At 43.5% G+C, this 114,105-nt stretch carries 125 protein-coding genes and 3 pseudogenes (1 of these 128 cut by a window edge); 78 read left to right on the top strand and 50 right to left on the bottom strand.

Features of this window, described 5'->3' with window-relative positions:
• The first annotated feature begins 82 nt into the window (after positions 1-82).
• From AXI57_RS01970 to AXI57_RS02045, 16 genes are all read left to right on the top strand, one after another.
• The gene (locus AXI57_RS01970) at positions 83-1,123 is read left to right on the top strand and encodes an L-threonylcarbamoyladenylate synthase (RefSeq protein WP_003326543.1); all 1,041 of its coding nucleotides are present in this window, start codon (positions 83-85) and stop codon (positions 1,121-1,123) included.
• A 77-nt stretch (positions 1,124-1,200) separates the two neighbouring features.
• Entirely contained in the window at positions 1,201-1,758 is a 558-nt protein-coding gene (locus AXI57_RS01975) for a manganese efflux pump MntP (protein WP_003326544.1), read from the top strand.
• 75 nt (positions 1,759-1,833) lie between these two features.
• Positions 1,834-2,289 (top strand): low molecular weight protein arginine phosphatase, encoded by a 456-nt coding sequence (locus AXI57_RS01980; RefSeq protein WP_003326545.1) that lies wholly within the window; start codon positions 1,834-1,836, stop codon positions 2,287-2,289.
• 89 nt (positions 2,290-2,378) lie between these two features.
• A complete protein-coding gene (gene rpiB / locus AXI57_RS01985; RefSeq protein WP_003326546.1) occupies positions 2,379-2,828 on the top strand; it encodes a ribose 5-phosphate isomerase B in 450 nt (149 codons plus the stop codon).
• Between the two features lie 12 nt (positions 2,829-2,840).
• Positions 2,841-3,383 (top strand): TIGR01440 family protein, encoded by a 543-nt coding sequence (locus AXI57_RS01990; protein WP_061669097.1) that lies wholly within the window; start codon positions 2,841-2,843, stop codon positions 3,381-3,383.
• Positions 3,384-3,575: 192 nt separating this feature from the next.
• Positions 3,576-4,823 (top strand): serine hydroxymethyltransferase, encoded by a 1,248-nt coding sequence (glyA, locus tag AXI57_RS01995; RefSeq protein ID WP_003326549.1) that lies wholly within the window; start codon positions 3,576-3,578, stop codon positions 4,821-4,823.
• 134 nt (positions 4,824-4,957) lie between these two features.
• Positions 4,958-5,587: a uracil phosphoribosyltransferase gene (upp, locus tag AXI57_RS02000; RefSeq protein ID WP_061669420.1), complete on the top strand. Its 630-nt coding sequence runs from the start codon at positions 4,958-4,960 to the stop codon at positions 5,585-5,587.
• Positions 5,588-6,018: 431 nt separating this feature from the next.
• Positions 6,019-6,402: an ATP synthase subunit I gene (atpI, locus tag AXI57_RS02005; protein ID WP_003326551.1), complete on the top strand. Its 384-nt coding sequence runs from the start codon at positions 6,019-6,021 to the stop codon at positions 6,400-6,402.
• Positions 6,403-6,409: 7 nt separating this feature from the next.
• Positions 6,410-7,144: a F0F1 ATP synthase subunit A gene (gene atpB, locus AXI57_RS02010; RefSeq protein ID WP_010790202.1), complete on the top strand. Its 735-nt coding sequence runs from the start codon at positions 6,410-6,412 to the stop codon at positions 7,142-7,144.
• A gap of 45 nt (positions 7,145-7,189) precedes the next feature.
• Complete coding sequence (gene atpE / locus AXI57_RS02015; protein WP_003151167.1) at positions 7,190-7,402, top strand: F0F1 ATP synthase subunit C; 213 nt, start codon at positions 7,190-7,192, stop codon at positions 7,400-7,402.
• A gap of 134 nt (positions 7,403-7,536) precedes the next feature.
• Entirely contained in the window at positions 7,537-8,055 is a 519-nt protein-coding gene (gene atpF / locus AXI57_RS02020; RefSeq protein WP_061669098.1) for a F0F1 ATP synthase subunit B, read from the top strand.
• A complete protein-coding gene (locus AXI57_RS02025; RefSeq protein ID WP_003326554.1) occupies positions 8,052-8,597 on the top strand; it encodes a F0F1 ATP synthase subunit delta in 546 nt (181 codons plus the stop codon). The genes atpF and AXI57_RS02025 overlap by 4 nt, the downstream gene beginning before the upstream one ends.
• Before the next feature lie 16 nt (positions 8,598-8,613).
• Positions 8,614-10,122, top strand: a complete 1,509-nt coding sequence (atpA, locus tag AXI57_RS02030) for a F0F1 ATP synthase subunit alpha (RefSeq protein WP_061669099.1) — start codon at positions 8,614-8,616, stop codon at positions 10,120-10,122.
• 76 nt (positions 10,123-10,198) lie between these two features.
• Positions 10,199-11,059 carry an ATP synthase F1 subunit gamma gene (atpG, locus tag AXI57_RS02035; RefSeq protein WP_061669100.1) on the top strand — a complete coding sequence of 287 codons (861 nt, stop codon included), beginning with the start codon at positions 10,199-10,201 and terminating at the stop codon, positions 11,057-11,059.
• 23 nt (positions 11,060-11,082) lie between these two features.
• Positions 11,083-12,504: a F0F1 ATP synthase subunit beta gene (gene atpD / locus AXI57_RS02040; RefSeq protein WP_003326557.1), complete on the top strand. Its 1,422-nt coding sequence runs from the start codon at positions 11,083-11,085 to the stop codon at positions 12,502-12,504.
• 23 nt (positions 12,505-12,527) lie between these two features.
• Complete coding sequence (locus tag AXI57_RS02045; RefSeq protein ID WP_003326558.1) at positions 12,528-12,926, top strand: F0F1 ATP synthase subunit epsilon; 399 nt, start codon at positions 12,528-12,530, stop codon at positions 12,924-12,926.
• A gap of 37 nt (positions 12,927-12,963) precedes the next feature.
• Here AXI57_RS02045 and AXI57_RS02050 read toward each other — a convergent pair whose 3' ends face one another.
• Positions 12,964-13,434, bottom strand: a complete 471-nt coding sequence (locus AXI57_RS02050; RefSeq protein ID WP_061669101.1) for a hypothetical protein — start codon at positions 13,432-13,434, stop codon at positions 12,964-12,966.
• A gap of 193 nt (positions 13,435-13,627) precedes the next feature.
• On the opposite strand from AXI57_RS02050, the gene AXI57_RS02055 reads away from it, so the two are divergent.
• From AXI57_RS02055 to AXI57_RS02135, 17 genes are all read left to right on the top strand, one after another.
• Complete coding sequence (locus AXI57_RS02055; protein ID WP_003326561.1) at positions 13,628-13,858, top strand: DUF1146 family protein; 231 nt, start codon at positions 13,628-13,630, stop codon at positions 13,856-13,858.
• 134 nt (positions 13,859-13,992) lie between these two features.
• Positions 13,993-14,733: a YwmB family TATA-box binding protein gene (locus AXI57_RS02060; protein WP_061669102.1), complete on the top strand. Its 741-nt coding sequence runs from the start codon at positions 13,993-13,995 to the stop codon at positions 14,731-14,733.
• A gap of 33 nt (positions 14,734-14,766) precedes the next feature.
• The gene (gene murA, locus AXI57_RS02065) at positions 14,767-16,077 is read left to right on the top strand and encodes a UDP-N-acetylglucosamine 1-carboxyvinyltransferase (protein ID WP_003326563.1); all 1,311 of its coding nucleotides are present in this window, start codon (positions 14,767-14,769) and stop codon (positions 16,075-16,077) included.
• 212 nt (positions 16,078-16,289) lie between these two features.
• Positions 16,290-17,321 (top strand): stage II sporulation protein D, encoded by a 1,032-nt coding sequence (gene spoIID / locus AXI57_RS02070; protein ID WP_061669103.1) that lies wholly within the window; start codon positions 16,290-16,292, stop codon positions 17,319-17,321.
• Between the two features lie 455 nt (positions 17,322-17,776).
• On the top strand, positions 17,777-18,460 hold the full coding sequence (locus AXI57_RS02075) for a vWA domain-containing protein (RefSeq protein WP_003326566.1): 684 nt from the start codon (positions 17,777-17,779) through the stop codon (positions 18,458-18,460).
• A 329-nt stretch (positions 18,461-18,789) separates the two neighbouring features.
• On the top strand, positions 18,790-19,470 hold the full coding sequence (locus tag AXI57_RS02080; RefSeq protein WP_003326567.1) for a vWA domain-containing protein: 681 nt from the start codon (positions 18,790-18,792) through the stop codon (positions 19,468-19,470).
• Between the two features lie 111 nt (positions 19,471-19,581).
• Positions 19,582-19,752 (top strand): hypothetical protein, encoded by a 171-nt coding sequence (locus AXI57_RS21670; RefSeq protein ID WP_003326568.1) that lies wholly within the window; start codon positions 19,582-19,584, stop codon positions 19,750-19,752.
• A gap of 101 nt (positions 19,753-19,853) precedes the next feature.
• Entirely contained in the window at positions 19,854-20,642 is a 789-nt protein-coding gene (gene fdhD, locus AXI57_RS02085) for a formate dehydrogenase accessory sulfurtransferase FdhD (protein WP_061669104.1), read from the top strand.
• 15 nt (positions 20,643-20,657) lie between these two features.
• A complete protein-coding gene (gene moaA, locus AXI57_RS02090; RefSeq protein WP_061669105.1) occupies positions 20,658-21,683 on the top strand; it encodes a GTP 3',8-cyclase MoaA in 1,026 nt (341 codons plus the stop codon).
• Between the two features lie 242 nt (positions 21,684-21,925).
• Positions 21,926-23,059 carry a response regulator aspartate phosphatase gene (locus tag AXI57_RS02095; protein WP_010790194.1) on the top strand — a complete coding sequence of 378 codons (1,134 nt, stop codon included), beginning with the start codon at positions 21,926-21,928 and terminating at the stop codon, positions 23,057-23,059.
• Positions 23,060-23,304: 245 nt separating this feature from the next.
• A complete protein-coding gene (locus tag AXI57_RS02100) occupies positions 23,305-23,784 on the top strand; it encodes a hypothetical protein (protein WP_003326573.1) in 480 nt (159 codons plus the stop codon).
• Between the two features lie 72 nt (positions 23,785-23,856).
• Entirely contained in the window at positions 23,857-24,048 is a 192-nt protein-coding gene (locus tag AXI57_RS02105; RefSeq protein ID WP_003326574.1) for a CsbD family protein, read from the top strand.
• A 739-nt stretch (positions 24,049-24,787) separates the two neighbouring features.
• Positions 24,788-25,105 (top strand): urease subunit gamma, encoded by a 318-nt coding sequence (gene ureA / locus AXI57_RS02115; RefSeq protein ID WP_013390679.1) that lies wholly within the window; start codon positions 24,788-24,790, stop codon positions 25,103-25,105.
• On the top strand, positions 25,102-25,476 hold the full coding sequence (gene ureB, locus AXI57_RS02120) for an urease subunit beta (protein ID WP_003326576.1): 375 nt from the start codon (positions 25,102-25,104) through the stop codon (positions 25,474-25,476). Before ureA ends, ureB begins: the two co-directional genes overlap by 4 nt.
• Positions 25,473-27,182 carry an urease subunit alpha gene (gene ureC, locus AXI57_RS02125; protein ID WP_061669107.1) on the top strand — a complete coding sequence of 570 codons (1,710 nt, stop codon included), beginning with the start codon at positions 25,473-25,475 and terminating at the stop codon, positions 27,180-27,182. The genes ureB and ureC overlap by 4 nt, the downstream gene beginning before the upstream one ends.
• A 141-nt stretch (positions 27,183-27,323) precedes the next feature.
• Entirely contained in the window at positions 27,324-27,728 is a 405-nt protein-coding gene (locus AXI57_RS02130; protein WP_010790190.1) for an Rrf2 family transcriptional regulator, read from the top strand.
• A 68-nt stretch (positions 27,729-27,796) separates the two neighbouring features.
• A complete protein-coding gene (locus AXI57_RS02135) occupies positions 27,797-28,438 on the top strand; it encodes an NAD(P)-dependent oxidoreductase (protein WP_003326578.1) in 642 nt (213 codons plus the stop codon).
• A 47-nt stretch (positions 28,439-28,485) separates the two neighbouring features.
• Here AXI57_RS02135 and AXI57_RS02140 read toward each other — a convergent pair whose 3' ends face one another.
• The gene (locus AXI57_RS02140; RefSeq protein WP_061669108.1) at positions 28,486-28,875 is read right to left on the bottom strand and encodes a DUF5362 family protein; all 390 of its coding nucleotides are present in this window, start codon (positions 28,873-28,875) and stop codon (positions 28,486-28,488) included.
• A gap of 140 nt (positions 28,876-29,015) precedes the next feature.
• On the opposite strand from AXI57_RS02140, the gene AXI57_RS02145 reads away from it, so the two are divergent.
• Positions 29,016-29,780 carry a MerR family transcriptional regulator gene (locus AXI57_RS02145; RefSeq protein WP_003326580.1) on the top strand — a complete coding sequence of 255 codons (765 nt, stop codon included), beginning with the start codon at positions 29,016-29,018 and terminating at the stop codon, positions 29,778-29,780.
• 55 nt (positions 29,781-29,835) lie between these two features.
• Here the strand turns inward: AXI57_RS02145 and cls are convergent, their stop codons facing one another.
• Positions 29,836-31,284 carry a cardiolipin synthase gene (gene cls, locus AXI57_RS02150; protein WP_003326581.1) on the bottom strand — a complete coding sequence of 483 codons (1,449 nt, stop codon included), beginning with the start codon at positions 31,282-31,284 and terminating at the stop codon, positions 29,836-29,838.
• Between the two features lie 243 nt (positions 31,285-31,527).
• Here cls and AXI57_RS02155 point away from each other — a divergent pair, with 243 nt between their 5' ends.
• Positions 31,528-31,974, top strand: a complete 447-nt coding sequence (locus tag AXI57_RS02155) for a DUF5392 family protein (RefSeq protein WP_061669109.1) — start codon at positions 31,528-31,530, stop codon at positions 31,972-31,974.
• Between the two features lie 372 nt (positions 31,975-32,346).
• On the opposite strand, the gene pseI is transcribed toward AXI57_RS02155, so the two are convergent.
• From pseI to AXI57_RS02200, 9 genes are all read right to left on the bottom strand, one after another.
• Positions 32,347-33,396, bottom strand: coding sequence for a pseudaminic acid synthase (gene pseI, locus AXI57_RS02160; RefSeq protein WP_061669110.1), 1,050 nt, complete (start codon positions 33,394-33,396; stop codon positions 32,347-32,349).
• Between the two features lie 72 nt (positions 33,397-33,468).
• A complete protein-coding gene (gene pseH / locus AXI57_RS02165) occupies positions 33,469-34,059 on the bottom strand; it encodes a UDP-4-amino-4,6-dideoxy-N-acetyl-beta-L-altrosamine N-acetyltransferase (protein WP_061669111.1) in 591 nt (196 codons plus the stop codon).
• A gap of 15 nt (positions 34,060-34,074) precedes the next feature.
• Positions 34,075-35,166, bottom strand: a complete 1,092-nt coding sequence (gene pseG / locus AXI57_RS02170; protein ID WP_061669112.1) for a UDP-2,4-diacetamido-2,4,6-trideoxy-beta-L-altropyranose hydrolase — start codon at positions 35,164-35,166, stop codon at positions 34,075-34,077.
• Between the two features lie 15 nt (positions 35,167-35,181).
• Positions 35,182-35,940, bottom strand: a complete 759-nt coding sequence (locus tag AXI57_RS02175; protein WP_061669113.1) for a cytidylyltransferase domain-containing protein — start codon at positions 35,938-35,940, stop codon at positions 35,182-35,184.
• A gap of 11 nt (positions 35,941-35,951) precedes the next feature.
• On the bottom strand, positions 35,952-37,148 hold the full coding sequence (gene pseC, locus AXI57_RS02180) for a UDP-4-amino-4,6-dideoxy-N-acetyl-beta-L-altrosamine transaminase (RefSeq protein ID WP_061669114.1): 1,197 nt from the start codon (positions 37,146-37,148) through the stop codon (positions 35,952-35,954).
• A gap of 14 nt (positions 37,149-37,162) precedes the next feature.
• The gene (locus AXI57_RS02185; protein ID WP_003326589.1) at positions 37,163-38,107 is read right to left on the bottom strand and encodes a dTDP-glucose 4,6-dehydratase; all 945 of its coding nucleotides are present in this window, start codon (positions 38,105-38,107) and stop codon (positions 37,163-37,165) included.
• A 19-nt stretch (positions 38,108-38,126) separates the two neighbouring features.
• Complete coding sequence (locus AXI57_RS02190; RefSeq protein ID WP_061669115.1) at positions 38,127-39,131, bottom strand: SDR family NAD(P)-dependent oxidoreductase; 1,005 nt, start codon at positions 39,129-39,131, stop codon at positions 38,127-38,129.
• Positions 39,132-39,586: 455 nt separating this feature from the next.
• Positions 39,587-40,117, bottom strand: coding sequence for a DUF5362 family protein (locus tag AXI57_RS02195; protein WP_061669116.1), 531 nt, complete (start codon positions 40,115-40,117; stop codon positions 39,587-39,589).
• Positions 40,114-40,605 (bottom strand): GNAT family N-acetyltransferase, encoded by a 492-nt coding sequence (locus AXI57_RS02200; protein ID WP_087941775.1) that lies wholly within the window; start codon positions 40,603-40,605, stop codon positions 40,114-40,116. The genes AXI57_RS02195 and AXI57_RS02200 overlap by 4 nt, the downstream gene beginning before the upstream one ends.
• A 145-nt stretch (positions 40,606-40,750) precedes the next feature.
• Between AXI57_RS02200 and AXI57_RS02205 the strand changes: the two genes are divergently transcribed.
• Both AXI57_RS02205 and AXI57_RS02210 read left to right on the top strand, forming a co-directional pair.
• Entirely contained in the window at positions 40,751-41,659 is a 909-nt protein-coding gene (locus tag AXI57_RS02205) for a stage II sporulation protein SpoIIQ (protein WP_061669117.1), read from the top strand.
• A gap of 144 nt (positions 41,660-41,803) precedes the next feature.
• Positions 41,804-42,226: a VanZ family protein gene (locus AXI57_RS02210; RefSeq protein ID WP_003326595.1), complete on the top strand. Its 423-nt coding sequence runs from the start codon at positions 41,804-41,806 to the stop codon at positions 42,224-42,226.
• A 38-nt stretch (positions 42,227-42,264) separates the two neighbouring features.
• On the opposite strand, the gene AXI57_RS02215 is transcribed toward AXI57_RS02210, so the two are convergent.
• On the bottom strand, positions 42,265-42,846 hold the full coding sequence (locus AXI57_RS02215; protein ID WP_003326596.1) for an undecaprenyl-diphosphatase: 582 nt from the start codon (positions 42,844-42,846) through the stop codon (positions 42,265-42,267).
• Between the two features lie 192 nt (positions 42,847-43,038).
• Between AXI57_RS02215 and ftsW the strand changes: the two genes are divergently transcribed.
• The gene (gene ftsW, locus AXI57_RS02220) at positions 43,039-44,193 is read left to right on the top strand and encodes a putative lipid II flippase FtsW (RefSeq protein ID WP_061669118.1); all 1,155 of its coding nucleotides are present in this window, start codon (positions 43,039-43,041) and stop codon (positions 44,191-44,193) included.
• 45 nt (positions 44,194-44,238) lie between these two features.
• On the opposite strand, the gene AXI57_RS02225 is transcribed toward ftsW, so the two are convergent.
• Both AXI57_RS02225 and AXI57_RS02230 read right to left on the bottom strand, forming a co-directional pair.
• A complete protein-coding gene (locus tag AXI57_RS02225; protein ID WP_003326598.1) occupies positions 44,239-44,589 on the bottom strand; it encodes a P-II family nitrogen regulator in 351 nt (116 codons plus the stop codon).
• A gap of 18 nt (positions 44,590-44,607) precedes the next feature.
• Complete coding sequence (locus tag AXI57_RS02230; protein ID WP_061669119.1) at positions 44,608-45,816, bottom strand: ammonium transporter; 1,209 nt, start codon at positions 45,814-45,816, stop codon at positions 44,608-44,610.
• A gap of 321 nt (positions 45,817-46,137) precedes the next feature.
• On the opposite strand from AXI57_RS02230, the gene AXI57_RS02235 reads away from it, so the two are divergent.
• The 4 genes and pseudogenes from AXI57_RS02235 to AXI57_RS02250 all read left to right on the top strand — a co-directional run bounded on the left by AXI57_RS02235 (position 46,138) and on the right by AXI57_RS02250 (position 50,332).
• Entirely contained in the window at positions 46,138-46,599 is a 462-nt protein-coding gene (locus tag AXI57_RS02235) for a hypothetical protein (RefSeq protein ID WP_061669120.1), read from the top strand.
• Positions 46,600-46,818: 219 nt separating this feature from the next.
• Positions 46,819-47,340: an isochorismatase family protein gene (locus tag AXI57_RS02240; protein WP_061669121.1), complete on the top strand. Its 522-nt coding sequence runs from the start codon at positions 46,819-46,821 to the stop codon at positions 47,338-47,340.
• Complete coding sequence (locus tag AXI57_RS02245) at positions 47,340-48,701, top strand: MFS transporter (RefSeq protein WP_061669421.1); 1,362 nt, start codon at positions 47,340-47,342, stop codon at positions 48,699-48,701. The genes AXI57_RS02240 and AXI57_RS02245 overlap by 1 nt, the downstream gene beginning before the upstream one ends.
• A 159-nt stretch (positions 48,702-48,860) precedes the next feature.
• A pseudogene (locus AXI57_RS02250) lies at positions 48,861-50,332 on the top strand (NCS1 family nucleobase:cation symporter-1).
• Between the two features lie 39 nt (positions 50,333-50,371).
• Here AXI57_RS02250 and AXI57_RS02255 read toward each other — a convergent pair.
• Together AXI57_RS02255 and AXI57_RS02260 are read right to left on the bottom strand one after the other, a co-directional pair.
• A complete protein-coding gene (locus AXI57_RS02255) occupies positions 50,372-51,568 on the bottom strand; it encodes an MFS transporter (protein WP_061669122.1) in 1,197 nt (398 codons plus the stop codon).
• 20 nt (positions 51,569-51,588) lie between these two features.
• Positions 51,589-52,005, bottom strand: coding sequence for a MarR family winged helix-turn-helix transcriptional regulator (locus AXI57_RS02260; protein WP_003326607.1), 417 nt, complete (start codon positions 52,003-52,005; stop codon positions 51,589-51,591).
• Between the two features lie 226 nt (positions 52,006-52,231).
• Here AXI57_RS02260 and AXI57_RS20600 point away from each other — a divergent pair, with 226 nt between their 5' ends.
• The 5 genes from AXI57_RS20600 to AXI57_RS02280 all read left to right on the top strand — a co-directional run bounded on the left by AXI57_RS20600 (position 52,232) and on the right by AXI57_RS02280 (position 55,649).
• Positions 52,232-52,342 (top strand): protein usd, encoded by a 111-nt coding sequence (locus AXI57_RS20600; protein WP_072053239.1) that lies wholly within the window; start codon positions 52,232-52,234, stop codon positions 52,340-52,342.
• Between the two features lie 14 nt (positions 52,343-52,356).
• On the top strand, positions 52,357-52,638 hold the full coding sequence (spoIIID, locus tag AXI57_RS02265) for a sporulation transcriptional regulator SpoIIID (protein ID WP_003221804.1): 282 nt from the start codon (positions 52,357-52,359) through the stop codon (positions 52,636-52,638).
• Positions 52,639-52,817: 179 nt separating this feature from the next.
• Complete coding sequence (gene mbl, locus AXI57_RS02270) at positions 52,818-53,819, top strand: cell shape-determining protein Mbl (RefSeq protein ID WP_003326608.1); 1,002 nt, start codon at positions 52,818-52,820, stop codon at positions 53,817-53,819.
• Between the two features lie 157 nt (positions 53,820-53,976).
• Complete coding sequence (locus AXI57_RS02275) at positions 53,977-54,792, top strand: flagellar hook-basal body protein (RefSeq protein ID WP_061669123.1); 816 nt, start codon at positions 53,977-53,979, stop codon at positions 54,790-54,792.
• Between the two features lie 32 nt (positions 54,793-54,824).
• The gene (locus tag AXI57_RS02280) at positions 54,825-55,649 is read left to right on the top strand and encodes a flagellar hook-basal body protein (protein WP_061669124.1); all 825 of its coding nucleotides are present in this window, start codon (positions 54,825-54,827) and stop codon (positions 55,647-55,649) included.
• Positions 55,650-55,675: 26 nt separating this feature from the next.
• Here the strand turns inward: AXI57_RS02280 and AXI57_RS02285 are convergent, their stop codons facing one another.
• On the bottom strand, positions 55,676-56,740 hold the full coding sequence (locus AXI57_RS02285; protein ID WP_003326611.1) for an aspartate phosphatase RapD: 1,065 nt from the start codon (positions 56,738-56,740) through the stop codon (positions 55,676-55,678).
• A 191-nt stretch (positions 56,741-56,931) separates the two neighbouring features.
• Between AXI57_RS02285 and fabZ the strand changes: the two genes are divergently transcribed.
• Both fabZ and mscL read left to right on the top strand, forming a co-directional pair.
• Positions 56,932-57,366 carry a 3-hydroxyacyl-ACP dehydratase FabZ gene (gene fabZ / locus AXI57_RS02290; protein ID WP_013390676.1) on the top strand — a complete coding sequence of 145 codons (435 nt, stop codon included), beginning with the start codon at positions 56,932-56,934 and terminating at the stop codon, positions 57,364-57,366.
• A gap of 76 nt (positions 57,367-57,442) precedes the next feature.
• Entirely contained in the window at positions 57,443-57,838 is a 396-nt protein-coding gene (gene mscL / locus AXI57_RS02295) for a large conductance mechanosensitive channel protein MscL (RefSeq protein ID WP_003326612.1), read from the top strand.
• Positions 57,839-57,878: 40 nt separating this feature from the next.
• Here the strand turns inward: mscL and AXI57_RS02300 are convergent, their stop codons facing one another.
• The gene (locus AXI57_RS02300) at positions 57,879-58,289 is read right to left on the bottom strand and encodes a YwpF-like family protein (RefSeq protein WP_003326613.1); all 411 of its coding nucleotides are present in this window, start codon (positions 58,287-58,289) and stop codon (positions 57,879-57,881) included.
• Positions 58,290-58,462: 173 nt separating this feature from the next.
• Here AXI57_RS02300 and AXI57_RS02305 point away from each other — a divergent pair, with 173 nt between their 5' ends.
• The 4 genes from AXI57_RS02305 to AXI57_RS02320 all read left to right on the top strand — a co-directional run bounded on the left by AXI57_RS02305 (position 58,463) and on the right by AXI57_RS02320 (position 61,135).
• Positions 58,463-58,840: a hypothetical protein gene (locus AXI57_RS02305; RefSeq protein WP_003326615.1), complete on the top strand. Its 378-nt coding sequence runs from the start codon at positions 58,463-58,465 to the stop codon at positions 58,838-58,840.
• A gap of 81 nt (positions 58,841-58,921) precedes the next feature.
• Entirely contained in the window at positions 58,922-59,263 is a 342-nt protein-coding gene (gene ssbB / locus AXI57_RS02310; protein WP_003326616.1) for a single-stranded DNA-binding protein SsbB, read from the top strand.
• Positions 59,264-59,493: 230 nt separating this feature from the next.
• Positions 59,494-60,258, top strand: coding sequence for a DeoR/GlpR family DNA-binding transcription regulator (locus AXI57_RS02315; RefSeq protein ID WP_003326617.1), 765 nt, complete (start codon positions 59,494-59,496; stop codon positions 60,256-60,258).
• Between the two features lie 19 nt (positions 60,259-60,277).
• Positions 60,278-61,135, top strand: a complete 858-nt coding sequence (locus tag AXI57_RS02320) for a Cof-type HAD-IIB family hydrolase (protein WP_061669125.1) — start codon at positions 60,278-60,280, stop codon at positions 61,133-61,135.
• A gap of 101 nt (positions 61,136-61,236) precedes the next feature.
• On the opposite strand, the gene AXI57_RS02325 is transcribed toward AXI57_RS02320, so the two are convergent.
• Both AXI57_RS02325 and AXI57_RS02330 read right to left on the bottom strand, forming a co-directional pair.
• Complete coding sequence (locus tag AXI57_RS02325) at positions 61,237-64,011, bottom strand: DEAD/DEAH box helicase (protein ID WP_061669126.1); 2,775 nt, start codon at positions 64,009-64,011, stop codon at positions 61,237-61,239.
• Positions 63,998-65,608: an SWIM zinc finger family protein gene (locus AXI57_RS02330; RefSeq protein WP_061669127.1), complete on the bottom strand. Its 1,611-nt coding sequence runs from the start codon at positions 65,606-65,608 to the stop codon at positions 63,998-64,000. The genes AXI57_RS02325 and AXI57_RS02330 overlap by 14 nt, the downstream gene beginning before the upstream one ends.
• A gap of 205 nt (positions 65,609-65,813) precedes the next feature.
• On the opposite strand from AXI57_RS02330, the gene AXI57_RS21235 reads away from it, so the two are divergent.
• The 6 genes from AXI57_RS21235 to AXI57_RS02350 all read left to right on the top strand — a co-directional run bounded on the left by AXI57_RS21235 (position 65,814) and on the right by AXI57_RS02350 (position 70,231).
• Positions 65,814-65,957 (top strand): YwzD family small protein, encoded by a 144-nt coding sequence (locus tag AXI57_RS21235; protein ID WP_003326621.1) that lies wholly within the window; start codon positions 65,814-65,816, stop codon positions 65,955-65,957.
• Positions 65,958-66,215: 258 nt separating this feature from the next.
• A complete protein-coding gene (gene tkmA, locus AXI57_RS02335; protein WP_061669128.1) occupies positions 66,216-66,962 on the top strand; it encodes a protein-tyrosine kinase activator TkmA in 747 nt (248 codons plus the stop codon).
• 19 nt (positions 66,963-66,981) lie between these two features.
• Complete coding sequence (locus AXI57_RS02340; protein ID WP_034718218.1) at positions 66,982-67,647, top strand: CpsD/CapB family tyrosine-protein kinase; 666 nt, start codon at positions 66,982-66,984, stop codon at positions 67,645-67,647.
• Between the two features lie 97 nt (positions 67,648-67,744).
• Positions 67,745-68,515 carry a tyrosine-protein phosphatase gene (locus AXI57_RS02345; protein WP_061669129.1) on the top strand — a complete coding sequence of 257 codons (771 nt, stop codon included), beginning with the start codon at positions 67,745-67,747 and terminating at the stop codon, positions 68,513-68,515.
• 145 nt (positions 68,516-68,660) lie between these two features.
• On the top strand, positions 68,661-68,810 hold the full coding sequence (locus AXI57_RS21540) for a hypothetical protein (RefSeq protein WP_218016433.1): 150 nt from the start codon (positions 68,661-68,663) through the stop codon (positions 68,808-68,810).
• A 104-nt stretch (positions 68,811-68,914) separates the two neighbouring features.
• The gene (locus tag AXI57_RS02350) at positions 68,915-70,231 is read left to right on the top strand and encodes a UDP-glucose dehydrogenase family protein (protein ID WP_061669130.1); all 1,317 of its coding nucleotides are present in this window, start codon (positions 68,915-68,917) and stop codon (positions 70,229-70,231) included.
• An 88-nt stretch (positions 70,232-70,319) separates the two neighbouring features.
• Here the strand turns inward: AXI57_RS02350 and AXI57_RS02355 are convergent, their stop codons facing one another.
• Entirely contained in the window at positions 70,320-70,583 is a 264-nt protein-coding gene (locus AXI57_RS02355; protein ID WP_013390673.1) for a hypothetical protein, read from the bottom strand.
• 383 nt (positions 70,584-70,966) lie between these two features.
• On the opposite strand from AXI57_RS02355, the gene AXI57_RS02360 reads away from it, so the two are divergent.
• Genes AXI57_RS02360 through AXI57_RS02375 form a run of 4 tightly spaced genes read left to right on the top strand, consistent with a single transcriptional unit; the run spans position 70,967 to position 73,909 of the window.
• Positions 70,967-71,389, top strand: coding sequence for a YwqH-like family protein (locus AXI57_RS02360; protein ID WP_035175555.1), 423 nt, complete (start codon positions 70,967-70,969; stop codon positions 71,387-71,389).
• A 9-nt stretch (positions 71,390-71,398) separates the two neighbouring features.
• Positions 71,399-71,659, top strand: coding sequence for a YwqI/YxiC family protein (locus tag AXI57_RS02365; protein ID WP_003326629.1), 261 nt, complete (start codon positions 71,399-71,401; stop codon positions 71,657-71,659).
• An 18-nt stretch (positions 71,660-71,677) separates the two neighbouring features.
• Positions 71,678-73,543, top strand: a complete 1,866-nt coding sequence (locus tag AXI57_RS02370) for a ribonuclease YeeF family protein (protein WP_061669131.1) — start codon at positions 71,678-71,680, stop codon at positions 73,541-73,543.
• 12 nt (positions 73,544-73,555) lie between these two features.
• Positions 73,556-73,909 carry a hypothetical protein gene (locus AXI57_RS02375; protein WP_061669132.1) on the top strand — a complete coding sequence of 118 codons (354 nt, stop codon included), beginning with the start codon at positions 73,556-73,558 and terminating at the stop codon, positions 73,907-73,909.
• 247 nt (positions 73,910-74,156) lie between these two features.
• On the opposite strand, the gene AXI57_RS02380 is transcribed toward AXI57_RS02375, so the two are convergent.
• Positions 74,157-74,405 (bottom strand): helix-turn-helix domain-containing protein, encoded by a 249-nt coding sequence (locus AXI57_RS02380; RefSeq protein ID WP_238380157.1) that lies wholly within the window; start codon positions 74,403-74,405, stop codon positions 74,157-74,159.
• A 427-nt stretch (positions 74,406-74,832) separates the two neighbouring features.
• Between AXI57_RS02380 and AXI57_RS22345 the strand changes: the two genes are divergently transcribed.
• The 3 genes and pseudogenes from AXI57_RS22345 to AXI57_RS02390 all read left to right on the top strand — a co-directional run bounded on the left by AXI57_RS22345 (position 74,833) and on the right by AXI57_RS02390 (position 75,442).
• Positions 74,833-75,063 carry a DUF4986 domain-containing protein gene (locus AXI57_RS22345; protein WP_326102001.1) on the top strand — a complete coding sequence of 77 codons (231 nt, stop codon included), beginning with the start codon at positions 74,833-74,835 and terminating at the stop codon, positions 75,061-75,063.
• A pseudogene (locus tag AXI57_RS20605) lies at positions 75,027-75,212 on the top strand (flavodoxin family protein); the annotation flags it as partial. The gene AXI57_RS22345 and the pseudogene AXI57_RS20605, both read left to right, overlap by 37 nt.
• The gene (locus tag AXI57_RS02390) at positions 75,209-75,442 is read left to right on the top strand and encodes a hypothetical protein (RefSeq protein ID WP_061669134.1); all 234 of its coding nucleotides are present in this window, start codon (positions 75,209-75,211) and stop codon (positions 75,440-75,442) included. The pseudogene AXI57_RS20605 and the gene AXI57_RS02390, both read left to right, overlap by 4 nt.
• Before the next feature lie 24 nt (positions 75,443-75,466).
• On the opposite strand, the gene AXI57_RS02395 is transcribed toward AXI57_RS02390, so the two are convergent.
• The 3 genes from AXI57_RS02395 to AXI57_RS02405 are packed head-to-tail and all read right to left on the bottom strand — an operon-like array spanning position 75,467 to position 77,083.
• A complete protein-coding gene (locus tag AXI57_RS02395; protein WP_003326639.1) occupies positions 75,467-76,003 on the bottom strand; it encodes a chromate efflux transporter ChrA in 537 nt (178 codons plus the stop codon).
• On the bottom strand, positions 76,000-76,593 hold the full coding sequence (locus AXI57_RS02400) for a chromate efflux transporter ChrB (protein ID WP_061669135.1): 594 nt from the start codon (positions 76,591-76,593) through the stop codon (positions 76,000-76,002). The genes AXI57_RS02395 and AXI57_RS02400 overlap by 4 nt, the downstream gene beginning before the upstream one ends.
• Before the next feature lie 13 nt (positions 76,594-76,606).
• A complete protein-coding gene (locus AXI57_RS02405) occupies positions 76,607-77,083 on the bottom strand; it encodes a chromate efflux transcriptional regulator ChrS (protein ID WP_003326641.1) in 477 nt (158 codons plus the stop codon).
• A gap of 277 nt (positions 77,084-77,360) precedes the next feature.
• Here AXI57_RS02405 and AXI57_RS02410 point away from each other — a divergent pair.
• Positions 77,361-77,681, top strand: a pseudogene (locus AXI57_RS02410) (gamma-glutamyltransferase); the annotation flags it as partial.
• An 8-nt stretch (positions 77,682-77,689) separates the two neighbouring features.
• On the opposite strand, the gene AXI57_RS02415 reads toward AXI57_RS02410, so the two are convergent.
• The 7 genes from AXI57_RS02415 to AXI57_RS02445 form a co-directional block, all read right to left on the bottom strand.
• Positions 77,690-78,034 carry a DUF4181 domain-containing protein gene (locus tag AXI57_RS02415; protein ID WP_003326643.1) on the bottom strand — a complete coding sequence of 115 codons (345 nt, stop codon included), beginning with the start codon at positions 78,032-78,034 and terminating at the stop codon, positions 77,690-77,692.
• A gap of 81 nt (positions 78,035-78,115) precedes the next feature.
• Entirely contained in the window at positions 78,116-78,814 is a 699-nt protein-coding gene (gene alsE, locus AXI57_RS02420; protein WP_061669422.1) for a D-allulose 6-phosphate 3-epimerase, read from the bottom strand.
• 15 nt (positions 78,815-78,829) lie between these two features.
• Positions 78,830-80,092, bottom strand: coding sequence for a PTS ascorbate transporter subunit IIC (locus AXI57_RS02425; RefSeq protein ID WP_061669137.1), 1,263 nt, complete (start codon positions 80,090-80,092; stop codon positions 78,830-78,832).
• Positions 80,093-80,124: 32 nt separating this feature from the next.
• The gene (locus AXI57_RS02430; RefSeq protein WP_003326647.1) at positions 80,125-80,391 is read right to left on the bottom strand and encodes a PTS sugar transporter subunit IIB; all 267 of its coding nucleotides are present in this window, start codon (positions 80,389-80,391) and stop codon (positions 80,125-80,127) included.
• 11 nt (positions 80,392-80,402) lie between these two features.
• On the bottom strand, positions 80,403-82,490 hold the full coding sequence (locus AXI57_RS02435) for a BglG family transcription antiterminator (protein WP_061669138.1): 2,088 nt from the start codon (positions 82,488-82,490) through the stop codon (positions 80,403-80,405).
• Positions 82,491-82,750: 260 nt separating this feature from the next.
• A complete protein-coding gene (locus tag AXI57_RS02440; protein ID WP_003326649.1) occupies positions 82,751-83,371 on the bottom strand; it encodes a flavin reductase family protein in 621 nt (206 codons plus the stop codon).
• A gap of 199 nt (positions 83,372-83,570) precedes the next feature.
• Complete coding sequence (locus tag AXI57_RS02445) at positions 83,571-84,215, bottom strand: CotG/ExsB N-terminal domain-containing protein (RefSeq protein WP_081112737.1); 645 nt, start codon at positions 84,213-84,215, stop codon at positions 83,571-83,573.
• A 140-nt stretch (positions 84,216-84,355) separates the two neighbouring features.
• Between AXI57_RS02445 and cotH the strand changes: the two genes are divergently transcribed.
• Complete coding sequence (cotH, locus tag AXI57_RS02450) at positions 84,356-85,447, top strand: spore coat protein CotH (protein WP_061669140.1); 1,092 nt, start codon at positions 84,356-84,358, stop codon at positions 85,445-85,447.
• A 69-nt stretch (positions 85,448-85,516) separates the two neighbouring features.
• Here cotH and alsR read toward each other — a convergent pair whose 3' ends face one another.
• The gene (gene alsR / locus AXI57_RS02455) at positions 85,517-86,413 is read right to left on the bottom strand and encodes an acetoin biosynthesis transcriptional regulator AlsR (protein ID WP_061669141.1); all 897 of its coding nucleotides are present in this window, start codon (positions 86,411-86,413) and stop codon (positions 85,517-85,519) included.
• 158 nt (positions 86,414-86,571) lie between these two features.
• On the opposite strand from alsR, the gene alsS reads away from it, so the two are divergent.
• The 3 genes from alsS (at position 86,572) to AXI57_RS02470 (ending at position 89,741) form a co-directional block, all read left to right on the top strand.
• A complete protein-coding gene (alsS, locus tag AXI57_RS02460; protein ID WP_061669142.1) occupies positions 86,572-88,284 on the top strand; it encodes an acetolactate synthase AlsS in 1,713 nt (570 codons plus the stop codon).
• Positions 88,285-88,350: 66 nt separating this feature from the next.
• Positions 88,351-89,118 (top strand): acetolactate decarboxylase, encoded by a 768-nt coding sequence (gene budA, locus AXI57_RS02465; protein WP_061669143.1) that lies wholly within the window; start codon positions 88,351-88,353, stop codon positions 89,116-89,118.
• 95 nt (positions 89,119-89,213) lie between these two features.
• Positions 89,214-89,741, top strand: a complete 528-nt coding sequence (locus AXI57_RS02470) for an NAD(P)H-dependent oxidoreductase (protein ID WP_003326655.1) — start codon at positions 89,214-89,216, stop codon at positions 89,739-89,741.
• A gap of 39 nt (positions 89,742-89,780) precedes the next feature.
• On the opposite strand, the gene AXI57_RS02475 is transcribed toward AXI57_RS02470, so the two are convergent.
• From AXI57_RS02475 to AXI57_RS02525, 11 genes are all read right to left on the bottom strand, one after another.
• Positions 89,781-90,077: a DUF3892 domain-containing protein gene (locus AXI57_RS02475; protein ID WP_061669144.1), complete on the bottom strand. Its 297-nt coding sequence runs from the start codon at positions 90,075-90,077 to the stop codon at positions 89,781-89,783.
• 261 nt (positions 90,078-90,338) lie between these two features.
• Positions 90,339-90,875, bottom strand: a complete 537-nt coding sequence (locus AXI57_RS02480) for an SH3 domain-containing protein (protein WP_061669145.1) — start codon at positions 90,873-90,875, stop codon at positions 90,339-90,341.
• A 115-nt stretch (positions 90,876-90,990) separates the two neighbouring features.
• Positions 90,991-91,908: a ribose ABC transporter substrate-binding protein RbsB gene (gene rbsB / locus AXI57_RS02485; RefSeq protein WP_061570844.1), complete on the bottom strand. Its 918-nt coding sequence runs from the start codon at positions 91,906-91,908 to the stop codon at positions 90,991-90,993.
• Between the two features lie 11 nt (positions 91,909-91,919).
• Entirely contained in the window at positions 91,920-92,885 is a 966-nt protein-coding gene (rbsC, locus tag AXI57_RS02490) for a ribose ABC transporter permease RbsC (RefSeq protein ID WP_010790126.1), read from the bottom strand.
• A gap of 1 nt (position 92,886) precedes the next feature.
• A complete protein-coding gene (locus tag AXI57_RS02495; RefSeq protein ID WP_061669146.1) occupies positions 92,887-94,368 on the bottom strand; it encodes a sugar ABC transporter ATP-binding protein in 1,482 nt (493 codons plus the stop codon).
• Positions 94,369-94,384: 16 nt separating this feature from the next.
• Positions 94,385-94,780 (bottom strand): D-ribose pyranase, encoded by a 396-nt coding sequence (rbsD, locus tag AXI57_RS02500; RefSeq protein WP_061669147.1) that lies wholly within the window; start codon positions 94,778-94,780, stop codon positions 94,385-94,387.
• Entirely contained in the window at positions 94,777-95,658 is an 882-nt protein-coding gene (gene rbsK, locus AXI57_RS02505; protein WP_061669148.1) for a ribokinase, read from the bottom strand. Before rbsK ends, rbsD begins: the two co-directional genes overlap by 4 nt.
• A 3-nt stretch (positions 95,659-95,661) precedes the next feature.
• Positions 95,662-96,642: a LacI family DNA-binding transcriptional regulator gene (locus tag AXI57_RS02510; protein WP_061669149.1), complete on the bottom strand. Its 981-nt coding sequence runs from the start codon at positions 96,640-96,642 to the stop codon at positions 95,662-95,664.
• A gap of 109 nt (positions 96,643-96,751) precedes the next feature.
• Positions 96,752-97,885 (bottom strand): Ger(x)C family spore germination protein, encoded by a 1,134-nt coding sequence (locus AXI57_RS02515; protein ID WP_061669150.1) that lies wholly within the window; start codon positions 97,883-97,885, stop codon positions 96,752-96,754.
• Positions 97,875-98,966 carry a GerAB/ArcD/ProY family transporter gene (locus tag AXI57_RS02520; protein WP_061669151.1) on the bottom strand — a complete coding sequence of 364 codons (1,092 nt, stop codon included), beginning with the start codon at positions 98,964-98,966 and terminating at the stop codon, positions 97,875-97,877. Before AXI57_RS02520 ends, AXI57_RS02515 begins: the two co-directional genes overlap by 11 nt.
• A complete protein-coding gene (locus tag AXI57_RS02525; RefSeq protein WP_061669152.1) occupies positions 98,956-100,437 on the bottom strand; it encodes a spore germination protein in 1,482 nt (493 codons plus the stop codon). Before AXI57_RS02525 ends, AXI57_RS02520 begins: the two co-directional genes overlap by 11 nt.
• 753 nt (positions 100,438-101,190) lie before the next feature.
• Here AXI57_RS02525 and pgsB point away from each other — a divergent pair.
• From pgsB to AXI57_RS02545, 5 genes are all read left to right on the top strand, one after another.
• Positions 101,191-102,372, top strand: coding sequence for a poly-gamma-glutamate synthase PgsB (gene pgsB, locus AXI57_RS02530; protein WP_003326669.1), 1,182 nt, complete (start codon positions 101,191-101,193; stop codon positions 102,370-102,372).
• Positions 102,373-102,386: 14 nt separating this feature from the next.
• A complete protein-coding gene (pgsC, locus tag AXI57_RS02535) occupies positions 102,387-102,836 on the top strand; it encodes a poly-gamma-glutamate biosynthesis protein PgsC (protein WP_010790118.1) in 450 nt (149 codons plus the stop codon).
• An 18-nt stretch (positions 102,837-102,854) separates the two neighbouring features.
• Positions 102,855-104,003, top strand: a complete 1,149-nt coding sequence (gene pgsA, locus AXI57_RS02540) for a capsular polyglutamate synthetase PgsA (protein ID WP_003326671.1) — start codon at positions 102,855-102,857, stop codon at positions 104,001-104,003.
• 6 nt (positions 104,004-104,009) lie between these two features.
• Positions 104,010-104,174, top strand: coding sequence for an extrachromosomal elements maintenance protein EdmS (edmS, locus tag AXI57_RS21675; RefSeq protein ID WP_003326672.1), 165 nt, complete (start codon positions 104,010-104,012; stop codon positions 104,172-104,174).
• A 179-nt stretch (positions 104,175-104,353) separates the two neighbouring features.
• Positions 104,354-105,589 (top strand): C40 family peptidase, encoded by a 1,236-nt coding sequence (locus tag AXI57_RS02545; RefSeq protein WP_061669153.1) that lies wholly within the window; start codon positions 104,354-104,356, stop codon positions 105,587-105,589.
• 50 nt (positions 105,590-105,639) lie between these two features.
• On the opposite strand, the gene AXI57_RS02550 is transcribed toward AXI57_RS02545, so the two are convergent.
• On the bottom strand, positions 105,640-106,497 hold the full coding sequence (locus tag AXI57_RS02550; protein WP_061669154.1) for a Cof-type HAD-IIB family hydrolase: 858 nt from the start codon (positions 106,495-106,497) through the stop codon (positions 105,640-105,642).
• A gap of 194 nt (positions 106,498-106,691) precedes the next feature.
• Complete coding sequence (locus AXI57_RS02555) at positions 106,692-107,660, bottom strand: LCP family protein (protein WP_003326675.1); 969 nt, start codon at positions 107,658-107,660, stop codon at positions 106,692-106,694.
• A 330-nt stretch (positions 107,661-107,990) separates the two neighbouring features.
• On the opposite strand from AXI57_RS02555, the gene AXI57_RS02560 reads away from it, so the two are divergent.
• Positions 107,991-109,367: a sugar porter family MFS transporter gene (locus AXI57_RS02560; protein ID WP_061669155.1), complete on the top strand. Its 1,377-nt coding sequence runs from the start codon at positions 107,991-107,993 to the stop codon at positions 109,365-109,367.
• Between the two features lie 135 nt (positions 109,368-109,502).
• Positions 109,503-110,906, top strand: a complete 1,404-nt coding sequence (locus AXI57_RS02565) for a bifunctional glycosyltransferase family 2 protein/class I SAM-dependent methyltransferase (RefSeq protein ID WP_061669156.1) — start codon at positions 109,503-109,505, stop codon at positions 110,904-110,906.
• Positions 110,907-110,916: 10 nt separating this feature from the next.
• Here the strand turns inward: AXI57_RS02565 and AXI57_RS02570 are convergent, their stop codons facing one another.
• The 3 genes in view from AXI57_RS02570 to AXI57_RS02580 are tightly spaced (at most 5 nt apart) and all read right to left on the bottom strand, a layout consistent with a single transcriptional unit that may run on beyond the window.
• On the bottom strand, positions 110,917-112,041 hold the full coding sequence (locus AXI57_RS02570; RefSeq protein WP_061669157.1) for a Ger(x)C family spore germination protein: 1,125 nt from the start codon (positions 112,039-112,041) through the stop codon (positions 110,917-110,919).
• Entirely contained in the window at positions 112,025-113,143 is a 1,119-nt protein-coding gene (locus AXI57_RS02575; RefSeq protein ID WP_061669158.1) for a spore germination protein GerBB, read from the bottom strand. The genes AXI57_RS02570 and AXI57_RS02575 overlap by 17 nt, the downstream gene beginning before the upstream one ends.
• A gap of 5 nt (positions 113,144-113,148) precedes the next feature.
• Positions 113,149-114,105 carry the 3' portion of a spore germination protein GerBA gene (locus AXI57_RS02580; protein ID WP_061669159.1) on the bottom strand. It continues 495 nt past the right edge of the window, so only the last 957 of its 1,452 coding nucleotides appear in the window; the start codon falls outside the window, past its right edge; the stop codon is at positions 113,149-113,151.

Genomic DNA, 114,105 nt, shown 5'->3' on the forward strand with positions numbered 1-114,105 from the left:
GAAGGACATCTTTTATACTTTCAAAAGGATTAAACGTGTGATAATAAAGTTTTATTGTTGTGAATAAGGAGTTTGGTTATATATGAAAACGAAAAGATGGACTGTGGATGTACATGATAAGTTATCCACAAAAGACCCACAGATTGCACAGGCAGCTGATTTACTGCGGCAAAATGAGGTTGTGGCATTTCCGACAGAGACCGTCTACGGACTTGGAGCAAATGCAGAAAGCACAGAAGCGGTCATGAAAATTTATGAGGCGAAAGGACGGCCGAGTGATAATCCCCTGATCGTTCATATTGCAGACATCAGCCAGCTTGATCGCATAGCCGGACCTGCATCGGAAAAAGCAAAGAAACTGATGAAACAGTTTTGGCCCGGAGCGCTTACTCTTGTATTGCCGTGTAAACCCGGCGTGCTTTCCCCGCGTGTGACGGCAGGCCTTGAAACAGTGGCGGTGAGAATGCCGGACCATCCGCTTGCGCTTGCTCTCATCCGCTCATCGGGGCTGCCGATTGCGGCACCGAGCGCCAATTTATCCGGGAAGCCAAGTCCGACAAGAGCGGAGCATGTTGAGCATGATTTAAACGGGCGGATTGCCGGAATTATAGATGGAGGAGCCACTGGGCTTGGCGTGGAATCGACCGTGATTTCGTGTTCGGAAGATATGCCGGTTCTGCTTCGGCCGGGCGGAATTACCAAGGAGCAGATTGAAGAAGAAATCGGTGAGGTTCTTGTGGATAAAGGGCTGACTGAAAAAAATGAGACACCGATTTCTCCCGGCATGAAATATACGCACTATGCGCCATCTGCGCCGCTTGCGGTCACCGAAGGAAGTGCAGAGCGCATTCAGGCTCTTGTCAGGGAATATCAGCAAAGCGGAAAACGAGTCGGCGTGCTTACCACAGAAGAACGCGCGGATATCTATGAAGCTGATTTTGTGAAGAGCTGCGGCAGGAGAGATCAGCTTGAAACAGTAGCCGCCTCGTTATATGACGCGCTGCGGAGCTTTGATGAAGTAAAGGTTGATTTTATTATAGCTGAAGCATTTCCAAATACAGGCGTTGGCCACGCCATCATGAACAGGCTGATGAAAGCTGCCGGAGGCAAAGTTATTCACTAATACAGACAAGGGTTCTATCCTCTTTTGGACACGCATAAGCTAAACAAGCGGGCATGTCCGAGGGGGTTATGTATGTAATGGCGGGTATCTTTGTAGGGGAACTGCTCACCTTAAGCATGATGGCATTTGCGCTGGGTATGGATGCTTTTTCAGTCGGTCTCGGGATGGGCATGATCAAACTTAGAAAACAGCAAATTTTTCATATCGGGCTGATCATCGGTCTCTTTCACGTCATCATGCCGCTCGTCGGAATGGCGACGGGCAGGTTCTTATCCGGCGCTCTGGGCGTGCTGGCTATCTATATCGGAGGCGCCCTGCTGTTAATGTTGGGGATCCAGATGATGCTGGCATCTTTTAAACAGTCGGAAGAACGGCTGATTTCACCTGAGGGGCCGGGATTATTGATATTTGCAATCGGTGTCAGTCTCGACAGTTTTTCAGTCGGTCTGAGCCTGGGGATATATGGATCCAAACCGATCGTGACCATTGCGCTGTTTGGCTTGTTCAGCATGGTTCTGACATGGGTTGGGCTGCTGGTCGGAAAAAAAGTGCAGTCATGGCTCGGCTCCTACAGTGAAGCGCTTGGAGGAGCGATATTAATCGGATTTGGCCTTAAGCTGCTTTTGCCAATTTAATATACATAAAAAAAGAAACGAAATAGCCGTTTCTTTTTTTCTTCATTTATAATAGTAGAATAAGGGGTGACTGAGATGAACATCATATTTGTTTGTACAGGAAACACGTGCCGCAGTCCGATGGCTGAGGCGCTTTTTAAATCAATTGCAGAAAAAAAGGGTCTTGATGTTACCGTCCGTTCTGCCGGCGTCTTCGCTTCGCCAAACGGAAAAGCATCACCCTATGCGATAGAGGCGCTGTTTGAAAAACACATCGCGCTCAATCACGTGTCCTCACAGTTAACGGAAGAAGATGTGGAAGCGGCTGATCTCATTTTGACGATGACCAATCAGCACAAACAGCTGATCATCAATCAATTCGGTTCACACAGTGACAAAGTATTTACCATTAAAGAGTATGCGGCGGGCGTTGACGAGGATGTAACGGACCCTTTCGGAGGAACGCTTGAAGTTTATCGGCGGTCAAGAGATGAGCTGGAAGATTTATTGAATCTGCTGGCTGAACAATTGCAGAAAAACAAAGACAGATAATTTGTCAGAAAATCTGCAAACAAGTCATTTGCAAAACCTCCGTGAAAGAGTAGAATAAAGGCAATATCACACGCTGGGAGGAAAAGCTGATGAAAGTAGCCATAGCATCAGATCATGGCGGCGTTCAAATTCGAACCGAAATTATAAATCTAATGCAAGAAATGCAAATTGATTATATTGATATGGGATGTGACTGCGGCAGCGGATCAGTCGATTACCCGGATTATGCTTTTCCGGTAGCGGAAAAAGTCGTAAACGGTGAAGTTGACAGAGGCATCCTGATTTGCGGGACGGGGATTGGAATGAGCATCTCCGCCAACAAGGTCAAAGGCATCCGCTGTGCTTTGGCGCACGATACATTCAGTGCGAAAGCGACGAGAGAACATAATGATACAAATGTACTCGCCATGGGGGAGCGTGTTATCGGCCCTGGCTTAGCGCGCGACATTGCGAAAGTTTGGCTTACGACTGAATTTACCGCAGGACGCCATCAGACTCGGATCGGCAAAATCTCAGATTACGAAGAGAAAAACCTGTAGGGGTGCAGCTCAATGAGTGAGATGAAGCAAACATGGACGGCGATGCTCTCTGAATTTCAGGAAAAAGCAATGCTAAAAAAGAATCAGCTTCTTGTGCTGGGCTGCAGTACAAGCGAAGTGGCGGGCAGGCATATCGGCACCTCCGGAAGCGAAGGCATTGCTGAGGATATTTACAGCGGCCTTTATGAGCTTCAGCAAAACACGGGAATCCGACTCGCTTTTCAGTGCTGTGAGCATTTAAACAGAGCGCTTGTGGTGGAAGAGGAAACGGCTGAGCGGTACAGGCTTCCCGCTGTTTCTGCCGTACCCGTACCGAAAGCCGGCGGAGCAATGGCTTCCTATGCTTTTAAACAGATGGCATCTCCAGTTTTGGTGGAAACCATTCAAGCTGATGCCGGCATAGACGTCGGCGACACATTCATCGGCATGCATCTCAAACCTGTGGCCGTACCCGTTCGCATCTCGAAAAACCAGTTCGGCGCAGCTCATGTGACACTGGCGCGTTCAAGACCGAAACTGATCGGTGGTGTTCGGGCCGTTTATGAATGTGAATAACAAGAAGTGTTTCACAATTCTAAAAACGGTCGGGTTTCGAACTATAATAAGGTTTTGAAGTAATAATATTCGGTTTTACCAGAAAGAAATTGTGTTTTTTCAAAATAATCTTTTACATTCACCTGAAAAACCATGTACAATAGTGGTGGCAAAACATAAAGAAATGGAAACGGATAGGAGAGGATCTCGCTGATGAAACATTTACCTGCGCAAGATGAACAAGTTTTTAGTGCTATTAAAGATGAGCGTAAACGTCAACAGACAAAGATCGAATTGATTGCTTCTGAAAACTTCGTAAGTGAAGCAGTAATGGAAGCACAAGGATCTGTCTTAACTAATAAATATGCGGAAGGCTATCCAGGCAAACGCTACTACGGAGGCTGTGAGCACGTAGATGTCGTTGAGGACATTGCACGTGACCGCGCGAAGGAGATCTTTGGTGCGGAACACGTAAACGTTCAGCCGCATTCAGGCGCACAAGCAAACATGGCTGTTTACTTCACGATTTTGGAGCATGGCGATACTGTACTTGGGATGAACCTCTCCCATGGCGGTCATTTAACTCACGGAAGCCCTGTAAACTTCAGCGGCGTTCAATACAACTTTGTAGAGTACGGTGTAGATAAAGAAACTCAATATATTGATTACGAAGATGTACGCCAAAAAGCTCTTGAGCATAAGCCTAAACTTATCGTAGCCGGAGCGAGCGCTTATCCTCGCACGATCGACTTTAAGAAATTCCGTGAGATCGCAGATGAAGTCGGCGCTTACGTGATGGTGGACATGGCCCATATCGCAGGACTTGTTGCTGCAGGCCTTCATCCGAACCCGGTTCCTTATGCTGATTTCGTAACGACAACGACTCATAAAACACTTCGCGGACCTCGCGGAGGAATGATCCTTTGCCGCGAAGAGTTCGGCAAAAAGATTGATAAGTCGATCTTCCCTGGAATCCAAGGCGGACCGCTTATGCACGTTATTGCTGCGAAAGCCGTTTCTTTCGGTGAAGTATTAAAAGACGATTTCAAAACATACGCTGAAAACGTCATCTCTAATGCAAAGCGTCTTGCTGATTCATTAAATAAAGAAGGCGTGCAATTGGTATCAGGCGGAACTGACAACCACTTGGTGCTTGTTGATCTTCGTTCCCTTGGCCTAACTGGTAAGGTTGCGGAGCATGTGCTTGACGAAATCGGCATTACATCAAATAAAAACGCGATTCCGTATGATCCGGAAAAACCTTTCGTAACAAGCGGTATCCGTCTTGGAACAGCAGCTGTAACAAGCCGCGGTTTTGACGGAGAAGCATTGGATGAAGTCGGAGCCATCATCGCGCTTGCATTGAAAAACCACGAAGATGAAGGGAAACTGGAAGAAGCAAGACAGCGCGTCTCCGCTTTGACAGAAAAATTCCCTCTATATAAAGAGTTAGACTACTAAAATGCAGAAACCCGCCGGCAATGAGCCGGACGGGTTTTTTTACGATGTTCTTGAAACTCGCTGTCTTTTTTTGTAGAATCAATAGAAGTGTGAAATTGTCACTCGGGACAATAAAAAAGGAGCTGAAACACAGCATGGGAAAGGTTTATGTATTTGATCATCCTTTAATTCAGCATAAGCTGACATATATTCGAAACATAGAAACTGGCACAAAGGATTTCAGAGAGCTTGTGGATGAAGTTGCCACTCTTATGGCCTTTGAAATTACACGTGATCTTCCTCTTCAGGAAGTGGACGTTAGAACACCGGTTCAAGCTGCAAGATCGAACGTCATCGCAGGGAAAAAGCTTGGAATCGTCCCTATACTGAGAGCGGGGCTTGGGATGGTTGACGGTATATTGAAGCTTATTCCTGCCGCAAAAGTGGGACATGTCGGTTTATACCGCGATCCAGAAACCTTAAAACCTGTTGAATACTATGTGAAGCTTCCTTCAGATGTGGAAGAGCGTGAGTTTATCGTTGTTGACCCTATGCTTGCCACAGGAGGTTCTGCCGTAGAAGCAATCAACAGCCTCAAAAAGCGCGGGGCGAAAAATCTTCGCTTTATGTGTCTGGTTGCAGCGCCTGAGGGTGTTGAAGAATTGCAAAAGCATCATTCGGATGTGGACATTTACATAGCCGCCCTTGATGAAAAATTGAACGAAAAAGGATATATTGTCCCTGGTCTTGGTGATGCGGGAGACAGAATGTTCGGAACGAAATAATGAAAGAAAACCCAAATGGGTTTTCTTTTTTTATCCATTTTTTTGATATTCGGGTAGCTCTTATACATTTATAGGTGAAATTGTGAACATTCTGTGTAGGCTGTTGTTATAAAAAGTTTTTTAACTTTAAACAGATTGACACATGTTGGGGGCTATTGTATGCTAAACGAGGGTATTATGAGAAGGTTTTCATAGCTTTCATTATAGTATTCGTCCTCAATATAAATCCTCCTAGAAACCCTTGTTAATGAGGATTTATAAAAGCGAACGAAACAGCATCCTTGCAAGACTTCAGGTCATGCTGGCGGATGAATGATTTTTTCGAACAGGACCGTTTTTTCCGAGCGGAAAAGGGTCTTCTACTAGGGTTAACCGCTGATATTGCCGTATCCAAGATACACATTACTTTTTCATCAGGAGACAGATAGTCGATGGACGATCCCAATCTTACATTCAGCAGACAACGAAAATATCTATTCATCATGTTAGCAGTCTATGTACTGGGTTACGGTTTTACAGCATATAAAACCATATTCTTAGGCTTGATTCTCGGGACTGGTTTCAGTTTGTTTAACCTTTGGCTTCTCATCAGAAGAATGAATGCTTTTGATAAAGCCGTCGCAAAAGGAAAGACCATACGATCTCTTGGGAGCGCAGCGCGGTGGTGCAATGCGATTCTCGCTGTGGCCATTGCTTACAAGTATCCCCAAAATGTTCATATGGCAAGCGTAATTATTGGATTAATGACGATTTACCCTGTCATTATGATAGATTCCTTTATCCAGCTTAAACGTTCATCAATGGAAGAGAGGTGAAAACCCTTTGAATCATGAATACAGAACTTATGAGTTTCTCGGTTTAACTTTCAATTTAACAAACGTTCTTATGATTACTGTGGCGAGTGTGATCGTGTTTTTAATCGCTTTGCTTACGACACGCGCGCTTTCAATCCGGCCAGGAAAAGCCCAGAATTTTATGGAATGGATTGTTGATTTTGTCCGTAATATTATTGGCAGTACAATGGATTTGAAAACAGGAGCTAACTTCTTGGCCCTCGGTGTCACTTTACTGATGTACATATTTGTATCAAATATGCTGGGGCTGCCGTTCTCTGTTACAATCGGACACGAGTTATGGTGGAAATCACCGACAGCAGATCCGGCCATTACACTGACTCTTGCCGTTATGGTTGTTTCATTAACCCATTATTATGGGGTGAAGATGAAGGGATTAAAGGAATACAGCAAGGATTACTTAAGACCGGTTCCGCTTTTATTCCCGATGAAGATTATTGAAGAGTTTGCAAACACGCTGACTCTCGGCTTGCGTCTTTACGGTAACATATTTGCCGGTGAAATACTTCTCGGACTGCTTGCGAGTATGGCAACGAGCTTCTACTCGAACAGTGTGTTGCTCGGCTTGGTTGGAACAATCGGAGCGATTATTCCAATGCTTGCATGGCAGGCGTTCAGCTTGTTCATTGGTGCCATTCAGGCGTTTATCTTCACGATGCTGACAATGGTATACATGTCTCACAAAATTAGTCATGATCACTAAAACATTATATCCAAATGGATAACATTTTAAAGGAGGAACTTTTTCATGAATTTAATAGCAGCTGCGATTGCAATTGGTTTAGGCGCACTTGGTGCAGGTATTGGTAACGGTTTGATTGTTTCACGTACGGTAGAGGGAATTGCCCGTCAGCCGGAAGCAGGTAAAGAACTTAGAACTCTTATGTTCATGGGTATCGCTTTAGTTGAAGCCCTTCCTATTATCGCTGTCGTTATCGCATTCTTAGCGTTCTTTGGCTAAGCATGAAAGCCTTATATGAACTAAAAATGGCGAAGATCATTCCAAGAGAACCTTCGCCATTGCTTTATGTCTGATAAGCGCCGACTGGCTGCCGTCAGCAAAGAAAAACCTGCAGAAGGGAGTTGCCGTAGTAGATGTCTCAATTACCACTTGTGTTAGGAGCCGGTATTTCGTTTAACGGCGGAGATATCCTGTTCCAACTGATCGCAATGTTAATTCTATTAGCGTTCTTAAAGAAATTCGCTTTAGGGCCGCTTTTAAACATAATGAAACAACGTGAAGACCATATTGCGGGAGAAATTACGTCCGCTGAACAAAAAAATGAAGAAGCGAAGCAGCTTATTGATGAGCAGCGCGTTCTTCTAAAAGAAGCGAGACAAGAATCCCAAACGCTTATCGAAAATGCGAAGAAACTTGGAGAGCAGCAGAAAGAATCCATTATTTTGGCTGCCCGCGAAGAATCTGAGCGTTTGAAAGAAGCAGCAAGAACGGAGATCGTAAAAGAAAAAGAACAAGCGGTCGCCGCTCTTCGCGAGCAAGTCGCGTCACTTTCTGTCATGATTGCATCGAAAGTCATTGAAAAAGAACTCGACGAACAAGCTCAAGACCAATTGATTCAGGATTATCTTAAAGAGGTAGGAGAAAGCCGATGAGTGGATCTGCTGTCTCTAAACGCTATGCATCAGCTCTTTTCGACATTGCGCTTGAGTCCTCTCAAATCAATGAAATAGAAGAAGAGCTTAAAGTTGTAAAAGAAGTGTTCCAAAACGAAAAAGCATTAAATGATGTATTAAACCATCCGAAAGTGCCGGCTGCGAAGAAAAAAGAGCTGATTCAAAATGCTTTTGGTTCTGTCGCCCAGCCTGTGCTGCATACAATCTTTCTTCTGATTGACCGTCACCGGACTTCGATTGTGCCTGATCTCACAGACGAGTTTGTGAAGCTGGCGAACAAGGTACGCCAGACTGAAGATGCGATTGTATACTCGGTAAAACCGCTGACAGATGCGGAAACTGCATCATTATCTCAAGTATTTGCAAAAAAAGCCGGAGTCGCTTCACTCAGAATCAGAAATGAAGTGCAGACGGATTTAATAGGCGGCGTAAAAGTCCGCATTGGAAACCGGATTTTTGACGGCAGTGTAAGCGGAAAGCTTGAACGCATTGAACGTCAACTTGCCGGTGAAATTCGATAGAAGGGGTGAAACCTAAGTGAGCATCAAAGCTGAAGAGATTAGCACGCTGATAAAGCAGCAAATTCAAAATTATCAATCTGAGATTGAAGTTCATGACGTAGGTACTGTCATCCAAATCGGTGACGGTATTGCCCGCGTACATGGCCTTGACAATTGTATGGCCGGTGAACTTGTCGAATTTTCAAATGGTGTTTTGGGAATGGCTCAGAACCTTGAAGAATCAAACGTAGGTATCGTTATCTTAGGACCTTACACAGAAATCCGTGAAGGAGACGAGGTCAAAAGAACGGGCCGCATCATGGAAGTTCCGGTAGGGGAAGAATTAATCGGGCGTATTGTGAATCCATTAGGACAGCCTGTTGACGGACTTGGTCCGATTTTAACAAGCAAGACTCGTCCGATTGAAAGCCAGGCTCCTGGTGTAATGGATCGTAAATCCGTTCATGAACCGCTTCAAACCGGTATTAAAGCGATAGATGCCCTTATTCCGATCGGCCGCGGCCAGCGTGAGCTTATCATTGGGGACCGTCAAACAGGTAAAACATCTGTAGCGATTGATACGATTTTAAATCAAAAAGATCAAGACATGATCTGTGTGTATGTTGCGATCGGACAAAAAGAATCAACAGTCCGCGGCGTTGTAGAAACATTGCGTAAACACGGCGCTCTTGATTATACAATCGTTGTAACGGCATCTGCGTCACAGCCGGCTCCGCTTCTGTACCTCGCACCGTATGCAGGGGTTACAATGGGAGAAGAATTCATGTATAACGGCAAGCACGTTTTGGTTGTATATGATGATCTTTCTAAACAAGCAGCTGCTTACCGTGAGCTGTCCTTGCTTCTTCGCCGTCCTCCGGGCCGTGAAGCGTTCCCTGGAGATGTATTCTATCTTCATTCACGTCTGCTTGAACGTGCAGCGAAGCTTAGTGACGCGAAAGGCGCGGGTTCAATTACAGCTTTGCCATTCGTAGAAACGCAAGCCGGAGATATTTCAGCTTACATTCCTACGAACGTTATTTCTATTACAGACGGACAAATCTTCCTGCAATCCGATTTGTTCTTCTCGGGTGTTCGCCCGGCAATCAACGCCGGATTGTCTGTATCACGTGTCGGCGGTTCAGCTCAAATCAAAGCGATGAAAAAGGTTGCAGGTACATTGCGTCTTGATCTAGCTTCTTATCGTGAGCTGGAAGCATTCGCTCAATTCGGATCAGACCTTGATCAAGCGACTCAGGCTAAACTGAACCGCGGTGCGCGTACAGTTGAAGTTCTGAAGCAGGATCTAAACAAACCGCTTCCGGTTGAGAAGCAGGTTGCAATTCTTTATGCGCTCACAAAAGGATATCTTGATGATATTCCTGTAGCGGATATCCGCCGTTTTGAAGAAGAGTACTACATGTACCTTGATCAAAACCATAAAGAACTGCTTAACGGCATTTCCCAAACAGGAAATCTTCCGGCAGATGAAGACTTCTCTGCCGCAATCGAAGGTTTCAAACGTACATTCGCACCAAGCAACTAACAGGCATGTTTATGAGAGAAAAAGGTTCTCTTTTTCTCTCTTTTTACGCAGATGAAGAAAAAAGGTGGTGAAATCTTTGGCCTCATTACGCGATATAAAGTCAAGGATCACGTCAACGAAAAAAACAAGCCAGATTACAAAAGCCATGCAAATGGTATCTGCTGCAAAGTTGAATCGTGCTGAAAACAATGCAAAATCGTTTGTTCCTTATATGGATAAGATCCAGGAGGTTGTTTCAAACGTTGGGCAGGGATCCGGAAGTGTAAATCATCCGATGCTTGTCAGTAGAGAAGTGAAGCGGACTGCGTATTTGGTCATCACATCTGACCGGGGACTCGCAGGAGCTTTTAACAGTTCTGTTTTGCGTAACGCATACCAGGCGATTCAAGAGCGCCATCAGTCAAAGGATGAATATACGGTTATCGTGATCGGAAGAGTAGGCCGCGATTTCTTTAAGAACCGCGGAGTTCCGATTATTTCTGAATTAACCGGACTTGGTGATGAAGTCACATTCACTGAAATTAAAGATTTGGCGCGTCAAACGGTGCAAATGTTTATTGATGAAGCATTTGATGAACTGCATTTGTTCTACAACCATTATGTCAGTGCGATTTCCCAAGAAGTGTCGGAGAAAAAGCTTTTGCCGTTAACTGATTTAGGCGGCGGAGGCAAAAGAACGGCTTCATACGAATTTGAACCGTCTGAAGAGGAGATTCTGGAGGTTTTGCTTCCTCAATATGCAGAAAGCTTAATTTTCGGAGCGCTTCTTGACAGTAAAGCAAGTGAACATGCTGCGAGAATGACGGCGATGAAAAGCGCGACTGATAATGCGAAGGATCTTATTGATTCCCTTTCACTGTCATATAACCGTGCACGCCAAGCAGCCATCACTCAAGAGATTACGGAAATTGTCGGCGGTGCATCTGCCTTAGAATAGAGATTTTGTCAGGAGGGATAGCGATGAAGAAAGGACGCGTTAGCCAAGTAATGGGACCTGTCGTTGACGTACGTTTTGAAGACGGTCACTTACCTGAAATATATAATGCGATTAAAGTTTCACAACCAGCAACAGGTGAAAATGAAGTAGGCATCGATTTAACGCTAGAAGTCGCACTTCATTTAGGCGACGATACTGTACGTACGATTGCGATGGCATCTACAGACGGTATTCAGCGCGGAATGGAAGCGGTGGACCAAGGTTCTCCTATTTCAGTGCCGGTTGGTAATGTAACATTGGGACGTGTATTTAACGTACTTGGAGAAAATATTGATTTGAATGAACCGCTTGCGGCAAACACGGAGAAAGATCCGATTCACAGACAAGCTCCGTCATTTGATCAGCTTTCTACAGAAGTGGAAATCCTTGAAACAGGTATTAAAGTTGTTGATTTGCTTGCTCCTTATATTAAGGGCGGTAAGATCGGATTGTTCGGTGGAGCCGGTGTAGGTAAAACCGTATTGATCCAGGAATTGATCAACAACATCGCGCAAGAGCACGGCGGTATCTCTGTATTCGCCGGTGTCGGAGAGCGTACTCGTGAAGGAAACGACCTTTTCTACGAGATGAGCGATTCAGGCGTTATTAATAAAACGGCCATGGTATTCGGACAAATGAACGAACCGCCTGGCGCACGTATGCGTGTTGCACTTACAGGTCTTACAATGGCAGAGCACTTCCGTGATGTCCAAGGACAGGACGTATTGTTCTTTATTGATAACATCTACCGCTTTACACAAGCAGGTTCTGAAGTATCAGCCCTTCTCGGCCGTATGCCTTCAGCGGTTGGTTACCAGCCTACGCTTGCAACAGAAATGGGTCAGCTTCAAGAGCGGATCACGTCTACAAATGTTGGATCGGTTACATCTATACAGGCGATCTACGTGCCTGCCGATGACTACACTGACCCGGCGCCTGCAACGACGTTCGCCCACTTGGATGCGACGACGAACCTTGAGCGTAAGTTAACTGAAATGGGTATCTACCCTGCGGTGGATCCGTTGGCTTCTACATCACGCGCCCTTGCTCCTGAAATTGTCGGAGAAGAGCATTATGCGGTTGCCCGTGAAGTACAATCAACGCTTCAGCGTTACAAAGAGCTTCAGGATATCATTGCGATCCTCGGTATGGATGAATTGAGTGACGAAGACAAGCTTGTCGTTCAGCGCGCGCGCCGCATTCAATTCTTCCTATCTCAAAACTTCCACGTGGCTGAACAGTTCACAGGACAGAAAGGATCTTACGTGCCTGTTAAAGAAACCGTACAAGGTTTTAAAGAAATTTTAGCAGGTAAGTACGACCACCTTCCTGAAGATGCGTTCCGTCTTGTCGGACGTATTGAAGAAGTCATTGAGAAAGCGAAAGAAATGGGTGTAGAAGTTTAATCTGGTCCTAGGAGGGTAAAAGCATGAAGACCGTTAAAGTCAATATCGTTACTCCCGACGGCCCAGTGTATGATGCGGATATTGAAATGGTGAGTGTAAGAGCGGAGAGCGGAGAGCTCGGTATTTTACCCGGACATATTCCGACTGTCGCTCCGCTTAAAATCGGCGCTGTCCGTTTGAAAAAAGACGGTCAGACTGAATTGGTTGCTGTCAGCGGCGGATTTGTTGAAGTCCGTCCGGATCATGTTACCATTCTTGCTCAATCTGCGGAGACAGCGGAAGGTATCGACACAGAGCGTGCCCAGGCTGCGAAACAGCGGGCACAAGACCGTTTGAATACACGATCAGATGATACTGACATTCGTCGGGCTGAGCTTGCTTTACAGCGAGCCTTGAACAGATTGGATGTTGTAGGGAAATAAACGAAAAAATCCTTCTCAGTTTGAGAAGGATTTTTTTCTATCGTATAAGAGAGTCAAATAAAGCAAGCAGCGGTTGATGTTCTTTTTTACGCAAATATAAGTTCTCACAGCAATTGGCTGTGTGCCATGTTTTGTTCCCTCTTCTGTATCCCATTGTGTACGCGCCGTCTGTATACGGATATGGGGCTACAACCCATTCCGCGTCGTGATGATGCTTAATGGCGCAATCTATGATATAAATGCTGATCATTTTTTCGAATTCTTCAATCGGAAGCTTCCAATCAGCGAGCAGCAGCTCTTGTATACTTTGAAAATAGAGATGTTCCAGCTCTTCAAGGCTTTCTCTTGTATAAGTCAGAGAAATGTTATGAAACTGACACAATTCACTCAGTTCTTCAAGCTGTGACTGTCTATAATCGTAGTAGAATGCGATTGCTTCCCACTCCTGCTCAAATGTCGGCAGGCCTTCACCGTATTGCTTTTCCGGCTGAAAAAAGGAATGATTCACATTATCAGCTCCTCTCGGGAGACATTATACCATGCACAAGAACCGCCGGATAAGTGGTGATTACTCCTAGATATGGATAAAAATTCTGACAGAACATTCTGAAATGATAAAAGTTATCATCTTTATCTCTGCTTCCTATATAATAAGAAAGGATATACGGAGTACGGAAATGAATGAAAGGAGATGGGAAACGATGGGCGCATTGGGTCAGCAGGCCGCCATCAGCATTTTGACACATTTGCTGTTTATTGCGATTACTTGGTGGGCGCTGCAAGCCGTTAATTTTGATCCGATGATCCGAAAAGGGAAAGTGGTTCAGGCCAGACTTCTGATCATTCTTCTGACCATTGCGATCGGAACGACAGTCGGCAACTTCTTTTTAGATTATCTCAATTACTCAAAACAGCTGCCATACCTTTTTTAATGGTTTTGAATATCGAAATACCGGGTATAAATGGAGAGTGCTCTCCTGATTTTCCGCGAGTTTTGACGAGTTTTTCCACGTATGCCGCTCCTTATCTCCGGTAACAATGGAGGATAAGGGGAGGAAGATGCGAAATGAAGAAAAAACAAGTGATTCACGCCATTATTTTATCCGTTTTTTTAAGCTTTATGATTGCAGTATTTCACTCGATTCAAGCCAGCGAGTTAAGCCCGCTTGCTCAAATCGCCGAGGGTTTGAATCGCCATGATGTATCAGTTGACGAATGGACATTGCATGCAAAAAAAAATATGGAGCTGTCTGAAAAAGAATTTTATAAAAAAGTGCAACATTTAAAAAACCAATACCGTCAATATCATTGGGAACTGGCAAAGGAAGAGCAAATCGTAAAGGCTGTTGGCACATATACTGACCAAAAAAATAACACAACTTTTAAACTGCAGCTTGTTACTACCCTCAAAAACTTCAACCCGACATCGTATTTACTATATGAGCAAAAGAGTCTTGATACACCGGAAAGCTGGAATGATACATATGAACAGTTTGAACGGCAGGCACTCGACATATTCCAAGAAAAAGTATTTATTTTCACTTGTCTTAAGGGTCATTTAGATGGTAAGATGAATATTGTTTTGCAAAAAAATGCAAATCAATTAGTTAAGGAATTTAAAGCAAAACCTGTTGAAAATGTAGTTGAGCCAAATTTCGTCTCTATTTCTGCATACACCGATGAGTGGAATGATTCCATCATGACACCGGAACACAAAATGAATTTGCAAGTTGCACTTAGAAGTGCGGGAATGGGCGAAAAACATAGCGTTACGGTTGGCACACCAATCGTTACGACTGAATATTAATATAGAGAATATTGGGACGCGGAGGGGAATACCTTGGAAAAAATCATCGTCCGCGGCGGTCAAAAGCTAAACGGCACAGTTAAAGTTGAAGGAGCAAAAAATGCCGTTTTACCTGTTATCGCTGCATCTTTGTTAGCAAGTGAAGAAAAAAGCGTAATTTGTGATGTACCTACGCTCTCCGATGTATATACAATTAATGAAGTGTTGCGTCATTTAGGAGCAGATGTGCATTTTGAAAATAATGAAGTCACTGTGAATGCTTCATACGCTTTACAAACTGAAGCACCTTTTGAATATGTGCGTAAAATGAGAGCATCTGTGCTTGTCATGGGTCCGCTGCTTGCGCGTACAGGTCATTCAAGAGTAGCGCTGCCTGGCGGATGCGCGATTGGTTCAAGACCGATAGATCAGCATCTAAAAGGCTTTGAAGCAATGGGCGCTAAAATCAAAGTAGGCAATGGCTTTATTGAAGCTGAAGTAGAAGGCCGTCTGCAAGGCGCAAAAATCTATCTTGATTTCCCAAGTGTGGGAGCGACAGAAAACTTGATTATGGCAGCCGCTTTAGCCAAAGGAACCACAACGCTGGAAAACGTGGCAAAAGAGCCTGAAATCGTTGACTTAGCGAACTACATCAACGCCATGGGCGGCAAAATCCGCGGAGCTGGCACCGGCACCATCAAAATTGAAGGGGTCGACAAGCTTCATGGCGTGAAACATCATATTATTCCTGATCGTATTGAAGCCGGAACCTTTATGGTTGCAGCTGCAATCACAGAAGGAAATGTTTTGGTAAAAGGAGCAGTTCCTGAGCACCTTACTTCTTTAATTGCAAAAATGGAAGAGATGGGTGTAAAAATACAGGATGAAGGAGAAGGCCTGCGTGTTATCGGTCCGGCTAAGCTGAAACCGATTGATATTAAGACAATGCCTCACCCTGGATTCCCTACGGATATGCAGTCGCAAATGATGGCGCTGCTGCTTCGTGCCAACGGAACAAGCATGATTACGGAAACTGTTTTTGAAAACCGTTTTATGCATGCTGAAGAATTCCGCCGTATGAATGGTGATATTAAAATTGAAGGACGTTCTGTAATTATTAACGGTCCTGTTCAGCTTCAAGGAGCTGAAGTTGCCGCTACTGACTTGCGTGCGGGTGCAGCTTTGATTCTTGCGGGGTTAGTGGCTGAAGGCCATACTCGTGTAACTGAACTGAAACATTTGGATCGCGGCTATGTGAACTTCCACCAAAAGCTTGCAGGTATTGGAGCGGATATCGAACGTGTAACGGACGAATCAGCCGCTGAACAAGAAAGCCAAGAAGCAGTATCGGACTTAAATGCATAAATGATGAGGGTCAGTATGTCAGCAGTGGCATACTGGCTTTTTTATTCTTTTATAAAATGAGTTTATTATCATCATTATGCACAAATGCTGAAAAAAGAATACGTGAAAACTATAAAAACAAATAAAGTTCATGTCCAAAAGGAGAGTCATATTAGCTTGTCCCTGCCCATAAGATGAAGTAGAGTCGAATCTCAAGCAGGAGGCCGCTAAATATGAAACCTTTCGTAATCACACTATCCGGACTATGTGTATTGATTCTCTTAATCCCTACGCTCCTTGTCATACCGTTTCAACATGAAAGAGGGGCAGCGGTATCAGAAGAAGTCAAACAACCAACAGCAGGCTCTCAGAGGGAGTCAAAAGGAGCGGAAACATTGAAAAAGTCACCGGTTTCTATTCCTGTCTATCGAACGGCGCATCAATCTGTAGAAGATATTCCTCTTGAAGAGTATGTCATCGGAGTTGTCGCCTCGGAAATGCCGATAAAATTTGAAATGGAAGCATTGAAGGCTCAGTCTCTTGCAGCAAGAACTTTTATTGTAAGACTGATGGTTTCAAACTCAGCAGTAAAAGCGCCAAAAGGCTCGCTTGTGGACGATACGCAAATGTTTCAAGTCTATAAAAGCAAGGACGAGCTGAAAAAGCAATGGGGATCAAGCTACACGCAAAACCTGAAGAAAATTACAGAGGCTGTTGCCGGCACGCAAGGCAAGATTTTAACGTACGATGATAAACCGATTGAAGCGTCTTTTTTTTCCACAAGCAACGGTTATACTGAAAATGCTGAGGCCTATTGGACAAGTGCGATCCCTTATTTAAAAAGTGTGAAAAGCTCTTGGGACAAAAAGTCACCTAAGTATCTTGCCAGCAAAACCTTTACTGTTGCCGAATTTCAGCAAAAGCTTGGCGTTCAGCTAACGGGGCAAAACACGGTGGGGCAGATAACCGAGGAGACCCCGGGGCACCAGGTGGCTTCAGCAGTGATTAATGGCAAGAAGCTGAAGGGAAGAGACATACGGGAGAAGCTCGGCCTCAATTCCGCTGATTTTGAATGGAAGCGGAGCGGAGACAAGATTACCGTGACAACCAAAGGCTTCGGGCACGGAGTCGGCATGAGCCAGTATGGCGCCAATTACATGGCTAAAGAAGGAAAGACGGCCGATGAAATCGTAAAGTACTATTATCAGGGTACGGCCATTTCTGAAGCTGACGGGTTTTTAAATAAGTATATGGCTAAGAAATAAAGACGCTTGCTTCAAGCGTCTTTTTTTATATGGGAAAAATCATATCCGCTGCGGCTTGATAAAGATTTACAGAGCCTTCGGCTATTCTATGGCAGACATATAACATGCCGTATGTGAGATAAATCTTTGAGCTGATTTCTTTTTGCGTAAGAAGAATGAAAGAACCTGCCGAACTGCTGTTGCTTTAAAGTGGAAAAGACATCCACATACCGTGTATTTTTCTGATCGAGCGTCGAGGGACTCATATAACGAAAGTCTAAAGGCGGACAAACTCGTTTTTTAGCCCTTTCATTAGGCGGAAATCACTAATAGAAGCGTCCGTATCTAAGTGAAAGTAAACAGCGGGAATGGGGAAGCCTGCCCTATTTATTTCTGTGTGTATGTCGATTACGATTAGGTTGTTGTGTTCAACGTTGAACGCCTTCACAGAATGAAAGATGATAAGGAGCATAGATATGAAAAAAAGATTTTCTCTACTAATGATGGTCGGTTTGGTTTTATCAGTAGCTTCACCTGCTTTCGCGGCAGAACAAAAAGTTCCGGCTGCAAAACCGGATACAAATGTGGCAGTCTTACTTGATGCGAGCGGCAGCATGGCGAAAAGAATAGATGGCGTATCAAAATTTAATTTGGCGAAAAAGGAAATTTTTCAGTTTGCCAAATCTCTTCCGACAGACTCTCAAGTGAAAATGAGTGTATTTGGATCAGAAGGAAACAATAAAAACTCTGGAAAAGTCCAATCATGTGAAGCCATTCGCAACGTATATGGCTTTCAAGGTTTTGACGAGCAAAGCTTCCGTAATTCTCTCAACACAATCGGGCCGACTGGCTGGACACCGATTGCAAAAGCGTTGAACGAGGCGAAGTCTTCTTTCGATCAGCTTGATAAAAAAGGCGAAAATGTTGTCTATCTTTTAACAGATGGTGAAGAAACTTGCGGAGGCAATCCTATTAAAACAGCAAAAGAACTTCATAAGCATAATATTACTGTCAATGTGATCGGATTTGACTTTAAGGAAGGCTACAAAGGGCAGCTTAACGCCATTGCAAAAGTGGGCGGCGGAGAGTACTTCCCGGCATCCAGCCAAAGTGACATTAAGCAAATTTTCAAGGCGGAATCTATTAAATTAGCGAAATAAGCAAAATGGGAGCCGGAAAAGGCTCCTTTTTTCAGGGTTTTTTAACAAAATATTCAAAAACAAAAAGCCAGCGACCTGTATTATAGAATCAGTTTAACGCTGACTTGACAGCACATAAACGTAAAAAGCATCAATCTTGTCATTTCCTGTCTATACTTTTTAGGTTGAAACGTCCAAAAAACAGCTCTATCAATACGTTTTTGAAATTAGATATGAACATACATAAGAGGCAGCTAGCCCTATATCTTTTTACTTTTTCGTATTCTAGCATAAAGGAGAATCCAAAATGTTTTTGGATACTAAATATGAAAAAGAAAGGAAGATGCGTGATGAAAAAAATGTTAACTGCTGGAATTGTAGGCCTTTTGACAGTCTCACTGGCTTCTCCGTCGTTTGCGGCTGAGAAGAAAACCCCTGACACGAATGTAGCCGTTTTATTTGATGGAAGCGGAAGCATGGTCCAAAAAACAGGAGGAGAACGCAAAATAGACGTTGCCAAAAAATCGGTGAAGTCTTTTGCGGAATTGCTGCCTGAAGATACAAATCTGATGCTTCGCGTCTTTGGCCATGAAGGTAACAATAAGCTGTCAGGCAAGGCTCTTTCATGCAGCACAACGGAAACCATTTACGGATTGCATCCTTATGAAGGCTCGCTATTTAATAATGCCCTCAGCCAAATCAATCCTACAGGATGGACGCCGATTGCAAAAGCGCTTTCTGATACGAGAGAAGAATTTCAAAAAGTGAACGCTGAAGGGAAAAATGTCGTTTACCTAATCACTGACGGTGAAGAAACATGCGGCGGAGATCCGGCGAAAGAAATTGAAAAGCTTCGTGAAGCGAATGTGGACACGATCGTGAACATTATCGGCTTCAACTTTGACGTAAAAGGAAATCAAAAAATGAAACAAGCGGCCGTTGCGGGCGGCGGAGAATATATCTCAGCTAAAAACGCAGAAGAATTCGAACAGGCTTGGGAAAACGAAGCTCAAAAATTCACAGAAGAATAAAGGTAAAAAAGGCGCCGTGACGGCGCTTTTTTTCATAGATAATGAAGGTTTTCAGACATTGTTTTAAAAAGGGTTTGCGGGGGAATGATAGGACAAAAAGGGGATGACAGTATGGGATTATTAAAACCGATAGGACTTATTCTTATTCTCGCCACCGTGGCATTTGTATTGCTCGGTATCTTTTTAAAACTTGCGGCATTTCTTTTCGTCAGCGTTCTGACTCTGATAGCCGCAGTTATTTTATTCACAATGATCAGCAAAAACCGCCATAAACAAACGTAAAGAGTCCTTTTAGGGGGCTCTTTTTTCTTTGGATTGGACATTCGACAAAATGGAATGAGTGTGAAAAAATATAGAGGAAGGATCATGTGGAGGGGAAGAAGTTGAAAGATAGGGTAACAGCGGTCAGGGAGATTATGCATTATGAAAATGGGGAAATGAAAAGGCGGACAGATCAAATGGTCACGGAGTATCCATTAACTGTGATGCTCAACGGCCGTGAATTTGTCACGCTGGTCTGCACGCCGGATCATGTAAAGGAACTTGTTATCGGATTTTTGGCGTCAGAAGGGGTCATCCGATTTGAAAAAGAGATTAAACGGTTTACAATAGATGAAAGTCTCGGATTTGCATATGTTGATCTCACTCATCCGGAGACGTTAGAGCAAAAGGACTATACGAAGCGGGTGATTGGCTCATGCTGCGGGAAAGGGCGACATTTTTACTTTCAGCAGGATGTCAAAACCGCGAAAACGGCGGTGAGCCAAATCAAAATATCTCCGGAGGCATGTTTGGCGTTAATGAAGGAAATGCAAAGCGGAAGCGGAACCTTCCAGGAGACAGGCGGCGTCCATAATGCCGCGCTTTGTGATACGGATCAGCTGCTATTGATGCGTACGGATATCGGAAGGCACAATGCGCTTGATAAATTATACGGCCATTGCTTACTAAATGGAATGTCCGTCCGTGACAAGCTTATTGTGTTCAGCGGCAGAATATCATCAGAAGTATTATTGAAAGCCGCCAAAATTGGCGTATCCATTGTGATTTCCAAATCCGCTCCGACTGAACTCGCGCTGCAAATGGCGGAAGAACTAAACATCACGGCGATTGGGTTTGTCCGAAATGGATCGTTTAATGTATATACTCATCCTGAGCGAGTCGGGATATAGAAAGGGGTTTGGCTAATGATTACAGAAACGCGCCAGGTGTTAGATAAAAGAAACAGGCCGCTCAGAGATCTTCGTATTTCTGTCACCGACCGCTGCAACTTCAGATGCACGTACTGTATGCCTGCTGAATTGTTTGGACCGGATTATCCGTTTTTAAAAAAAGAGGAGCTGCTTTCTTTTGAAGAATTGGAGCGGCTTGCGAAGCTGTTTGTCAGCCGGTTCGGGGTGGAAAAAATCCGCCTAACCGGAGGAGAGCCCCTCATGAGAAAGGATATGCCGGAACTCATCAAAAAACTTGCGCGGATTCCAGGGGTCCGGGATATTGCCATGACAACAAACGGCTCGCTGCTTCCGGTCTATGCGGAAAAGCTGAAAAACGCGGGACTGCACAGAGTCACCGTCAGCCTCGATTCTTTAGAGGACGAGCGTTTCAAAGCGATTAACGGCCGCGGTGTCTCGGTCAGCAAGGTGCTTGAAGGCATAGAGGCGGCGAAACAGGCCGGTCTGGGCATTAAGGTGAATATGGTCGTCCAAAAAGGCGTGAATGAAAAGGATATTCTGCCGATGGCCCGCTATTTTAAAGAAAAGGGCCACATCCTTCGGTTTATTGAATTTATGGATGTCGGCAATACGAACCAATGGAACAAAAAAGACGTTATCACGAAGGCTGAACTTATTGATATCATTCAACAAAACATGCCCGTGGAACCGATTGAAGCCAATTACACGGGAGAAGTCGCTTCAAGATTCCGTTATCTCGACGGTTCAGGCGAGATAGGCGTGATTTCATCTGTGTCAGACGCGTTCTGCGCTTCCTGTAACCGGGCGCGGCTGTCCGCAAGAGGAGAGTTGTTTACATGCTTATTTGCGGCAAGCGGCTACGATATCCGGGAGCTAGTGCGAAACGGTTTGTCTGATCAAGAGCTGACGGATGCGATCGGTTCTGTATGGAGAAATCGAACTGATCAATATTCAATCGACCGCACGCTTTCAAAACCGAACGGCAAAAGGAAAGTGGAAATGTCTTATATCGGCGGTTAAAAAAACACGTGCATCATGAGAAAAAAAGCTTACCGGCAGTCCGTCAGCGGACATTGCCGGCAAGCTTTTTTATTTAACAATGGGAAATGAATAACTGCATCAAGCAGAAAAACAGGAGACACACCGAAATCTATAGATAAAGTAGGGTTTATTCGCCGAATATGTGAGGATCACATGATTCTAAAGCCATACAATATGATAAAATAGTACTAACAGAAAATAGAAAAGGTTGTGAAAGGGGCATGGCCACAAAAGAGATTCCGTCGTCTCAAGTAGGAGTGAAAATCAATAAGTGGTATAAGGATATATTAACATTCAATGTGGCAGATGCCATCAGACTGAAGGAAGAGATCGATCAGGATATACAGAACATGGAGGAAGATCAGCTTTTATTGCTTTATTATCAGCTGATCAGTTATCGCCATCAAATCATGCTGGATTATGTAGAGCCGGACTTAAGTGAGGAATCTGAGGGCCAATACTGTGAACTGCTGAAAACAATAGAAAGCAGGTCAGACGGCATTTCAGGTTTGTCCGAATACTACTTTAATTTGTTCAGGGGAATGTACGAATTTGAGCAGAACAATTACGTATCGGCCATATCCTTTTATCGGAAAGCGGAAAAGCTGCTTGCGTATGTAGAAGATGAAATTGAAAGAGCGGAATTCCATTTTAAAGTGGCTGAAGTATTTTATATGATGAAACAGACGCACTTCTCTATGAATCATGCCATTCAGGCGCTCGAAACCTATCAATCCAACGAGTTCTACAGAGTGCGGAGAATTCAATGCCATTTTGTCATTTCAGGCAACTACATCGATTATAAAAAACATGAAAAAGCGCTTGAGCACTTAGATGATGCTTTGCGTCTGGCGCAATTGGAAGGACAGCCTCGTTTGATCGGCTCCGCACTTTTTAATATCGGCAATTGTTATTTTGACAAAGAAGAGCTTGACCGCTCTGCCGAATATTTTAAAAAGGCGCTTCCTGTGTTTGAAGAAAACCAGTTGGAGCAGTTTCCTAAGTTATTATTCAGCTTGACGCACGTCCTCTTTAAGAAAAAAGACACTCCAAATGCGATGCTATATTATGAAAAAGGAGTTGCCATCGCACAGCAAAGAAACGACCGGTTCAGCTTGGAGAAATATAAATTTTTGCAAGCATTATACATAGAATCGGTAAACCATGATATGCTCCAAGACGTATTTGACTATATGGAAGATAAATTATTGTACGTGTATATAGAAGAATTTGCGTTGGAGGCGGCAAAATACCACAGCCAGCGTAACAACTATAAAGAAGCGATGCTATTTTATGAAAAAGCCGTCAGCACCAGAGTGCAAATCCAAAAGGGAGAATGTTTGTATGAAGTGTAAAGTGTAACCGGCATCTGAATCAGCATAGACTTTGGCAAACCATCTGAATCCAGATGGTTATTTTTTTGGGCGCATCGGGACGTTTAAATTTGGGGGGAACAGGAATAAAACCGCTAAAAGCAGTATTTCAAATCAATGTATGCTAAAGGATGTGACGCCGCGGTTTCTGTTTTCGATTCAAGCATGAAATGGCGGAAGCTGTGTGCGGCCGATTCTCATAGGATAGTTGGGCAAGGAGGAATTTCATGTTTGGTTTTAATGATATGTGGAAGTTTTTTTGGTCTTTCTTGATTGTTCTGCCGCTTGTTTCTGTCACTCATGTTGCGGGGCACAGCTTTATGGCATTTATTTTTGGCGGCAAAGCGTCTTTGGATATTGGCATGGGAAAGAAATTATTTAAAATAGGGCCGATTCGGGTACGGCGTATCTATTTTGTAGATTCTTTCTGCCAATTTGGAAACCTCAAAATAGATAATCGCTTCTCGAACGCGCTCGTGTACGGAGGGGGCTGTCTATTTAATTTCATCTCGATTTTCACGGTAAACTTGCTCATCTTAAACAGTGTATTAGAGCCGAATATGTTTTTTTATCAATTTGTCTACTTTTCCACCTATTATATATTTTTCGCTCTGCTGCCGGTCAGGTATTCAGAAAAAAAACTGTCTGACGGGCTGGCTATCTATAAGGTCCTCCGTTACGGAGAACGATATGAAATACACAATTAACATTGAAATGTTTAGTTCAGATATGAACGGGAACATAACAAGTACACAAATAAATGATAGGAGATGAAAAAAATGAGTAAAGACAACGGTTTAAAAGATAAAGTAAAAGGCGGAGCAAACAAAGCCAAAGGTGAAATGAAGGACAAAGTCGGCGACATGACAAACAAAGCAGACATGCAGGCTGAAGGGAAAAAGGATAAAGCCAAAGGCAGCATTCAAAAAGGCGTCGGTGAGACAAAGGATAAACTCAGCGAAGATAAGTAAACGATTAAGACTGGAAACTTAGGTTTCCAGTCTTTTTTATGCATTTCAACAAGTGGTAGTAAATGTAACAAAAATTAACTTTCATTTGGTTAATATATCTAAATTTTTTAAATATTCTTTGAATTGTTGTTTTTGTCGTATATAATAGTTACATAATTTATAACATAGGCAGCATCCAGGTTGGCCCGAGGCGGATCGCCGCTGTTTGAAGGAGAAACGGGATCGGCAAATCTACTTTGCTGAAAACGATTATGGGCCTGTCCCCCGTGCCAGACACGGAGAGATCCGCTTTAATCAAACGTTTGTTCAACATTGAAAACAGAAAAAAGGGCAAAAGCAGGAATCGCGTATATTCCCCTCTTTAACCGTTCGGTACAACCTCTTATTAGGAGAAGAACCTCTGTTAAGAAAAGACCGGACGGAACAGGTAAGGGAAGGCATCTTTCAATATTTCCTGTTATGAAAGAGATGATTGATCGGAAAGGCGGCGATTTAAGCGGAGGGCAGTAACCGCAGCTTGTAATTGCGAGAGCGCTGATAGGCAGCCCGAAAATGATTTTAGTTGATGATGAACCAAGGAAGGAATCCAGGTGCAGCGAAGACACGGCGAAGCGCTTTGAGCGCCATCTTATCGTATGAGTCAGGTTCCGCGAAAGGAAGATGATGCCCTGTCTGCATGGTTCCGGAGATTCATTCCTGCGACAGCCGCTTTATAAATAATCAATAAGGAGGACAACAGATGAAATTAACACCGGTTGAACAAGAGAAATTGCTCATTTTTGCAGCGGGGGAGCTGGCAAAACAGCGGAAGGCGCGAGGGGTGCTGCTGAATTATCCTGAAGCGGCCGCGTATTTGACCTGTTATATCATGGAAGGCGCGCGTGACGGCAGAGGAGTGGCGGAGCTGATGGAAGCCGGCCGGCATGTGTTAACGGAAAAAGACGTCATGGAAGGCGTGCCGGACATGCTTGAGAGCATTCAGGTGGAAGCAACATTCCCGGACGGCGTAAAACTTGTCACTGTGCATCAGCCGATTGCTGCGGAGGTGAAGTTATGAAGCCGGGTGCTTTTCAGATTGCAGAAGGAACCATCACCATTAATGAAGGGCGGGATACACAAGAGCTGTTAGTGAAAAATAATGGATCACGTTCGATTCAGGTCGGTTCACATTTTCACTTTGCCGAAGCAAACGGGGCCTTGTCGTTTAACCGGGAACAAGCCATCGGCATGCGCCTTGATATCCCTTCAGGAACGTCGGTCCGTATAGAGCCGGGGGAAGAAAAAACCGTCACCCTTGTTTCGATTGGCGGACGAAAAGCGGTGCGGGGCCTAAACGGAATGGCTGATACGTATATGGATGAAAGAGGAAAGGAAAAAACCTTATCAAACCTTAATAAAGCCGGCTGGCTGGAGGGGGTTATCCGATGAAAATGACACGCAGGCAATACGCTGAGCTGTTCGGTCCGACAACTGGGGATAAAATAAGACTCGGAGATACGGATTTATGGATAGAAGTAGAAAAGGATTTCACCATTTACGGGGAAGAAATGGTTTTCGGCGGCGGAAAAACGATTCGTGACGGCATGGGGCAAAACGGCCGGATAACGGCAAAAGACGGCGCTCTTGATTTGGTCATTACAAACGTTGTCGTCTTGGATTATACCGGCATTGTCAAAGCGGATGTCGGTATAAAGGACGGACGTATTGTAGGCGTTGGAAAAAGCGGCAACCCTGATATCATGGACGGTGTCGATCCCCATATGATCATCGGAGCCGGCACCGAAGTCATTTCAGGTGAAGGAAAGATTTTAACGGCCGGAGGGGTCGACACTCATATTCACTTTATTTGTCCGCAGCAAATGGAAGTCGCCCTATCTTCAGGTGTGACCACACTTCTCGGGGGCGGAACAGGTCCGGCAACGGGCAGCAAGGCAACAACCTGTACCTCCGGAGCCTGGTATATGGCGCGTATGCTGGAAGCCGCTGAGGAATTTCCGATTAATGTCGGGTTTTTAGGAAAAGGGAATGCTTCCAGCAAAGCGCCGCTTATCGAGCAGGTTGAAGCGGGTGCTATCGGCCTGAAGCTTCATGAAGACTGGGGCACGACGCCGAGCGCCATCAAAACCTGCATGGAGGTGGTCGAGGACGCCGATATTCAGGTGGCGATTCATACTGACACGATTAACGAAGCGGGTTTTTTAGAAAATACACTTGAGGCGATCGGGGACCGTGTCATTCATACATACCATATTGAAGGGGCGGGAGGAGGACACGCGCCTGATATTATGAAACTCGCTTCCTATGCGAATATTCTTCCGTCATCTACCACACCGACCATACCTTACACGGTCAATACGATGGATGAGCATCTGGATATGATGATGGTTTGTCATCATTTAGACGCCAAAGTGCCTGAGGATGTGGCATTCAGCCATTCGAGAATAAGAGCCGCCACAATTGCCGCGGAAGATATTCTGCACGATATCGGCGCGATCAGTATGACGTCCTCCGATTCACAAGCGATGGGACGGATCGGTGAAGTCATTATCCGGACATGGCAGGTAGCGGATAAAATGAAAAAACAGCGCGGGGCCCTAGCCGGAGAAAACGGCAATGACAACGTCCGCGCCAAACGTTATATTGCGAAATACACAGTAAATCCGGCCATTACCCACGGCCTCAGCCATGAAGTCGGGTCAATCGAAAAAGGAAAGCTAGCCGACCTTGTGCTTTGGGACCCGGTATTCTTCGGAGTAAAGCCTGAATTAGTCTTAAAGGGCGGCATGATCGCCCGCGCGCAAATGGGCGATCCGAACGCGTCCATTCCGACTCCGGAGCCAGTGTTTATGCGCCGGATGTACGCTTCTTACGGAAAAGCCAACCGCTCCACGTCCATTACTTTTATGTCTCAAGCAGGGATTGATAAAGGAGTGCCGGAAAGCCTCGGTTTAGAAAAAATGATTTCTCCGGTTCGAAACATTCGTAAGCTGAGCAAGATGGACATGAAGCTCAATGGCGCTATGCCTAAAATCGAAGTCGATCCGAAAACCTATCAAGTGTTCGCTGACGGAGAAGAGCTGTCATGCCAGCCTGTCGATTATGTTCCGCTCGGGCAAAGATATTTCTTATTTTAATCACAGCGAACGGCCGGGCTCTCTTCGGCCGTCTTTTTTGCTTTCTAAAAACGTTGCACGTTCGGCTGTCTTTTGGTGTATATTATATGTTGACAAACGAATCAAATGTAACTACAATGGTTACAACGGTGGTGAAAAAACATGATTAACAGCCGTCTTGCCGTTGCCATCCATATTTTATCCATTATTTCTGTGGATGAAAAAGCATCTTCAGAGATCATTGCAGATAGTGTGAATACCAATCCGGTTGTTGTCCGAAGAATGATCAGCCTGCTGAAAAAAGCTGATATTCTCACATCGCGCGCAGGCGTGCCCGGGGCAAGCCTCAAGAAAGACCCGGCAGACATTTCCCTATTGGAAGTGTATCGCGCCGTTCAGAAACAGGAAGAATTATTTGCGGTTCATGATAATCCGAATCCAAAATGCCCAGTCGGCAAAAGGATTCAATGCGCATTAGATGAAACCTTTGAAAGCGTGCAAAAAGCAATGGAGGATGAACTGGCAAGCAAGTCATTAAATGATGTAATGAATCATCTCTTTTTATAAAGGGATGACTTCACACCGCTAACGTGTAACTTATTTTGTTACAATTTAATTTATAGGAGGAATCAGTTATGAAAATTGGAATTATCGGAGCAAGCGGAAAAGCAGGAAGCCTTATTTTAAAAGAAGCGAAAGACCGGGGCCATGACGTAACGGCAATTGTAAGAAACGCATCAAAGGTGAAAGAACAAGGAATCGCTGTATTGGAAAAAGACGTGTTCGATTTAACGGCTGCTGATATAAAGCCATTTGACGTCATTGTAAATGCTTTCGGCGCAGCGCCGGGGCAGGAGCACCTTCATGTGGATGCAGGAAAAGCGTTAATCAGCATAAGTAAAGACGCTCAAGATACAAGATTATTTGTTGTCGGAGGCGCGGGAAGCCTTTTTGTGGATGAAGCTAAAACAACACGTCTGATTGACACACCGGAATTCCCGAAAGAATATGTTCCGACAGCCGCTAACCAAGGAAAAAATTTGGAAGATCTCCAAAACACAGATTCTATTTCCTGGACATTCTTCAGCCCGGCAGCAATATTTGACGCTGAAGGAAAACGCACAGGATCATATAAAAAAGGGAAAGACCATTTGATCGTGAACTCAAAAGGCGACAGCTACATCAGCTATGCCGACTATGCGATTGCCGTTCTTGATGAGCTTGAACATCCTTCTCATCAAAACGAGCGCTTCACAGCAGTAGGAGAAGCGGAATAAAGAAAAAACCGGACACGGCTTCAAGCCGCGATCCGGTTTTTTTCATTTTACTCATAATATTGATAATCGTACTCATTAAACAATCCGTCAGCAACCCCGAGCATCATAAATACGAACACCGCAACCATCACAAGAATGGAAAGCACGATGCTGACAATTAAATAGATCCCTTGCATTTTCACAAATTTTGCGTAATTTTCAAGCATGATTTCCTCGGCATTATCGTCAAGCTGCTCAAGCATTTTGGCAGCTTCTTTTGCTGAACGCAAGAGAAAGATTCCCACAATGATTTGCAAAACGCCCGGCGCTGCGCCAATAATGAAAAAGAAGGCCCCTGACAGCGCGGCTAAAGCGCCCATAATAATAAATAGAATTCCTGTCGCCTTTCCCCATTTGGCGATGATAGAAAGGGATTTGTTCACCAGCTCAGACTTCAATCGATTCACACACCTTTACAAAAATTCGTTACTTTTCTTTTATACACTATTTGTGACAGCTTTTGTATAAAGAATGTGGTTTTTTCTCATTGACTTTCACGCAACGTAATAGTTTAGGATTTATTAAGGAGGTGAGGAAATTGCTTTATCAAGTTAAGGAAGTGGCCGATATGACCGGTATCAGCATTCGGACACTTCATCACTATGATCATATTCAGCTGTTAAAACCCGCGTCGGTTACTGAATCAGGGTATCGCCAGTACAGTGATGCCGATCTAGAACGGCTGCAGCAAATTTTATTTTTCAGAGAAATTGGTTTTCGCTTAGAGGAAATCAAAAAAATGATAGACCACCCGGAATTTAATCGGGAGGCTGCGCTCCGATCTCAAAAGGAGATTCTTTTAAAGAAGAAACTAAGGCTTGAGAATATGATTCAAACGGTGGAAAGAACTATGGCGGCAATTGAAGGCAGAGAAATCATGAGTAAGCAGGACCTGTTTGCCGGTCTCAGCATGAAGGACATTGAAGACCATCAAAAGAAATATACGGAAGAAGCAAGAGCGTTATACGGCACGGAGATTGTAGATCAAACAGAGAAAAAAATGGCCGCTTATACGAAAGATGAGTGGGCGATGATGATGTCAGAATGGAACGGAATATATGAGCGGATCGCCGGAACAATGGCTGCCGGACCGGGTGATCCGCAAGCACAGGCGGCAGTAGAAGATTTCCGGAATCATATCAGTAAGCACTTTTATGAATGCACACTGGATATTTTCAGAGGACTGGGCAATCTGTATGTAAGCGATCAGCGGTTTACTGACAATATTAACAAATATGGATCTGGCCTCGCCGCTTTTCTTCGCGAAGCGATTATCATTTATTGCGACAATGCGGAAAAATAGGGCTGAGTGTGAGTTCAAAAAAATCCCCGGACACAAAGTCCGGGGAAAGCGCCGCTTATAAAATGGGAGATAACAGACGTGATACTGCCTCTTTGATGCGGATCCATAAGGAACGCTGCTGGTACTCCTCGTACGTTAATTTTCTGGAGACAAGCAGATCCTCTTTGAAAGAAGCGATCAAATTTTTTGCAATCGTGACGTCATAAATGAAGGCGTTCACCTCGAAATTCAGCCTGAAGCTTCGCACGTCGATGTTGGCCGTGCCGACTGAAGCGACCTCATCATCCACTACAATCGTTTTTGCGTGTATAAAGCCATTATCATAAATATATACGGAAGCCCCGGCTTTTAAGAGATCGCCGACGTTTGAAAGAGTGGCCCAGTAAACAAACGCGTGATCAGGTTTATTCGGAATCATGATTTTGACATCAATGCCTGAAAGACAGGCGATTTTTAAAGCATCCAACAAGCTTGCGTCAGGAATAAAATAGGGTGTTTGAATCAGAATGGAATGTTTAGCGGTTGAAATCATTTTGATATAACCGTATTTGATTTGCTCCCATTCAGAATCAGGCCCGCTTGTCACAATTTGCATTCCGACGTTCCCTTTCGGCTCACATTCCGGAAAGTGGTTTGGCATATAGGTAATGGTATGATGATGAGACGCCTGATTCCAGTCTAAAATAAAGCGTGTCTGGATGGCGTGCACAGCGGTTCCCTGCAGCCTGATATGCGTATCGCGCCAATAGCCGAATTTAGGATTCAGCCCGAGATATTCATCACCCACATTAAAACCCCCGACATAGCCTGTTATCCCGTCTATAATCACAAGCTTTCGGTGGTTCCGGTAATTCAGCCGCAAATTAATCGGTCTCAGCCTTGAAGGGAAAAAGACCTCCACATGTCCGCCCGCTTCGCGTAGCTCTTTAAAAAACTTCTTTCGCAATGTTCTGGAGCCCAGCTCATCGTATAACACCTTGACCTGAACCCCTTCCTTTGCTTTTTGCACAAGGGCATCCCGCAATTTTTTTCCTAATTCATCACCTTTATAAATATAATATTGTAAATGGATATGATCTTTTGCTTTTGAAATGTCGTTTAAGAGGCGTTTAAACTTATCTCGCCCGTCTGTTAAGACTTCAACTGAATTATCCTCTGTGAAAACGGCATGGTTATTCATTACAAGCATATAGATCAGATCTTTATTATCAAAGGTTGCCCGGTTGTTGAATTGAAATTGCCTGGATTTTAAATCTTCAAGCTGATGCTTCAGAAGCTGTTCGATCCCGATCTTTTTCCGATCCTCCCATTGAAACAAATGCTTCCGTCTGAGATTATGACCGAATAATAGGTATAATATAAAGCCTAAAACGGGAATAAAGAAAAGAACAAGCAGCCAAGCCCATGACGCGCTGGCATCCCGCCGTTCTTTGAATATGACGATGATGGCCAACAGAATATTCAAAATGAAAAAAAGCCCTAAAAGGATGGAAGAAATACTCACTTTGTAACCCCGCTAATTCATATTTATCAAGATGATTGCCATTAGTATTCCATGAATAACAGCAATCTGATTCTCATTACAAATTATAACACTGACATTTTAAAAGAATAAAGAGCGATGACCCAGATTCTTCATCGAAAGTACGGGCAGATTTCTTTAAAACCAGTTTGCACCTGGGTTAAAATAAACACATATGATAACGTTCGTGAAGTCACGCAAGACAAAATAAAGGGGGAGAATTACATGAACTTTCAAAGAATTGAACAAATGCCGGGGTTCATTAAAACAGAAATGCAAAAAATTCAAAAGGCTGTACAGCCTTTAATGAAGAAAACCGTCATCTACCGTTTTCTTGCTTTTCCGCTTGCCGCATTCTCTCTCTTTAATTTGGCTGCTTTCCTTTTTCATGCTTCAGCAGACCGGAAGTCTCTAATCAGCGCAGGCATTTTCGCGCTATTGGCTGCGCTAGGCTTGGCGTTTTTTAAAGAAGCAGGCTACCAGCATAAACAAATTCAAAAAACTATCCATACTTATATGCTGAACAGAATCAAAAAGAGCAATATCCTTTCAGAAGAACGCAAAAACACATATACACGCCAAATCAAGGAAGAACCGTTTGCAATGAAAAGTTTTGTTGAGTTTTTGACAGAGGAAGACAGACGCAAGAAAATGTTGTATGAAAAGAGCTGAACAACTGGACTGCAACCCGATTTGTTGGACATATTAGGGTGCAGTTTTTTTATGATTATATAATCTTTAGAAAGAAATGAGAGGTTTTTTAAAGTGAAAAGAGACCGACTCATTTATTCGATAGAGTGTCATGCGAAGAAAATTGGATATTTTAGAGAACTTGAGCAAAAGGAAAAGGCATGAGTCGGGTCCATTCCGAACTCATGCACAGTGAGCTGTTGATATTTGTGTTTAAACTTGAAGGTGCTGGAGAAGTAAAGGTGTCAGTGAACTTTCTCCAACTCGCAATATGCGGCTTATTCGATTTAAGTTAGAGATTAGAGTGCCGCTCTAGAACAGTTGGTGATGATACAAGAAAAAGCGATATATAGACTATATAGAATCCCATCCCAGCGGTGTTCCTGCTGAAATATGTTTCTTTGCTGTTCTGCCGATAATTAAATCAAAGTACTTTGGTTCCAAACCATAACCAGGTCGTACTACCTTAATATTTTCTTTTGTGAAAATCTCCCCGGCTTTTATATCTTTTTTTACATAAATAGAGCGGCGAAATTTAAGCGAAGCTTTTTCTTTGTCAGTTGGTCCATAAGTGATCTGTCCTAACGCTTGCCAGGCCCTTTCAGTTTCAATGACAAGTTCTTTCAATTCATGTGGTTCCAGTGAAAAGGCAGAATCTACGCCGCCATCAGCTCTTGATAAAGTGAAATGTTTCTCAATCACAGTTGCGCCTAAGGCGACACTGGCGACAGCAACCCCTGTTCCCATTGTGTGATCTGATAAGCCAACTTGGCAATTAAATAATTCTTTCATATGAGGGATCGTAGAAATATTGGTGTTTTCCGGTGATGCCGGGTAGGTGCTTGTGCATTTTAGAAGTATTAATTCTTTACAGCCTGCTTCCTTGGCAGCCCTTATTGTTTCATCAATTTCTGCTACTGTAGCCATTCCAGTGGAAATGATAATGGGTTTACCTGTAGCAGCGACCTTTTTGATAAGAGGGATATCAGTATTTTCAAATGAGGCTATTTTATATATAGGCACACCCAAGTCTTCCAAAAAGTCGACAGCCGATTCATCAAAGGGCGTACTCAAAGGAATCATTCCAAGCTCCCGGCATTTATCGAAAATGGGTTTATGCCATTCCCATGGGGTGTACGCCTGCTGATATAATGTATAGAGCGTACTGCCAGACCACAGACTATTGTTATCCTCAATTGTAAAATCTTTCGTATTCATATTTAATGTCATCGTGTCAGCGGTATATGTTTGTATTTTCAATGCATGTGCACCTGCTTTGGCAGCTGCTTCTATAATGTTAAAAGCACGTTCTAACGATTGATTATGGTTCCCGGACATTTCAGCAATAATAAATGGGGGATGGTGCGGGCCAATACTTCTTCCATCTATATTGATTTCGTTCATATTTGCACTCCCTTCTATTCACAGTAATACCGGCCGTAAAACAAATGCGATTCATCTATATGAAATGATTGTTCAGATTCTAAGGTCATTAAAATCGGTATCAATGTCCTTGATATCTATTCCTCTTTTAGCCAATTTCTTGATCACTTTCGGCTTTTCTGCAATCCATTCTTCTTTTAAGAGACCATATCTGATCACATCAAGATATTTATGATTTCTTACTATATGGTTTCGAAAATGGCCTTCTTTACAAAAACCGAATGTTTGGTGAAATGATAAGCTTTTTTCGTTATTCAACAGGACTTCTCCGTATATTTTCTCAACCTCCAACTGTTGAAACGCCCATTCTAACGCTAAAAACCCCATGACAGAGCCAGAGCCTTTTGGACTCTCGGCCTCTCCAATATAAAAACCCCAATAGCAGTGGTTATTTTTATCGTCAACATCTTTAAAACTTACAAAGCCAGTATCTTTATGATCAATTGTAAATATAAAATAATGTTCTGTTTTGGATAAATTTATTTTCTTGAACCATTGATGATGCTGTTTTTCATTAATCATTTGGTCATGATACATTGATTTTCTGATTCTATCATCGTTACGCCAACGGAGAACTGTATCTAAGTCTTTTTCTTTTAATGTTCTAAGTGAATATTTAAACACAGATTTATTCCTTCCTCACTTTAAAATTTCTAATAAGAGATTTTGGCGATGATCAATATTTCCTTCTAGCAGCATTCGGGCTTTTCTTGACATTTGTTGTAATGACAAGGGGTTATTCATCATTTTTTGAATGGCTGAGACGATATCTGATTCATTGACTGATTCCTTAGGTCCCAGATATTTAATCGCGCCTAATTGATCAAGCGTTTGAGCAATCGATTCTTGATTTTCAGCGACGGTGATTACGATGGCTGGAAGGCCGAGATAGCAGCGCTCCCAAGTAGCCGTTCCGCCCGCACCTATTGCCAGGTCAGCATTGTACATTAATTCTGCAATATGATTCACTTGGCAGTGAAAGTTGCAAAAGGTATGTTTTTTACAGATGGATTCAATTTCCTTCTTATGAGTATTGGTATTTCCAATCACGATATCTAGCTCAATATCCTGGGGAGGGAGCTGCTGAAAGGCTTTAATCACCTTTTTCGTTTCATTAGTGGGATCACTGCCTCCAAAAAAGACAAGAATCTTTTTTACACTTCCATCGCAGTTTTTGTGACTGGGATGAAATGAATAAAACTCGTCTCGCAATAAGACGTATTCCGGTCCTAAAAATTGTTTGCAGATTTGGGGGACTAAATTGACATAGCGGTCTTTATAATCATGATAAAGATTCTGATCCAATAAAATATCACAATCATGTAAACGATCAGCCAGGTCATCAATTACCATCATTTTTTTCACATATTTTTTCACTTTCATCTCCCAATTGATATCAATTGCGTAGTGATCAATGATAAGGAGGGAGATGTCTTTGTTCATGTCTTTCATCGCACGAATGGTTTCAGATGTGTCCACATACCAAGGAACACCAAGCCAATCAGAATGCGGAGTTGCTTTAGGAATGAAAACATTCTTTTTAGGTTCTGGCAGCATAATGAGATCAAACTGCTTATCGCGGATTACCTCAGCTAGATGACCTTGTAAGTTTCGGCAAACAAATATAATATTTGCTCCCTTTTTACGCAGCGCATCAGCAAGCGTGAGGCACCTCATGACATGACCTGTTCCTATTTCAATTGAAGCATCTGTTCTGAAAAGAATGTTCATCACAGCACCTCATTATCACTTGGATTTATTGTCGGTTTCATTCATGATTTCTTTTTGTTCTATTCGGGCATTGAGTAATGACCATTCCGGAAACGTGTTCAATAATGATAAAGTATCCTCTAAGCTAAAGTCAGGTTTAGCTGGGTAAAGTTTTTCAATAATTTTACTGATTAATAAAAAATCCTCGGGTGTATCTACGGTCCATCTATGCTGTTTCTGATTTTCTGTATAGGTGATATTAGCTAAGTTGAATCGATCGGGGTTCAGGTAAATAAATGGTGTTACGTGTTCCCGTTCGTAGTCAAGACTAGACTCGAGATAAGCTTTTTCTAACAAAGAAGCTGAAAAAACCTCTATATCCATTCCGCGGGGATACGTTCTTTGTAAGGTATTAGACACATAATCATATTGGCCGTTTGAATCCAGGTAACATTTTATTACCTTATCAATCACACGATAATCAATAATAGGGCAGTCAGAGGTTAATCGGACTACAGTTTCCGCGTTGCTTATTTTTGCTGCTTCGTAATACCTTGATAAAACATCGTTTTCTGACCCGCAATAATAAGTAAGAGACAACCTCTTACTTAACTCAACAATTGGTTTATCTATCGCATTTGTTGTCGTGGCGATCACAATATCATCAATAAGTGCTGCCCTTTTGATTCTTTCAATTTGATATTCCAGCAAAGGTCTATTCAACACTTTTTTCAACACTTTGCCCGGCAATCTGCTGGAGCCCATCCGTGCTTGGATAATAGCCGTTACCTTCAACTAACCACCTCCTACGAATAATAATTCACTACTTTTTTTAATGCTTTTATAACATCGTCTGCATCTTTTTCGTTCATTGATTGAAACAGAGGCAAGGTGATCATTCCTTTATACAGCTTTTCGGCATTTGGACATAAGCCCTCTTGGTAACCTAAACGTTGATAATAGGGGTGTAAATAAACAGGTATATAGTGAACGTTAACACCTATATTTTCTTTTTGCATAGCGTTGAAAATATCATTGCGATTTCCTTTAAGCGAATCAAGCTTTAAGTCAATAACGTAAAGGTGCCAGCTTGAAGTTGAGGCTGCATCTTGAATTGGGAGATGAATGTGGGAGATCGCTTTTAATTTTTCGTTATAGGTCCTGGCAAGATATCTCCGTTTTTCAATAAAATCATCTAATTTTTGCAATTGGCTGATGCCTAATGAAGCTTGGATATCTGTCATCCGATAATTGAATCCAAGAAAGTGCATTTCATAGTACCACGATCCATGGTTTTGGCTTAGCTTTTTAGGATCACGGGTAATTCCGTGACTGCGGAATTGGAGCAGCTTCTCATAATATTCTCTATTATTAGTTGTTATCATTCCGCCCTCGCCGGTTGTAATATGTTTAACAGGGTGGAAACTAAACATCGTCATATCACTGATTGAACCGATTGTTTCCCCTTTATACGAAGCGCCTAATGCATGGGCAGCATCTTCAATAACGACCAAGTTATTGGCTTTTGCAATTTTTTGAATCTGGTCATGATTCACCGGCTGTCCTGTAAAATCTACCGGTATAATGGCCTTTGTTTTTGGAGTGATCAGCTTTTCAATAGAATCAGGGTCAATATTGTATGTTAGCGGGTTAATATCTGCGAAAACCGGTTTGGCTCCCATGTACAGAATGCAATTGGCACTTGCCGCAAATGTGAGGGGTGTCGTAATGACTTCGTCTCCCTGTGAAATTCCCGCAGCAAAGCAGGCCGCATGCAAAGCAGCTGTTCCGTTGGAAAATGCAACAGCATAGCGGCTGCCAACATAGTCTGCGACTTTTTCTTCGAATAAGCCGATTGTTGGTCCCGTTGTCAAATAGTCTCCCCGTAAAACATCAACTACTGATTGTATATCATCTTCATCTAACGATTGTCTGCCGTATGGAAGATAAGAATCTCTGACAGGCTTACCGCCTGTAATTGCTAATTTATTCTCACTGGTCATTTTAAATTCTCCTATTAAATGAGATTCGTACTCTTAATCCATTCTTCTGTTTTTCTTATTCCTTCCTCCAAACTGACCTGCGGGCTCCAATTAAGAATTTTCTTTGCTTTTTCGTAGTTGCATAACAATTTTGGAATTTCACTTTGAGGATGTATATGCTCTACATGGTGAATTTTTTGTTTATCGCCTGCAATTAATTCTGCTAAATCATTAATAGATATATCTCTTCCAAGGCCTGCATTTATAATTTCACCGTTTGCTTTTTGTGAATAACCAGCCTGCACAACAAAATGAGCACAATCCTCTACATATAGAAGATCACGAGTTTGTGTTCCATCACCATATATATGCAGCTTTTTACCGTCCAATTTGTTTTTTATGAAAATAGCGATCACTCCGCCTTCACCGCCTGTTTTTTGGTAAGGCCCATACGTATTAAACGGACGTATAACCACCGCAGGAAGACCATATGCGTGATAATAGGAGAGCACCATATTTTCAGCCGCGATTTTTGATCCTGCATAAGGAGAAGCGGGTTTAATAGGATCTGTTTCTTTAATACCTTCAGCAAATGCAGCCCGGTCATATACCATGCAGGTACTCATAAAAACAACTTTCACATTATGCTTCTTACATAATTCTAAAATGTTAAAAGTGCCAATTGTGTCATTTTCAAAAGTGGTTTTTGGGTCGTCAATGCTATCTTGTACGTTTATGCTTGCACCCAAATGATAGCAAATATCAAATTTTTTCAAGAAAAGATCTTCTAATGTTTTTGCATCCTTTATATCCCCATTGATAAATTCGATAAAACCTGGGTCGTTCTTCAGCTCTTCTATATTTTCTAAACGCCCATTCGATAAATCATCCAGTACCCATACTTGATGCCGGTCTTCTAATAATTTTTTCACAACCCATCTGCCGATAAAACCTGCTCCTCCAGTGACGAGTACATTCATGAACATCTTCCTTCCCGAATTAAATTAATGTTTGCGATTTTAATAATGTAAAGACCTCTTCTTTTGAAATTTGCTTTTGATCATTTGAACTATAAGTCCCTTCAGTTGCTTTTTTCGCTTGGGTATATTGATTTTTCTCCCCATAACTTGAAGGTATAACAAACATGTCAGGCAGCTCCAAAGCCATTGTGGATTCGTCATAAGTCATAAGTTCTTCGTACATTTTTTCTCCGGGCCGCAGCCCGATTTCTTGTATTTCTATTTCATCAATATTCATATTTTGTTTTTTACATGTTTCTTCAACGACGACTGACACTAAGTCATGCAGTGATATGACCGGCATTTTTAATATGAAGATTTCGCCGCCCTGAGATTCCTTTAGTGCGCTAATTAATAATGACGTCGCCTGATCCAGTGTCATCATAAAGCGATTCATCTTTAAATCCGTAACAGTCACCTTTTTTTGCGTTAAGATTTGTTCTATAAACAAGGGAACCACGGAACCCCTTGAACCAATTACATTTCCAAATCGAACACAAGAAAAAACCGTCGCAGCTTTTCCCTTACTGTATTCTGCTGCGGAAATTAATCTTTCAGCTGTTAGTTTTGTTGCTCCATATGCATTAGTTGGTGATATTGCTTTATCTGAACTTGTAAACACTACTTTTTTCACGTTTTGGGCAACTGCCGCTTTAATGACATTATTGGTTCCTATAATATTGGTAAGGACCGCTTCATAGGGATTGTATTCGCAAGCAGGAACATGCTTCATGGCAGCAGTATGGAAGACGTAGTCAATGCTGTCCATTGCATTTAACACCCGGTCATAATCTCGCACATCTCCTATTAAAAATCTAATATCCTTTCTGGGACCGATTTCATTTTCCAACATAAATTGTTTATATTCATCTCTGCTAAATATACGAACAACCTTTGGCTGATCCTTAAGAATTTGTTTTAGAAGGCTTTTTCCAATCGTACCTGTTCCGCCAATTATGAGTATTTTTTTATCTTTGAAAAACACTAGTATATCCACTTCCTTTTTCTTAAATGGATGAAAAAATGTCGGTTATTGAAGTATATGCTTGTTACAAAACTCTGTGTTTGCTCTAGCCTAATTGGATTCAACTATTATTTTTTAAAACCATAAAAAAATAGAAATGAAAGGCATTGTTATAACAGGACATCTGTGGGGCGGTGGAGGAATAGCTGCTTCAAATACTTGTCATCATAGAAATCATATAACAGTCTGTCTCTTGTGATTTAAATGGAGAGATGGCAATGGCAAATGTCCCGATTGTTTTTAACATGTAAGATAGGGATGCTATACAAAATATGTCACACGGAAGAGCGTGCCTGGATGAATGACGATAACGCAGAGAATTTGAAGAGAACATAATAAAAAGGCATGAATCCGGTTCAATACCGAACTCATGCCTCTGATATTCGTGTCTATCTTTTTAGGTCAGATCCACACCTTTATTCAAACACCGGCTCATCTTCATAATAATAGGAATCCGGATCTTCATAAGTATCCAAGTTCTCAAAAGCGGCGATACCGACAAACACCATGAAGAAAATGAATAAAATGATCCCTATAATGCCTGCGGCGATACTGGAAGCGGCGTAAAACAACTGCATTTTGATGAATTTTCCGTAATTCTCAAGCATACTTTCGCCTGCGCTGCCGCTAAGGGTGCTGCCTGCATCTTGGGCTGCTTTTGCCGAACGCATTAAAAATACACCTGAAATAATGAGCAATACGCCCGGAATAGCGCCTATAATTGTAATCAGTGCTGATAAGGCGGACAATGCGCCCATAACAATCAGTAAAATCCCCGTAATCTTGCCCCACTTCGCAATGTCCGAAAGTGACTTGACAGCAGCGGGGCTCAGCTGACGGCTCTCACCCTCTATCTTATCGCTCTCCTGTTCAGTGACGCTGTTATTTTCAACAATTGTGCTGTTTTGACCCTCAATATGGTTATCATCTTTATCAATATCAATCATGATAGCTCTCTCCCTAAAATTTTTAAATCATATCGTTTTCCATCCATCTCGGCAATTCCGGGGAACAATCCCCACTCTTCGAATCCGAACTTCTCGAACAATTTGATGCTCGGTAGATTATGGGCGAAGATAAAAGCCATAAGAGAACGGATGTCAAGTTCCCGTGCGAGGCGGAGAGCTTCTTGAAGCAAATAAGACCCGGCCCCTTTTCCGCGGAAACCTTCATGAATGTATATGCTGATCTCGGCTGTCTTATTATAGGCCGGCCGGCCGTAGAATGTTTCAAAGCTTATCCAGGCTGATATCGTCCCGTTCTCATCCTGGGCAACATACAGCGGACGCTTTTCAGTATGGGCTAAAAACCACTCCATCCGGTCTTCCGGCGTAACCGGTTCAGTATCTGCGGTCACCATACGTGAGGCGACAGTCGAGTTATAAATCGCTACCACAGCGTCTAAATCTTTTTTTGCCGCACGGCGCAATGTCATAGTCATCTTCGTTGAAACCCCCTCAAATTTTCAATGATGTATACATATTTTTAAATTCGCTTGCGCAAACTACTTCTAAAAAAGTTTTTTCATCGTGTATATATTTTCAGAAAAGTGTTCAGAATGTTGCTGAGGTGATGAAACAATGAGAGAGGAAGAAAAGAAAACTTCTCAAGTCAAAAAACTTCAGCAGTTCTTTCGTAAACGCTGGGTGTTCCCTGCAATTTACTTAGTCAGCGCGGCCGTCATTTTAACAGCTGTCCTTTGGTATCAATCCGTTTCAAATGATGTGAAGGATAATCTGGCTGATAACGGCGGAAATTCCGCATATGACAACAACAAGGACGACGCAGTTGAAGTAGGCAAGCCAATGGAAAATGTCGCAATGCCGGTTGTTGATTCTGAAAATGTATCTGTTGTGAAAAAGTTCTATGAAACTGATGCCGCAAAAGAAGAGAAAGAAGCAGCACTCGTTAACTATAATAACACGTACAGCCTAAGCAAAGGAATTGACTTAGCTGAGAAAGACGGAAAAGCATTTGACGTTTCCGCTTCTCTGAGCGGTACGGTTGTGAAAGCTGCAAAAGATCCGGTCTTGGGACATGTGGTTGAAATTGAACATGCAGACGGATTATCAACGGTATATCAATCTCTTTCTGAAGTAGGCGTTGAGCAAGGTGACAAGGTTAAACAAAATCAAGTCATCGGAAAATCAGGTGAAAACCTGTACAGTGAAAAAAGCGGAAACCATGTTCATTTTGAAATCCGTAAAGACGGTGTAGCAATGAACCCGTTAAACTTCATGGACAAGCCGGTTTCTTCTATTGAAAAAGCGGCAGCTGAAGAAGAAAACGCAGTCACTGAAGAAACAGAAGAATCCATTCAGCAGTCTTCAGAAAAAAAGAATGATTCTTCGACGGAAGAAAAAACAGAAGAAAAATCCGGCGAACAAACGGATGATTCAACTGAAAAATCCGGCGATAAATCGGATGGCTCATCAGACAAATCAGGTTCAAAAGAAAGCAGCACGACAGAAGACACTGAACAGTCTTAAAGAAGCAGCGCCTATCAATTCCGATAGGCGTTTTTTCTTTTTTATGTTACTTTTCTCTCTTTTCCTTCGTCTTTTTATATCAAATACGCATTTTCCCTTTATACTGGAAGAATGTGAAGATGCCGAAAAAGGGAGGACGATGGAATGAACGCTTTCATTCTCGCAGGATGGACTATTTTTATCTTGATCTCTACTTGTACAGAAAGCTTCCATGACATGGTTGTTTCACAAACAGTGGCATTTCGCTTTCGTCCGAATCCCGATCCATCAGACTTTCTGGCCTTTGATATTACGGAATTAGCCGATCCTGAAGCTGCAATCCAAAAGCTGGGCCACGCGTTTTCCTTCTTTGTTCTGACTTATTTGCTGATGAAACAGTGGGGCAGTGTAAAAACGGCCGCCGCCGGTTCGCTGGCTTTTGCTTTCTTTACGGAAATCGTCCAGCTTTTCTTCAGCAGAAATGGCTGCATTCGGGATGTTCTGATTGACAGTATCGGGATCGCCCTCTTTTGGCTGCTGTTGGTGTTCGCTAGGCGGAGGAAACATGAAGTGTATGAAAAATATTAAAAGCCGGCTGTCTGGATGCCAGACGCCGGCTTTTTTCTCTAAAAATTTTGGTCAGTAGGTTTTCCTGTGACCTTATTGATCAAAGCTTCATAGATCCGTACAATCAAATCGACAAGCGGCCGAAGGATGTCCGAGAATCTAAACAGAAGGAATCCGATGACGATCGAGACGACAAGACTGCCCAGAACATCCACCGGGTAATGATGGCCAACCCAAATTCTTGAGAATCCGGTTAACAGCCCGAAGATGACCAGCGGCCAGCCAAGCTTTTTGCTTCTGAAAAGCATCGCGATAGATATGGCCAACGCACCCGTTGTATGGTCACTTGGGAAAGAAGCGTCCGCAGCGTGCGGAATCAAAGTGTGAACCGTGTGTGCAACGAAAGGACGCGGTTCAAAATAGACAAGGGTAATCAGATAATTGACGATCAGAGCCGCAATTCCCGTAAACCCTGCGTACAGAACGTTTTTTCTTCCTTTTGTGTTCCCGAAGAGCCAGACCGCCAATAAAATAAGCGCGTAAGCAATAATAGCGTATTCCGTTATGAAGACCATAATGGAATCGAGAACAGCGCTATGATGGGATAAACCATGGATGGACTTAAAAATTTCGTAATTCAAATAATCACCTTTTATCATTATTTATATCAACAGTGTAAAGCTTTTTCCCGAAAGACTCAATTGGGAACTAAAATTATAATAAAAAAGTAAAGATATTGAAACGAGTCTGTCTTACAATACGTCAAATGTAGCGGGGGAAAAATATCTAAGGGATCTTTTTTGAATGAATCAATACATAAGGAGTTTTGTCAGTTGCTGGAGCATTTAAAAAAAACCAATCTGCTGCTGATATTTGTTATCTTGCTATTGTGCGGATTTGGCCTTGTTATGGTGTATAGCGCAAGTGATGTCATCGGGGCTCAAAAATTTGGAGACTCGGCTTATTTTTTTCATAAGCAAAGAACGTCAATCGTGCTCGGCTTATGTATATTTGTCATCGCAGCCTGCACGCCCTATAAAAAATATGAACGGCTGGCGCCGATTCTTGTTGCTGGTTCTTTGTTCTTATTAGTGCTCGTTTTCATTCCGGGAATAGGAGTCGAGCGCAATTTTTCACGCAGGTGGATCGGTGTCGGTCCATTAGTCGTTCAGCCGTCTGAATTGTGCAAGATTGCCATGATCATTTACTTTGCTGCCATTTATACAAGAAAGCAGCCTTATATCCATCAGTTTTTTAAAGGAGTACTGCCGCCGCTTCTCATTTTAGGCGCTGTTTTTTTACTGACTTTACTAGAGCCGGATTTAGGAACGGCCTCTTTAATGTTAGCCGCCTGCGGAGCTATTTTGCTTTGCGCGGGGCTGAAAAAGCGGCACTTGCTCCTGCTTGGATTGACGGCTTTTTCTGCCGTCGGGTACCTCGCGTTTTCCGCCTCGTACCGGCTGAAGCGTCTGGTTTCCTTTACAAATCCGTTCAATGACGCAAATGGTGACGGATATCAGCTTATTCAATCTTACTATGCTATTTCATCCGGAGGCTTTTTTGGAAAAGGCCTTGGAAACAGTGTTGAAAAAATGAATTATCTTCCCGAAGCCCAAACCGATTTTATCATGGCCGTTATTTCGGAAGAACTGGGGATACTCGGAGTGCTGATCGTCCTTGGTTTATACTTTTCATTTATGCTGCTGGGCGTAAGGACTGCTGTCCGCACGCCAGACCTGTTTGGCAAACTGCTTGCTGTCGGCATCACTTTTCAATTGATGTTTCAAGCCGTCTTAAATCTAGGGGCGATGAGCGGGCTTTTGCCTGTTACAGGTGTTCCTCTGCCGTTTATCAGCTATGGCGGTTCATCTCTTATGATGAACTTGTTCCTATGCGGAGTCTTAGTGAATATCAGCGGATTTATTCCGAAATATCAATTTAATGGAAAAGCAGCTTTCGCGGGCCGCCATAAAAAAGAGACCTTTTAGACAGGTCTCTTTTGTAATATTGGAATTGTGTTTTATCAATAACTTTTACAAAGCGGAGGGCCCTTCTTCACCGGTGCGGATGTTGATTGTATTACTGATTTCATAGACAAAGATTTTCCCGTCACCCGGTTCTCCTGTTTTCAGAACCTTTTTAGCGGTCTCAGTCACTTGATCAACCGGAACCTTGCTGACCACAATTTCGACCTTCAAACGCTCATATACATTGCTTTCGATCTTGACTCCGCGATAAAGCTCCGTGTGCGCTTTTTGGAGGCCGCAGCCGTGGACGTTGGAGAATGTCAGGGACGTTACACCGATTTTCCCCAGCTCCTGCTTCAGCTTCTCAAAATTTGCCGGACGCGTTACAATTTCCACTTTGAACATTTGACCGCTCATACTGTCACTCCTCACAAATTAGTCTTGATATGCTTTTTCCCCATGCATCGTTAAATCAAGTCCAAGTGACTCTTCTTCTTCACTTGCGCGAAGGGGAAGGATGAGACCTACAACTTTTATAATAACGAAAGTGACAATAAATACAAATACATAGGTTGCCGCTATCGCTACAATCTGCTTCCAAAGCAAGCTCGGATCACCGTAAAACAGACCGTCCGCTCCCGCTGAATTGACTGAGGTTGTGGCGAATAATCCCGTTGCGATGCCGCCCCATGTTCCGCCGATTCCGTGTAACCCGAAGGCGTCGAGCGCATCGTCGTATCCGAATCTCTGTTTAAGTGAATATACTCCCCAGAAACAAACTGCTCCGCCAATAAACCCGATAAGAATGGAAACGAAAGGTGTTACAAAGCCGGCTGCAGGCGTGATGGCGACAAGTCCGGCAATTGCTCCGGATACCGCGCCGAGCATGGTCGGTTTTTTATTAAGAATCCACTCAACTACAATCCAGCCGAAGATTCCAGCCGCCGCCGCTGTGTTTGTATTAATAAAAGCGAACATTGCTACGCTGTCAACGGTCAGCGCACTGCCGACATTAAAGCCGAACCAGCCGAACCAGATCAATGCGCCGCCTAAAAAGGTGTAAATTAAATTATGCGGAGAAGAGACAGTGCCGTCTTTCCGTTTGCCCAACACAATGGCCAGAACAAGACCGGCTACACCGGAAGAAATATGCACAACATTTCCGCCGGCAAAGTCAAGAGCGCCAAGCTGGCCGATCCAGCCGCCGCCCCAAACCCAGTGAGCAACCGGTGTATAAACAAGCGACACCCACAAAAATGAGAATACGAGGAAAGCGCCGAATCGCATCCGTTCTGCGAAACCTCCTGAAATAATCGCAGTCGTAAGGACGGCAAATGTCATTTGAAACATCATAAATAATGAATGAGGAATTGTTTCGCTATAATCCCCCGGGGCAAATCCGACTCCTTTTAACCCTATCCAATCCAGACCGCCGATGAGTGAGTTGCCTGGAGAAAACGCAAGTGTATATCCGAACAGCACCCAAACAATAGAGACGATGGCAAGGGAAGAAAAACTGTGCATCGCTGTGCTGAGCACATTCTTGCTTTTTACCATTCCTCCATAGAATAATGCTAAACCCGGGGTCATCAGCCATACGAGTAAAGCACAAAAGAACATAAATACTGTATCGCCCATTTGCATGTCTCATTCCTCCGTATCTTTCAGAAAATTATTATATTTCTTCATTATAGAGAAAAAAGAACGATAAAACATTTTCATGTAAGTTTTTCTGACATGTTTTTTGAGTGAATGTTATGAGTGACTGATGGGGATGGAAAAGAGGCGCTTTTAGAAGTGCATCTTTATGTCTATAAAAAAATGATGTGGATTGCAGTCCTCAGAAAAAAGAGTTGTATTTTACATAAGTTGGTACTGTTTTTGAAGATTGACAATATATAGAATTCCTTGTAGTGTATTAATTGTATTAATAGGAATAGTACACTTTGGGAGGGGAATGTAAGGATGGAGACAAATAGCAGGCTGATAAGAACGCTGAAGCAATCTGTTCCTGCGACATTTCGGTTGTTTCTGGCGTTAAATTTTTTGTTGTACGGACTGGCGAAATTAGTGATCGGGCAATTTGGTGTACCGTCTGCTGAATCAGTAATGGCGAACGGAGAGGGGTTTGGCATGGTATGGGAGTTTTTTGGCTATTCCCGTCTGTATGAAATATTTATTGGAGTTGGGGAAACGGCTGCGGCCATTTTATTATTAATTCCGAGAACATATACATTGGGCGCGGTTGTGTTCTTGCCGATTATTGCGAACGTTGCAATGGTTAACTATTGTTTTAACATTGGTGTACAAGATCTCAGTACGGTTCTTTTGATAATGTGCCTCATCTTGCTGTGGATTGACCGGGGCAAGCTGTTTGCTGTCTTTTTTCAGCATCCGGCAGAAAATAAGAAGGTGACGAAGTTATGACAAACTTTATGATATTGATGCTCGCCGGAAGTTTTTTTTGTACAACCATTTATTTTTATATAAAGGAATATAAAAAAGAAAAATCATAAGAACAGCTGCGTTTATCCGGCTGTTTTTATGTGTGAAAATGTCTGATGTGTGATAAAAGAATTTATTGCAGGGTGAAGAGTAAAATAAACAATGAGAGAAACAATAACCGCATCAGGAGGAGACGTAGTTATGAACACTTCACTCAATATAAATTTTCAAAAAACAGCGTTAGCTCTGATTGATTTGCAAAAAGGAATCGTGCCGGTAGACCAGAGCGGGAAAGGGGTTCCGAATGGTTTTGTGAAGGTCGCGTTTCGTGATGGGACAGAAGCGCTGAAGCCGGAAACGGACGCGCCGCAGCAGGCCTCCGATGAACAGCCGCCAGACTGGGCAGAGTTTGTTCCTGAAATAGGAGTGAAAGAAAACGATTATACCGTAACAAAGCGGCGATGGGGCACGTTTTTTGGAACAGATTTAGATCTGCAGCTTAGAAGACGGGGGATTGATACCAATGTTCTTTGCGGGATCGCGGCAAATATCGGTGTGGAAAGCACGGCGCGAGAGGCTTTTCAGCTTGGGTATCAGCAGATTGTTATTACCGATGCGATGGCTGCATTCAGTGCGGAACAGCATGAATCCACACTTCGGTTCATCTTTTCGAGGATCGGCAAAACTCGTACAACGGAAGAGTTTTTAACTCAAGTCAGATGATGATTTCGAAAAAAAGCCGCGTTGTTTTTTTAACGGCTGTTGCTTCGGGAACCATGCTGAATCCTTTGAATTCGTCAATGATTTCTCTTGCGCTTCACAGCATCCAGCATGAATTTGATCTGTCTTTTACGACGGTTTCCTGGCTGATTTCTTCTTTTTATCTGGCAAGTGCCGTCGCGCAGCCGGTGACAGGGAAGCTGGGAGATTTGCTCGGCCGGAAAAATATGTTTCTGTTCGGACTTATTCTTGTCGCAATATCGGCGATCGGAGCGCCTTTTGCGCCGACCTTTATGGCCTTATTGTTCATGCGGCTGTTTCAATCTATCGGAAGCAGCGCCATCTACCCATCAGGAGTAGGGCTGATCCGAAGCCATATTCATGAACGGCAGGCTTCGGCTTTAGCGGTATTGTCGATTTTCGCGTCAGCGATGACGGCTTTAGGGCCGACAGTGGGCGGTTTTTTAATTGTGTGGGGCGGATGGTCGGCGATTTTTATCGTCAATCTGCCATTTATTTTGATCAGCTTTCTTCTTGGAATGTATATGTTTCCGAAAGATAAGAAAAGAGAAGGAGCCGGCTGGAAAGTGATATTCCGCAGGCTCGATGTGCCGGGGATTCTCTTGTTTGCCGGAGGAATTATTTTTTTGCTGTCTTTTTTGCTTTCTTTCAGCACAACGCCGCATTATGCAGAAGGTGTTATAGGGCTCTTGCTTCTCGGCGGATTTATATGGCGGGAGTTGAAAGTGCAGCATCCATTTATTGATATCCGATTATTCAAAACGCAGCGGAGCCTGTCGGCTGTATATGTACAATTTATCATTTTGAATGTATTTTTCTATTGCTTATTTTTTGGGCTGCCGAGTTATTTTCAGGATGAAATGCATCTATCTGTTCAAACCAGCGGATTGATCATGCTGTTTATGTCAGGGATGAGTATTGTAGTTTCGCCGATTACGGGTAAATGGATTGATAAATCGGGCGAAATTCTGCCGATCCTTACGGGGGCTTTCCTGATGACAGCCGGGGCCGTGCTTTTAACCGCCTTTTTCATTCAGGCTCCGATGATAGGGAAAGGCTTGATCTTGTCTGTGTTGGGAGTAGGCTACGGGTTGGGGAATGTCGCGCTTCAGGCTGCCATGCTGAAAACAAGTCCGCCGGATATGACGGGAACCTCTTCTGGGCTGTTTCAAACCTGCCGCTACTTAGGTTCCATTCTTTCATCGGTGATTCTTGGCATTTTGTTTGGAAAAGAAATTACCGCCGGCCATTTCAGCATGCTGGGAACCATCCTCATCATTGTGGGAGCGGCAAGTCTTTTGATGGCGTTCCGATTTGCAAAACTAATGAAAGCTGCAAGCTAAAGAAGAGACAGACGATTCAGTCTGTCTCTTTTTCTTGTTCAAGCTGTTCAAAACCGAAGAGAAGGTTTGTGTACCATGTCCAATGTTATTACCTCAATTTTCAGTTATATTAATTGACATGCGATGTCAGAAAAAGAGACATGAATGGGGAGGGGACATATGAGTATAGAAAAGATAAAGCAGCCGGCCGCCGGTCTGACTAATAAAGATCTGCTGCCGTTAGAACAGGAACAGCGAACGTGGAAAGCGGTGAATTTTGCCTCGATTTGGATGGGGTGCATTCATAATATACCGACGTATGCCACAGTAGGCGGATTAATAGCCATCGGCCTTTCGCCTTGGCAGGTGCTTGCCATCATTATTACAGCTTCTCTTATCTTATTTGGCGCACTGGCATTAAACGGTCACGCCGGGGCGAAATACGGACTGCCGTTTCCTGTCATCATCAGAGCATCTTACGGGGTATACGGCGCGAATATACCGGCGCTTCTGCGAGGCTTTGTTGCCATCATGTGGCTGGGCATCCAAACCTTTGCGGGGAGCACGGCTTTGCATATATTGCTCTTAAATGTATGGCCGGGATGGGGGAGCCTCGGCGGTGATTGAAATGTGCTCGGTCTTCATGCATCCGGTTTACTCTCTTTTGTGTTCTTTTGGGCCATCCATTTGCTCGTTCTGAATCACGGCATGGAGTCTATTAAAAAATTTGAAGTGTGGGCGGTCCTTTAGTCTATCTTGTGTTCGGCGGTATGGTATGGTGGGCCGTAGATATTGCGGGAGGGCTTGGACCGATTTATTCGCAGCCAGGAAAATTTCATTCCTTTGCAGAAACATTTTGGCCGTTTGCCGCCGGAGTCACCGGCATTATTGGCATTTGGGCCACCTTAATATTGAATATTCCCGACTTCACAAGGTTTGCCAAAACGCAAAAGGAACAAATCAAGGGCCAATTCTATGGGCTTCCCGGCACATTTGCTCTTTTTGCCTTCGCGAGCATTACTGTAACGTCGGGATCGCAGGTTGCATTCGGCGAGCCTATTTGGGATGTAGTTGATATTTTAACAAGATTCGATAACCCATATGTTATTGCTTTGTCTGTCATTACTCTCTGCATTGCCACAATCTCCGTAAACGTGGCAGCTAATATTGTGTCTCCGGCCTATGATTTGGCGAATGTATGGCCGAAGTATATTAATTTTAGGCGGGGCAGCTATTTGACGGCGGTTCTTGCTTTGTTCACGATCCCTTGGAAACTGATGGAGAGCGCAACAAGTGTATATGCGTTTCTCGGATTGATCGGCGGCATGCTCGGCCCGGTCGCCGGCGTCATGATGGCTGATTATTTCATCATTCGAAAACGGCAGCTTTTTATTGATGAACTTTATTCTGAAACCGGACGATACACATATTACAAAGGGTATAATTATCGGGCGTTTCTTGCAACATTTCTGGGCGCCCTGATTTCTTTAATCGGGATGTACGTTCCGGCGCTCGCCGGTTTATATGACATTTCATGGTTTGTCGGCGTTCTGATATCCTTTCTGTCCTATATCACTCTCATGCGCCTTTATCCGCCTTATCCCGCGACGGTTCCTGTGCCATATGCTGTGAACGATAGACAAGTAAAATGATATAAAAAAGAAGCCGGCTGGAATCGGCTTCTTTTTTGATTAATCTGCTATTGAAACGTTCCCTTCGGCTTCTAAGCTCAAAGGCTTTCTCCGGCTCCACGTGTAAAGAGCCAAGGAGACGAGGACAAACAGACCCGCTGATAAATAAATGGCATGGAAACCAGCGGAAGCAACAAACAGCCCGAATACATACGATCCCGCAGCGATCCCGGTATCAAAGAAAGTAAAGAACGTTGCCGTTGCAAAACCTGAGCGGTGGGCGGGCGAATTTTGGATAGCTAACGTCTGCATACAAGGGACGATAGAGCCGTATCCAAGCCCGATTACAGCGCCTGATAATAAAAGCATCCATCCGCTGTTTGTGAAGGACAGCAGGCATAAACCGACTGAGAAAATCAAGATTGACGGATAAATCACAATCCCCGGTCCGACTCTGTCAAACAGTTTGCCGGTAAATGGGCGTGCAAGCATCATCGTGACAGCGAAACACACGAAGAAATAACCGCTGATATTAAGCAGGTCGATTGATTTCGCGTAGACTGACAAAAATGACGTCACACTTGAATAGCAAAAGGAAATAAACAACCCGACAATCGCGATCTTAAGCGCGCCTTTCTCAAACATGTCAGAAAAGGAAAAGCGGAATACGGTCGTTCCTGTCTCTGTCCCCTTCGGAATTTTAATGAGCAGCGTAACAAAAAAGCCCAGAGAAATAAACACTGCAAAAATCGTAAAGAAAACCGGGAAGGATATCACTTTGACCAGACTAAGCCCGAGAAAAGGACCGATAGCCATGGCGAGGTTCATCGACATCGCAAAATAGCCTAATCCTTCTCCCCGACGTTTCATCGGGATGATGTCAGCCGCAATCGCACCGGTTACCGTCGTTAATATACTGAACCAAATGCCTTGGAAAAACCGTAAGGCGAGCAGTAAATAAAAATCATGAATCGGCATATAAAGAAAAGAAGAGAGCGCAAAGACAGCCAAGGCGATAACGGCCATTCTTTTCTTTCCGAACCGCTCAATAATCGGCCCGGAAAACGGGCGGGTGATAATGGCAGATAGCAGGAACAGACTGATCAAGAGTCCTCCTTGAGATTCGGTGCCGCCAAGCTCCTGAATCATATATATCGGCAGCACGGCTAAAAACGTATAAAAGAAAACAAAAACAAATAAGTTCACAAGCACAACCATAATAAAGTCTTTGGTCCAAATGGGTTCAGCTTTTTTCAAATGTATGGCACTTCCTTTTCTTAACCTTTATTTAAAAACAGCTTCAAAAAATGAGAGAAAGCTTCTTTCTCTTTATCTTCGTACTCTGCAAGCAGCTGTTCCTCAAACTCAAGCATTTTTACATTAATTTCGTCGTATTTTTTCTCGGCTTCATGAGTCAGGACAACGAGTTTTTCCCGTTTGTCTTCGCCCTGTTCACGCTGTATCCAGCCGTTTTCTTCAAGGCGTTTGATCGTACGCGTAACCGTTGGTGCTTCCACGTTTAAATAGGACCAGATCTCTTTTTGAGTCATCGGTCCGATTGTTCGCAAACAATATAGAATCGTCCACTGGGATGAGAAAAGGCCGAATGGTTCCAGCTGTTCATTGGCTTTTTTTGTAATCAGGCGGGCGCTTTGATTGATTTGGTGGATGAGGTGTCTGTTGACGTAGGACATTTTTTTCTCCTTTTGAAAAAAACTTACCTAAGTAAGTAAATACATTTTCTTATTTTACAGCAGCGTTGGCCGGATGTAAAGAAAAAATGTAGAGAGGCGAAATAGTTTGGAGGAGTGAAAAAAGTTCCATAAACCCCTTGTCCGCATTGAGTTTTTAGCATATTCCCCAATGAATGCTAATACACTGTTACAAACCTAACAAAGAGAGTGTTTGAGGTGAGGGATCGTGGGCATATTTCAAAAATCTACTTATAATATCATACAACGAAGAAGCGACATCATCAGTGTATCTTTACAGAATACGGATCTCATTTCACACTTCTCACATCCATTTTAGGGAGGTCGAGTGGTGTGCACGATTACATCAAAGAGCGAACAATCAAGATAGGGAAGTATATCGTGGAGACGAAGAAAACCGTTCGTGTCATTGCGAAGGAGTTTGGTGTTTCCAAAAGTACAGTTCACAAAGATTTAACAGAGCGTCTGCCGGAAATCAATCCTGACTTGGCAAACGAAGTGAAGGAAATACTCGATTATCATAAATCCATCAGGCACTTGCGGGGAGGAGAAGCAACAAAACTGAAATATAAAAAAGATGAAATTCTCGAAGGAGAGCCCGTTCAGCAATCGTAAAATATCCAGTGCTGATCAGCTTATGTTTGTCTTCCGACAATCTTCAGTGAAAATCCACAAAATTTTGTAAAGAACTTATGTTACTGCAACTTTTTTTCTAGAATTTATGATAATATATATAATTAGGGCACAATGTGGATATTTACTGTGAAACAGATTTTCAAGGAGGATATAAATAGATGTTTGCAAGGGATATTGGTATTGACCTCGGTACTGCAAATGTACTGATCCATGTAAAAGGTAAAGGAATAGTTTTGAATGAGCCATCCGTTGTCGCTCTTGACAAAAACAGCGGTAAAGTGCTGGCGGTTGGAGAAGAAGCAAGACGAATGGTTGGACGTACACCTGGGAATATTGTTGCGATTCGCCCGCTGAAAGACGGGGTTATCGCAGATTTTGAAGTAACTGAAGCGATGCTGAAACATTTTATTAACAAACTGAATGTGAAAGGCCTTTTCTCAAAGCCGCGCATGCTCATTTGCTGCCCGACAAACATTACGTCTGTTGAGCAAAAAGCAATTAAGGAAGCTGCTGAAAAAAGCGGCGGGAAGCATGTGTTTCTTGAAGAAGAACCCAAAGTTGCCGCTATCGGCGCGGGTATGGAAATATTCCAGCCAAGCGGTAACATGGTTGTAGACATCGGAGGCGGGACGACTGATATCGCAGTTATTTCAATGGGCGATATTGTCACCTCCTCTTCTATTAAAATGGCTGGGGACAAGTTTGACATGGAAATCTTAAATTATATCAAACGCGAGTACAAGCTGCTGATTGGCGAACGTACTGCTGAAGATATTAAGGTTAAAGTCGCAACGGTTTTCCCAGACGCACGTCAAGAGGAAATCTCCATTCGCGGTCGGGACATGGTTTCCGGTCTTCCGAGAACAATTACAGTAAACAGTAAAGAAGTTGAAGAAGCCCTTCGCGAATCTGTCGCTGTTATTGTGCAGGCAGCTAAACAAGTGCTTGAAAGAACACCGCCGGAACTTTCTGCAGACATTATTGACCGCGGCGTCATCATCACAGGTGGAGGCGCACTCTTAAACGGGCTTGATCAGCTGTTAGCCGAGGAGCTTAAAGTTCCCGTTCTTGTCGCTGAGAACCCGATGGATTGTGTGGCAGTCGGCACAGGTGTGATGCTTGATAATATGGACAAGCTTCCTAAACGCAAACTAAGCTGATGATCAACCTCATTCTGATAAAGAATGAGGTTTTTTTCTGAAAAGGCTTCACGATATCCGAATGTACGCCGATAATATTATAAAATACTGAAACTTATTATAGAACGAATGTTCCTCTGTGACAACTGGAAAAAATGTGATTTTTGAGGTGGGAAATTTGTTAAAAGGATTATATACCGCAACATCCGCAATGATCAGCCAGCAGCGCCGGACGGAAATGCTTTCTAATAATATCGCGAATGCAAACACGTCGGGCTATAAAGAAGATCAAGGCTCTATGCGCGCATTTCCTGACATGCTGCTAAGCAGAATAGAAGCAAAATCCCCGGGAGGAGTATCGAAGAAAGAAATCGGTTCTCTGAATACCGGCGTATATATGCAGGAGCTCAAGCCTCTTTTTACTCAAGGAAGCCTTCAATCCACCGATCAGCCGACAGACATTGCGCTTGTGGAAAACCAGCTCCCTGTAAATGGAGAAACAAATGAAAACGCGGCTCTTTTTTATCCGGTAAAAACGGCGAACGGCGATGTGAGATATTCAAAAAGCAGCACATTTTCGTTAAATGAAAATAATCAGCTGACGATCAACGGAAATCCTGTGTTATCAACTGACGGGCAGCCGATTACTGTGGATAATGAAAATTTCACTGTGTCCGAAAACGGCACGGTTACCACAAACGGAAGGACAGCCGGACAGATTGACATCAGAATGGAAGAGGATGTCCGCAATTTGAAAAGGGACGGCAATGATTTATACAGCACGGCCGACGGCAATGATCTGCCGAGCGCAGCCGGCAATCCGGAAGTGTCTTATTCATTAAAGCAAGGCCTTTCCGAGCTTTCTAATGTAGATGTCACGAGCGCCTATACAGAAATGACCGAAGCGTACCGAACCTTTGAAGCGAACCAAAAGGTCATTCAGGCTTACGACAAAAGTATGGATAAAGCCGCAAATGAAATCGGTAAAATTTAAGATAACGGAAGAAAAAACGGAGGGCTTCAACTATGCTCAGATCAATGCTCACGGCTTCAACGACGCTGAATCAACTGCAGCAGCAGATTGATACAATCAGCAGCAACCTTTCAAACAGCAGTACGACCGGCTATAAGGCGAAGAATACGAATTTTTCTGAGCTAGTCAGACAGCAGTTCGATCAGGTTGATGAAAAAAATGATAATGTGGCAAAAGCGCGGAAAACTCCGCCCGGACTGCGTCTCGGGGTAGGCGCCGCCATGAATGCGCGCCTTGTATCCGATCAGGGGAGCATCGAGAAAACGGAACGTGATTTGGACATCGCGTTTACATCCCCTTATCAGTATCTTCAGGTGAATGTGAATGGAAATCGTCAATATACAAGAGACGGGGCGCTTTATTTGACCCCTGCGGCCGGGAATGACAATCAGCTTCAACTGGTGACGGGGGATGGATATCCGGTTCTTGATGAAAACGGAAACCCAATCAACATTGATGATTCAATGAAACAGATCACTATCAGCGAAAACGGGACGCTGACGGCTTCAACCGGCAATGCTGGAGGTACATCGCAGCAGTTTAATCTCGGTGTTGTCCAAGTTAATAATCCGCAAGAGCTGAAATCGGAAGGAAATAATCTTTTCTCCCTCAACGGGAATGCCGCAGCAGCCCTTGAAGAGCTGAACGGCGCAAACCGGCAAAGTATCGGGATTCAGCAGGGCGCGCTTGAAATGTCGAATGTGGATATTTCAAAACAAATGACAGATTTAATCAGCTCACAGCGCTCCTATCAGCTGAACAGCCGGACAATTACAATGGGTGACCAAATGCTTGGTTTGGTTAACTCCGTCAGATAATCATAGAAAGACTCGGGCGTTTTCAATCAGCCGCGCATGATAAAAAATGCGGCTTTTTCGAAATCGCCCTTATTTTTGTAGTATCCAGCGATGTCTTCTAAAAGCACTTCCAAATCGACCCATGCTTCTATTTTTTCCAACTCGAAAACCAGCTCCTGCAAGGTGTCATACGGGTCTTCCTCACATGTGTAGAGAGCCTCCAGTATGTTCAGCTTTAATTTGATTGTCTCTATGTTCACTTTGTCAGATAATTCTTTCCCTTTTTGTAAAACGGATTTTCCTTCGCTTATGAGACCGGTTTTAAAAAAGGATCGAACTGATTCGTATATGCAGTGAAGATAGGATACAGGCGAATTCAGTTCAAATTCTCTGTTGTTCAGAACTTTTTTGAAATAAACCAAAGCTTCTTTGTCCTGTTTTTCGGTGGCCTTTAAAAATCCCAAGTTATAGTAAGCGTGGCACAGAAGATTATAATCATTCATTTCTGCGGTTTTCTTTATAATCTCTTTAAAGAGCTGTTCGGCTTCCTCATAGCGTAATTGGTCTATGTAGTTGACCGCGAGTAAAAGCTGGCAGCTTAATACTTTTTTGATATAACCAAATTGATGCTCATAGATCTGCATCGCTTTTGAAACATATTGAACAGAGAGCGGCGGAGATTTCATCAAATAATAAGCCCCGGCGGTTTTGTAATAAAATTCAGCGGCTTCAAACTTATTTTGGATGGCCGGCAGGTTTTTTTCAGCTTCTTTAAAATGAGAAACAGCGTTTTTGGGTGCGGCTTTCACCATTTCGTATAATCCGGAAAAAAAGTGTAAATAATATTTTAATTCATTGCTCATGTTGTCTTCTTGTTTTTTGAGATCATCAAATAATGCCTTCAGTCCGTCCCTGTTTTCAAAAAGAAGCTGAAAGCGCGACAAAAATAATTGGTAATGCATCCAAAGCTTTGTATTCTTTTTGATTTTGGGAAGGTTCTGATCGATTTTCTCTTTGAATGTGCAGGCGAGATCCAGCTGGCGTTTGCCCATTGATATATACCATTCATTTAACAGATTCTTTAGTCGTTTTTCAGTAAACTTCGAAATCATTTTCCTACCTCTTTACTTATGGTAAAATCTTTATTTATCATATCACAACTACAGACGGGTCTCATTACCAGCTGGTTACACTTGAACGCGGTTGAAAAAGAAATTGATTCATAATATACTTCCAAATGTACAGAATGGATCAGCTTATACTTTCTATACATACTATTGTCGATGAAGGAGATGTCAAGAGAATGCTTGATACTCAGCAAATTAAAGAAATTATTCCTCACCGTTATCCGTTTTTGCTTGTAGATAGAATTACGGAAGTGGAAGAAGGAAAACGGGCTGCAGGCTATAAAAACGTAACAGCTAATGAAGAGTTTTTTAATGGCCATTTTCCTGAATATCCGGTAATGCCCGGCGTATTAATCGTAGAGGCTCTTGCTCAGGTGGGAGCTGTCGCTATGCTTATAAAAGAAGAAAACCGCGGCAGACTCGCATTTTTCGCCGGTATTGATAATTGCCGTTTTAAAAGACAAGTGAAGCCTGGCGATCAGCTTCATCTGGAAGTTGATATTACTCGCGCGCGCGGTACAATCGGCCGCGGAAAAGGCGTTGCTAAAGTTGACGGAGAAGTGGTTTGTGAGGGTGAATTAACATTTGCTTTAGGTGAACAAGCCGAATAAAGAATTCGGGCAGATGGGCTAAGCCAGCCCGTTTGTCTTTTTTGGTTCAACATTATAAGAATGGCAGGTGAATATTATGTGGTCAGAATTTAAAAGTTTTGCTATGCGCGGAAATATCGTAGATCTTGCGATTGGTGTCATTATTGGCGGGGCATTCGGCAAAATTGTCACGTCGCTTGTTAATGATATCATTATGCCGATCATCGGGCTGCTTTTGGGAGGCCTTGATTTTTCCGGGCTGTCGTTTACCTTTGGCGACGCGCAAGTGAAATACGGCATTTTTATCCAAACCATCGTAAATTTCTTAATTATTTCGTTTTCTATTTTCCTCGTCATCCGCACACTGAACAAGCTGAGACGCAAAAAGGAAGCGGAAGAAGAGGAAGAGGCGGAGGAGGCATCCGATGCACAAGAGGAACTGCTGAAAGAAATCAGGGATTTGCTGAAGCAGCAAACGAAATCAGCAGAATAAAAATGTGGCTGGATCTTTTTTTAAGATCCAGCCTTTTTTGTTACATTTTTTGTTTAAAAGCCTCAAGCAGCTTGCTGCCTGTATAGCCTTCTTTGACGAGGTTTTCGAGAATGGTATCAGAGCCTTGCTGCTTTCTCGTGACCATTTGTCCGTATATTAAGACAGAAATGCTTTCTTCCAGCTCAACGATATTTTTAATGCTTGCCGACAGCTGAGCAGGGCGATTGCTCTTTTTCGTAATGGTTACAAACACTTTTGCTTCTGTTTGGTTTTCTTGCAGTTTTTGAAAAAAAGACTTATGCTCTTTGGATACAAGTGCTTCAATCATCCAGTGGTTTTCTCCGTCTTCTTTATTGATAATCAGTCCGTCGATAAGGGGAAACTGTTCAAACGGCTGCCCTTCTTTGTCCAATCGTTCTACATTCAGATCAACCAGTTTAAAGGTTTTCATATCTTTTCTCACCCCAATTACTTCCAAAGATTTCGCAATTTCATTATAACATATATCGTTTTTATCATGAAAACGCTATAATGTCGATTGATTATCTTTCTATGAAAGCGCCATTTAATAATTTCTATTTTTTCATTATACTGTAATTGACTATTCGTAGTGGGGAGATGCTTATGAATCATTTTCATTTGAAGGCAATTTATATTGAGGGTGCTCCGGCTGGCCGCCGCTTGGTTCAAGACGAAGAACCTTATTTATTAAGCAGAAAGGAAGATGTTGAAGTTCATCTTGACGGGGAAGGGAAGGTGATCTTTCTTTATGAAACGAGTGACCGCATGGAGCAGTATAAAATTCAGCTTTCCCTGTCGGAAAGAAAGCTGAGTTTTCACTGGTTTGCATGGGACGGCTCTTCATTCGTCCGTATGAAGGCAGGAAATTGGCTGACTTCACATTTATTTTCACAATTCTTGAAGAATACATATTTCTTGAAAGGAAAAAAGCAAAAAATGTTTTTCTCTGCGGGGAAAGTAAAAATGCGGGGAAAAACATAAGCTGAAACGTTCTTTTCGGCATTTTCCTTCTCTGAAGCCTTGGGCTACAATACGTGTAATCCAAAGGAGAGGAGGAAAGAAATGTTCAATCAGGTGATGCTTGTCGGACGTTTAACCAAAGATCCCGAGCTTCGCTATACTTCCGTGGGTGCAGCGGTAGCCAATATTACGATTGCTGTTAATCGGAGCTTTAAGAATGCCTCGGGAGAAATTGATGCAGATTTTGTGAACTGTACGCTTTGGAGAAAAACAGCTGAAAACACAGCGGTATATTGCCAAAAGGGTTCTCTCATCGGTGTCAGCGGAAGAATTCAGACGCGCAGCTATGAAAATGCGGAAGGCGCAAAAGTATATGTGACCGAAGTGATGGCTGATTCTGTTCGTTTTATGGACCCTAAACCCCAAGAGCTGCTGACTGATTGATGCACGTTTCCTTTATCCCCGATTTACACAATTACTTATCAGAATCTTCGCAATACCCCCTCCGCTATTGCCAGTCGAAAGGCTGGTTTTTTTATTGTGTACAGAAGGGGAATTAGAAGAAAATGTATCGAAAGAAGCATTTTTGCTTAATATTACTTATTATATTGCAAATATAATCAAATAAACTTATAATTACTTAAAGATAAGTACATTTGAAAAGGAATGATGGCGTGTATCAAGAGGAAAGACTGATAGCCATTTTGGATTATTTAAAACAGCATCATCGGATTACGACTGAGCAAATTTGTTCGCTGCTTCATATTTCCAGAGATACGGCGCGGCGTGACCTTGTGAAATTAGAAGAACAGCAAGTGATTATCAGAACGAGAGGCGGGGCGATTCTTCCTTCAGTTCATCAGAAAATTAAAGACTATTCGGGGCGGCTGAAAACGGTTTCTGAAGAAAAAAGCAAAATTGGCAGGCTCGCTGCGTCGTTAATTCATGACGGCGACCGTGTCATATTGGATGCATCTACAACTGTTCAGGCCTGCTCTGAGCATTTACATGTCAGTGACTGTATTGTCATTACGAATTCAATTAACCAAGCTGAGCTCCTGTCTGATAAAGAGGGGATAGAGATCCACTTGCTGGGAGGCAAGCTGCAAAAGGAGCATCGCTTTCTATACGGTGCATCGGTTATTGAAAAGCTTGCAAGCTATCATGTAGATAAAGCGCTTATCGGCGTTGTCGGCATTTCTGAACACGGGCTGACGATTGCCCATGAGGAAGACGGGATGGTCAAACGGAAAATGATCCAACAGGCGAAGCAGGTCATCGCGCTGGCGGATCATTCGAAGCTCGGCACCACTGATTTTTATCAATACGCGCAGTTAAGCGAAATCGACCTGTTAGTTACAGATCGCGTGCCTGAACAAGGGTTCTGCGATTTGCTTGAGAGAAACGGCGTAGAATTGCTGGTGACTGAACAAGATTAAGACGGAAGGGCTGAAGAATGTGAAACTGATTGCGATTGATTTAGACGGAACATTGCTCAACAGCAAGCACCAAGTAAGTTCAGAAAATGAAAAAGCGCTTCACCAAGCACGTCAAGAAGGAATTGAGGTTGTTGTGTCAACGGGGCGCGCTCATTTTGATGTCGCATCTATATTTGAGCCGCTCGGAATGAAGACGTGGGTCATCAGCGCAAACGGAGCCGCCATCCATGATCCGGACGGAGGGCTGTTTCATTGCGAATCCATTGAGAAAAAGCGGGCTTTTGAGATTCTCAGTTGGCTGGAGGAAGAGAATTATTATTATGAAGTGTTCACAAACCGCGCGATATATACACCGCACAACGGGCGCGAGCTCCTTAACATTGAGCTTGACCGTTTAACAAGCGCGAATCCGGAAGCTGACCTTGCTGTTTTGCGGCAGGCGGCAGAGGTGCAGTACAGCCAATCGGGATTCGAATATATCCATTCGTACCGTGAACTGTTTGAAACAGAGGAGCAGATTGACTTTTTCAATATACTTGGTTTTTCTTTTTACAAAGAGAAGCTTGAGGCAGGATGGAAAAAGTTCGAACATGAAACAGATCTCACGGTAGTCAGTTCGGCTGACCACAACTTTGAGATAGCCGGTAAAAGGGCGACAAAAGGCCAGGCGCTTGAAAGGCTGGCGAAAAAACTCGGCATCCCGATGAACGAGACAGCGGCGGTCGGTGACAGCTTAAATGATTATTCGATGCTGAAGGCCGCGGGGAAAAGCGTGGCGATGGGAAATGCCAGAGAAGATATTAAAGCAATGGCGGATGCCGTTACATTAACGAACGATGAGCACGGTGTGGCCCATATGATCCGCCATCTGCTCTGATTGTTTTCACATAGACCGGCGTAACGTATTCGTGCTAATGCGGCGTGACGGTTATGAACGTAAAAACCGGCTGGCTCCTTTCGGGGAGACAGCCGGTTTTTTTAAGTTGATTGCGCCGAGGCGCTTAAGGTGAATAGTTCTTCTAGCTCGTGTGTGGATAGCTCTGTAATCCAGTTTTCGCTTTGGATAATTTGGTCGTTCAGCGTTTGTTTTGTTTCGAGCATCATATCAATTTTTTCTTCGATCGTGCCCGTCGTAATCATTTTATGAACATGGACGAATCGTTCCTGGCCGATCCGGTACGCGCGGTCGGTCGCCTGATTTTCAACAGCCGGATTCCACCATCTGTCATAGTGGATGACGTGGTTTGCGGCCGTTAAGTTCAATCCTGTACCGCCGGCTTTCAGCGATAATATCAGCGTCGGATATTCTTTCTTTTGAAACTTTTCGACGAGAGAGTCGCGGTCTTGTTTGGACAGGCTTCCGTTTAGGAATTGAACCGGCTCACCGAAAGTTTTTTCAAGCAATTTCTTCATCATATTGCCCATTTGAATATATTGCGTGAAAATTAAGCAGCTTTCGTTTTGATCGCGGATCGCGGTCATCAGCTCAAGCAATTTTTCCAGCTTTACTGATCTTCCCGCCAGCAGCTCGGTCTGGTCTTCTTTTAAGTAAAGCGCCGGGTGATCGCATATTTGCTTCAGCCGTCCGAGCATGCTGAGAATCAGTGCTTTACGCTGCATCCCGGTCAGTGACGACATATGTTCAAATGTATCTTTCACAAGCTGTTCATATAGGGACGCCTGTTCGGCTGACAGCGGAATAAACTCTTTTTGCTCGAGTTTGTCAGGAAGATTAAGCGCCACTTCTTCATCTCGTTTTGTACGCCGCAATAAAAACGGCCTGATTAATTGCTGGAGCTGTTCAATTCGTTTTTCGTCGCGGTCCTTCTCAATCGGGAGCACATAACGTTTGTGAAAGCCTGTCAAACTGCCGAGATAGCCTTTATTCATGAAATCAAAGATAGACCAGAGCTCAGTCAGGCGGTTCTCCATCGGTGTGCCGCTGAGGGCAATATGATGATGCCCTTTGAGTTTTCTGATGGCCCTTGATTGTTTTGTGTGCGCGTTTTTAATATTTTGCGCTTCATCCAGACAAATCGTGCTCCATGTGACAGAGGACAATTCATCCGCGTCTGTGTGAGACAGGCCGTAAGAGGTAAGGACAACGTCAGCATCTTTGTAGTATTCGGCAAATCCATCGCCTTTCTTGCGGCGCGGGCCGTAATGCAGCGCTACGGAAAGCTGGGGCGCGAAGGTTTGCAGTTCCCTCTGCCAGTTGCCGAGCACGGAAGTCGGCGCAATAATCAAAGACGGCGTCTTTTGATGTCCGCTCTCTTTAATATGAATGAAATAGGCAATCATTTGAATCGTTTTCCCTAATCCCATATCGTCGGCAAGGCAGGCGCCGAAGCCGCTTTCCCGCAGGAACAGCAGCCAATTCATGCCGTATGTTTGATAGGGGCGGAGCGTGCCCTGAAACGCGGGGCTGACCTCATATTCAGGGAGATTTTCGGCGGCTGTGAGCTTACGAATCAATGATCTGAGCTGCTTAGACAGTTCGAATTGGATGCCGGCAAAAGCTGACGAATCAATTAGCTCAGCGTCTTCGGAGCCATGTTCCTGCTGGTCCATCAGCTCCCGCGACAGCACATCGGACATATGAAGGCCTTCTGATTCTGCCTGCTCCATCAGCCGTTTCATTTGTTTAATGAAGTTCGGATCAATCTTCACCCACTGTCCGCGAATATTTACAAGCCGTCTGTTGTTTGCGACAAGCTCGTTGAATTCATCTTCTGTCAGCTCAATCCCGTTTGTTGCAAACCGCCAGTTAAAGTCAAGCAATGCATTCATACCGACAAATGATTCGCCGCGCGGTGTAGAAGATACTTTGGCTTTCAGCATCATGTTGCTTTCTCTGACAATCTGCCACCATGACGGCAGAAGGATTTCGACGCCCATATCGACAAGCGTCTCGCTTGCTTCAGATAAAAAAATCCAAGCCTCTTCTTCAGAGATAAGCGTGGTGCCCGAATCAAACGACAGCCAAGGGACTGTTTTATAAAAACGGTCCTGCTCCCGCGCGATTTTATCGCTGAACTGCTGCCATGACTTTTTGAGGCTCTTCAGCCCGTCAAAAAACTGTATGCTGCCGTTTTTCTTATCACGCAAAAACATTTCAATTTTCCAATCATCTCCGTCAAATTCAGGTTCGTTCAGACGGAGGCCGACGGTAAACGGAGAAGGATCATCAGACCAGCCAATGCCCTCAAGAAAATCCTTTTCATCGAGAAAATGACCGCGGAAAGTGGTGACTGCCGGATATTGTGTTTCGATTTTCTGCCATTTCTCGTTTAATTCGTCATCATATCGGATGTAGTCGTGAACCGCTGCTGAAAACCAGTCCGCTGTGAAGCCTTCAAGAATGCCATCCCGATCCTTCCATCGAAATACGCCCTCTGTCCAAGCTTCGTAATCGGGAAGAAAATCGCCGTCAGCAATAAATTCATAAATGGTGGAGGCCGCTTCTATTAATGGCTCTGTTTCTTCAGTCAGCTGCACGGAGCTGAACGTGTTGAACGAGTTCTTACCGAGAAGCTCTACAGCCATCCATGGCGAAAGCAGCACAGCCGTTGTGCCTATGAAGCTGACATCTTCCAGAAACGTTCCGTAAAATGAAGACTCATGCCATTGGAACAGATGCTTTTTCATTTGGCTGAGAGAAAGAGGCTGTTCCTTTTCATCAAAGCTTGACAGCGTAAAAGCCCAATCTTCCATTTGTTCGACATGAATAAGAATTTCATTAAGACTCGCCATCAATTAATTTTCCTTTCTGCAGTTCTTCTTGAAGGGCGCGCAGGCGCCTGTAGTTTCCGCTTAACTGCTTGATATACCGATCCCATACTTTTTGTTTCTTCGCTTTTTTATATAAGGTGCGGAGCTTTTTCAAATGGCGTGCCGCTTCTTTATACGCGCTGCGGTTTTTCTGATCAATATAAAAGGCCACTTCGCGGTGGTAGGAAGGAATGAGCGCTTCGGGGTCGCTCGCTGAAATTTCCTTAATCATCTCTTTTTCCATTTCCCACACAGAAAACCCGACAAGGCTGTGAATCTCTATCCACTCGGCAAACCGCCGTTTTTCATACAAATAATGGCTGTATTCCGTAAAGGTATATGGAAGGCAGCCCGCGGCATAACGCTCAAACAGCGCATGGTCATTGGTTTGCTTCACATAGACATTCAAAACAAAGAACAGCTCGCTGATCACATCGCGGATTTCCTTAAACGGTTTATCAAGCTTCGTATATCCGATGGCGATCGGTTCGATACGCTGATACCATGTCTTGAGGCGCTTCCAGTCCTTTTTTGCACTTATTTCACTCAGCCATTGGAATGTATAAGGCAGAGACTCGGGCGGAAAGTGTTCTGCCTCCCTGAAAATCACTTCATCATTTTTCTGTAAAAATTCAAGGTGCAGCTTCCCGAATTGCACCTCAGGAGAAAACCGTCTCTCTGCTTCTTTTTTTAAAACCTCATGCTCGCGCGCCACCCATTTTGGCCGGGACAACAGCGAGCTCCAGATTTCCCCGAACACACGCAGCCGTTCATACTGAAAGTAATCTTCTTTTAACAATAATCTGCGGACCACATCCGGTGTTTTTTCTAAAAAAGGATCAAGCGCAAAGGACAGGGCGTACGTTTTCAGTTTATCTATCGAATCGTATATCGTATCCATCAGTTGCTCTACGTACGGGTTGAGAGAATAAAAATCCTTCTCAGGGTCAATCTTCCCTGATTCAATTAATGAGAACATATGAAGCCATACGGCGAGCGCTGAATGGATTTGATATAAGCTTTTCAGCTCCGGTTTCTTCGGGGCATGTTTTTTCAGTGCCGACAAGTAGCCGTAGTACAGTCCCTGCATGGTTTGGCTTCCTTCAGGCGTCCGCGTTTCCCATAAGGAAAACTCCGCCTCGAAGAAAGCGAGCCAGCTGGAAAGGGAATTTTCATTAGGAAGAAGTTTTTCTTGGAACTGCCGCCGGACAAGCTCTTTGCTTTCCTCAAGCTTTTCCCTTTCCAGCCAATCATCAGTAAAGGTACCCACCCGTTCAAATGTTGCATATACATATAAAAAAGCAGCCAGCACATGGCGGCAGATTTTTTCAGAAGGACATGAACAGCCGCTTTTGACCATAAGGAACAAGTTCAGCGTGACCCGCACAGGCACAACATCCTGCACATAAGCAGATACTTCGGTCGGGCTTTCCGCTTTTACACGATAGACCGAATCCTGCCGATATAAAATAAGCGCCCTTTTCATCAGCTGAACGTTATCCTCGTCATAAGGAAGAAGCTGTCTGATCTGTTCAGCCGCTGCCAGCACATCGTCTTTAGAAATCATATCCTGAAGCATGATTATCGCTCCTAACCGAGTCACTTAATAAAAAGATTCCAATTCCTCTATTATATCGCAACACATCGGCTCGAAAAAGTTTTTCCTAAAAAAGGACATAAAAAACTAGAACTGTCGAATGATGTATTAGACTATTGCAAAACAACAACCGACATCATATAATAATCCTGTTTTCAACTTAATGGAAGCTGAAAGGAACCGAACGATGAATAACAAGAAGTTAAATCAAGAAGAGTTTCTGAAAATTTTGATGCATGCGCATGACATGGGAGAACAATCAACCGAGATTACTACAAAGGAAATGCTTGAAAATTTAATTTCTTATATTAAAAATGGATATGTGACGTAAGAACTCCGTGAGAATTATCGCGGGGTTTTTTTATTTCAGCCGATTCTTCCAAAGATAATACCGAGTATGCGCTTTGGCAGCACAGTAATTAAAGCGCTTGCAAAATTGGTGTAAAAATAACCGGATGTCATCTAATGTCGTTTTTTGTCATGTGAAATGATTAGAAATGCTGTACCAAAGTTGTATAATCATAGTTGGAAAAAAATAAATTGGCAGCAACAGAATTTCGAATCAATTATCAGATGATTTGGAGGTATCATGGGAGAAACTACTAGTTTAAAAGAAATATTCATAACCTTGAAAAAACGCGTACTTTTCATCATCTCAATCACTGCGGCAGCAACAGTTTTGAGCGGAGTCATCAGCTTCTATGCCCTCACGCCAGTCTACCAAAACTCAACACAGATTCTGGTCAACCAATCAAACAGCGAACAAAAAGAGGTTCAATATAATGAAGTGCAGACAAATCTGCAATTGATTAACACGTACAATGTCATCATAAAAAGCCCGGTTATATTAGATGATGTGATTAAAGAGATGAATCTCTCAATGTCATCCGGAGAACTGAATGAAAAAATCACTGTTTCCAGTGAGCAGGATTCCCAGGTGGTTAATATTACAGTAAAGGACGAGAATGCTGAATTGGCCGCTGATATCGCCAATAATGTCGCTTCTGTCTTTAAGGATAAAGTCACTTCCATCATGAATGTGGACAATGTAAGCATTCTTTCCAAAGCGGAAGTTTCAGCCAATCCGTCTCCCGTGGAACCAAGGCCTATGCTGAACATCGCCATTGCGTTTGTTGTCGGGTTAATGGGAGGAATCGCACTTGCCTTCCTGCTGGAATACTTGGACAATACCATTAAATCAGAAGACCAGCTCGAATCTTTGCTGGACATTCCGATACTGGGCACCGTTTCAACCATAGAAAACAGGCTGAATGCAAACAAACATGTCAACGGGATTCAATCTGATAAAGGAGGGAGCGGACGTTTTGGCGCGTAAAAAAACACTACGTTCTCTGATGAGCATAAGAAATATCATTACGATGACAGAGCCAAAATCGTTGAACTCAGAGCAGTACAGAACAATTCGAACAAATATTGAATATTCATCAATAGACAGCCAGGTGAAGTCGCTGATCATCACATCAGCCGGTCCGGGAGAAGGAAAATCGACGACGGCTGCCAATCTCGCTGTTGTCTTCGCCCAACAGGGAAAAAAAGTTCTTTTAGTTGACGCAGATTTACGTAAACCGACCGTACACTTCACATTCAGGCTAGATAATGCGGACGGGTTAACATCTATTTTGTTAAAACAAATCTCATTTGAACAGGCTGTGCACCCTTCCGAAGAGAACAATCTGGATATATTGACGAGCGGTCCCATCCCGCCGAACCCGGCAGAGCTGCTGTCTTCAAAAGGAATGGAAGACCTGCTGGAAAACATATATGAATGCTATGACATGGTTATTTTTGATACACCGCCTCTATTAGCGGTGGCAGATCCGCAAATCTTAGGAAACTATGTCGATGGTTCAATCATGGTGGTTTCGAGCGGAAAAACTGATAAAGAAAAAGCGGCAAAAGCAAAAGAGGTGCTGGCAACATGCAAAAGCAAGCTGCTTGGAGCGGTGATGAACGGAAAGAAAATAACAAAGAATTCGTACTACGCCTACTATGGTAACTGATCATTCAGCATAAAGAATAAAAATAAATAGCGTGCGCTGCCCGTTATTTATTTTTGGGGTAACAGTAGGTCTAATATCCTATTAGGAGGACATTCGCATGGTTGATATCCATTGTCACATCCTCCCGTCAATGGATGATGGGGCAAAGCAATATTCAGAAAGCTTAGAGATGGCGAGAGCGGCGTCCAGTCAAGGAATCTCCACAATCATTGCAACACCGCATCATAAAAACGGCAAATATGAAAACGATCCACAGGCAGTCAGACAAGCAGTCGGGCATTTGAACGAGCTTTTAATAAGGGAACAAGTGCCGCTGAACGTCCTGCCGGGCCAAGAAATCAGATTATACGGAGAGTTGGCGGAGGACATGACGGCACATCGGCTTCTTTCGCTGAACGATACGAAATATATTTTAATTGAGTTTCCATCAGAGCAAGTACCCAGATATGCCGAACAGCTTTTTTATGATTTGCAGGTAAAGGGTTATATCCCTGTCATCGCCCACCCCGAACGAAATAGAGAAATTCACGAAAACCCGTCCTTGCTGCATAACCTTGTGAAAAAAGGCGCGGCAGCCCAAATTACAGCCGGCAGTCTTACGGGGGCTTTTGGGAAACGGATAAAGAATTTCTCGCTTCAGCTGGCAGAAGCACACTTGGTTCATTTCATAGCGTCAGATGCGCATAATTTGAAAGCCAGAGATTTTCGGTATCAGGACGGGCTCGATGTTCTTCGTGAAAAATTAGGCGCTGAGTACACATATATGATGACGGAAAATGCTGAGCTGCTGCTCCAAAACAAAACGATATACAAAGAAACCCCGGTACATGTTAAACGAAGGCATTTTTTAGGATTGTTTTCGTTGTGAAAAAGTGATACCGCGAGAAAAACAGGAGGGGGACACAGGCAGCATATTACGGTGAAGGCTGTCGTGCCGTTAGCCGGACGATATTGGATGCTTGAGGTAATGGGCTCCGTTCTGGGTCTCACTGTTAAGCGCATTGTTTATCGGGGTGGCGATTTTAATTAAGCTGGAAGATCCGAAAGGGCCTGTTATTTTCACACAAGACGAAGTGACTGGGGGCGGCGATCATGTGACCATCGCCAGCGGGGTGAAGTTGATCACGCATGATGGAGGGCATGAATCCTCAGGGTTTAAATGAAGAAACACTATATTCTTATTCTTGTTGCGGAATTCATGATAGGATTTTTTCATAAGATAATAGCATAAGCTGTAAAACAGCAATTGAACTGGTGGAGGGAAACAATGAAAATAACAGTGATCGGCACAGGCTACGTCGGGCTTGTGACAGGTGTTTCTCTTTCTGAAATCGGCCACCAAGTGACGTGTATTGATATTGACACACGGAAGGTCGAGGAAATGAGGAAAGGAATTTCGCCTATTTTTGAGCCCGGACTTGAAGAAATGATGAAGAAAAATATAGCGGAAAAACGGCTGAGCTTTGAAACAAGCTACAAAAAAGGACTGTCCCAGTCGGAAATCATATTTATAGCCGTCGGCACACCGCAAAAAAACGACGGTCATAGCAATCTTGAATATATTGAAAAAGCGGCCGCAAGTATTGCCGAGCATGTGAAACAAGATGCCATTGTGGTTACGAAAAGCACAGTGCCTGTCGGAACAAATGATGATATAAAGAAACTGATAGAGGAACACCTTGTATCCCCCGTGAATATTTCAATCGCTTCCAATCCGGAGTTTTTGCGCGAGGGCTCGGCGATAAAAGATACGTTCCACGGAGACCGTATCGTGGTCGGAGCTGACGATGATCAGACCGCTGAAACGCTGGAGCAGGTATTTCTCCCGTTTGGCGTTCCGATTTATAAAACGGATATCAGAAGTGCGGAAATGATTAAATATGCGTCTAATGCTTTCTTGGCAACGAAGATCAGCTTCATTAATGAAATATCAAATATTTGTGAGAAAGTTGGCGCTGATATTGAATCTGTCGCCTGCGGAATGGGCCAGGACAAACGAATCGGAAGCCAGTTTTTGAGAGCGGGCATCGGATATGGCGGTTCTTGTTTTCCGAAAGACACAAACGCCCTAGTTCAAATTGCCGGAAATGTAGAGCATGACTTTGAAATTCTGAAATCGGTCATCAAAGTCAACAACAACCAGCAGGAGATGCTTGTTGATAAGGTGCTGAATCGTCTCGGCGGGGTAACGGGCAAAACGATTGCTCTTTTAGGGCTTTCCTTTAAGCCGAATACGGATGACATGAGAGACGCACCGTCCATTGTTATTGCTAACCGATTGGCTACGCTTGACGCCAATATCAAAGCATATGATCCGATTGCCGTCAGCCATGCGAAACGGCTGCTTCCTGAGGCGGTGACCTATACGAAAACCATAGAAGAGGCTGTAAAAGACGCGGATGCGGTAATGATTTTAACGGATTGGGAAGAGATTAAGCAATTTTCTTTATCAACTTACAAGGATGTAATGAAAGAAGCGATTATATTTGACGGCCGGAATTGCCATGAGCTGGACGAAGCGGTCAAGGCCGGTGTGGAATATGTATCAGTGGGGAGAAAGACGGTTGTTCCCAAGACAAAGTGAAAGTGAGACTGGCAGCTTGCGGTCCCACTTTCTTTTTTTTGCGGCTATGAATCGTTTTATATCATTGAGATTGCTGCTGCAATCGGGTTCATTCCGGAATCAGTTTGTAAATCAGCCAAGTAATCGCCCCGCAGATAAATGTAATAAGGGGAAAGATGATCAGCCAACTGATTAATTGAGAATCCCCCGACCCGGCGGTATACATAAACAAGAGCAATATCAAAAAAACAGTGAGCGGCATTGACCAAAGACTGTGCTTTTTGAATATCAGAGTGCCGAAGATTCCGAATACAATGGCGGAGAGAAATGGAAAAACAATGAAAAACATCATCATAGGACTGAAAATGCTCATTCGTTGACCTCATTTCAATGAATGATATTCAATTATTATATGAAAATACCCATTTTTTTCAAATGGGTAAGAACTAATAGACAAAAGAGACTGGCCGTCTCTCATGATCCCTCTGTTTTTATTGTCAAGCGCCTTTTGTACCGCGACTTTCACCCTTTTTATAAATGTTCTCTGTCTGTTTCGGGATATCAAGTGGAAAAACAAGTCTTTATACCTTGTTTTTAGGCTGTTTTTGAGCATATAAGCTGGGTAAAATAAGCATTTTACCCTATTTAAGCAGCCTTGTAACTATTTTAAAATATAATATATGGAAATAAAACGTGAAAAAGCCTATCATCACAAAGCATTCCGTAAGGCTTTTTGAGTATGAAGAGGTGATGCAGATGAGTTATGCAAGCTATTTAGCTGATATCAAAAGTTCGCTTAATGGAAAAATTTCCGATGTAGAAGACAAGATTGAAAAGCTGAAAAAAGCAAAAAAGGATATAGACACGCTGCAAGAAGAAGCAATTACTGAAATTAAGGAAATTGTAAAACCGGAATTGGGACAGCACTGGAAAGGAACAAAAGCGGATGATTTTGATAAGGGAAGAGAAGATGCCAAGTCGGAAGCATCCAAGATTGTGAATAATAAATATAACGAGTATATGTCTTCGATACAGATGAAGGTTGTGGGACTTGAAGCGGATAAACTTCTTTATACCGGAGAATTGTACGCAGCAAACCTTGCTGGCGAAACGCTTGCTAAGGGAGAAGAGTTCTTAGATGAAGCAGCCAAACAAATAAATAAACTGAAATGGTGGTGATTCTTTCTCATGTCTGAAATTAAGCTGAAGTACGATACAGTGATCAAAACATTGGAGTCTGTCAAAGATGCGCTGGCCGATGTGACAATCGGTGCCGCCGGCTCCAATGGGAAAAACAAACTCGACTATACGTCAAAGTACGATGAACGAGAAGAAAACATCCGTACCATGCTCGGAGATTACAAGAAAGCGGTGCACAAAAACATCGAGGATACGAAAGACAATGTTGATTCACTCAAGGAACAAGACGAGGCGATAGCCGTAAAATAGCATAGAAAGGGCAGTGCGATGAGCAAAGTATTTGAATCACAATCTTTAATAGATGAAGCGGAGAAGAGAAAAAAGCAATATGAAACGTTTGAAGAGCAGCTGAACACGCTGAAAAAAGCGTTTCAAGGCGTTGCTGATTTAGGTGATGATTTTAAAGGAAAAGGCGCAGACAATATTAAAGATTTCTTTCAAGGACAAGCGGAAATCGTTGATAGCTGGCTGACGCTTGTCTCCTCTCAAATTGCGTTTTTAAAAGGCATTTCAGGTGACATTAAAGATCAAGAACTCAGTGATTCTTATGTAGAGACTTCGTTTTTGGATCATGAGCTGCCTAACGGAGATCTAAAAGCGTCAGAGATTGTCTCCGCCCACAAAGCGGAAATCGATTCCATTTTGTCAGGCATCAGTGATATTATCGATCTGGACATGTATTCGCTTGATCATTACGCCGATAAGATGGACAATGCCCAGAAGGTCAGACGGGATACGATTACGGCAGTCGATCAACTTGATGAATCACTGACAACTGAATATCAGAATTTAGAATCTCTGGATAACGCAGTGCTCAGCAAGTATTCTGTTTTAATGCAGGCAACCAGCAACGGAAAAAGCGCAACCCCTATGTACTATGACAAAAAAGCCTTCCACAGCAATGAAGTCTATAAAAGCGTAATCGAAGTGGAGAAACAGGGAACGTCCTATATTGAGGCAAAAGAGCAGCAAGCCGAAGCAAGACGGCTTCAGGAAAAAGCAGAAAAAGAAGCGAACAAACCGTGGTACGAAAAAACATGGGATGGAATTTGCACCTTTACCGGTGAAGTCTCCGGCTATTATGATTATAAAAGAGCGACGGAAGGCGTTGACCCGGTTACCGGAGAAAAACTCTCCGCCGCAGAACGTGTGACAGCTGGAGCGATGGCCGCGGCTGGATTCATACCGGTCGTCGGCTGGGCAGGCCGCGCCTTCAAAGGCGGAAAAGCCATCTACAAAACCGGAAAAGCTGCGATCGCGGCAGAACACGCTTTGGACGCCTACAAAACAGGCAAATCCTTAGACATCCTCAAAATGTCAGAAATGGGCGCATACGGCCTTATTGCTTCAAACGGATTCTCAGAAGCTGTTACAGGACGGGATATGTTTGGGAATAAAGTGTCTGAGGAGAAGCGGAAGCAAGGAGCGCTGGAAGCGGCTTTAAGCTTAGTTGGCGCAGGTGCATTGGCGAAACACATTGACAAAGGCATCCCGCTTGCAACCCATACAAAAGTTCAAAAAGCAAATACAATCCTGGAAAAAGCAAAACAATTCAAAGTTCCAACAAACGTCCGGGTTTACGCAGAACGCCCAGTAACAACGAATGGCTTTACGTTCGGGTTTCCAACAGTTCGTGTCGATGTTGGGACGACTGCTGTGAAAGATCTTGGGATTGTGAAGATGGTGAGTAATGGTGGTCGCAAGGGAAGTTCTCACAAGCCTAATATCTCTGAAAGTCACGATAAAGTAGCACATGGTGGGTATTATGGCCGTAAAGAACTGCGAACGATTCTTAATAATGCTTCGTTCACTCCGCATGGACATAAACATGTAAAAGCCAAAACACCTGAAGAAGCAAAACGCTTTAGTATGACAGGTGGAAAAGCTGCTCAGTACTTACCGGATGTTAATAATAAAGCTTTAGAAAAAGAAGCGCTTCTAAAAGGTCATATTATTGATAATGGAAATAATAATTATTACTTTATCTATGATGCAGGAAAAACCATTGGCTATGATCTAGGTACACCAACAAGTTGGATCAGAGCTGAGTTTTCTGGTGGTGAATATCATGGTCATCCGATTGCTGGAAGTAGATTAGATAAGTATTTAAAACAACTCGGTGTAGATAAGTAATAGGAGGCTTTTATGAGAAAGATAAAAAAAATGCCAGAAGTAAATTTACAAGCACTAAGAATTCCAAAAGGATGGACTATAAATCAAAATAGTTTTCGAGAAATTGATCCGAAAAATCTAGCTCCAGAAGATGAAAAGTGGTTGTTTTTTTCACAGGATTTATTGCAATTAACATACTCTAGAAAGAACTATATGGTTGATTTAGGCTGGTATCCAGATGCAGATGCTGAGGGTAATTATCAACTAATCATGGTACAAGATGAGAATTGGGAACAGCCTGTTTATGAATTTCAGTCAGTTAGTCACATTGAAATAGTTAAAAATATAGAACTTATACTAAATCGAGTTGCAAATAATGAATTATAGTGAAACATGTATTTAAAAATGCATTATTGAATAGCAAAACAAAAAACTTGTGAACCTGAGTCGCAAGTTTTTTTGTTGTAGAAAACCCAGACCTCCAATTTATCTAAGGTAATGTATGAAATTAACCAGTATATACCATGTTTTATTTTATAAGAGCCTTAATAGTTACAGACAATAAATCAAAGGGAAATGGTCCTTGTCATGTTACATTCCTCCGAACAAGAAAATTAGTTCCTATATATCTGGCTTAAGTATACAGACGGGGACACTCAGTGACTCTTTTGAACACTCTGCTGAAATAATAAGGATTAGAAAATCCTAACTTGTTGCTTACTTCGGTTATGTTTTTATTGCTTTTTTTGAAAATATCAATCGCCTGTTCAATCAGCAGTTCATTTTTGTATGCTGTGATGCTTTTTCCGGTTTGTTTTCTGAAAAGGGTGGAAAGGTAGGCATAGTTCATGCCTAAAGCGTTTTCAATATCTTTGCTGGCCAACTTTTTATTTTTGTCCTGATGGAGTGATTCAATGATTTGGCTAATGATTCGGGAGGATACAGCTGGTTATTTAAGAAAGCAAAGGGAGAGCCGCTGACTTTGCATATCCGGGTTCATTATTGGTTAAGTGGTGCGATCAGAGGCAACGGTTAATAGGGAAACGATAGACGCGTTCGAAGAAAAAGGGTACTTGGTTATACGCGGAAATTGGCTGAAAGGAGATTGCATTGAGATCGACTTACCCATGAATCTTCATCCCTATCAAGCGAGGGATGATCCGAAGAAAAGTGTGATTATGTATGGACCTGTTGTGCTTGCCGGTGCATTGGGGAGGATTAACTTTCCTGAAACAGATATACTGGATGATCATCTGGCATTAAATAATCATCCTTTAATTGATGTTCCCGTTTTAGTGGCTGATGAACAGATGGAAGAGTGGATAAAGCGAACAGACGATACGTCACTCGTCTTTCAAACGGAGCCGATTGGCCAGCCGAATCATGCAGAGATCACGCTTGTGCCGTTTTATGAGCTCCATCATCAGCGTTACTCCATCTACTGGTATCTCATGAATGAAGAGGAATATCTTTATTTTAAAGATGAAGAAAAAGAAAAACACACGGAGGAGATGAACCCACGAGAAAAGGACTGCCTTTGATTCAGCAGTTTGAATATATTTTCGATTTTATAGGGATTTCTTTTGGCGGTTATGTATTAGGAGAAGGCAACCGGCCCGGCGATATTTTACACGATCAACATGCATTGTCTGCTGCCAGCCAGTTATTGAAAAGAAGTGATTTTATATGAAAATTTTAGTAGCTATACTCATTGGAATGCTGACTGTGGGATTATACTTATCTTTGAAATTTCAATCATCTGCAGAATGGACATATGTTAAAACAGAACCGCACAACGGTAAAACAAATAAGCAATTTGTCCGAATGGCAGGGGGCACCTTACAAATAAAGTATAAAGTCAAAAACGATGAAGATGAAGAAACGGTCTGCATGACAAACGGGATCTCCGGACCAAAATAAAAAAGCACCTGTACAGGTGCTTTTTCACAAATAAGGAACCACAAGCCCGCCGTATAAAAACGCCGCAATAATAAGAAAAGCGGGATGCAGCTTAAATTTTGTAAGGGCGAGGAGTGAAATGCCCGCGATCACAAGAGATTGAATCCATCCGATGGCTTTGATGCCGTCTGCTCCGATTTGCCATGTGAGGATGAGCATCATCACGGCAATGACGGGCTGGACGGACAGGGTCATGCCTTTGATCACCGGCGATTGACGGAAGCGCTGAATGATACGTAAAAGGACAATCAGTGCGAGGGCGGACGGCACAACAGTTGCGATCAGCGCAATCAGAAATCCGGGCCATCCGCCTGCGCTGTAGCCGACATAAGCCGCGATCTTCGTTGCGATTGGACCGGGCAGTGCGTTTGCGAGTGCGAGCATGTTTGAGAATTGGTCGTTTGACAGCCAGTTGTATCTGTTCACGACTTCTTCAAACATAAGCGGAATAGACGCAGGGCCGCCGCCGTATCCCAGAACATTTGCGATAAAAAACGCCAGAAATACATATAAAAAGATCATGAGGCGGACATTCCTTTGTCTTTATTATTTTTATTGGATATTTTGTTTTTTAGTTTAAAGTGAAATGCCCCGTATGCTAAGAAAATGATAATGACGATGCCAGGATTGATTTGTAGAAATTGAAGGCCGGTAAAAGCGATCATAAAAAACAGGATGCCGGTGACCCAGCCGAAACCTTTGAGCGCTTTTTGTCCAAACTCATAAGCCATGATTCCGAGCATCACCGCGATAACAGGCGTCACAGCGCCGATCATACCTGCGACAACAGCCGAATGGCTTAAGACGTTAACGGCCGCAAACAAGGCAACCATGGCGAGACAGGTCGGCAGAATATGCGCGGCTGTTGCGATGATTGCACCGCATGTTCCCTTCAGTTTATAGCCTAAGTATGCCGCCATTTTTGTCGCGATCGGTCCGGGCAGCGCGTTGGCGATTGCCAGTATTTCTCCGAATTCATTATCATCAATCCACTTATATTTCGTAACGGCTTCATGGCGGATCAGCGGAATGACGGATGGCCCGCCGCCGAATCCCAATATTCCGGTACGCACCATGGCGGCCGTCATATCCCGATAAGCATGGTTTTTCATCAGTTTCTCCCCTTTACAGCTTCATTCCCATACGGCTTTTATATCGTTTGATCAGCATCTGGCAATCGACACTGACAACTCCCTGCAGCGGATACAGCCGTTTTGTCAGAAATTCTTCCATTTCTTGATCATTTGCAAATATTCCGTGCATGTGCAGTTTACTCGGCCCTGTCATGTGATAAAGGCTTGTGACCGCGGGTTCTTCCTCAAGCTGTAAGGCAACTTCCTCTAAGTACTGCGGTTCCACCTCGACATTAAAAAACACGGAGACGTGAATCCCGATTTTAGCGGGATTAATCACGGCGGTGAATTTTTCGATGACACCGGTTTCGATGAGCTGATTAATCCGTGACTGAACGGCGACGCGTGATAAACCGACCCTTTTCCCAAGATCGGTATAGGAAATCCTGCCTTCCTCATGCAAAATGGTCAGAATTTGTTTATCTATATCATCAACAACGAGATTAGGAATTTGATATTCATTTCCCATTTGCTCCACCTGCTTTCTTCAACCTTTTAGAAAACATTTTATCATATAAAATTCGTTTCGTTTGAAGAAATTTAATTTTGTTTTCTTAACGAATGTAAATGAGTTATTTCATTTTCGAAAAGTAAATAGTTCGTCAGTTTTTCTTCCTGATCAGTAGAGGGCAGAAAGGAAGCTCCTTATACTAAAGAAAATTTCTCAAAAAGGGGCCTTGGCATGAACAAATCAATCATCGGAACAAAGCAAATGGTTGTCAGTCCGCATTATCGCATCGCAAGCGCAAGGCGGTGAAGGCCAGCCGCAGACTCAGACGGCCATCATCACCCGGATGCTCGATTACGGAATGCATCCTCAGCAGGCGATCAACGAGCCGCGCTGGGTATGGGGCCGGACGTGGGGAGAGGATTATGAAGGGCTCAGGCTGGAAGGCAGGATAGAACCGGAAACGATAGAAAAGCTCAGAAAAAGCGGCCATGTAGTGGAGGTCGTCAGTAATTTTGACAGACTGATGGGACACGCCGGAGCTATTTTGATAGATGATGAGCATTTTCTCCAAGGCGGCGCCGATCCGCGGGGAGACGGGGCTGCGGTTGGGGTCTGAGGAAACGTTTAGAAGAAAATGCACATATAAATAAAGATCACTAGAAACAAGCACGTGCCAAACAGATTGTAGATATATTGTTTTTCTTCCGGCTCATACTTCCATTCCATAAAGGTGCGAAATGAGCTAAGCAAAAGAAAGAATAAGATAATCATATACTCTGTGGGAAAATAGATGAGCGCGATGAGATAACTAATGAGCAGGACAATCTCCAGCCATCTCTGTGTACTGTTTACAGGCTTATAACGCCAGCCCGGCTTATGTATGCCGAGTTTTTTCTTAGCATAGAAATGAAAGGCTATACTGAAAGCCGCGGCGATCAGCATTAAAATAATAAAGTGAAGCGTACTCATATAAAAACCCCCAACGATTAAGTCTTTCTTTTTTATACGAAGCGGCAGGGCAGAAGTTTCATAAAAAAAAACACCCGGAAGTTACTCCGGGTGTCCTATATCAGCGGTGTTTGTCTGCTGCTGAAAGATGTTCTTCATTTTATCCCAGGCGATTTTTGTATTTTCATCGAGGTCAAATAAGCCCGAGTTGCCGATAATAAAAATATCATTTCCCGCTTCTGCAAGCGTGCGGAAGGTTTTTTCATTACAAGAGCCGTCTACTTCAATAACATACGTATAGTGATTCGTCTCTCTAATTTTTTTAGCGTCACGGATTTTTTCTGTCATTTCTGCGATAAACGGCTGTCCGGCAAAGCCCGGATCGACCGTCATAATCGTGAGCTTATCAATCAGATGCACGTACGGGCTGATCCAATCAAGCGGTGTGGCAGGGTTCAGCACGATCCCGACCTTTGCGCCATAATCCTTGATTTTTCTGATCAACCGGAATGCATTCCGGTTAATGGTCTCGGCGTGCACGCTGATATAATCTGCGCCGGCCTCAGCCGTCATGTCTATGAAATCTTCAGGCTTTTCGACCATCAAGTGCGCGTCAATAGGGAGGTTCGTCATCATTCTAAGCTGGCTGATGAAAAACGGAGACAGCGTGATGTTTTTCACGAAATGGCCGTCCATGATATCAACATGGTACATATCGGCCCGGCTGTTTAAAATCGAAATCTGCTCGTTGAATTTCGTTAAATCCATACACATTAAAGAAGGCGAAAATTGGTATTTCATCATGTATACCTCGCTTTAGTTGAATAGTTGAATGATCCAGCCAAGGATAATGCCGATAATGCCAAAGTCTGAATCACCATATGTGGTTCCTTCAAACCCGAGGGAACCGAGAACCGGCAAGAGAAGCGCCGGCAGAAAAGAAATAAGGAGACCATTGGCAAACGCCCCGATCACGGCTCCGCGAACTCCGCCGGTCGCGTTGCCATAAACCCCGGCTGCCGCTCCTGTGAAAAAATGAGGGACAAGCCCTGGAACAATGACACTGAGGCTGAAGACCGGAAGAAGGAAAATCGAGACAACCCCCGCCAGAAAACTGGATAGAAATCCGATAATTACGGCGTTTGGCGCAAAAGGAAAGACCGTCGGACAGTCGAGAGCGGGCTTGGCGCCTTTCACAAGTTTTTCGGCGATGCCTTTAAAGGCAGGCACAATTTCCGCGATCACCATCCTTACGCCGGCTAAAATGATATATACACCGGCAGCGAAGGTAATGGCCTGCATGAAGGAATAAACAAGATAATGGCTGCCGCCGCTTAACGATGATTCAATGTAACCCTTCCCTGCAAATGGGGCGACAATAAAGAAAAGAAGGGCCATCGTCAATGAAATCGAGACTGACGTATCACGCAGAAACCCTAATGATTTTGGGACTTTAATGTCCTCTGTCGAATGGGCAGTATTGCCGACACGCTTGCCGAGAAAACCGGCGATAAAGTAGCCGACAGAGCCGAAATGCCCGAGGGCAAGATCGTCACTTCCGGTAATTTTCTTTGTATAAGGCTGAAGAATCGCTGGTGACAGAACCATAAGCCCCCCTAGAATAATGGCCCCGGCTGCAATGAGCGGAACGCCGCTGACGCCGCCGGTAATCAGCACGGCAGAGATCAGCGAAGCCATGTAGAGGATGTGATGGCCGGTTAAGAAAATATATTTGAACGGTGTCAGCCGTGCCAGCAGAATGTTAACAATCATTCCGAAAATCATAATTAATGCGGTTTCTGTTCCGAATGTTTTTTGGGCAATCGCTGAAATTGCATCGGTATTCGGAACGATGCCTTTAATATGGAATGCCTTTTCGAACATGCTGCTGAATACGGCGAGGGAATCCGAGACAATGGCGGCCCCGGCGCTGAGAATGACAAAGCCCATGGCTGTTTTCAGTGTGCCTGACACGGTATCAGCCGCGTTTTTCTTTTGCAGGAGAAGACCGGCTAAGGCGAAAAGTCCGATTAAAATAGCCGGAGTTCCAAGGAAATCGTTTATTAGAAAATCAATCATACGTTGCACCCCCGTTGTCTGTCTTTTTTTGTTTACAAGTTATTCAGGATGGCTTCTTTGATTTCATTTTGATCGAGCAGGTTTTTGAGGCCGGCTACCGTACGGATGCCGTCATCAAGACTCGACACGATATCCGTTGAGCCGAGGTACAGATCCGCTGTTTCTGTTTTGCTTGAAGTGAGATCTGTATGGGAGACTTCTGCGTCAATGTTCAGTTCCTCAATTATTTTTTTCACATTCATTTCAACAATAAAGCTTGAACCGAGTCCGTTTCCGCAAACGATCAATATTTTTTTCATCTGAATCTCTCCTATATTGAGTATTTTTTAATCAGCGTCAGTACTTGTTCCGCCGATTCTGCGTTTATTAGATATTGAATGTTTTCGGGATCGCCCAGCATATTTGTCAGCTGGGAGAGCGCTTTTAAATGGGTTTCATTGTCGATTGCAGCAAGTACGATGATCAGCTGGGCTGTATGCTCGGGCTGATCTGAAAACGAAACGCCTTCTTTCAGTCTTAAAAAGCTCATTCCGATCTTGTTGACGCCATCCTCAGGTCTCGCGTGGGGAATGGCTACCTTTGGCGTAATGACAATATAGGGGCCGAGCGTTTTGATCGTGTTGATCATGGCCTCAATATATTGAGGAGTGATAGAGCCGTCATCCAGAAGCGGTTTTGCTGCCAGGCGGACGGCTTCCTCCCAGTTGCGGGCAGAGTGGGTCATTGTGATGTTTTGGTGTGTCATTAATTCAGCAAGCATTGGTTTATCATTCGCCTCCTTTTTGTGTTTGTACGGCTGTCCTAAGTATTCGGCAACTTCTTGTAACAGCTCATTTTTATGAAATACATCTGCATGTTTTTCGATAATCGTCATCAAATCGCGGGCGCATGGGTGGAAACGGGAGGCTGCGCCTGAAAGAGCGTCCACTTTTTTCAGCAGGCTGATTTTTTCCTGGCTATTTAAAATCGGATTGACAATAAATACAGGGACGCCTCTGTCAGGAAGCGGTGCGGTTGAAATCAGAAAGTCTGCATCAACCGCCATCGTTTCATAGACCCGGCTTGAGACAGTGCGTAAAATATCGACATTCGGCAAAAGGTCCTCAATCTGGCTTTGCAAAATCTTTGAAGTACCGATTCCGCCGGGACAGACAATGACGGTTGTTTTTCTGCTGGAGGGAACCACGCCCTCACGTTTCATCCAGCCGCCGAAATGCATGGCGATAAACGCTGTTTCTTCACTGCTGATGGTGTGCCTGACCTCTTTTTCGAGATGATGAACGACCTTTTTAGTCAAATTGTATATATCGCTGTATTTTGTTTGAATGGAGGCCGCCACATCACTTTCATTGTTCGAGATGTCGTATTTGATTCTGTAATACGCAGATCTCAAGTGAAGCGTCAGGTGTTTCCTCAGGCTTTCAGGATCTTGAAAAAGCACGCAGGCATAACGCTGAAAATCCACGACCATTTTGTCTGCAATGTCATGAATGTCCAGCTCGCCCGCTGTCAGACAGGATGAGGGAAACTGGCTGATCTTTGCCCCTAACAGGTGAATCGTAAAGTAACACAGCTCTTGATCAGGAATACAAGCTTCCGCAGGCAGATGAGCGGTTTCAAATGCCTGGACGGCTGCCCGGTACTCCTTCGTTTGCCGGATGGCGTACTGTTCTGCTTGGTCCAATTCAATTTCCTTTCCCGCTTTTATTCTGATAAGAAATAGGGTGAAGTGAACGCTTAAGCTGTTCAGCACGTGATCGGCATATTTGATTTGAAGCAGGCCTTCGCAATTCAGCAGAATGGAACGCATCTTCCGGATAAGCGGCTCACAGGCGGTTCCGTCGGGACAAAGGTCAGCGGTTATGGATTTGCTGCCGTTTTTTTGCATCAGTTTATTCGTGTATTCCGCCAGCAGCTTGCGTTTTTGATGTTCAAGCCCGGACATAAAATAGCCTTTTTCCTTAGTGAAAGATAGTACGATGCCGAAGGTCTTCAGTTTTTCCCGGATATGCTTCATATCCTGTATGGCGGTATTGCGGCTGACTCTGTTCAAAATGATAAAGTCTTGCAGGAGATGACGGCTGCTCCTTATTAAAAGGCGCACGATGACTCTTGCCTGACGTTCGGAGGGAGAAAATTCATAGCTGTTATGTGTGAACGTTTTCATTTCTGATAAAAGGGATTTTTTTGTGTTGTCTTCCAAGTAGAAGCCCATGGAACGCATTCTTTTAATCGGTGATAATCCCGTCTCCTTCAGCCAGCCGTTAATTTTTTCAATGTCATAATACAGCGTTCTTCGAGAAATCTTTAAATGCTCGGTCAACTCGCTGCCAGTAACATAAGAGTTGGTGTTCATGACCAGATAAAGAATTGCTGAACTTCTTTGGTCCAAAGGCATGATGATCAGCTCCTTATGTCAACGTAATATCGGTCTGCCGTCCTTCATCCGGCTCGTGCTTAATTAAATTGTACCGGGGAGGACCGGAATTTATAAGACCAAATCAGTGCAATCGGTTTGTGCAAACACGAAGACAGTTAAATACATACCTTTCGCTTTTTAAATTTCAGCCGGTTGAAGAGATATAAGTAAGCTAAACAAAAAGACCTCCATTGGGAGGTCTTTTTGACTAGTTCTTTCTATTATAATAGTTTCATTTGTTAAGTAGGACGGATCAGCGTAAATTCCTCTCCAAGCTTGGAATATTGATTTCCCGCCAGTCTTGCGACAGCCTTTAATTCCTCGGTGATGACGTACCCTTTCTCCTTGTCATATACACGTTCATCTAAATGAAAACAGACAACTCTTCCAATCAGCAGATCTGTTGTAACCGAGCCTTTATCATTTTCAAATGTGATATGCCGCTCTAATTTGCATTCAAAGCGAATGCGTGCTTCTTTAATGCCGGGAACTGATACACAGGCGCTTTCCGCTGTATGCAGGGCGGTTTGCTCAACTTCGCTTTCCTCAGGGCTCAATCTTGCAGCGGTTTTGTTAATTTCTTCAATGATATCCTCATCACTGACATGTACGACAAATTCACCGCTGTATATTGCGTTTCTTGCTGTATCTTTTTGAATGCCTTCTGCCCTGGCGACGGAAATGCCGAGAAGCGGCGGATCGGAGCTGATGACGTTAAAGAAACTGAATGGCGCTGCATTGACAGCTCTGTTTGCGGAAGAAAGAGTTGTGACAAAAGCGACGGGTCTTGGGATAACGGCTCCAGACAGTAATTTATAAGTGTCTTTTGCACTGAGCTGCTCTGCTCGAAATGTGTACATAAAATCAGCCACCTTATGTGTTAGTATGTGTTAATTATAACCAAACTCATTTAAGTAAAACAATCGAAGGAGGGTTGCATATTCTGAGTCGTGACATATATCTGATATGGGGGAGAAACAAAACATTCGAGCCGGAAAATGAAAAATAGGCTTCCGTATGCCGGCAGCCTATTGATAACGTATTCAGTTCATGGTAAAGCTATTTGTATTTCTTTTTCACTGTCCAAACATTGCCGTCTTTCCAGAATTCTTTTTTGCTGTAGTAATAGTCTTTTTTGTAGCTGCGTGAACGTTTAGAGCAGAAGTGTTTGTGTGAACGATATGATTTCTTATGGCTGCGAGATTTTTTCTTGTGAGAACAGAATGATTTTTTGTAGCTGCGAGATTTTTTCTTGTGAGAACAGAATGATTTTTTGTAGCTGCGAGATTTTTTCTTGTGTGAACGGTATGACTTTTTGTAGCTGCGAGATTTTTTCTTGTGTGAACAGAATGATTTTTTGTAGCTGCGTGATTTTTTCTTGTGTGAACAGAATGATTTTTTATGGCTGCGAGATTTCTTGTGAGAACAGTACGACTTTTTGTGGCTGCGTGATTTCTTGTAAGAACAGAATGACTTTTTGTGGCTGCGTGATTTCTTATGAGAACAGAATGACTTTTTGTGGCTGCGTGATTTCTTGTGAGAACAGTACGACTTTTTATGGCTGCGAGATTTCTTGTGAGAACAGTACGACTTTTTGTGGCTGCGTTTTTTTCCATGCGGCTCTTGGTATAAATAATCCTTTAAACCTTCTTTTTTTGCAGATTTCACCGCTTTTTTAATATCAGAATGGGAATAGTGGCCCATTTTGAAACCCTCCTTTTTGTCATTTGCTTAAGGATTAATATCCTTACTAATCTCATAGTACGCAGTGATGTAAAAAGTGTATGAGTGTTCCGCTGAGTTCTGAAAAATAATAGTGCCTAAATATGGAGGGAGGTCTCCGGATGGAAAAACAATCGACTTTACCGCTTTATCAGCTGTTTATTCATCCTAAAGATTTACGGGAGCTTAAAAAAGATATTTGGGACGATGATCCTGTCCCGGGTGTGATGAAAGTGAATCATAAAAGGCTTGATATTGACATTGCTTATCGAGGATCGCATATCAGAGATTTCAAGAAAAAATCGTACCATATCGAGTTTTTTCAGCCTAAAATATTCCGCGGCGCACATGAAATTCACTTGAATGCCGAGTATAAAGATCCCTCACTTATGAGAAATAAACTGTCCTTGGATTTCTTCTCAGAGCTGGGCACTTTGTCGCCTAAAGCGAATTATGTATATGTGAAAATAAATGGGAAAAATGAAGGGATCTATCTTGAGCTTGAGTCAGTGGATGAGCATTTTTTAGCGAAGCGGAAAGAAGCGAAGGGCGCCATTTTTTATGCGGTTGATGATGACGCTAATTTCTCTTTGATGAGCGATCTGGAAAAAGAAACGAAAACATCTCTTGAACTTGGATATGAAAAGAAGACGGGGACCGAAGAGGATGACTTCTATTTGCAGGACATGATTTTTAAGATTAATACAGTTCCTAAAGCCCAATTTAAAGAAGAGATTACAAAGCATATAGATGTGGAAAAGTATTTGCGCTGGCTTGCAGGCATTGTGTTCACCTCAAATTATGATGGGTTTGTTCATAACTATGCGCTGTACCGGAGCAGTGAAACCGGTCTGTTTGAGGTCATTCCCTGGGACTATGATGCGACTTGGGGAAGAGATATACACGGGGAGCGGATGGCTGCCGATTATGTAAGGATTCAAGGATTTAATACACTAACAGCCAGAATTCTCGATGAACCTCATTTCCGCAAGGCATATCAGCAGCTTTTAGAAAAAACGCTTCAAACGCATTTTACAATTGATTATATGAAACCGAAAGTCATGGCGCTGCATGAAGAAATCAGGCCATTTGTCCTGACGGATCCATACAAAAAGGATGATATCGAGCGTTTTGACCGGGAGCCTGATGTCATTTGCCAGTACATTAAAGAACGTGCGAAATATATCAAAAGCGAATTATATCGTTTATCATGATGTTGAAAAAACGGGGCGGCTTCCAGAAGACGGAGCGCCTTTTTTCGTTTTTCTGAAGTAACAAGTTGGTTACATACTCCCAGAGACTTCTTTGACTGCCTTCGATATATCAACAAATTGTCTCAGCACGGGATTTTGGCTGTCTTTTCTGTATGCTATGATCCATTCCGCCTTGAGCTGAAAATCATTAACGCTCCGGTAAGTTACATCGAGATTAAACAGCCTTCTGGCAGAGGAAGGGACAATGGTAATGCCGATGCCCGCTGTCACAAGTCCGATCACCATCTGGTATTCGGTTGCTTCCTGCACAATGTTCGGAACGAATCCGGCCTCCTCACAAAGCTTTATAAAATCCGTATACAAAGTGGGCCACGCTTCTTTTGCCAAGGTTATGATAGGCTCATTGGCCAAATCTTTGATGCTGATAGATGTTTTTAAAGCGAGCGGATGCTGTTTTGGTAAAGCCAATATGCATGGGCTGCTTTTCGTTGTTTCGGTATGTAATTCCGGATGAACCAAGGGCGGGTGAAGAATGCCGATGTCAATATTCCCCTTTAACAGTTCCTCCTCTTGCCTGTGCGAAGAGATTTCTTGAAGTTCGATTTTGACGGAGGGAAACATTTTCCGATATTCCCGAATGATCGGCGGCAGAAATTCATAGGTGGCTGAGCCGACAAATCCGATGACAAGATGCCCGTGTTCTCCCCGCGCGGTTCGCTGCGCCATTTCAATCGCCTGATCAATCTGGTTCAGCGCCATCCGGCATTGTTTTAAAAAAATTTCGCCGGCTGCTGTCAGCTGTACAATTCTCTTTGTCCGCTTCAGTAACGTCACCCCCAGTTCCTTCTCAAGCTGTTTGATCTGCTGGCTGAGCGGGGGCTGAGTCATATTCAGGCGCAGGGCCGCTTTGCCGAAATGAAGCTCTTCAGCGACTGCGATAAAGTATTGAAGGTGGCGAAGCTCCATAGATTATGCATTCCTTTCTCTGGTAATTAATTCGTAAAACATATTAATCATAAGTCGAATTGATATTGGAGGTCAATTTCCAAAGGGTGTATAGTGAATCATATCACAAGATTTATTTAAAATTTTATATTTAATCTGCATAATAAGGAGTGAGGGTGTTGACCAAAGCAACAAAAGAACAAAAATCCCCTATCAAAAATCGGGGGGCGGAGCTTGTTGTTGATTGCTTAGTGGAGCAAGGTGTCACACATGTTTTTGGCATTCCGGGTGCAAAAATTGATGCGGTTTTTGATGCTTTACAGGATAAAGGGCCAGAGCTGATTGTATGCCGGCATGAGCAAAATGCGGCGTTTATGGCTGCCGCTGTCGGGCGTTTAACCGGAAAACCGGGCGTCTGCCTTGTCACGTCCGGTCCCGGCGCATCCAATTTAGCGACAGGCCTGTTAACAGCAAATACAGAAGGTGATCCGGTCGTTGCGCTCGCGGGAAATGTCATACGGGCAGATCGGTTAAAACGGACACATCAATCATTGGATAACGCGGCTTTATTTCAATCCATTACAAAATATAGTGTAGAAGTCCAGGATACAGGGAATATACCAGAAGCAGTCACAAATGCGTTCAGGGAAGCATCAGCAGGTCAGGCGGGTGCAGCTTTTGTAAGCTTTCCGCAAGATGTTGTGAATGAAGTCACAAACATTAAAAACGTTCGCGGGATTCCAACGCCGAAACAAGGGCCGGCACCGGACGAATTGATCAGCGCGGCCATTGCAAAAATCCAGACGGCGAAACTTCCCGTAATATTGGTAGGAATGAAGGGCGGAAGACCGGAAGCGGTAAAAGCCATCCGCAAACTGCTGAAAAAGGTCAAACTTCCTTTTGTTGAAACATACCAAGCGGCGGGTACATTATCCAGAGAGCTTGAAGACCAATATTTCGGCCGTATCGGGCTATTCCGCAATCAGCCGGGCGACCTTTTGCTTGAGCAGGCGGATGTCGTGCTGACGATCGGTTATGATCCGATTGAGTACGATCCGAAATTCTGGAATGTAAAAGGAGACCGGACGATCATCCATCTTGACGAAATTCAGGCTGATATTGATCATGCTTACCAGCCGGAGCTTGAATTAATCGGTGATATCGCGACAACTGTTCACCATATTGAACATGATGCCCTGAAGGTTGATATAGAGAAACGGGACCAAATGATGCTGAGCGAGTTGAAAGACATGCTGAATGAGAGCGAACAGGCCCCCGCAGAACAGAAGAAGGACCGGGTGCATCCGCTTCATATCATCAAAGAATTGCGCAGCGCAATAGATGATAACGTGACTGTCACTTGTGACATCGGATCACACGGCATTTGGATGTCCCGGTATTTCCGCGCGTATGAGCCGCTTAAACTTTTGATCAGCAACGGCATGCAGACGCTTGGCGTCGCGCTTCCGTGGGCGATCGCGGCAGCATTGGTCAATCCGGGAGAAAAAGTGGTATCTGTCTCAGGTGACGGCGGTTTTCTTTTCTCAGCGATGGAATTAGAAACGGCGGTTCGTCTTAAGACGCCTATCGTTCATCTCGTTTGGAATGACAGCACATATGATATGGTGGCATTTCAGCAAATGAAAAAATATAACCGCAAATCAGGCGTCGATTTCGGCAATGTTGATATTGTGAAGTATGCGGAAAGCTTCGGTGCAACCGGTTTGCGTGTTGAATCTCCGGATCAGCTGTCGGCTGTCCTTCAAAAGGGGTTAAATACAGACGGCCCGGTCATTATCGATATCCCGGTTGATTACAGCGACAACGTTCATTTAGCGAGCGACATGATTCCGAAGAAATTTGAAGAACATATGAAAACAAAAGCTCTCTAGCACTCTGCGCACAACAGGAACCTGTTTTCTTATGAACAGAACAATAATTAAAGGAGTGAAGGGAATATGAAAAATGCAAGTGATGTGCAAGTATTAAGCCGCGGCCGGAAAGGCCAGCCGGCAAGCCAGATATACCAAGTATCAACCATGACATCTTTATTGGATGGAGTATACGACGGCGATTTTGAAATGGCAGATATTCCGAAATACGGTGATTTCGGAATCGGAACTTTTAATCAGCTTGACGGAGAGCTGATTGGTTTTGACGGAGAGTTTTACCGTCTTCGTTCAGACGGAAAAGCGACGCCTGTCCAAGATGGAGACCGTTCTCCGTTTTGTTCATTTACTTTCTTTAAGCCAGACATCACTCATAAGATTGATGCTAAAATGACACGGGAAGAATTTGAAGAAGAAATCATCAGTCTTCTGCCAAGCAAAAACTTGTTTTACGCGATCCGTTTAGACGGCGTATTTAAAAAGGTGAAGACAAGAACAGTGGAATTGCAGGAAAAACCATATGTGCCGATGGTTGAAGCGGTGAAAACGCAGCCTGTTTTTAACTTTGATAATATCAGAGGAACAATTGCCGGCTTTTGGACGCCGGGTTATGCAAATGGAATTGCTGTATCAGGCTACCATCTGCATTTCATAGATGAAGGCCGCAATACAGGCGGTCACGTGTTTGACTATGTCATTGAAGAATGCACAGTCACCATTTCACAAAAAATGAATATGAATCTGAGACTTCCGAATACATCAGACTTTTTCAATGCAAATTTAGATAACCCTGATTTTGCGAAAGATATTGAAACGACAGAAGGAAATCCTGAATAAAAAAAGAAAGCCCGCAAACGCAGGGCTTTCTTTTTGTTTGGCTATTTAAATGTTTTTAGGTAAAATACAGTCAAAACAGTAAAGGTGTGGATTCAATGAAAGTATTGGTTTTGGCTGTTCACCCTCATATGGAAACATCTGTCGTCAATAAGGCGTGGGTTGAAGAATTGAAAAAACATGATCAAATCACTGTTCGAGAACTCTACAAGGAGTACCCGGATGAAGCGATTGACGTAGTGAAAGAGCAGCAGCTGTGCGAGCAATATGACCGGATCGTCTTTCAATTCCCGCTATATTGGTATAGCTCTCCGCCCCTTTTGAAAAAATGGCTTGACCTAGTGCTGACATATGGCTGGGCCTATGGTTCTGAAGGAAAAGCTCTGCACGGCAAGGAGTTGATGCTGGCCGTTTCCACAGGGAGCGAGGCAGAAAAATACCAGGCGGGCGGAAGCAACCATTATTCGTTAAGCGAGCTGCTTAAGCCGTTTCAAGCGACTAGCAATTTGATCGGCATGACGTACCTGCCGCCGTATGTTTTTTATGGAGTAAAATATGCAAATGCCGATGACATTGCAATCAGCGCAAAACGATTAACAGATCATATCCTGAATTCATTCTCTTAAAACAAAGTCCTGGCACATATGTGCCAAGGGCTTTTTAAATTAAAATTCGGGTAATTCTGATAGGTTATTTTCTTTTGTGCCGTCCGGTTCACTGCGTAAGATGTCGCGTCCGTATTTATGGAAGACATCCGTGTGAGCCAGATTCCCTGCTTTCGCTTCTGCCAGGGCGGCGGGGTAATCAAGCTCCCTGCCCGTGTTTGTTTTGACCGCAATAATATTATTCTCGTCATTCCTTCGTACTGCGACAATTTCTTCTTTTCCCGATGTATCTGCTGTCTGATCATTGTTTGTTTGCCTGGATTTATAATCCTCATACGCAGCTTCAAACTTATCCATCTTACAACACCTCCATTGTTTAACGTAAACAATTCCTCTCCATATCATGTATTTTCTTAAAATTAAATTGACTTAGGTGAAATAAAAAAGCAATCAAAGCGCAAATGATGTACGGTCAAGAAAATAATAGCTTGGTCACGACAGCAGAAAAACCGGCATACGACAATATTTCCTGGGAAATATTTTGGAAATGCGACAATACGATCCATCATTAGAGAAAATAAAAGGGATTCCGCGTTATTAAACGGAATCCCTTTTCTGTTATTTTGACATTTCTAAGTCTTTTGTTTTGATATAACCTGTTTTACCGCCATAATCGACAAATACCCAATCATAATCAAATCCGCCATTCTTCGTCTTATTCCAGCCTAAAAAGGAGACACTGGTGTTGGCTGGAAGTGATGCTGTGCTTTTTCCAGCAGCAGAAGCATAAACATTGGTTTTTGTTGTGGTTTTCACTGTCGTTGCTTCTTTTACAATATAATGAGTAGAGACAAATCCTGTCTTACCGTTTTTATAATGAACCTTTGCCCAATCAGCATTTGAAAATGAAATCATTTTTAAGCTGTCGCCCAGATGAAGCGTGTCAGCTTTTGCGCTGGATGCCGAAGCTTTTGTTCTGACATTTAGCGCTTCTGCAGAAACCAAATATGAATCAATAGGGTAGCTGTATAGATCGTCGATGCTCACTGCCTTCATTGGCTGTTTTGCCTGCAAAGGGCTTGCGCCAAGTGCGGAGGCGGCTGTCACTCCGGCTGCGAGTGTAAATACTGACAATGTTTTTGCCGTTCTCTTCATCTTGTCCCTCTCCTTTACTAAGAGAAATGAAAAAGTTTCTTTTATACCTTTTCACGTTTCTGTGGGCTGCTAAACATAAAAAAGGATCAGATAATCATCTGATCCGTAAATAGCCTTATTTCTGTGTCTCCAATTTTAATGGTGCGGAAATTGATTTTTTTACTTTTTTCCCATTTAGGATATCGTTCGCTGCTTCTGTTGCCAGCTTTCCGATCAGTTCTGGCTGCTGGGCGACGGTTGCCGAAAGCTTTCCGGCTTTAATGGAAGAAATCGCATCCGTATTGCCGTCAAAGCCGACGACGAGAATATCTTTTCCAGAGCTGTTGATGGCTTCAAGAGCGCCGAGCGCCATTTCATCATTATGGGCGAAAACCGCCTTGATTTCAGGATGTCCTTGCAGAAGGTTTTCCATGACGGTCAGTCCTTTGGTACGGTCAAAGTCTGCCGATTGCTTTGTCACGACATCCAGTTTTTTGTCCGCTATATTGTGGAAGCCTGAGCCGCGTTCCCTTGTCGCGGAAGCACCCGGCACGCCTTCGAGCTCAGCAACCTTGGCGTTTTCTCCAAGCTGTTCAGCGATATATTCGGCGGCCATTTCTCCGCCTTTGATGTTATCAGAGGCGACCAGTGTCTCCACTTTGCCTTTTTCTGCAGAACGGTCAAGCGTCACGACAGGGATTCCAATCGAGTTTGCTGATTCTACGGCTGTTGAAATGGCCGATGAGTCGGTCGGATTAATTAAGAGAGCGTCTACTCCTTGCTGAATGAGATCTTCCACATCATTTGTCTGTTTGGAAGAGTCATTTTGTGCATCAACGATAATCACTTTGATGCCCCGTTTTTTCGCTTCCTTCTCTACTCCTTTTTTTAAAGAAACAAAGAATGGATTATTAAGGGTTGAAACGGATAAACCGATTTTCAATTCCTTTTTTTTGTCCGAGTTTGAAGGCTTTGCCCATTGGGGAGGCTCAAGCGAACAAGCGGACAGCAAAACCAATGATAATGATACGATGACCAATAACGCCTTCTTCATGTGTAACCCTCCTATGCTGACTTCTTACGGTCTAATAATACCGCGATTAAAATGACGATCCCTTTAACGACCATTTGATAAAATGATGATACGCCGAGCAGGTTCAGTCCGTTATTCAACGTGCCGATGATTAACACCCCGATTAATGTTCCGATCATGCGTCCGCGTCCGCCTGAAAGGCTTGTTCCGCCGAGAACCACCGCGGCAATCGCATCCAATTCGTAGGATTCTCCGGCGGTCGGCTGTGCTGAATTTAAGCGGGAAGTCAAAATAGCGCCCGCAAGAGCTGATAAAAGACCGGCCAGTGAATAAATCATTACTTTGACCCGCGGTACTTTAATGCCGGAAATCAATGCTGCTTTTTCATTTCCGCCGATTGCATACGTGCGTCGTCCGAACGGTGTTTTATGAAGCAAAATCCAAAGGATGGCAAAGGCAATCACCATCGTAATCGCAGGGACGGGAATGCCGAGAAAGTAACCGCGCCCGAACAATTGAAACGCATAGTTTGTGCCAAGACCTGTAATCGGGTTTCCGTCTGTATAAACAAGCGTCAGCCCGCGGAATACAGTCATGGTTGCCAATGTGGCGATAAATGGAGCCATTTTTCCTTTTGTAATTAGAAGTCCGTTGATCATGCCCAGCACAGCACCGATGACACAGCCAATGATCACGGCGAGAATTGGATCAATGCCTGACACAATCATGCCGGCGACTAACGCGCTGGACAGGGCGAGAATGGCGCCGACAGACAGGTCAATTCCTCCTGTTAAAATGATAAAGGTCATGCCGAACGCGATAAGCGCATTAATGGCAACCTGACGCAGCAGATTTAATATATTTAACGGTTCAAGAAAGCTTGGGTTTAAAATAGATACAATCAAAACGAGTATAAATAAACCGAGAAAAGGGACGAGCTTTTGAATAACTGTATCAAAATGAATGCGCTTTTGTTGTTGTGTATGTTCAATTTTCATCTTACTGCCCTCCTGTGGCGAGTGTCATAATCCGTTCCTGTGTGGCTTCCCGGGAGGCGACTTCTCCGCTGATTTTTCCTTCATGTACGACAATGATTCTGTCACTCATTCCGATAATTTCAGGAAGCTCGGATGAAACCATAATAATCGCGACTCCCCGATCGGTCAGTTCGTTCATTAAAGTATAAATTTCTCTTTTTGCTCCTACGTCAACACCTCTAGTCGGTTCGTCCAAAATCAATACCTTAGGACCGATGCCGATCCATTTGGCAATTACGACTTTTTGTTGATTTCCGCCTGAGAGGTTGCGCGCATGGGTTTCAGGTGAAGCGGTTTTAATGGTCAGTCGGTTGATCAGCAGCTCGACAAATGAGGCTTCGCGTTTTTGGTCGATCACGCCTTTAGGAGAAAAGCTGGTCAGACTGGGAAGAGCTATGTTTTCCCGGATAGACGTATCCAGCAACAGCCCCTCGTCTTTACGATTCTCAGTAATAAAGCCGAGCCCTTTTTTGACTGCGTCATTCGGGTTTTTAATGTTTGTTTTCTTTCCTGCAAGCCAGATTTCCCCGGAGTCCAGACGGTCAATGCCGAACAGCGCTCTCATGATCTCTGTCCGTCCGGCCCCCATCAAACCTGAGACACCGACAATCTCGCCGGAACGTACATGGAAGCTGACATGTTCGAAGCTGCCTTTTTTGGACGCGTCCCTCACTTCTAATACGATATCGCCGAGCTCGGGTCTTCGTTGAGGATAACGATCGGTCAGTTCACGGCCGACCATTTTTTTGACGACTTCATCAAAGCTCGTTTCCGAAATGTTTGTCGTATCAACTGTTTTTCCGTCCCGCATAATGGTGATTCGGTCGCAAATCGAAAAAATTTCCTCCATTCGATGCGAAATATAGACGATAGACACTCCGTCCTTTTTTAAGGACGCAATAACCTCAAAAAGCTTGTTGATTTCCCGTTCTGTCAAGGCTGCGGTCGGTTCGTCCATAATGATGACTTCAGCCTTTATCATCAGCGCTTTAGCAATTTCGATCATTTGCTGCTGGCCGACAGAACATTTCCCGGCTTCTTGATCAAGAGATAATGAGACGGAAAGCTTTTCAAATTGCTTTTTTGCTAGCGCTTTCATTTTCTTTGTGTTTAAAATTCCGAGTTTTGATGTCATCTCTTTTCCGATAAAAAGATTTTCTAAGACCGTCATTTCCGGCCAAATATTCAGCTCTTGGTGAATGAATGCGATTCCATTTTGTTCCGCTTCTTTTGGATTGGAGAAATAGGTTTCCTTGCCATTGATTCTGATGCTCCCTTTATCAAGGCCGTGCAGACCTGTCAGGAGGTTCATAAGAGTCGATTTGCCCGCGCCGTTTTCTCCCATCAACGCGTGAACCTCGCCTGGCTTTAGGTTAAAAGAAACGCCTGAGAGCACTTGGTTTTTACCGAATGCCTTATGGATGTCATTCATGTCGATCTGCATTCTTTATCCCCTCTTTCTAGAAAATCACACCTGCCTGCAGGATGCAGTTGGCGTATGGCGTGACTTCGCCTGTTCGTATGATGGCTTTTGCTTCCTTGGTCAGCTGTTTGAATTCTTCGTGAGACAGATATTCAACCGGCTGTTTTTTAAACTGGTTTTCTATAAAATTCGCAATCTGCGGATTGGCTGTTTTGATTTCAGAAGCTGCCGTGACTTTTTCGACGACCATTTCCTCTGCCAGCAGTTCGGTGACGTCCTTAAAGCCGGGAACACCGGGCTTTAGGGACAGATCAATTTTCAGGACGCTGTCAGGCACAGGCAATCCTGCATCCGCGATGACGATTTTGTCTGTGTGGCCAAGGTCCGCCAAAATCTTGGCGAGATGGCTGTTTAAAATGCCGTGTTTTTTCATGACAGCAGCTCCTCGACTTCTTCCCTTGCCGGCATCCCGCCCTGAGCGCCGAATTTACAGACGGAAATGGATGCAGCGCGATTGGCGAATCGCAGAGCGTCGTCAATTTCTTTACCTTCCGCAAGAGCGACTGCAAATGCAGCGTTGAAGGTATCTCCCGCGCCCGTTGTGTCAACCGCTTCAACAGGGAAGGAAGGGATGAGCCGTTCTTTGCTGCCGTCTGAGTAGCGGACGCCTTGTTTGCCTTCTGTAATAAACAGCTTAGCCGGATATTGTGTCAGTGCTTCAGAGGCTGTCATGCCGGGAAACAAAATGGCCGCTTCATGTTCATTTGGCGTAAGAAATGAAGCATAATCGATCGTTTCCTGTTTAAGCGGACGGGCAGGAGCCGGATTCAGCATGATCGGAATATCGTGTGAGCGGCAATAGCTGCAAACCTCATCTACCGTTAATTCAGGAATTTCCTGCTGAATGAGCACGATGTCGATTTTTTCAATTTGTTCAAGTGCCTGTTTGGCATACTCAGGTGTGATCTCATCATTGGCGCCTTTCACAACTACAATGCTGTTATCGCCTTCTGCAAGCACAATGTGAGCTGTTCCGCTGTCTTTATGTGTAACCGGTTCCATATATTCGGTGCTGACACCGTTTGCTTTCAGATTATCAATGATTGCTTTACCGTAGTGATCGTCTCCGACCTTACCGACCATTGTGACGCGGGCGCCGAGTCTTGAAGCCGCGACAGCCTGATTCGCTCCCTTGCCGCCGGGCACTGTTTGGAATGAGGTGCCAAGCACGGTTTCTCCTGCTTTCGGGCGTTTATCCGATGTGACGACTAAGTCCATCGAACAGCTGCCGATTACGCAAATATTGCTCATTTGTCAATCTCCCTTTCTAGTCGTTTTTCTTTTGATAAAGGTAACAGGCATCTGGATTGCCGTCTCTTTTAAAGGCTGTTTTTTTATAATGTTCAGAAGGAGCTTGGCCGCTTCTTTTCCCATGTCATACGCCGGCTGTCTAATCGTGGAAAGCGGCGGGAAAAGGAGTTCGCTTTGCGGTATATCATCATAACCGATAATCTGGATATCCTCAGGCACCCGTTTTTCTTGCTGCAATGCTTCATGCAGAACAGCCGCAGCCACAATGTCATTGCTGGCAATTACGCCGTCAGTATTTGGATAAGCAGCAAACAGTTCTTTTGCCGATGTTTGGGCATCCTTAAAAGAAAATGATGCTGTCGTGATGATCTGAAAGTTCACATCAGCGTGACGTAAAACATCGAGCGCGCCGCTAAAGCGTTCTTGCGCGGTCGGCAGGTGGGCAGGCCCTTTGAAGAGCGTGATGCACTTACTGTTCCCGCGCAGCATTTCCTCGGCAGCGATTTTTCCCCCGGTCCGTCCGTCGCTGTATACAGAAGGAGCGCCTTCAGGTGTCCGGTCCAAAAAAACCACAGGCTGTTCCATGCCGCTGTATTCCGCAAGATCGGGATAGTTTGTGGCAGCAATCATTCCTGCGACTTGATTTTGCTTAAAGGTTTGAAGGTATTCAAGCTCTTTTTCAAGATGTTCATCACTGTTTCCGAAGATAAGCCGATAGTCTTCACGCTGTAATTCATCCTCAACACCCCGGGCAAGCTGAGGAAAAAAGGGGTTTGTAATATCCGGAAGCAATAGTCCGATCAGTCGCGATTCTCTTTTATAGAGGGATCTGGCGACTTCATTCGGATAATAATTCAGCTTTTCCATTGCCGCCGTCACCCGTGTTCTTGTTTCTTCATGTACATAACCGTTGTCATTCAACACGCGGGAGACTGTCGCGACAGAAACACCCGCGGCTCCGGCGACATCCTTAATCGTAGCCACAAAAGCTCCTCCTTACAGTGTGTAACCGTTTACATAAAATAGATTATCACGAACAATGAAGGTTGGCAACAGAAATGTGCAAACCAAAAAAGGAGAACGAATCTCCCTTTCAATTCACTATGCCAATTTGAGAAATGCGAACGTCGATATCCGGAATGATTTCGATAGAGGTATACAAGTCTCTCCAATTGAATCGCCTGTATTCTTCGAGATGCTTTGATTTATATTTTCTTCCTATTCCTAAGACATCGGATTTGTAAGACTGAGTCTTTTTAATAATAGAGGCAGCATCTTTTTCTAAATGGTTTGAAGCCTGCCGATTAATTCTTGTAATAGCCTTGTTGGAATCCAGCATGTCCTTCGGATATTCGACAACTCTTGCGTCCAGCTTTAATGACAGCTTTACTTTTAGATGATCGGGATTTGCATCTATAAAGGAAATCGAGCGCGAAGCATCTGTAATTCCTAAGGAAATGTAGTTTTTGATATCGGGTTTGTAATGATCCCAGAGTTTCAGGTTGATGCCGGCTGATTTGTTAAAATGGCCTGCCAAAAGAGTCAGGAGCGTCGAATCCTGTCCGCGTATTTCTGTCACTTTTTTCTGGTTGCTGAACAAAGCGGTACCTTCCACTTTAATCGTTTTTCCATTATGAACAGAAAGATAAGGAAGAGTAAAATCCTCACCCGTATGCAGCATTTTTGAACGGATGGTTTGCAGATTTTCAAGCTGAATGTTTGATTCCTCACTCGCGCTGTTTAAAAGGTTGCTCAAAAATTTGCTTACAATCAGTTTTTGGTCAACAATTAGCTGCAGCACTTCAATTGCTTTCCCGTCCTTTACGACAGCGGGTTGTGCGAGCAAAGGGCTTTTCGCATCTCTGTAGTACGTATCAAGATAAGGAAACATCTGCTTTTCCGCCATTTTTTCTCCGATGAGCAATATCCGCTGTTTCGAGGTATCGATCCGCTGATCCACAAGCTTATCTAATTTAAAACGGGCCTCACGTGTTGTATGTCCTGTAGCACTGAGCACAGTGGTGATGAATGTCCCGCCTGTTTCCTGTTCCGCCTGTGAACTCTGTACTTTTCGATAGGTAATGCCCATCGTGTTATTTCCGTTTTCATCAGTGTCAAGACTGGCTGTCAGAACAAGTGCTATGTCTTTTAATAAGTTCTGGTCCCAACAGCCGGTTACACCCATACATAAACACATGATCATGACTAGTACATGTTTAGAGCGCATGCCGTCCCCCCTTTTTCATCATAAAAGCAATGAGTGCCACAATAACCGGGAAGAGATAGACAAAAATAAAGTCCGCGATACGGCTGACTTGATCGACAACATGCACACTTTGATCAGTACGCGTTGCCGAGATAGACAACATAAAAACGATGGCAGAGAGGATATAAACAAACCATTTATGATCTTGTTTCCCGAATAATTTAGCTGCCCCGGTACTTGCAAGATAGAAGACATTTGCTAGTGTGGCAAATACAGTGACAAACCAAAATGTCAGAAAGATGAGGTCCGTCCGCTCGATTACCCGGAATGAGACGGTTTTTAATAAATACAAAACAGGTTCAGGAATGATATTGATTTCCTCAGGGCTGAAAATGACAAAACAAGTCACAGTGATATATAGATAGTAGAAAGTCGTAAACAAATTGGCAATCGTCATGATCTTATAGCGCTGTCTGACGGTACCCTTCACAAGCGGCGCTATAATCAGCATGGATTCAAAGCCATTCATACTGACAAACATATCCTGCGAAGCCCAGAATATATCCCTTACATCACCTTGAAAAATCGGAAGGATATAAGAAATATCTGCATCGCCAAGAGTGTAAATTAAAGGCAAAGACAAACCTACCATAATCGGTGTCAAAACAAAGCTGAATCTGGCAATGGCTTGTATCGGTTCTTTTGCAATATAAACGGATCCAAACACAATCATCAGACTGATCACCCAATTTGGCGTCAGCGGCAGCACCCAAATATCTAAAATCCTTGAAAAAACAGATAAAATAAGAACACAGTTGAGCATGAAATAACATATATATATCAGCTGAAGCGCTTTTCCGACATATTTTCCAAACATTTTTTCCAGCATTTCATAAAAGGTCAGCTTGGGAAATCGGAAAAATAAAATCATATACAGGCTGATCGTAACTTGGATTAAAACACCGGATAATAGAATGGAGATCCATCCGTCGCTTCCCGCTCTCTTCATCAGCATATGAGGCAAAGCGAGAAGCCCTATACTGATTTGGGTTTGAATAATAAAAAAGACGGCTTGCAGCTGGCTGATGTTTTTATTTTTCATCTTTTTTCCATCCTCTTATGTTTTTAAGGCGGGTTGCAGCTTTTGGTTTGAGATAAACTGGCCGCTTCTTATAAAGCCAAGACGGGAGCCTGATAAAGGCATCTTTTAAATCGGAAAAATGAAACGGTGAAAGCGGTGATAAATAAGGAATCCCGAGAGATTCAAGCTTACATAAATTCATCAAAATCAATCCAAACCCAAAGCCGATTCCGATAAAACCAAAGGAGGCGGCTAAAAACATGAGCGGAAAACGTATCGTGCGAATTGTGGTGCTCATTTCATAGGAAGGAAGCACAAAAGAAGACACAGCTGTCACGGCTACGACAATAATCATCATATTAGAGATTAACCCTGCCTGAACGACAGCGTCGCCAATGACCAGTCCGCCGACAATGCCGATTGTCTGGCTGATCGGTTTAGGAAGGCGCACCCCTGCTTCACGAATGAGTTCAATTGTAATTTCCATAATCATTGCTTCAACCAAAGGAGGAAACGGAATATTGACGATTGAGTTTTTCATCGTGACAATCAAATCGTTAGGAATAACCTCAAAATGAAAAGCAATCAGAGATATATAAAAAGCCGGCAATGTGATGGCGATCGAAAATGCCAAAAATCGCAGGATTCTCATCACACTGGCGGAAACCCACCGTGTGCTGTAATCATCAGGAGATTGAAAAAAGGAAAAAAAGGTGATCGGGGCTATAATGGCCGACGGGCTTCCATCCATCATCAGAATCACGCAGCCTTCCATAATATTCGCTTTTACTTTGTCAGGCCGTTCAGTATTGATGACTTGAGGGAAAAGAGAAAAGGAATTGTCCTCAATCGCTTCTTCAATGATTCCGGGAGTCAATAAGCTATCTATCTTTAAATATGAAAGACGACGTTTCATTTCTTTTACGATTTCCGGATCAGCGATATCCTCTATGTACAGCAGTGCTACCCGTGACCTGGCTTTTTCTCCGATATTTACATAGTGAATAGCCAGATTATGATCTTGAACATGATAACGAATCTGCTGAATATTCGTATCCAAGCTCTCTACAAAACCGTCATGAGCCCCGCGCACGATGCTTTCCGATTCGGGTTCGGTGATAGAGCGAAGCGGATTTTGGCCCGCTGTAAAGAGTTTTGCTTGTTCGGACAGTTCGCTGAAATACACAACGCTCCCCGATAAAATCGCATCAATGATATCGCAAAGTTTATTCTTTTCTGAGCTGCTGATGGCCTTCATATACAATTCAGAGGACTCGTCCTGCTGATAAAAATCAATAATAAATTCGTTGAGCTTTTTTTCATCAATCACGTTTTGCAGATAGAAAAAAACGGCTTTCGTATCCTTCATGTCAATCATGCGAATCCTTAAATCTTCGCACAGGATCAATTCCTCTTTTAAAGTCTGAACGGCAGAATCAAAATCGCCTTTCAAAAGGAGTTTCTCATCAGATGAATTCTTGCCGGCGGGCATCCTATCACATCCTTCCGATCTCGTAGTGTAGTTTTTAACAGCTATGCAGGTTTTATTCATGTATAAAATCGAGTAAATGTGACTTCATTTGCGAAAAAAACACAAAATTTGACAAACCATTCACATTTATGGATGAAGATTTCATGAACAAAAATTAAGTTTTATTAAAATTGTTTCAAAAGCATGTGAATAGACCTGCAAATGAATAGAAATCAAAAAGACTTTTTGCATAGAAAATGTTTATTTTTGTTAGTAAACACGGACCTCTCTTCAACCTATATTCGTCGCTGAGCGGCATAGTCATTTTGGAATAGGACTGCTACCTGCTATTCCTTGCGCAAAGGATGACTATATGACCTTATCCTTAAAAAATAGGTAAATAACGTTTCAAGGTCAAAGGAAGGCCAAACCTGCGCCATACCCTTGAAAAGTTGATATGAAAGGGATGAAAAAGATAGATTCAAAGTACATCTTTATTCCAATCCTCTTCACTAGGCATAAAAGTCCAGAAAAAAATGAAGTTGTAAATGTAAGCGCATTCGTAATTAAGAAAGGAAAATCTAGTAAGATCTAAGTCCTGTTATTTACCAAAAATATCAAATGTAAATTGGGTATTATATCTCCTTCAAAAGAGAGGTTTGGCTCAGAGGCTGGGGGAAGATTATGTTACATAATGCCGATTGAGAATTCATAGTGATTCTATATACTGATGAATGAATTTACAACAAATATAGAAGGAGATGTCGATAAGCAATGTGGTTACTCATTTTAGCCTGTGCTGTCATAGTAGTCATCGGAATATTAGAAAAAAGGCGACATCAGAAAAATATTGATGCCCTGCCTGTGCGAGTCAACATTAACGGCATTCGCGGCAAATCCACAGTCACAAGGCTGACAACCGGAATTTTAATGGAAGCCGGTTACAAAACTGTAGGAAAAACAACAGGTACGGACGCAAGAATGATTTATTGGGATACACCGGAAGAAAAACCGATTAAACGGAAACCGCAAGGACCGAATATCGGGGAACAAAAAGAAGTAATGAAAGAAACGGTGGACAGAGGGGCCAACGCAATTGTCAGTGAGTGCATGGCTGTAAATCCTGACTACCAAATCATCTTTCAGGAAGAACTGCTGCAAGCGAATATCGGAGTCATCGTAAATGTCCTGGAGGATCATATGGACGTCATGGGACCGACACTCGATGAGATCGCGGAAGCATTTACCGCAACGATTCCTTATAATGGCCATTTGATTATTACAGATAGTGAATATACAGATTTCTTTAAACAAAAAGCAAAAGAACGAAACACAGAAGTCATTATAGCTGATAATTCTAAAATTACGGACGAGTATTTGCGTAAGTTTGAATATATGGTATTTCCTGATAATGCTTCACTCGCTCTCGGTGTTGCCCAAGCGCTTGGCATTGATGAAGATACAGCTTTCAGAGGCATGCTGAATGCGCCGCCTGATCCGGGAGCAATGAGAATTCTTCCATTAATCAGTCCGAGTGAACCTGGTCATTTTGTAAATGGCTTTGCTGCAAACGACGCTTCTTCTACATTGAATATATGGAAACGTGTGAAAGAAATCGGGTATCCGACCGATGAACCGATCGTCATCATGAACTGCCGGGCGGACCGTGTAGATCGAACACAGCAATTTGCAAATGATGTTCTTCCTTATATTGAAGCAAGTGAACTGATTCTGATCGGAGAAACGACAGAACCTATCGTAAAAGCCTTTGAAGAAGGAAAGATTCCTGCAGATAAGCTGCACGATCTTGAATACAAGTCGACAGAAGAGATTATGGAAGTCTTAAAGAAAAAAATGCACAACCGTGTCATATATGGTGTCGGTAACATTCATGGTTCAGCAGAACCGCTAATCGAAAAAATCCAAGAATACAAGGTTAAGCAGCTCGTTAGCTAGGAGGAAACGTAAACATGTTCGGATCAGATTTATACATTTCACTTATATTGGGAGTTTTACTCAGTTTGATTTTTGCGGAAAAAACAGGCATTGTGCCGGCAGGTCTTGTTGTACCGGGTTATTTAGGTCTTGTTTTTAACCAGCCGATCTTTATTTTACTTGTTTTGCTGGTCAGTCTTCTCACTTATGTCATCGTCAAATATGGCTTGTCCAGATTCATGATTTTATACGGACGCAGAAAATTCGCAGCCATGCTTATTACAGGTATCGTCTTAAAAATTGCTTTTGATTTTCTATACCCGATTGTGCCATTTGAAATCGCCGAATTCCGCGGAATTGGAATTATCGTTCCCGGTTTGATTGCCAACACGATTCAGAAACAAGGATTAACCATCACGTTCGGAAGCACGCTGCTACTGAGCGGAGCGACCTTTGCTATCATGTTTGTTTACTACTTAATTTAACGTAAGGTGTGTCAAACGATGAAAAAACAATTAAGCTTTCAAGAAAAGCTGCTAAAGATGACAAAACAGCAAAAAAAGAAAACAAATAAGCACGTATTTATCGCACTTCCGATTGTCTTTTGCCTTATGTTCGTCTTTATGTGGGCGGGAAAAGCACAAACGCCTTCAGTCAAAACGTATTCCGATGACCTGGTGTCAGCCTCCTTTGTCGGCGACATTATGATGGGCCGGTATGTTGAAAAAGTAACCGAACAAAAAGGAACAAAAAGTTTATTTCAGTATGTTGAGCCGATCTTTAAAGCATCCGACTATGTAGCCGGAAACTTTGAGAATCCGGTGACCTATAAAAAGAATTATACAGAAGCCGATAAAAATATTCATCTCCAAGCCAACAAGGATTCAGTGAAGGTCCTGAAGGATATGAACTTCACCGTGCTGACGGGCGCAAACAATCACGCGATGGATTACGGCGTGCAGGGGATGAAGGATACATTAGAAGAATTCTCAAAACAAAACCTGGACTTAGTCGGAGCCGGTTCGAACTTGAAGGAAGCTGAAAACAGAATTTCTTATCAGGAAGTAAACGGCGTTAAAATTGCGACATTAGGTTTTACAGATGTGTACGGTAAAAATTTCACAGCCAGAAAAAATACGCCGGGCGTTTTGCCGGCTGACCCAGAGATCTTTATTCCGATGATATCAAAAGCAAAGAAAAATGCGGATATCGTTGTGGTTCAGGCACACTGGGGACAAGAATATGACAACGATCCAAATGACAGACAGCGCGAACTCGGAAGAGCGATGTCCGACGCGGGTGCTGACATCATTATCGGCCATCATCCTCACGTACTTGAGCCGATTGAAGTATATAACGGAACCGTTATTTTCTACAGCCTCGGAAACTTCGTGTTTGACCAAGGATGGACAAGAACGAGGGACAGCGCGTTAGTCCAGTATCATTTGAAGAAAAATGGTACGGGGCATTTTGAAGTCACCCCGATCAATATCCATGAAGCAACACCAGCGCCGGTCAAAAAAGGCGGTTTGAAAGAAAAAACGATTATTCGGGAACTAACAAAAGACTCGAATTTCGTCTGGGATGTCGAAGACGGAAAATTGACGTTTGATATCGACCATACTGACAAATTAAAATCTAAAACGGAGTGATAAAAAATGAAATGGATTAAAGCAAGCTGGCCATTTGCCGCTATTATCATGGTATTTATGTTTATGTCAGCCTTTAAATACAACGATCAGCTGACAGATCAGGAAAAAGAAAAAATCGACACCGAAATCCATAAAATTCAGCAAGAAGAGACTGCGCAAACAAATAAGTAATAAAAAAGAGAATGCCCTAAATGGGCATTCTCTTTTTTGATTCGTATCACCAAATCCTCTATAATCTACTTTTAACTTCTGCTAGATTTCAAAACCTTCAAAAAAACGTCAAAAAGTAACTTAACATCTCCAAAAAAATACCGATGTAAACACTGCAAAAAGAGGAGGAGAAATGTGAAGTGAACATCTTTGCAAGCTGGAGGAAGTATTTGCTTGTTGCTATGATGATTGGACTTTTGACACCTATTATGACAAGGGCGGAGATTGCGGAAGCTGACACGAAAAAAGACGCAGCGATCAGCCGGGCTAAGGAACTGGTAGGATATAAATATAAATACGGAGGCGAAAAGCCGAAGGAAGGCTTTGACCCGTCCGGCCTGATTATGTATATTTTCGCTCAGAACGGCATTCACTTGCCGAGGTCTGTAAATGACCAATGGAAAGTGGGAAGTGCTGTGAAGCAGGACGACCTTAAGCCGGGGGACATTTTGTTTTTTAAAAAAGCAGGAGAAAGTAATCCGACCCATGCAGGGCTTTATGTCGGAAACGATCAAATGATTCACAGCTCACAGACAAAAGGCGTTTCATACGAGAATTATAAAAAAAGCATATATTGGAGCACGTCGTACATCGGCGCAAAACGAATCTCATCAGATCCCAAAATCGCCGATACTCCGGTCGTCAAACAGGCGGCAAAGTATTTAGAAACGCCATACGTCTTTGGCGGAAGCACACCGAGTGAGGGGTTTGACTGCTCCGGGCTTGTGCAATATGTCTACAAAGAAGCGCTCGACGTATATTTGCCGAGATCGGCAGAACAGCAATGGACGGCAGGAGAGAAGGTTGCGCTGAAAAATATAAAGCCGGGCGATGTAATCTATTTTAGCAACACCTATAAAAAAGGCATATCTCATGCAGGCATCTATGCAGGAGGCGGAAGATTCATCCAAGCAAGCCGCTCTGAAAAAGTAACGATCTCTTACTTATCAGAAGATTATTGGAAAAAACGTTTTTCAGGAGTACGGCGGTTCGAACATTTGAAGATTCCGAAAGAAAATCCGATCGTATCCGAAGCAACGCTTTATCTTGGTGAAGTTCCTTATAAAGACGGCGGCACATCGCCAAAAACGGGCTTTGATACAGCGGGCTTTATCCAATATGTCTATCAAGAGGCGGCCGGTATTACGCTGCCCCGTTACGCGGAAAACCAATACAAAGCCGGAACGAAGATTGATAAATCCGAACTTCAGCCCGGTGATCTCGTCTTTTTTAAATCAAGCAGCCTGAACCCGGCTATCTATGTCGGAAACGGCCAAGTCGTGCATGTCACGCTATCAACCGGTGTGACGCTCACCAATATGAATACGAGCATCTATTGGAAAGACAAGTACGCGGGCAGTGTCCGAATTCAGTAGCCTGTGCGATACAGAAAAGCCTCCGCAGCTTTCTCCGGAGGCTTTTCTTATTAATATTGATTGGCAAGCAGCTGATCTATAAAGTAGGCCACGCCGTTTTCGTCATTGCTCTTTGTCACGAATGTGCTTTTTTCCTTTAGCTCTTCAATCGCGTTCTCCATGGCGATTCCATGGCCGGCGACCTCAAACATCGACAAGTCATTCGGACTGTCGCCGATGGCATATATGTCTTGTTTTTCGATGCCGTATCTGTCGGCTAACTCAGTCAGTGCACGGCCTTTGCCGGATGAGGCGGGCAGAATCTCGATGATATGTTTTCCCGATGAAGTTTGGGAGAGCTTTTGATGATGCGTCAGTTCTTCTTTTGCTTTCTTCAGCTTTTCCATGTCAAAAGAGAAACAAAGCAGCTTGTAAACATTTTCGTTTCCATCAAATACAGTTTGAATATCATGCACAGGTTTAATGCCAAACTGCTTAAATTGAGTCATGGCGCCTTGCCACAGTGTATGAATATCTTCATCCGGATTTGCGCTCTTCAAAATATCGAGCTCAGCCTGAAGCTTGGATTGGCCGTCAAAAGGAGAAAGCAGATGATGATCCGTATAAACCTCGAAGTATATATTTTGAGAGAGAAGGTAGTCAGCAATGTCTTTTCCAGCTTGCTGATCCATTAATGTCTTGCTGATTAAACGGTAGCCTGTATCATGGACGGTGCCGCCGTTAGCTGCAATAATGGGAATATCCAAGTCTTCCAGGAGCGCCTTGACATCAAAAGTGGCTCTCCCTGTGCAAATGGTCACGAGAATCCCCGCATCAACTGCTCTTTTAATCGCCGCTCTGTTTTCTGCAGAAATTTTGCTTTCCGTCGTAAGTAATGTTCCGTCTAAATCAATTGCGATTAATTTCATATGTATGAAAAACCTCCTTGTGAATAAAATGCCGCTTCGTGTAGTATGTTCAGCTTTCGTATGAAACATAAACTAATGGAAAGTAAGCCGACAGTAAAAGGCTAAACCTTAATTTCGAATTTTTCAACGGGTAATTAAGTATTTAATAGAAAAAACGGGATGGTTTATAAATAACCACCCCGTCAGGCTTTCCATTAAGCGTCCAAATCTTTTTTTAATTCCTCTTTCACTTCTTCCAGCTTTTCTTGATTGAGCTGGAAGTAATAGACTCCCGCAGGCTCATAATCGGATCCTGTCAGCTGAATAGAATCAACCGAATTCAAAGAAGTAATGAAAGGGAACAAGCCAATCGCATCCTTAAGAGATAAATTCATTTTGAGATTTTCTCCCATCGTATCCACGATATCATCATAAGCCGGAATTGAGCTTAATGATTTAGATTTTTCAATAATGGCTTTCAGCACTTCCATTTGTCTCTGTCCTCGGTATAGGTCGCTGTCTGCTTTACGTGTTCTGACATAAGCTAACGCTTCCTCGCCGTCCAGTGTGTGTGTTCCTTTTTGCAATGTAACTTTTCCTTTTGTATCTTTTTGAATTTGCTGAATGACTCTGTCACTGTCCACTGTTACTTTTACGCCGTTTAATTCATCGACCACGTCTTCAAAGGCTGTGAAGTTGCTCTCAACGACATAATCAACCGGAATATCAAGCAATTCCTCAACGGTCTTAACTGACAAGTCGACACCGCCGAGAGCATGAGCGTGTGTAAACTTATCATAGCCGTGACCAGGGATATTGACATAAGCATCCCTCGGTATGCTCAGCATTTTGGCGGTTTTATCCTTGCGGTTAAAGGTAATCAGCACATTTGCATCACTTCTGGCTTGATCAACAGTTTCACCTTTGCCCGCTCTGGCATCTATACCTAGCAGCAATACAGAAAAAGAGTCTTTTCCGGGATCAAATTCCTTAATTCGCTTAACAGATTGTTCACCGCGGCTCAAACTGACATGTGCCTGTTTAGAAGCGTTATTGAGTTTTACATATGCATACGTGCCGGCAGAACCGACAATAACGAGTAAAAAAGCAATTGTAACGATTAAAAATTTAACCCATTTTCTCAGGCGTTTCTTTTTTTTCTTGCGTTGGGATCGTTCTTCCATATCAATACCTCTCATTTCTTTACTGTTTGAAGCGTACCATGAAAGTTGTGTTAGTACAATTTCAAAAAGACAATATTCGATAAAGTTTCCTAAATTTATATATAAAGTGCGGATGTTTGTAGTTAATTGTCAGCCGGATCACACTATATTGGACGACAGGAAGAAGGAAATGTTTCGTTATCTCCTAAAAAATTAATTGGTAAATATATGGATGTTAGAGAGCGGCGGTTGATTCCAAGGTTTAAGGACCGTAAAAATAGGATAAAAGATTTCTACAAGAACTCCATGCTGGTACGATCGTTCTAGTTATGAGGAGAGGAGTCAGGATTTATGAAGAAAAACCGTTCTAATATATGGCTTTATTTTTTTGGCGCTCTGGGCGGCGCTTTATATGGATATGATACCGGAGTGATTTCAGGAGCCATACTTTTTATGAAAAATGATTTAGGCCTTACCGCATTCACAGAAGGGCTGGTCGTCAGCTCATTGCTTGTCGGGGCCATGCTGGGATCAGGGTTTGCAGGAAAACTGACGGATCGATTCGGGAGGCGGAAAGCGATCATGACAGCCGCGCTTCTGTTTTTTATAGGCGGACTCGGAGTTGCGCTCGCTCCTAATACAGAAGTCATGGTGCTTTTTAGAATTGTGATTGGGCTCGCAGTAGGCGGATCTACAACAATTGTGCCGCTCTATCTGTCTGAACTTGCACCGAAAGAAACACGCGGGGCGCTGTCTTCGCTTAACCAGCTGATGATTACTGTTGGTATTTTGCTTTCATATATCGTCAATTACATCTTTGCCGATGCCGAAGCTTGGCGCTGGATGCTCGGCTTGGCGACTGTGCCGTCGCTGCTCTTGCTTGTAGGAATCATGTTTATGCCGGAAAGCCCGCGCTGGCTGTTTACGAACGGCGAGGAAGATAAGGCGAGAAAGATTCTTGAGAAGCTGCGGGGCGGAAAAGGGATTGATCAAGAAATACAAGATATTAAGGAAACGGAAAAACAGGAGGAAGGCGGTTTGAAGGAACTGCTTGATCCATGGGTGCGCCCTGCACTTATCGCCGGACTCGGCCTGGCATTTCTTCAGCAGTTTATCGGAACGAACACCATCATTTACTATGCGCCGAAAACCTTTACCAATGTCGGCTTTGGAAATTCTGCTTCCATTCTGGGAACTGTCGGAATCGGAACAGTGAATGTGATTATGACACTCATAGCCATCAAAATTATTGACAAAGTAGGGAGAAAGCCGCTGTTATTAATCGGCAACGCAGGAATGGTCATCAGCTTGATCGTTCTGGCGATGGTCAATCTTTTCTTTGATAATACCGCGGCCGCATCGTGGACAACGGTTATATGCTTAGGTTTATTCATCGTCGTTTTTGCCGTCAGCTGGGGGCCTGTTGTATGGGTGATGCTTCCTGAATTATTCCCTCTCCATGTCCGAGGAATCGGTACAGGCGTTTCTACACTGATGCTTCATGTCGGTACATTGATTGTTTCGTTAACCTATCCGATTCTCATGGAAGCAATCGGAATCAGCTATCTGTTCCTGATCTACGCAGCCATCGGAATCATATCCTTCCTATTTGTCCGTTTTAAAGTAACAGAGACAAAAGGAAAAAGCCTTGAAGAAATTGAACAGGATTTAAGCAACAGAAATGGCCGTGACAAAGCGGCAGGAAATCAACAAACAGTGAATACGTAAAGAGAGAAGGACTGTCATTGATGGCAGTCCTTTTTTAGATTGGCTATTAGTAGGATGTTAAACAAACGTTTGATTATAGTCTGCTGCGTGTTCTGAATAAAAATCGAAACCGCCTCATACGTTAGATAAGAAGTAATGAAAAAGGCGGGGGCGCAAGTGAAAACAAGTATTATTATTCTTACATATAACGAGCTGGTTTTGACGAAGAAATGTCTGGCCAGCATCGAGAAGCATACACAAGAAGAGGACATTGAATTAATAATAGTAGATAATGGATCAACTGACGGGACGCGGGAATATTTGGCGGGCCTTTCATCCGTCCGCACCATCTTGAATGGTGAAAATCTCGGTTTTGCGAAAGGCTGTAATCAAGGGATTGAAGCCGCAAAGGGTGACAACTTGCTTTTTCTCAATAATGACACCATGGTGACGCAAAACTGGCTTAGCGCGATGCTGCGTGTGCTTGATCAATCGGATCAAACCGGAATGGTCGGGCCTGTCAGCAATTATGTCAGCGGCGCCCAGATGATCCCGAATACGTATCAAACGTTAGAGGAAATGGAGCCTTTTGCGAAAGCCCATTGTGAAAAAGAAAAACACAAAACGAAACGGGTGCTGCGTCTCGTGGGCTTCTGCATGCTTATCAAACGGGCTGTTATTGACGAGATCGGCGGATTTGATGAACGCTTTGCGTACGGGTCATTTGAGGATGATGATCTTTGCCTGCGCGCCATCCAAGCCGGGTACCGTCTGGAAATCGCCCTTGATTCATTTGTTCATCACCATGGGCATGCGACATTTACGGCTAATCGAGAAATCAATATCAATCACCTTTATACGGCCAATAGGCAGCGCTTCATAGATAAATGGGGAACAGACTTCACTTATTTTACCCATCCCCGTCCAGAAATTGTGCAGCTTGTTCCCCCAGAAGCGAACCGGATTCTTGATATCGGCTGCGGTGCAGGAGCGACCGGATTAGAGCTGATGAACAGGCAGTCCTGCGAGTTATACGGAGTGGAGCTTCATCCGCTTGCTGCAAAAGCGGCAAGGAGCCATTATAAAGCCGTAATCGAAGAAGATGTTGAACAGGCTGAAATGCCGTATCCGGAAGGCTTTTTTGATGTGATTATTTTCGCCGATATATTGGAGCATTTAAAGGACCCGTGGACCGTTATTCAAACGTATGCCAAATATTTAGCTCCTTCCGGCTGCATGGTGTGCAGTATCCCGAATATATCGCATGCGGAGGCCCTGTTTCCTCTTTTGCTCGGTGACTGGACTTATAGAGATGCCGGTATATTAGACCGCACTCATTTGCGCTTTTTTACACCGCAAACCGTGCACACTCTTTTCCAGGCGGAGCAGTTTGAAATAAAAGCACAAACCTATAATATAGTTGATGTCGATGTAAAGGTTCAGCTGTTTTTTAATGAAATTGCCAGGCTGGCCAGAGCGCTCAGTTTCCCCGTTACACAGTTAGCAGACCAATGCAGCATTTATCAAATATTGATTCTCGCCGAAAAAAAGGCCCAATAGGATCGGCACTTTATTTTCCCGCTGTTCCGAAATTCACGATTTTAAGAGAAATATCATAATGAAAATCGGCTTCAGCAAACACTTCATCCCAATCATTCTTCACCTTATTCCAGTAATCCGGAAAGTTAATCCGGACGTAATCAGAAAAAAAGACGGGGTCAGTTCGATACGTATGCTGGAGTTTATACATGGCATTTTTCATATCGGCTTCAAGCTTTTTTTCAAAAATCCGTTCAACTTCCTTCAAATATCTCTCGTTAAATGAATTTTCTTTAGGATTTTGATTCTCTGTCATCAGGCCTTTTGTAAAGACTGAAACGTGAAATGAAAGTTTCCCGTTTTTAACGGCAGGTTTTATTTTTGACTTTGAGCGCTTGATTTCAAAGGTAATCGGATACCCCTTTTCCTCAGCAGGCAGTACACCGCCTTGAATCGTTCCGATCAGCCAATTGAGGGTTTGCGTTTCGTAGGGAGAAATAAATCCGATTAATTTATTCTCTCCGCTTTTTAGGATCCCGGCTCCGTCATAAACGGCCTTTTTTCCTTTATTTGTTACAGCCTGAATGAGAAAGCTATAGCCGTTTTGACAGTAGATCGAAGCTCTTCCGATGCGAAGCGGCATCATGATTTTGCCATTATAGCCGCCATGGTTTGTGATATCAATCAGCTTTTCAGCCGGCATCACCTGCTGCTGGGTGGGGGTGCTTTCAGTCAGGATATCTGCCGCTTTTCCTTTTGCTATAAATATATAGCTGCTTCGTCTTAACTCATCATCACGAATAAAATGGTTAATGAAATTGTTTATATTTTGATTGGTCATTAATTTTTCGCCAAAGATCAAGACCTTTAAATGGTCACTATAAACGGGAGGATCTTGTAAAGCTATCTCACTGACCGCTTCAAGCATAGTGTTCCCCCGTGCTGTTACATTTACGAATTTGGGCTTCCCGGCCGTTTGGCTGTCCTCACTTTGCGGAAGAAGGTTTTGATACGTCAGTTTGTACTGATGATCACTTGTCTCATCAATCGCCAGCCCTCTGGCAAATGACAATTTTTCAATCTCCTTTACGTCCCAGCATCCGCTGAGCACTTGTAACACAAGACAAATAACCGTCAGCTTAAAGAGAAGTTTCATTGCGGCTGCTGCCCCCCCATTTTTTCTTTATCCAACTCACAAACCAAACCATAAAAGGAATCAGAAGAATGATTAAAAATACATAACCTAACTTCCCGCCAAAATAAATGACAGCATTCAGATCGTCAGGATACATTGCCACTCCGAAAGTGAAGAGGAGCAAACCAGCTATAAGCCATGCATTGTTTTTATTTTTTAGACGGAACAGAGTATTTAAACCTAAATGCGCGCCCTGAAAAGAACCGAGCATGCAGGTGAACTGCTGGCATGTCCAAGTGATCAGTAAAAAGAGATCAAACCGTTCAATAAAAATACCCTGAATCTCCAAGGCGTGTATTAAAGAAATCGTCGGCCACGTCAAGGTCTTCGCTTCGGCAACCGTCATACAGCCGATCACCACGAATAGTGTGATGCTGTAGAATACAGCAGAAGTCGCAATCCCGAGTACCAACGCTTTTTTAGCCTGTTTAGGGTCCTTCATAAAAGGCACTAAATAAAAGATGACTTCAAAGCCTGAGAAATATATAAGCGTCTTCGGAAATAAGGAAAAATAGCTTTGATATCCGCCTTCTAAAACGGGACGAAGAAAATTAAGGTGAAATAACCGAAAGCTGAACATCAGGAGCATCAGAAAAATGATAATCGTGACCGGAAAAATATAGGCATATAGCTTAGAGACCGGATAGACGCCGCCTGTCACATGATAAATGCCGACTGCGAGAAAAATAAATACGATAATTTCCATCGGTGTATTTTTCAAAATAAAGAAATTCACGACCTCACCCAGCAGGCGGGCCTGAAAGCAGACCATGGCAATAAAATAAAGACTCATAAACAGATTCAGTAATGACCCGACAATGTTGCCTGTGATATCACGATTCAGTTCGTAAAGGGTTTTTCCGCTGTTCTTTTGCAGAAAGGGTAAGAAAAGCAAACCAATAATGATAAAAATAATACTTTGAATAAGAATCATGATCCAGCCGCTTGGACTATCGGATTGTGCAGCTGAACGGGGAAGCGTTAAGGCCCCGGCGCCGATCATCGTTCCGCTCACCATAATGAATGTCTGCATAAATGTAAGCTTGTCTTCCTGTTGCTTCATGGCCATCACCTTTGTCTGAGTTTATCTTTCGGCCCTTTTCTGGTCGGTCTTTTTTTCATAAATCTGGTTGGAAGCCGAATGAAAGTATCCTTCAAATCTTGCCCGGGCTGCGCCATAATAGGAATAAGGTAGTCCTGGCCAAAGCTTTTCAGACGCATTAATTGGCCGAGGACCAGCAGAAAGCACATGATGACCCCGTACATGCCGAGTACCGCAGCGCTTACCATAGAAATGATCCGAATAATCCGTAACGGAAAGTTATAGGCATATGACGGAACGGTAAACGAGGCCAGTGCCGTTATAGAAACAACGATTACCATCAGCGCGCTTACAATATTCGCCTGAACAGCCGCCTGCCCGATTACGACTCCTCCGATCAGTCCGATTGTCTGTCCGATCGGTTTTGGGAGTCTCAGCCCGGCTTCTCTGATCAGCTCGATCGTGAAGGTCATAATAAAAGCTTCTACAAAAGGCGGGAAAGGAACGTTTAATCTGCTGCCGGCAATTGCAATCGCCATTCTCGTCGGCAAAAGCCCCGTATGGAAAGAGACAAGCGATATATACAAGCCGGGCAAATAAATGGTGAGCAGGATGCAAGAATACCGCAGCAATCTGAGCAATGAAGACTGATACCATCTCTCATAATAATCCTCAGGAGAATGAATAAATTCATCTACTGTAACGGGTACGATCAACGCAAATGGTGTGCCGTCCAATAAAATGGAAACCCTTCCTTCAAGCAGCCCTCCGACAACCCGATCGGGCCGTTCTGTACTTAAAATGGTGGGAAAGATGGAAATGGAACTATCCTCAATAAGCTGTTCCAATACTCCCGATTCCGGCAAGTCATCAATATGTACGGAATTCAGCCTTTTAAAGACCTCTTTTACAACATAATCGGGAGCGATATCACGGATGTAGGCAACCGCCACTTTCTTCTTTACTCTGTCTCCAAGTGTCAG

The sequence above is a fragment of the Bacillus atrophaeus genome (genome assembly GCF_001584335.1).
In the GTDB taxonomy this organism is placed as follows: Bacteria; Bacillota; Bacilli; order Bacillales; family Bacillaceae; genus Bacillus; species Bacillus atrophaeus.

Excerpts from the sequence above, each read along its gene's own strand:
- AXI57_RS01970 (WP_003326543.1), top strand. The coding sequence starts at position 83 with ATGAAAACGAAAAGATGGACTGTGGATGTACATGATAAGTTATCCACA.
- AXI57_RS01975 (WP_003326544.1), top strand. The coding sequence starts at position 1,201 with ATGGCGGGTATCTTTGTAGGGGAACTGCTCACCTTAAGCATGATGGCA.
- AXI57_RS01980 (WP_003326545.1), top strand. The coding sequence starts at position 1,834 with ATGAACATCATATTTGTTTGTACAGGAAACACGTGCCGCAGTCCGATG.
- rpiB (WP_003326546.1), top strand. The coding sequence starts at position 2,379 with ATGAAAGTAGCCATAGCATCAGATCATGGCGGCGTTCAAATTCGAACC.
- AXI57_RS01990 (WP_061669097.1), top strand. The coding sequence starts at position 2,841 with ATGAGTGAGATGAAGCAAACATGGACGGCGATGCTCTCTGAATTTCAG.
- glyA (WP_003326549.1), top strand. The coding sequence starts at position 3,576 with ATGAAACATTTACCTGCGCAAGATGAACAAGTTTTTAGTGCTATTAAA.
- upp (WP_061669420.1), top strand. The coding sequence starts at position 4,958 with ATGGGAAAGGTTTATGTATTTGATCATCCTTTAATTCAGCATAAGCTG.
- atpI (WP_003326551.1), top strand. The coding sequence starts at position 6,019 with ATGGACGATCCCAATCTTACATTCAGCAGACAACGAAAATATCTATTC.
- atpE (WP_003151167.1), top strand. The coding sequence starts at position 7,190 with ATGAATTTAATAGCAGCTGCGATTGCAATTGGTTTAGGCGCACTTGGT.
- atpF (WP_061669098.1), top strand. The coding sequence starts at position 7,537 with ATGTCTCAATTACCACTTGTGTTAGGAGCCGGTATTTCGTTTAACGGC.
- AXI57_RS02025 (WP_003326554.1), top strand. The coding sequence starts at position 8,052 with ATGAGTGGATCTGCTGTCTCTAAACGCTATGCATCAGCTCTTTTCGAC.
- atpD (WP_003326557.1), top strand. The coding sequence starts at position 11,083 with ATGAAGAAAGGACGCGTTAGCCAAGTAATGGGACCTGTCGTTGACGTA.
- AXI57_RS02045 (WP_003326558.1), top strand. The coding sequence starts at position 12,528 with ATGAAGACCGTTAAAGTCAATATCGTTACTCCCGACGGCCCAGTGTAT.
- AXI57_RS02055 (WP_003326561.1), top strand. The coding sequence starts at position 13,628 with ATGGGCGCATTGGGTCAGCAGGCCGCCATCAGCATTTTGACACATTTG.
- AXI57_RS02060 (WP_061669102.1), top strand. The coding sequence starts at position 13,993 with ATGAAGAAAAAACAAGTGATTCACGCCATTATTTTATCCGTTTTTTTA.
- spoIID (WP_061669103.1), top strand. The coding sequence starts at position 16,290 with ATGAAACCTTTCGTAATCACACTATCCGGACTATGTGTATTGATTCTC.
- AXI57_RS02075 (WP_003326566.1), top strand. The coding sequence starts at position 17,777 with ATGAAAAAAAGATTTTCTCTACTAATGATGGTCGGTTTGGTTTTATCA.
- AXI57_RS02080 (WP_003326567.1), top strand. The coding sequence starts at position 18,790 with ATGAAAAAAATGTTAACTGCTGGAATTGTAGGCCTTTTGACAGTCTCA.
- AXI57_RS21670 (WP_003326568.1), top strand. The coding sequence starts at position 19,582 with ATGGGATTATTAAAACCGATAGGACTTATTCTTATTCTCGCCACCGTG.
- moaA (WP_061669105.1), top strand. The coding sequence starts at position 20,658 with ATGATTACAGAAACGCGCCAGGTGTTAGATAAAAGAAACAGGCCGCTC.
- AXI57_RS02095 (WP_010790194.1), top strand. The coding sequence starts at position 21,926 with ATGGCCACAAAAGAGATTCCGTCGTCTCAAGTAGGAGTGAAAATCAAT.
- AXI57_RS02100 (WP_003326573.1), top strand. The coding sequence starts at position 23,305 with ATGTTTGGTTTTAATGATATGTGGAAGTTTTTTTGGTCTTTCTTGATT.
- AXI57_RS02105 (WP_003326574.1), top strand. The coding sequence starts at position 23,857 with ATGAGTAAAGACAACGGTTTAAAAGATAAAGTAAAAGGCGGAGCAAAC.
- ureA (WP_013390679.1), top strand. The coding sequence starts at position 24,788 with ATGAAATTAACACCGGTTGAACAAGAGAAATTGCTCATTTTTGCAGCG.
- ureB (WP_003326576.1), top strand. The coding sequence starts at position 25,102 with ATGAAGCCGGGTGCTTTTCAGATTGCAGAAGGAACCATCACCATTAAT.
- ureC (WP_061669107.1), top strand. The coding sequence starts at position 25,473 with ATGAAAATGACACGCAGGCAATACGCTGAGCTGTTCGGTCCGACAACT.
- AXI57_RS02130 (WP_010790190.1), top strand. The coding sequence starts at position 27,324 with ATGATTAACAGCCGTCTTGCCGTTGCCATCCATATTTTATCCATTATT.
- AXI57_RS02135 (WP_003326578.1), top strand. The coding sequence starts at position 27,797 with ATGAAAATTGGAATTATCGGAGCAAGCGGAAAAGCAGGAAGCCTTATT.
- AXI57_RS02155 (WP_061669109.1), top strand. The coding sequence starts at position 31,528 with ATGAACTTTCAAAGAATTGAACAAATGCCGGGGTTCATTAAAACAGAA.
- pseI (WP_061669110.1), bottom strand. The coding sequence starts at position 33,396 with ATGAACGAAATCAATATAGATGGAAGAAGTATTGGCCCGCACCATCCC.
- pseG (WP_061669112.1), bottom strand. The coding sequence starts at position 35,166 with ATGAACATTCTTTTCAGAACAGATGCTTCAATTGAAATAGGAACAGGT.
- pseC (WP_061669114.1), bottom strand. The coding sequence starts at position 37,148 with ATGACCAGTGAGAATAAATTAGCAATTACAGGCGGTAAGCCTGTCAGA.
- AXI57_RS02185 (WP_003326589.1), bottom strand. The coding sequence starts at position 38,107 with ATGAATGTACTCGTCACTGGAGGAGCAGGTTTTATCGGCAGATGGGTT.
- AXI57_RS02195 (WP_061669116.1), bottom strand. The coding sequence starts at position 40,117 with ATGATTGATATTGATAAAGATGATAACCATATTGAGGGTCAAAACAGC.
- AXI57_RS02200 (WP_087941775.1), bottom strand. The coding sequence starts at position 40,605 with ATGACATTGCGCCGTGCGGCAAAAAAAGATTTAGACGCTGTGGTAGCG.
- AXI57_RS02205 (WP_061669117.1), top strand. The coding sequence starts at position 40,751 with ATGAGAGAGGAAGAAAAGAAAACTTCTCAAGTCAAAAAACTTCAGCAG.
- AXI57_RS02210 (WP_003326595.1), top strand. The coding sequence starts at position 41,804 with ATGAACGCTTTCATTCTCGCAGGATGGACTATTTTTATCTTGATCTCT.
- AXI57_RS02225 (WP_003326598.1), bottom strand. The coding sequence starts at position 44,589 with ATGAGCGGTCAAATGTTCAAAGTGGAAATTGTAACGCGTCCGGCAAAT.
- AXI57_RS02230 (WP_061669119.1), bottom strand. The coding sequence starts at position 45,816 with ATGCAAATGGGCGATACAGTATTTATGTTCTTTTGTGCTTTACTCGTA.
- AXI57_RS02235 (WP_061669120.1), top strand. The coding sequence starts at position 46,138 with ATGGAGACAAATAGCAGGCTGATAAGAACGCTGAAGCAATCTGTTCCT.
- AXI57_RS02240 (WP_061669121.1), top strand. The coding sequence starts at position 46,819 with ATGAACACTTCACTCAATATAAATTTTCAAAAAACAGCGTTAGCTCTG.
- AXI57_RS02245 (WP_061669421.1), top strand. The coding sequence starts at position 47,340 with ATGATTTCGAAAAAAAGCCGCGTTGTTTTTTTAACGGCTGTTGCTTCG.
- AXI57_RS02260 (WP_003326607.1), bottom strand. The coding sequence starts at position 52,005 with ATGTCCTACGTCAACAGACACCTCATCCACCAAATCAATCAAAGCGCC.
- mbl (WP_003326608.1), top strand. The coding sequence starts at position 52,818 with ATGTTTGCAAGGGATATTGGTATTGACCTCGGTACTGCAAATGTACTG.
- AXI57_RS02280 (WP_061669124.1), top strand. The coding sequence starts at position 54,825 with ATGCTCAGATCAATGCTCACGGCTTCAACGACGCTGAATCAACTGCAG.
- AXI57_RS02285 (WP_003326611.1), bottom strand. The coding sequence starts at position 56,740 with ATGATTTCGAAGTTTACTGAAAAACGACTAAAGAATCTGTTAAATGAA.
- fabZ (WP_013390676.1), top strand. The coding sequence starts at position 56,932 with ATGCTTGATACTCAGCAAATTAAAGAAATTATTCCTCACCGTTATCCG.
- mscL (WP_003326612.1), top strand. The coding sequence starts at position 57,443 with ATGTGGTCAGAATTTAAAAGTTTTGCTATGCGCGGAAATATCGTAGAT.
- AXI57_RS02300 (WP_003326613.1), bottom strand. The coding sequence starts at position 58,289 with ATGAAAACCTTTAAACTGGTTGATCTGAATGTAGAACGATTGGACAAA.
- AXI57_RS02305 (WP_003326615.1), top strand. The coding sequence starts at position 58,463 with ATGAATCATTTTCATTTGAAGGCAATTTATATTGAGGGTGCTCCGGCT.
- ssbB (WP_003326616.1), top strand. The coding sequence starts at position 58,922 with ATGTTCAATCAGGTGATGCTTGTCGGACGTTTAACCAAAGATCCCGAG.
- AXI57_RS02325 (WP_061669126.1), bottom strand. The coding sequence starts at position 64,011 with ATGGCGAGTCTTAATGAAATTCTTATTCATGTCGAACAAATGGAAGAT.
- AXI57_RS02330 (WP_061669127.1), bottom strand. The coding sequence starts at position 65,608 with ATGCTTCAGGATATGATTTCTAAAGACGATGTGCTGGCAGCGGCTGAA.
- AXI57_RS21235 (WP_003326621.1), top strand. The coding sequence starts at position 65,814 with ATGAATAACAAGAAGTTAAATCAAGAAGAGTTTCTGAAAATTTTGATG.
- tkmA (WP_061669128.1), top strand. The coding sequence starts at position 66,216 with ATGGGAGAAACTACTAGTTTAAAAGAAATATTCATAACCTTGAAAAAA.
- AXI57_RS02340 (WP_034718218.1), top strand. The coding sequence starts at position 66,982 with ATGAGCATAAGAAATATCATTACGATGACAGAGCCAAAATCGTTGAAC.
- AXI57_RS02345 (WP_061669129.1), top strand. The coding sequence starts at position 67,745 with ATGGTTGATATCCATTGTCACATCCTCCCGTCAATGGATGATGGGGCA.
- AXI57_RS02350 (WP_061669130.1), top strand. The coding sequence starts at position 68,915 with ATGAAAATAACAGTGATCGGCACAGGCTACGTCGGGCTTGTGACAGGT.
- AXI57_RS02355 (WP_013390673.1), bottom strand. The coding sequence starts at position 70,583 with ATGAGCATTTTCAGTCCTATGATGATGTTTTTCATTGTTTTTCCATTT.
- AXI57_RS02360 (WP_035175555.1), top strand. The coding sequence starts at position 70,967 with ATGAGTTATGCAAGCTATTTAGCTGATATCAAAAGTTCGCTTAATGGA.
- AXI57_RS02365 (WP_003326629.1), top strand. The coding sequence starts at position 71,399 with ATGTCTGAAATTAAGCTGAAGTACGATACAGTGATCAAAACATTGGAG.
- AXI57_RS02370 (WP_061669131.1), top strand. The coding sequence starts at position 71,678 with ATGAGCAAAGTATTTGAATCACAATCTTTAATAGATGAAGCGGAGAAG.
- AXI57_RS02375 (WP_061669132.1), top strand. The coding sequence starts at position 73,556 with ATGAGAAAGATAAAAAAAATGCCAGAAGTAAATTTACAAGCACTAAGA.
- AXI57_RS22345 (WP_326102001.1), top strand. The coding sequence starts at position 74,833 with ATGGAAGAGTGGATAAAGCGAACAGACGATACGTCACTCGTCTTTCAA.
- AXI57_RS02390 (WP_061669134.1), top strand. The coding sequence starts at position 75,209 with ATGAAAATTTTAGTAGCTATACTCATTGGAATGCTGACTGTGGGATTA.
- AXI57_RS02395 (WP_003326639.1), bottom strand. The coding sequence starts at position 76,003 with ATGATCTTTTTATATGTATTTCTGGCGTTTTTTATCGCAAATGTTCTG.
- AXI57_RS02400 (WP_061669135.1), bottom strand. The coding sequence starts at position 76,593 with ATGAAAAACCATGCTTATCGGGATATGACGGCCGCCATGGTGCGTACC.
- AXI57_RS02405 (WP_003326641.1), bottom strand. The coding sequence starts at position 77,083 with ATGGGAAATGAATATCAAATTCCTAATCTCGTTGTTGATGATATAGAT.
- AXI57_RS02415 (WP_003326643.1), bottom strand. The coding sequence starts at position 78,034 with ATGAGTACGCTTCACTTTATTATTTTAATGCTGATCGCCGCGGCTTTC.
- alsE (WP_061669422.1), bottom strand. The coding sequence starts at position 78,814 with ATGAAATACCAATTTTCGCCTTCTTTAATGTGTATGGATTTAACGAAA.
- AXI57_RS02425 (WP_061669137.1), bottom strand. The coding sequence starts at position 80,092 with ATGATTGATTTTCTAATAAACGATTTCCTTGGAACTCCGGCTATTTTA.
- AXI57_RS02430 (WP_003326647.1), bottom strand. The coding sequence starts at position 80,391 with ATGAAAAAAATATTGATCGTTTGCGGAAACGGACTCGGTTCAAGCTTT.
- AXI57_RS02435 (WP_061669138.1), bottom strand. The coding sequence starts at position 82,490 with ATGCCTTTGGACCAAAGAAGTTCAGCAATTCTTTATCTGGTCATGAAC.
- AXI57_RS02440 (WP_003326649.1), bottom strand. The coding sequence starts at position 83,371 with ATGTACACATTTCGAGCAGAGCAGCTCAGTGCAAAAGACACTTATAAA.
- AXI57_RS02445 (WP_081112737.1), bottom strand. The coding sequence starts at position 84,215 with ATGGGCCACTATTCCCATTCTGATATTAAAAAAGCGGTGAAATCTGCA.
- cotH (WP_061669140.1), top strand. The coding sequence starts at position 84,356 with ATGGAAAAACAATCGACTTTACCGCTTTATCAGCTGTTTATTCATCCT.
- alsR (WP_061669141.1), bottom strand. The coding sequence starts at position 86,413 with ATGGAGCTTCGCCACCTTCAATACTTTATCGCAGTCGCTGAAGAGCTT.
- budA (WP_061669143.1), top strand. The coding sequence starts at position 88,351 with ATGAAAAATGCAAGTGATGTGCAAGTATTAAGCCGCGGCCGGAAAGGC.
- AXI57_RS02470 (WP_003326655.1), top strand. The coding sequence starts at position 89,214 with ATGAAAGTATTGGTTTTGGCTGTTCACCCTCATATGGAAACATCTGTC.
- AXI57_RS02475 (WP_061669144.1), bottom strand. The coding sequence starts at position 90,077 with ATGGATAAGTTTGAAGCTGCGTATGAGGATTATAAATCCAGGCAAACA.
- AXI57_RS02480 (WP_061669145.1), bottom strand. The coding sequence starts at position 90,875 with ATGAAGAGAACGGCAAAAACATTGTCAGTATTTACACTCGCAGCCGGA.
- rbsB (WP_061570844.1), bottom strand. The coding sequence starts at position 91,908 with ATGAAGAAGGCGTTATTGGTCATCGTATCATTATCATTGGTTTTGCTG.
- rbsC (WP_010790126.1), bottom strand. The coding sequence starts at position 92,885 with ATGAAAATTGAACATACACAACAACAAAAGCGCATTCATTTTGATACA.
- AXI57_RS02495 (WP_061669146.1), bottom strand. The coding sequence starts at position 94,368 with ATGCAGATCGACATGAATGACATCCATAAGGCATTCGGTAAAAACCAA.
- rbsD (WP_061669147.1), bottom strand. The coding sequence starts at position 94,780 with ATGAAAAAACACGGCATTTTAAACAGCCATCTCGCCAAGATTTTGGCG.
- rbsK (WP_061669148.1), bottom strand. The coding sequence starts at position 95,658 with ATGAGCAATATTTGCGTAATCGGCAGCTGTTCGATGGACTTAGTCGTC.
- AXI57_RS02515 (WP_061669150.1), bottom strand. The coding sequence starts at position 97,885 with ATGCGCTCTAAACATGTACTAGTCATGATCATGTGTTTATGTATGGGT.
- AXI57_RS02520 (WP_061669151.1), bottom strand. The coding sequence starts at position 98,966 with ATGAAAAATAAAAACATCAGCCAGCTGCAAGCCGTCTTTTTTATTATT.
- AXI57_RS02525 (WP_061669152.1), bottom strand. The coding sequence starts at position 100,437 with ATGCCCGCCGGCAAGAATTCATCTGATGAGAAACTCCTTTTGAAAGGC.
- pgsB (WP_003326669.1), top strand. The coding sequence starts at position 101,191 with ATGTGGTTACTCATTTTAGCCTGTGCTGTCATAGTAGTCATCGGAATA.
- pgsC (WP_010790118.1), top strand. The coding sequence starts at position 102,387 with ATGTTCGGATCAGATTTATACATTTCACTTATATTGGGAGTTTTACTC.
- pgsA (WP_003326671.1), top strand. The coding sequence starts at position 102,855 with ATGAAAAAACAATTAAGCTTTCAAGAAAAGCTGCTAAAGATGACAAAA.
- edmS (WP_003326672.1), top strand. The coding sequence starts at position 104,010 with ATGAAATGGATTAAAGCAAGCTGGCCATTTGCCGCTATTATCATGGTA.
- AXI57_RS02550 (WP_061669154.1), bottom strand. The coding sequence starts at position 106,497 with ATGAAATTAATCGCAATTGATTTAGACGGAACATTACTTACGACGGAA.
- AXI57_RS02555 (WP_003326675.1), bottom strand. The coding sequence starts at position 107,660 with ATGGAAGAACGATCCCAACGCAAGAAAAAAAAGAAACGCCTGAGAAAA.
- AXI57_RS02560 (WP_061669155.1), top strand. The coding sequence starts at position 107,991 with ATGAAGAAAAACCGTTCTAATATATGGCTTTATTTTTTTGGCGCTCTG.
- AXI57_RS02565 (WP_061669156.1), top strand. The coding sequence starts at position 109,503 with ATGAAAAAGGCGGGGGCGCAAGTGAAAACAAGTATTATTATTCTTACA.
- AXI57_RS02570 (WP_061669157.1), bottom strand. The coding sequence starts at position 112,041 with ATGAAACTTCTCTTTAAGCTGACGGTTATTTGTCTTGTGTTACAAGTG.
- AXI57_RS02575 (WP_061669158.1), bottom strand. The coding sequence starts at position 113,143 with ATGAAGCAACAGGAAGACAAGCTTACATTTATGCAGACATTCATTATG.